The following is a 115343-nucleotide window of genomic DNA, read 5'->3' as shown; positions in this document are numbered from 1 at the left end:
AAGCCAATGGGCACGTCCGGTTCGGCCTGCAACCTCCGCAAGGCCTCCTTTTCGTCCCAGTCCGGGCCCAGGAGGTCAGGCCCGAGGTGGCCAACAATTTTCCCTTCGTCGCTGGTGGGCACGACGTCCAGGATGCCCAAGGAGAACCCCACCGCGTCCGCCACGGGCGTTCTCAGCACACAGCGGGCGGTATAGCCAGGCTTCGTCCATCGGCCCCCGGGCGCATAGACCATCCATGAGCCCTCCATCTTGAGGTGCGAATGGATGGTCAACGCCCGCGGTTTCTTGCTGGCACCGGGCAGGGTGTCTTCCGGCCCCTCCAGACGCATCAGCAGATGCTTCCCGCGGGGCACCACCTCCACCATGGTCCAGCCCGACAGGTTCAGTGTGGCAAACCGGGGAACCCTGAAGTCTGAAGCGGTGAGGACCTGCCCTGCCAAGGCCTCGTGGAGCTTGTGTGCTGCCCGCCAAATGGAGTCTCCCTCAGGCACGGATACGCAGTCCCTTCGGTGTGGAGTAGGCGCCGGCGGCAGCCAATGCCACGGCTATGGGGGTCTCCAGGAGATCGTGGCCGTTCACTTTTTCCATGAAGAGTTTGTCCACGGCGCCGCGGCGCACTACGCCCACCAAGGCCTCGGCGGCCACGGTCAAGGCAGCCTCGTCGTGGCTGAAGGTGAGCAGGGTCTTGCCGCCGCGTTCGACGTAAAGCACTAACGCGCCGTCGACCATCACCACCAAAGCTCCGGCCTTCCTGCCCGGGCGGTGTCCCGATCCGGCTTCACCGGCCACACCCGGCCACGGGAGGGCGGCGCCGTAAGGGTTCGCCGGGTCCGTTGCCGCCAAGGCCAACGCTAACGGCTCGGCCTTGGAGATCCGGGCGTCTTCCGTGAAGGACCGCAGCCTGTCCACTGTGGCAGGCACCGCGAATTGGGCCGCGCCAAGGTGCTCAATGAAGTAGCCCCGGCGGCACCGTCCTGCCTCTTCCAACCGGGCCAGGACCTTGTACATCAACCCAAACCCGCCCAGGATGTTCTCGGCCATCACGGACCCGCGCGTCACCACTCCGTACCTGTCCAGCAGGAGTTCCGCGGTACCGCGGGCATGGATGGTGGGGTCGAGCTCCGGGGCGGGAAGCGCGGACCAACGCCCGACGGCGAGCGGCGGCGTGGGTGCCGACGCAGCGGTTGAACCGTAGCGTCCGCCGCTCAATCCCGGCGAGCCAAGGAGGCCTGCACCGTGGCGACCCAAACGGCTCATGCGCGGTGCACGGGCCCTCGGGGCTTTCGCAACTTGCCGGTGGGCCGTCCGTCCTCCGGCGATCATGGCACGGACGGGGGCAAAGGTATCCCCGGTAACCCTGCCGGCCCACACCAGGTCCCACAGCGCTGAGACGACGGCGTCGTCACTGAGCACGGCGTCCATACCCCCGGCAACGTCCGTTAGTTGTCGGAAGAAGTAGCCACCGCCGGCACTCAGATAGTCCAGCAGGCGTTGCTGGGCATCGCCGGGTTCGAAGTCCGGCGAGGGATTCAGGGTCAGCTCGGCGGAGTCCGCAACATGAAGGCTGATCCATCCGTCATTGCCGGGCAACTGACCGGCTCCGGACCAGAGCAGTTCCCCCGCTGCCATGAGTTCATCGAGCATCGCAGGTTTGTAGTCGGCCACCCTGCTGGCCAGCACCAGCGGTTCCCAAGCCGATGCCGGGACGGGAACCCCGGACAGCTGGTCCACGGCAGTGATGATGCCATCCAGACCCCGCAGGGCCGAGCCCCTCGACTTTCCTTGGGCACTGACGTTTTGCCATGCGGGAAGGAAGCGACCGTAAGCGGCGGCGTCCACCGGTTCCACTTCCGCCCGCAACGCAGCGAGGGAGCGGCGCCGCAATTTCCGCAAGACCTCGGCGTCACACCATTCGCTGGCAGGAGGAGCTTCCGGGCCCATCAACTCGGGATCGGTGGTTTCAGGGTCCTGGGTTGCGGCGACGGCGTGGGGTCGGAACTCACCCTCCACAACCCTGCCGTCTGCAGCCAGCCGCTTCAGGGCAGTATTGACGACGGCGACGCCCAGTCCCAGCCGCGTCGCCGCTTCGGCCGCAGTGAATGGTCCATGCGTGCGGGCGTAACGGGAAACGAGGTCTCCCAGCGGGTCCTGCACGGGTTCGATAAAGGCCAGCGGCACACCCATGGGGAGGGGAACGCCGATTGCATCGCGAAGCCGCGCCGCATCTTCAATGGCAGCAAAGCGTTCGACGCCGCCGATAGTCACCTTGAGGGCGCGGTTGGTCTTCTGCAATGCCAAAAGGTGCTGCTCTGCTTCGGCGGGAGTTCCGGGAGGAAGAGCCTTGTCTTCGGTGAGTTCCTGGTCCTCCGCGTGGTCCTGAAACTGTTCCTGGTTCAGCAGCTGTTCCTGCTCCTGAACCAGTTCCTGCCCTTGCAGACGCTCGGCTACTTCCTTCACGTCGAGCGGACCCAGGAGCCGGAGGAGGTCCGCAATGCCTTCCATCCCACGAACCCGACGATCCGGAACCAGCCGTTGCAGCTCCCGCTCGGTGGAATCGATGACTGCCGCGTCCAGGAGCTCACGGAGTTCCACCCTGCCTAGGAGCTCGTTCAGGAGGGTGGAGTCGAGGGCCAGTGCCGCAGCCCTGCGCTCGGCCAGGGGGGAGTCGCCCTCATAGAGGAACTGGGCGACATAGCCGAACAACAGTGATTTGGCGAAAGGAGATGGCTGCTGCGTAGTGGTTTCGACGATCCGCAATTCCCTGCGTTCCACGGAGGCTGCGATGTCCTTGAGCGCCGGGAGATCGTAGACGTCCTGCAAGCATTCGCGCACGGTTTCCAGCACGATGGGGAACGACGGGTACTTCTTGGCGACGTCCAGCAGCTGGGCGGAACGCTGGCGTTGCTGCCACAGCGGTTGCCGTTTGGTGGGGTTTTGACGCGGCAGCAGCAAGGCCCGGGCAGCGCATTCCCGGAAACGCGACGCGAAGAGAGCGCTGCCGCCAACCTCTGCGGTGACAATTTGTTCCAGTTCCTCCGGATCGAAGAGGAACAGCTCCGCGCCGGGAGGTTCGTCTTCCATCATGGGTACCCTGAGCACAATGCCGTCATCGGCAGCCATTGCCGATCCGTCCAAGCCGTAACGCTGCTGGAGTCTCTGACCCACAGCAAGGGCCCACGGCGCGTGGACCGGCATGCCGAAGGGGCTGTGAAGGACCACCCTCCAGTCACCCAGTTCATCGTGGAAGCGTTCCACCACCAGCGTTCGGTCGCTGGGCACAACCTCGGTGGCCTGCTTCTGTTCCTCGAGGTACTGAATCAGGTTATTTGCCGCAAAGGTGTCCAGGCCGCTGGCCTGGCAGCGTTCCATGGCCGGGCCGGAGTCAGCTGCCGAAAGTTCCCGGATGAACGCGCCCAGTGCACGTCCAAGGTCCACTGGGCGGCCCAGGGAGTCACCCTTCCAGAACGGCAATTTGCCCGGCTGGCCGAAGGCGGGGGAGACGAGGACACGGTCGTGCGTGATGTCCTCGATTTTCCAGCTTGTTGCTCCGAGGGCAAAGACGTCCCCGACCCGGGATTCGTAGACCATTTCCTCGTCGAGCTCGCCCACGCGGCGGCCGCCCTTGGCTGCACGGGCCGATGGGCTCGGGCCGTCGCTGTCAGAGCCACCGGATGAACCGGTCCCTTCAACTTCCGTGCCGATGATGTACACCCCGAAGAGGCCGCGGTCGGGAATGGTGCCACCGGACGTGACTGCCAGCCGCTGGGATCCGGGCCGGCCCTCAATGGTTCCCGCATGGCGGTCCCACACGATGCGGGGCCGCAGCTCGGCAAACTCATCGGAGGGGTACCGGCCTGCCAGGAGGTCCAGGGTGGCCTCGAACGCTGACCGGGGGAGGCTGGCGAACGGCGCCGAGCGGCGAACGGTGCTGAACCATTCCTCGACGTCGATGCTCCCCAACGCGGTGGCCGCGACGGTCTGCTGGGCAAGGATGTCCAGCGGGTTGGTGGGGATGCTCAGCCGCTCTATCTGTCCACTGAGCATCCGCTCCACCGTGACGCTCGTGTGGAGGAGGTCGGCCCGGTGCTTGGGGAAGAGTACGCCCTCGGAGATTTCGCCTACTTGGTGCCCGGCACGCCCGACGCGCTGAAGGCCGCTGGCAACCGAGGGCGGGGACTCTACCTGGATGACAAGGTCCACCGCGCCCATGTCGATGCCCAGTTCCAGGGAAGACGTTGCAACAACACAGCGCAGCCTGCCGGATTTGAGGTCGTCCTCGATCATGGCCCGTTGGTCCTTGGACACTGAACCATGGTGGGCCCTGGCCAGAACGGGATCGCTTCCGCTGGTGCTGCCCGCCTGGGCCATCATGTGCGCGGGGGTTGCGGTGGAAACCGGTGCCTTGACGGGAGACGCAACCACGGCGTCATCTCCGGCGCCCCAGTCCTCCGTATTCCCGGCAGCCGGCTCAGCCCACGGTGAACCCGCCTCCGCCATAAGTTGCCGTTCCGCGTAGATCTCGTTCAACCGGGCGGTCAGCCGCTCCGAAAGGCGACGTGAATTGGCAAAGACAATGGTGGACTGCTTGGAGAGGACCAGATCCACAATCTGCTCCTCAACGTGCGGCCAGATGGAAGCTTGCGGCTGCAATCCGGAAGCCGGCCCGGAATCGAACGCGCCGGCAGCACCCTGGAGGTCCGACATGTCCTCAACAGGCACGGTGACCGTCAGGTTCCAGTTTTTCTTGGAAGGGGGAGCAACGATCTCCACCGGAGCCTGACCGGCAAGGAATTGGGCCACCAGCTCGCGCGGCTGCACGGTGGCGGACAACCCGATGCGTTGAGCGGGCTTGGGCAATAGCGCGTCCAGGCGTTCCAGCGATACAGCGAGATGGGCACCGCGCTTGGTGCCGGCAACAGCGTGGACTTCGTCGATGATCACGGTGTCCACTTCGCTGAGCGTCTCCCGTGCACGCGACGTCAGCATCAGGAACAGGGATTCCGGCGTTGTAATGAGGATGTCCGGAGGGTTGGACAGCAGCGACCGGCGGTCTGCCGCCGTCGTATCTCCCGAACGGACGCCAACCGTCACCAGCGGTGCGGGCAGGCCCAAACGCTTTGCCGTTTGCGTGATGCCGATCAGCGGGGCGCGGAGGTTGCGTTCCACGTCCACGCCGAGAGCCTTGAGCGGCGATATATAGAGGACGCGGGTCTTGGTCTTGGGACGCTTGGCGCGGCCCTTGGCCGGCGCCGGAACCTCCTCAAATCCCGGCAAAGCATCCGACGGGGCAGCGTGCAGCCTGTCCAACGCCCAGAGGAACGCGGCCAAGGTCTTTCCCGAACCGGTGGGGGCTACCACCAAGGCATGGGAGCCGGAGGAAATGGCATTCCACGCGCCATCCTGGGCGGCCGTGGGCTCACTGAAAGCGCCGAGGAACCATTCCCTGGTTGCCTGGCTGAAACGGCTCATGGCGCCTGTGGACGCCTGCTGCTCCTGCATTCCTCCATCATGCCCCACGGCCCGGACATAATAAGCCCGGCCCGTGGGAGGCGGTTTAGACCGCTTGGAATGCGGTGATGCTCAAGAGCTTGATCCCCATGTTGCTGCAGGCATCGTGGGGTTCGGCGACGAACAGGGATGCTGTGTCTTCGGGCGGGTAGATGCGGTATCCCGCTGCCGGGACCTTGGTGCAGTCGCCGTAGTTCCCGGCCTGCGTGTACCGAAGCTCCGCCCATGCGGACTTGCCGGGGGCCAGCTCGATCTTAGTGACGGGCGTGGTTGTTTCCCGCGTGGCCGGTTCGCCAATGGGATCTCCCGTGGCGTTGGCCGTGAGGGACACCCCGGCGAAGCCTTCCAGGACACAGGTTGCCGGGCCTGAGTTGGTCAGAATCAGTTTCTCGTAGATGCTTCCGGCAGCGCCGCCACCGGTGGCGTCCGTTGTTGCAGTCAACGAGTCCGCCTTGCACAAGGCGGGCGCGGCCGGAGCGGCGGACGTGGGGGCTGCCGACGGTGAGGTGCTTCCGGACGGAGCAGCCGACGTCGACGACTGCGAGGGCGAAGCGGACGGCGTGGATGAACTTGGCGGTGCGCTACTGGTCCCCGAAGGGCTCGGGCTGGGCCCGCAGGCGGCCAGCATCAGCAGCGAGGCAGCCGCCGTCGTCGTCAAAAGTCCGGTCTTGATGCGCTGAGTCCACATGGGCACCAGCCTTGCTGCGGCCGTGGCGGGAGTCAATTGAGCCACGGCGACCGCGACGGATTGGCGCCCGGATTGTGATCTTCCGGGCGCCAACCGTGCAGCGTTACTTGGTTGTTGTGCCCGTCTTTGCGGTCCGGCTGCGGAGGAACGCCGCGCCTCCCAGAACCAAGCCGGCCAAGCCGGCGATCAAACCGGCCCAACCAAGTGCGGTCGAGTCGTCGCTGGTCACGGAAGCGGCCTGCTCAGTGGTTTCCGTTGACGCGCCGTGGTGGTCGCCGGACGAGTCGGCGGGGGTGATGGTCACCGAGGGGGCAGGAGACTTGAGGCCATCCTCTTTCTGGCCAGCCTTGGGAACTTCGGACCAATCCACCTGGCCCTGCTCGCAGGTCTGCAGCGTGGGGAAGTAGATGGTCTTGCCCGCCGCGTCAGGCAGTTTGACCGACAACACCAAGGCATCCCGCAGGTGCGGATCCAGCGGGGTCTTGGCCGTGTAGACGATCTGGCCGGTGCGCTTGGTGATGCTGGTCCCGTCGTCCAGCTTCTTCGGTGCGTCGAGGGTTTCGGTCACCTTCTCAACAGTCCAGTTGGGGTTCACCGTGGGCTGCGCGTCCGTCAGTTCCTCAGGCAGCGTGATGGTCACCTTCGTGGTGGGGGAGGTATCGCAGCCGTGCGGAATGCCAAAGGTGACCAGCGCGTAGGAGTTCGCGGCGGTCTTGTTCGGATCGGCGCCGACGTGTGCGGACGCCCCGGCCAGTCCGGCCATCATCAGGGCAGCGGTGGCACCGGCTGCGGCGGTCGTGGACAGGGCACGGCGGAGTACGGGCTTGTTCATGGGAATGCCTTTCAAGGTGCGCCTCTAAAGCGGCGCCGGGTACAGGTTTTTAGCCCGTCACCTCACAAGGCTTTTGCTTGTTGTGAACTGTGGGTGCCGGGCGGAGTCAGGAATGCACGACGGCGGCCGGCGGGCCGCGCCGGCTGTCTTGCCTGAGGTTGCGCCACGGGCGGGGGATGAAAACCACGGGTGCGCCGACGGCGAGTGGCGTGGCGCCGGCGTCGGGCTTGAAAAGCAGCGTGGGCAGTACAGCAAGCGGCCGGAGCCAGGCTGCAAGCTGCCACAGCGCATCCTCGCCCTTCGACAAGGCAACTGCGGACGCGACGGTGGCCAGAGCGTGGGCCACCAGCATGAGGGCTCCGGCGGCAGTTCCCGGATCATGAAGGTGGGCAGCGGGGTCCAAGGCGGGTGTCAGGAGCTCGGTTCCCGCGTGGTGACTGCCTTGTGGTCCGGCAGCACCCACCGGTGCAAAGGCGCTGAAAGCGTCGTGCAGGACGAACTGGCTCGCGCCCAGAAGCGCGGACATAGCCACCAGGTTCAGCTTGAACCGGGAAGCGAAGGTGGTGGCCAGGCCCGTTACGGCAACCAGCGCCAAGAGGACCGGGAACGTGGGGAGTTCACCGCCGCCGGCAACGTGGGCACTTGCGGCCAGCAGCACGATCACCGTGGCGATCGCCGAAGAGCGCAAGGCATGGAAGGGAGTCCGGTGCTGCAGAGTGCGCACTGTGTCCTCCCTGTGTTGGCCGGCTGCTTGGGCACCTCCGATTCTATCGGGATTTCTGGAAAGGGCGGGCGGAGTGTTCATGCGAGGACGGCCTCAGGGTGCGTTCGATCTCCAGAAGCTCGGACAGTGCCTCGGCGCAGTGCAGGCAGCCCGCCAGGTGGCTTTCTGCCCGCCTCCTGCCGGCGGCGGTCGCCGAGTCCCGCGCCAACCGCGCCAGAAGCTGCGAGATTTCGGAACAGCCTTTGCCGGCGGGCTGGCGGACGTGTGCCTGGAGATACGCCTGGCGGAGACCCTCGCGGGCACGGATCAGGAGTGAGGCAACTCCGTTGGGGTTCACCCCCACGTATTCTCCCGCCTCGGTGTGCCTCATCCCCTCAATGTCCACGCACCACAGCACCCGTTGCCATCGGGTGGGGAGCGAACGGAAGGCCCGCAGCAGGGTGGCTGATTCGAACAGTGCGACGAAGGCGTCTGCCTCCTGGCTTGTTTGCGCGAGCGCCCTGTCCCGGTCAAAGGCCGCCCGGCGCCTGGCGCCGGCGTTGCGTTGGTGGGCCATCCGGCGCGTCGTGGTCAGCACATAGGAGCGGAAGTACGCGTTCGGTCCTTTGCCGGCTTCCAAGGCCACGAGTACGGCCAGGAAGGCTTCGGCAACAACATCGTCCACGTCGCTGAGGTTGTCTGCCTCCCTGCGTGCCACGTAAACGGCTGCATTTTTATGGCGTCTGTAAAGTTCATCGAATGCGGACAGGTGTCCTTGCCGGACGAGTTCTATCAGGTGATTGTCGCGGGCATTGGGGGAGTCGGCGGCTGCAGTGGTTGGGGGTTCCACACGTTGCCTTTCAGGGTCGGGGCGAGCGGCCCAAACCTAGGAAGAGCATGATTGGATTCACCGAAGATGCAGGAAAGTGGGAAAAACGGACTGCCCATGCAGGATTTCGATTTCGACGAGCGTGACCTGAGGCTTTTGCATGCCCTCCAAGTGAGGCCCAGGGCACCATGGACGGCTTTGGCTCCAGTGGTTGGCGCCGACGCCGTCACGCTTGCACGAAGGTGGAACGTCCTTCAGGACCGAGGGCTCGCCTGGATGACGTCCTACAAAGGATCCGGGGCCAGGTTTGTTGGTGCCATCATCGACGTCACGTGTGCGCCGTCCATGATGTCGGCAGTCATTCAAGATCTGGTCCGCGACCGGGAGGTGGTTTCCGTCGACCAAACCGCCGGAGCCCGCGACCTTATTCTTACGGTCTTCTGCAGTACCGACGCCGAACTTTCCACGTTCCTCCTGGACCGGATTCCCGCAGTGGAGGGGATCACCAGCACGCGTACGCACCGGGTCACCAGGATGATCACGGATGCACGGAAGTGGCGTCTGAGGTCCTTGGCGACTGACGAAGTGCGGGCGCTCGAAAGGGCTGTGCCGTTGCCAACTCCGCGGGCCTCGGCAGTCAGTGCCGAGGTCGAGAAGGATTTGGCCGGGATCCTGCTGATGGACGGCAGGGCGTCCGTGGCCGACCTTGCCCGATTGCTGCGTATCAGCCCTACAAGGGCAAAGACCGCGCTGGCCAACGTCCTGGGTTCGCAAAGGGTGGTGGTCCGGCTGGAACTGGCGCGGACATCCTCACCCTGGCCGGTCTGCGTCTGGTACTTCCTGAGCGCCCCGGCGTCGAAGGTCGACATTGTCGCCGCCAGCCTGGCCGGATTGAACGAAGCGAGGCTGGTTGTCACGACGGGAGGCACGCACTCCATCGCGATGGCGGTGTGGTTGCGCGGAGTCGAGGACATGGCTGTGCTGGAGCGCCAACTCGGCGAGCAGCTGCCCTACGTGGAGATCGCCGACCGGTCAATTGTGCTGCGGACACCGAAGCACATGGGCAAGCGCCTGGACACGGACGGCCGGCGGATTATCCAGGAGATTTAGACTGGCGGTTTTCGGGATCGTTCCGGGTACTGCAGGGCTCGGGTTTCTTGGATGGCTTTTTTGTAGTCATTCACGGTGACCCTGCCTTCGCCATGTTCTCCCTCCTCGAACAAACATGCTTCGAAGCCAAACAAGAACATCGTCATGCCGCATTCCTTGGCATATCGCGGGGCTCTTCGCAGCTGATCGGAAAGGCTGTCTGAGCGCGGCGAACCTCCCGTAAATGGCCAGTCCGCCGGGCCGGGGTTTTCCCCCACCAATCCCAGGCCGGCGCGTCGGGCCAAGGCGCTCGTGTACCTGTGGGACGACCACAACGAGGCACTGTCCTGCAGCACATCCTCGTCGTCGCTGGGGAGGCATTGGTCCTGGGGAGGCAAGGCGTTGCGTGCTTCGACGGCGGAAATGTCGTCCAGGCCTGTGAAATCCACGTCCACACCCGGCAACGTTGACAGGACCGCGAATTGGGCGGGGTAGTCCAGGCCCCGTTCCTGGGCACCGTCGGGATTGGCCCGCCCGTCCAGACCTCCTTTGATGGCTTTCGCCTTATCCGCCGGCAGGACCCCGCGGCCGGCAACCGGCACGTGCACTCGTCCCTGATATCCGAGCTCCCTTAGTTCGTGTATCTGCCATGCCACCGCATCGACCACGGATCGGGCGTACCAGTCCCACCATCCCTGGACCTGCCCTTCAGTCACTGAAATCCCGTTCCATGTTTGTGAGCCCGGAACCCACCCCGGCATTGGGGACGGTGATACGCCTTCAGCCAGACCTTTGCCGGACTGCGGGGCGTCACCAAATGCCCAGAACTCGCCTTCACGTCCGCCATCGTCAGGCCCCGGATACCCCAGCTCCCCACCGGCATTCGTGCCTACGCGTATGGCTGCGATGCCATTGAATCCCAGCTCCGGAAGGATGCCTGCCATGTATTCATGGGCGGCGTCCCGGACCTTGGCGCTGAACACCAGCTCGGCCCCGGCTTTTTTGGGAGTGCCTCCTGCGCTTCCCTTCAGGGAACCGCCGGGCAGTTTTCGCACCCACTTGGGCGGGTAGTGCATGCCGGGGGACAGCACGACTTGCATGCCGGCGTCACGACAGTCGGCCAGCTGTTGTTGTACCTGGGCAACATAGTGGCGGTCCACGCGCCTATCCACTGGCTGGTAGCGATCCCAGGCCAACGGCAGCTCAACCACGGAAATTCCGGCGTCTCGGAGCGCGGCGAGTCGATCGGGAGCGCACGTGGCACCCAAAACCCCAAAGGACATGGAGCCCGGAATGCCCTGATCGGGCCCAACGCTGCATCCGGCGCCCGCACTTGCCATCGTCACCGCCAACACAGTCGAGAGGATCCGGCGATTCACCGGTACCCGCCGCTGATCGGGGGGAGAATCAGTCCTCCGGCCACCGCGGCGTCGAGTTTTGTTCGGTCCAACTGCCAAACGACCGTGTCCCCGGACGTCGGGCCGGTGAATGTGAAAACGGGCCGTGCGTTGTTTTTGAGCCAGTCCAGAAGCTCAGGTGCCGCAAAGCCGTAGCCCTCGCCCAACTGCCGTCCTTGGGTCAGAACGTACTGGGCACCTCCATCCCTGAGGGACTGCAGGGATGGCAGGACTTCCCAACTTTCATGCGGCAGTAACGCGAACTCGCCTGTCACGGAGGTCAGGCCCACCTTCGAGGACACGGGCAGTTCGGTGTTCATCCAATCCCGTGCACGGACAAGGCCGTCATCCACGACTGACCTGGCCTGTATCCCCAGCGCGAGACTGAGCACGACCATCAATGTGGAGGCCGTGACGGCGGTCCAGCGAAGCCGGGGGAGCCAGTCGACCACCATCATGACCGCCACGGGCGTTGACGCCAGTGCCGCCAGCACCACGCAGTAGCCGAATTGTTCCTCTGCCGCTCCAAAGAAGACCGAGTAGATACCTACCAAACCCGTCAGCAGAGAGAACAAACCGATCACGCGACGTTCCGCCAGAGGGGAAAAGGCGGCGATTGCACCAGCAACAATCGAAAGCCCCAACAGTACATAGCTGGTTCCGAACCGGCCCACCATGTCCATAAGCCGGTCCGTCAAGGTGACACCCGGCACTGAATTAAAGCCGCTCATCTGGACAGCGCCGGCCATCCTCAGGACACCCACCGACTTCTGGTCCACGAACTGCGGCAGCAGCCCGCTGGCGGTAATCCAACCAAGATAAATTGCGTAAGGGACCATGGCCGCGGCGATGACTCTCATGGCGGTCAGCGGGGGAACGGTGTTGCGCCAGAACACGCCGAGCAGCAGCGGGACCACCGTGAACACTACGGTCATATCTTTCGTGACGATGGCGAGCCCGAAGACCAGTCCGGCGCAGATCTCAAGCCACAGGCGTGCGGCCCGCCACTTGCGATTAACCAACAGCAACACCAGGAGCCACCCTGAAAGGACTGCCAGGCCAGCGGGTGGCTCCATCATGAGCCGCCCGTCCATGCGCAGCACAAAGGGGTCACTGGCCAGGACGATGCCGGCCAGCGCAGCGGGCCCCGTCCCAACCAGACGGCGGACCACAAGAAAACAGACAACCACTGTCACTGTTCCGAGGACAGTGTTGACCCAGCGCAGTTGCAAGGCCAGATCCAAGGGGTGTCCTTCAAGGCCGCATAGGCGCATGACCAAAGCGTTGAGAGCGTAGGAGCCTGGGGGATGAAGGAAAAAGGGTTTGCCCAGAATGGATGGCATGTGGCCATCTGCTATCTGCCCAGCCAAGTCTGCGTAGGTCACTTCGTCGATAAACACATCGTTTGCGCGCTGAACGCCGGATGCCCGAAACTCCAAGGCAAGGAGTCCCAACAACACTGCCACCCACATGGGTTGCCGAATTACCCTTTGGATCAGGCTGGCGGGCTGTGGCTTGCTCGTTTCCGATGCCGGTGCACGTGGCTTAAGCGAGTTGATGATGCCCTCCAAAGTGGTGTTCGCATGGGGCGGGTGCTGTACCTACATCCTGCGAAGTGCAAAGATCGGGCTTCGCAGCTCGGCTGGAAGCCCCTCACTTATGTGCAAGTGCGGACATCCGGGAATCCGTGACGCGGGAATTGCGTCCATTTCGTCGCTACAGGTAAGCGCAGTAGGTGCCCTGGGCGGCAACGGCGGGGATGCAGTCGTGGCCGCCGTGGTCAGCGAACACGTCATGTCTTTCGCCGCATTGTGGACAACTGCAGCATCTGGCTCGGTTGCTGCCGGGCTGTTGGTATTGTCATGTTCGATGCTTTGGCGCTGGTGTTTCTGCGGAAACACACATGACTTGAAGTGCCTGCCGGTTTTCTCTTTGGGGCCGGTGAGCTATGGAGGCATGTTGGCAGCAACGACTGAGAGTTGGATAAGTGCCCGATTTCGATCTTCCGCCTCTCTATGAGGTCGGCCCTGAGTATCTTCTCCGGGAAGACGGCAAGCTGCCCAAACAATTTGAAGCTGAACTGGAATTGGTCAGCACCCTGCGCTTGAACGGAATACTTAACTTTGCGGCCCCTATCCTGGGCGCGGTGAATCCGGAAGGCTGCAAGGTCATTGCCAATGCGATCGCCAAGCACGCCGACGAAGTGAAATAGCCCAACGGCACCGGCCATATGGACGAGCAGCAGATACAGCAGATAGTCGACCGGGTGGTCGCGGCGCTTGAAGGCTTGAAGCCGGGTCCGGCACAGGACTGGCAGGTTTGGGGCGCCTTTGGTTCCTATGCGACACTCTTGGCGGCCGTCGTGGCGTTCCTGATCGGTTGGTGGACCATCAGGCAAAAACGCGAGGCCGATGCCCGGTCGGAGTGGTGGCGCAGGACCCAATGGGCGCTGGAGGCATCCGCGTCAGATAACGATGAGATGTATTCCTACGGGACCGGAATGCTGGATCTTCTTGCCCGAAGCGAGTTGGCTACTCCGAAAGACAAAGAACTCCTGGATGCCGTGTGGGAAGTCACCGACACTGAGATGCAGGACGATAGCATTGAGCAACTCATCGACGAGGCTTCCAAGCTCAACGGCCTTAATGAGGAAGAGAAGGCTATTGTTCGGAGTTTCTATAACGTAGACGACCCTCCTGTTACGGGAGAGAATGAGGACAAGAACCAGTCCAGGAACCAGCGGGAGGAGGCAGATGGCTCCGCAGACAGATAAAGACAGAGCTCGCAAAGAACAGGTGTTCAAGAAATTGCGCCGTGAGATTCTGGCAGCACGGCTGAAGGTTACCCTGGACGAGCAGTTGAACCGGAAGACTTCGCCCGCTCAGAAGCGGCTGTCTGAAATGAAGTTGCCACCGATCACCAGGTCTACCGTCACTCCGATCAAGCGGACACCTAACTACACAGTCAAGTCACAGAATCAGACCGGCCGGCGAGTAGCCAGCTAAGCCCGAATTCTTCAGTCCATCGGCGGCAGGCCCAGAAATTCATGCTCGCGCCGCCGCATGAGCTGGTAAGGCAGTGCTCTTGTGCCGCGAAACCCGCGTAGATCAGCACCGCGCCAAGGAGCTGTGCCCACCAGCCTGATTCGAGCAAAGCAAAAGGCCCCGGTTCCCTTGTAAACAAAGGGAACCGGGGCCTCGCTATATGGCGGTGACGGTGGGATTTGAACCCACGTTGGCTGTTACACCAAACAACATTTCGAGTGTTGCACCTTCGGCCGCTCGGACACGTCACCAACTGAAATAGGGTACCGGAGTAGGGCCCTGTTCCCCAAAACGGCCGTCTCCGCAGGGACGGATCAAGGGTCAACTTCCGTCCCGCGCACAGCAACGATAGATTCATAAGCATCATGACGATCTCTCAGGACCAGGGCGAGCACCGCCCGGACACAGCGCAGGCCTACTGGGTTACGGAATCGGGCCACGGGGAACTCCGTAGGGAAGCCATCGAAGCCCCGCAGGACGGCGAAGCGCTGGTCCGAACGCTGTACTCGGGCGTCAGCCGGGGGACGGAGCGCGTGGTGCACGAGGGTCGCGTTCCGGAGCGGGTTGCGGACCTGATGCACGCGCCCCACCAGGAAGGCGACTTCCCGGGCCCGGTGAAATACGGCTACCTGAACGTTGGCGTCGTGGAGCAAGGCCCGGAAGGATGGCTGGGCAAGACTGTCTTCGCACTCCACCCGCATCAGGATTACTTTGTCCTTCCCGCCAGCCAGCTCACTGCCATCCCGGAGGATGTCCCGGCACGGCGTGCTGTACTGACCGGCATTGTGGAAGTCGCCATCAACGCTATTTGGGAAGCCGGCCCGCGGCTTGGTGATCGTGTTGCCGTCGTCGGCGGCGGTTTGGTGGGTGGCGTCCTGGCGACGCTCCTGCGCAAGTATCCGCTGGACCGGTTGGAACTCGTGGACGCCGATCCCGGCAAGGAAGAACTCGCCCGGAAGCTGGGCATCCGGTTCGCAGCCCCAACTGAAGCCATGGACGACTGCGACATCGTCTTCCACTGTTCCGCCTCCGACGAGGGCCTCAAGCTCAGCCTCCAACTGGCCGGTGACGACTCGGACGTGATCGAACTTTCGTGGTTCGCCGACAAGGAAGTCATCCTGCCCCTCGGCGAGGATTTCCACGCCCGTCGGCTCAACATCCGCTCCAGCCAAGTGGGCGCCGTAGCCCTCCCAAGGAGGCACCGGAGGACCAACAGCCAACGCCTGCAGGAAGCAGCGAACCAGCTGAAGGACCCGCTCTTCGACACGTTCATCACCAGTGAGTGCACGTTCCAGAACCTGCCCAGCATGCTTGTTAAGTTGTTCGAACGGCCCGGTGGCTTCTGCCACGTGGTCGCCTACCCGCAGCCGGAGGAATAAGACATGTTCAGCCTGACCGTTCGACGCCATTTCATGGTCGCCCACAGCCTTCCCCGGGAGGCATTTGGCCCGGCCCAGGGCCTGCATGGGGCCACCTTCGTCGCCGAGGTGACGTTCCGCCGTCGTGAACTTAACGACGACGCAATCGTGCTGGACATCGGCGCCGCCGGCGGCATCCTCGAGGAAATCCTCGCCGACCTGAACTACAAGAACCTGGACGAACACCCGGCGTTCAAGGGCAAGCTCTCCACCACGGAAGCGCTCGCCAAGCACATTGCCGACGTCATGGCAGCCCGCATTAAGGGCACCGAGGACGGTCCCGCGCTGTCCGGCATCGACGTTGTCCTGCGCGAAAACCCGGACGCTTGGGCGGGCTACTCACTGGAGCTCCCGGGCAACTAGGCCAGGCACGTGGACATCCGCTTCGTCGTCCCGGGCAACGTCCGGCACGGGTCCGGCGGCAACAAATACAACGCCGCGCTCGCACAGCACCTGACCGCTCTCGGCGCTCAGGTTGAGACAGTAACCGTCGACGGCGACTGGCCGGTGGGCAGCGAAGCGGACCGGAAACGTTTCGCGCAAGCGCTCGACGGCGGCACAACAGTGATTGCCGACGGCCTGGTTGCGAGCGGGGCGCCTGATGAAGTGGCGGCCGCGGTCCTTTCGGGAACCAACACCTGGATCCTGTCGCACATGGCGCTGGCGGATCACCCGCAACTCGAGGGGAAGGCGCTTGCTGCAGCCAGCGGCGTGATCTGCCCAAGCGAGCATGCGGCCAGCGAGCTGCTTAGCAGGCACGGGGAACTGGAGATCGCCGTAGCAAGGCCCGGAGTTGAGCCGGGGATCATCGCGGCCGGCTCGGATCCGCTGCGCATCGTGGCCGTGTCAGCGTTGCTGCCCAACAAGCAACAGACAATGCTCGTCGAAGCGCTCAGTCAATTGACGGACCTGCCGTGGAGCGCGGTACTGGTTGGTTCGCTGGCTGCGGACCCGGCCTACGCAGCGAAGGTGCGGGCCGCCGTCGAACATCACGGACTGGAAAACCGGGTGACCTTCACCGGTGAGCTGGGAGGGGAAGCCCTCGAGGACCAATGGCACATGGCCGACCTCAGTGTGCTGATCTCCACATCCGAGACGTTCGGCATGGTGGTTGTCGAGTCACTGGCGCATGGAGTTCCGGTGCTGGTACGGCAGGGGACCGGTGCCGTGGAGGCGTTGGGTGGGAGCGGTGCAGGAGCTGCCTTGGATCCCGACGCCCCCGGAGCCTTGGCCGAAACGCTCAGGACGTGGCTCACTGACGCGGAGCTACGCCGGACGTGGCGGGACGCGGCCTTGGCAGCCCGTGGGCGGCTTCAGAGCTGGGAGACTACTGCCCGGACCGTTCTTAAGGCCATCGAGATGACAGTTAATGCCAATCCCGAGGCCTCCGATTGGCATTAAGTGCCATCTCGCGGGCGGACCGGGCTCAGGGCACCCGGTGAGCGGCAAAAAAATCCCTCAGCAAGCCTGAGCATTCTTCCTCGCGCACACCCGCGTAGACCTCCACCCAGTGGTTCAGGCGGCGTTCACGGAGAATGTCGAACACCGATCCGACGGCCCCGGCCTTCTCATCCCACGCGCCGAATACGACCCGCGGAATCCGGGCCAGGACAATTGCACCGGCGCACATTGCACACGGTTCCAAGGTGACCACGAGCGTGCAATCCTCAAGCCGCCATCCGTCGCCGTCAGCTCCGGATTCAGCAGCCCGCCGGCGCAGTGCGGCGGCCGCCTGCCGGATAGCCACAACCTCCGCGTGCGCGGTCGGGTCCCCGTGCGCCTCCCGTTCGTTTCGCCCGGAACCCAGCACGCCGCCGTCGGGCCCCAGGATGACAGCCCCGATCGGAACATCGTCGGTTTCCAAGGCGCGCCGTGCTTCATCCAGGGCAAGGCCCATCCATGCCAAGTGATCTGCGTGATACGGCTCGGTAGGGCTCATGCCTCAATGATAGTTTTGGGGGATGCGCACACTCGTCGTGGACCACCCGCTGGTCGCTCACAAGCTCACCGTACTGCGGGACAAGAACACCCCCTCACCGGTCTTCCGGCAGCTCACCGAAGAACTCGTGACCCTCCTGGCCTACGAGGCCACCCGCGAGGTCAAGACCCAACCGGTGGAGATTGAAACCCCGGTCACCAAGACCATCGGCACCGCTTTCACCAAGCCCACACCACTGGTTGTCCCTATCCTCCGCGCCGGACTGGGCATGCTCGAAGGCATGACCAAGTTGGTCCCGACGGCGGAGGTCGGGTTCCTGGGCATGGCCCGCGACGAGGAAACCCTTGACATCATCACCTACGCCGAGCGCCTCCCCGAGGACCTGACGGGGCGCCAGGTATTCGTCCTGGATCCCATGCTCGCAACCGGTGGCACCCTGCGCGAGGCCATCAAGTTCCTGTTCAAGCGTGGAGCCTCGGACGTCACGTGCATCTGCCTGCTGGCCGCTCCGGAGGGCCTGGCCAAGCTGGAAGAGGAACTCGCCGACGCCAACGTCAACATTGTTCTGGCGTCCATTGACGAGAAACTCAACGAGAAGTCGTACATCGTCCCCGGTCTCGGCGACGCGGGCGACCGCCTGTACGGGATCGCCGGCTAGGCATAGACCCCTATTACTTTCCGTCGTGCCCCGCTAGCCTGTGGCGCATGGACTGGAAACTTGAACTGGTGTTTGTCCCTGTGTCCGACGTCGATCGCGCGAAGGATTTCTACGTCAACAAGGTCGGTTTCAACGCCGACTACGACGAACGACCTTCCGACGGCGTCCGCTTCGTCCAGCTCACTCCTCCGGGTTCGGCGTGCTCCATCGCCATCGGAGAAGGGTTGTCGGACGCACCTCCAGGCACCGCTCCGAGCCTTCAAATGGTGGTGGCGGACATCAATAAGGCCCATGAACAGCTCAAGGCCAACGGGGTGGACGTCAGCGATGTCGACGTCCAGGACTGGGGCCACTTTGTGTACTTCGCCGATCCCGACGGCAATAAGTGGGCGGTGCAGTACCTCCCACAGCGGCCCAACGGGTAACCAATGCAGGCTCACTGTGCGGCAGGATGGAACCATGATCCTTCCTGCCGCACAGCCTGATCCGGGACATTCCCGGCAAACCCTCACCGTTCGCGCCGTCCTCTTTGACATGGACGGAACGCTGGTGGATTCGACGGCCGTAGTAGAGCAGGTCTGGCTGGAATTCGCAGAACGCTACGGGCTTGACTACACCGAGATCCTGCGGACCTCCCACGGCGTCCAGGCCGGCGACACGGTGCGCCGGTACGCCCCGGCGGATTCCGACGTCGTTGCCCTCACCGCCGAACTGGGCGAGATGGAACGCAACCGCACAGACGGCATCATTGCCTTGCCGGGAGCTGAGGCCCTGCTCGAAGCTCTTCCGGACGAGGCCATCGCACTGGTCACTTCGGCCGACCGCATCCTCGCCGATATCCGCATGCAGGCCGCCGGACTCGCCATGCCTTCGACGGCGGTCACCGCCGAAGCCGTAACACGCGGCAAGCCGCATCCGCAGGGATACCTCAAAGCCGCGGCTTTGCTCGGTGCCGACCCGGCCGACGTCGTGGTTTTCGAGGACGCACCCGCAGGCATTGCCGCAGCAAGGGCCGCCGGGATGCGGACAGTGGTTGTAGGCAAGGCCGCCGCGCACCAAGCGGAACTGGAACCTGGCATGTGGCGGATTCCCGACTACTCGGCGGTGGCTGTTGAGACCGTGAGGCACGACGACGGCGGCCACGTCATCACGCTCACGTTCTAGCCCTGTTCCACCCGCCCGGGCGGGAGTAGGCTGTGCGCATGTCAGCGTTGCCGGAGGCATACGGTGCTGCATTGGAGCGTGCCATGGTGCACGCCACCAATTGGCTCGCGTCGGTGCCCACCCGTTCAGTCCGCCCAAAGTCCGACGCCGACCAGGTCGCCGCAAGCATCCTGCCGCGGCTCCCCGACGAACCTGCCGATGCCGCCGCCGTCGTTGATGAGCTGGCTGCACTGGCCGAACCGGGACTGATGGCCATCCAGTCCGGACGTTTCTACGGCTGGGTCATGGGCGGCACCTTGCCGGCTGCCATGGCGGCGGATTGGCTTGTCTCCGCGTGGGACCAAAACGCGGGCCTGCGTTTTGCCACCCCGGCGGCGGCAGCGATCGAGGAGTCTGCGGCCGATTGGTTGCTTGACTTGTTGCACTTGCCCGCCACCTCCGACGTCGGCTTCACCACGGGGGCCACGACCGCCAACTTCGTCGGGCTTGCCGCGGGAAGACAGCACCTGATGGATGAGGCCGGCTGGGACCTGGAAGGCCTCGGCCTGTCCGGGGCACCGAGGATCACAGTGTTCGCGGGGCGGGAGCGGCACGCTGCGGTGGACCTCGCTTTGAGGTACCTGGGCCTGGGGACATGTGTTCCCGTGGACGCAGACAGGGAAGGCCGGATCCTGCCTGATGCGCTTGAGGACGCCATGGGAGAGCAACCCGGCCCGGCGATCGTATGCCTCCAGGCAGGCAACCTGCACTCGGGTGCCTTCGATCCCATGGCTGACTCCATCGCAGTGGCCCGCGACCGCGGGGCGTGGGTCCACGTGGACGGCGCCTTCGGTTTATGGGCGGCTGCGAGCCCGAAACTGCGGGAACGCCTGGCAGGTGTGGAGCTCGCCGATTCCTGGGCCACCGATGCCCATAAGACACTCAACGTTCCTTACGATTGCGGCCTGGCAATCGTGGCCCGCCCCGAAGCCATGAGGCGTGCCTTCAGCGTTCATACGAGTTACCTGATAGCGACGGATGCCGGGCCGGGGGACCCTTTCGAGAAAGTTCCGGAGATGTCCCGCCGCGCCCGCGGAATTCCTGTGTGGGCAGCCTTGCGCCAGTTGGGCCGGAACGGTGTCATCGACATGGTGGAGCGGCTGGCCGCGAACGCGCGGGCGCTCGCTGACGGCCTATCCTCGATCCCCGGGGTGGAAGTGCTCAATGACGTGGTGTTCACGCAGGTCTCGGTGAGTTTCGGGACCGACGAACGGACGCGCAGGATTACCCAGCGGCTCATGGCAGAAGGCGTCGTGTGGATGTCAGGGTCTTCCTGGCAGGGGCGGGATATCCTGCGGATCTCCGTCAGCAACTGGTCCACGGACGACGCCGATGTGGCGGCGTCGGTGGAAGCAGTCCGGCGTGCGGTGGAGCAGGAACCCGAAGCCTAGTTAAACGCCAAAGCCGCCCCCGTTTCCGCCACACGCTCCAGTAGGTACTGGTGCGTGTGGCGGCAACGGGAGCGGCATCTCAGGCAACGTCCGGGTTTAGTACCAGTTGTTGGCCAGGTGGAATGCCAGGGCTGCCGACGGCGAGCCGTAGCGTTCCTTGATGTAGTTCAGACCCCACTTGATCTGGGTCTGGTAGTTGGTCTGCCAGTCAGCACCGGCGGAAGCCATCTTGCCGGCGGGCAGCGACTGGACAATGCCGTAAGCACCGCTGGAAGCGTTGGTGGCAGTGGTGCGCCAGTTCGATTCCTTTTCCCACAGCGTGTTCAGGGCGGTCATTTCACCCGGACCCCAGCCGTAGTTGGCCAGAATGCTGGCAGCGTAGGCCTTGGCAGCGGCAGGATCGTCAACGGCCTTGGGGGCGGCAGCGGCGGCAGCAGCTTCTGCCGCAGCCTTGTCCGCAGCGGCCTTGGCGGCGGCGTCGGCTGCAGCCTTCTCAGCGGCAGCCTGGGCAGCAGCAGCCTGCTCGGCGGCGGCCTTGTCAGCTGCTGCCTTTTCGGCGGCGGCCTTCTCCGCAGCAGCCTTTTCAGCAGCGGCCTTCGCAGCTGCGGCCTTTTCAGCAGCGGCGCGCTTGGCGGCCTCAGCCTGGGCGGCGGCTTCAGCGGCAGCGTTCTCGCGGGTCTGCGGGTCCACCTGGACCGAAGCCTGGGTCTGTGCCGCCTGGCTCATCTCCGGAAGGTTGAACGTGGCGTTTGCGGCCTGCCCGAGCGATGCAACGCCCAGCGCGGCTGCGACGACGCCGGCTGCTACCGACATGCGGTGGCCGGTCCTACCCTGGCGGGCAGCGTTCTTCAGAACATTCTGCGACTTGGTCAGGGGAGCGTTGTTCTCGTCACGGTGACGCGCCTCATGGCGCGACTGATCCTTGAATTCAGACATGTGTGATTACCTCTCAGCGCCTGCGGAGTTAGCTGTCGGGTTCGGATGAGGTCATCCGGCCGCGCGTGTAGCTGCGGCTTCACCCCAAGGACCGGCGCAATGCCTGGCCCGGAGACTCTGGGTCCCCCGTCTCTGCCTCGAAATCAGAACGGAACTCCGGGAAGTGGCAGAGCTCGGCGCATCCCGGGTGTGGGCCAAGGTTGGGGCGACCCACTCGTTCGACGGTACAGGAGGTTAAAGCGAAAGTCACATTTAGGTAACAGAGATCACGACGCCGGTGCGTCGCCTTGCCGGATTCGCCGCGGTCGGGATGTGCCCCAACGAAGGGCGGGGCAGGATGCGCCACGGCGCCGCGACAATCGGGGACACTGAGGCTGCACGGGGGTTCGCAGGTGGCGTTCGGAGCTTTTAGCAGATTGGAAGCCTGAATATCGAGCCTGGCGTCCACTTCGATTGGACAGCATCCGTTTCAGATCGTGAGATTCCGCTGGTCGGGCGCTCGCGGGAATCCAGAGGGGCATCATGCCCCATTGATCGAAGAAAGTTCAGCCAGAACGCAATATTTCTGCCCTTGACCGAACAAAACCGCATTCATTTTTGCGATCCGCTGAATTGTGATTTGCGGCACAATACTCGCGCTTATCTCAGAATGTGGACGTTTCCGCCCTTTGTTACTTGCGTGTTGTCATTGTTACGTTGCACACTTCCAATGTGAACAAGAACTCAACAGCACCTGCAGCCGCAGCAATCTTCTCCAGCACACCCGCTGGCGACGAGTCCCGCTGTTGTCGAATGCAAGCCTAACTTCCCACCCCAAGAAAAGTTTCAGGCATTCGCCCCCTAGCCCACCGTTGGGCGCCCCTCCCCAAAACTCATTGCGGGGACACCAGCATTCGAAGCCGCGATGACGGCTATTCACTTTTGAGGTAAGCACTCCATGTCAGTTGCATCCGGATACGTCCACATCTCCGTCCGTAACGCCAACAAGGCCGCTTCCAACGCCGGCCTCCGCCCCGGTTTCGGTAACCGCCCCGGTTACGCACCCGGTACCCAGGCTGCTGCCCAGCAGGCTCCGGGCTACGTTCCCCAGGGCTACAACCCGAACTCCTACGGACAGTTGCGCGCCGTGCCTGCCGCTACCGAGCCCGCAGCCATGACGGCACCCACTCCGGTGGTGGCCCAGTCCGAGCGCCTCCGGCCCGTGGCCAATGACAACGTAGCCCGCGGATTCGTGCTCTACATGGGCATTGACGAAGAGACCGCAGCTGCTGCCGGGACCTCCATTGCCAAGCTGGCCCAGGAAATTCGTGCTTACGCCCAGTCGCTCGTGACCGGCGCGGAAAGCTATGCCGCCGTCGCCGTTGCTCCCGCCAGCGCACCCGGGTCGGCACTCGACGTCGTACGTTCCACGTTCGGTGACCCCACCGTCGCCGCACGCCAGCGCACCGAAGCCGCGCGTCCGGCGCCCCAGCAGGAGGCGCGCCCGTCCGGCGTGCTCATCGACCTCGCCCGCCGCGAAGTCCACCTCGACGGCGAATCGCTGAACCTGACGTTCAAGGAATTCGAACTCCTCAACTACCTCGTGGAGAACGGCACCCGCACGGTGGGCCGTGACGAGCTCCTCGAAGGCCTGTGGCGGAACGCCGAGGAAGTCCCCAACGAGCGCACCATCGACGTCCACATCCGTCGTCTCCGCTCCAAGCTGGGCCGCCTCGCCAACACCGTTCGCACGGTCCGTGGCCAGGGCTACCGTTTTTACGAGCACCCCGAGGTCATCGTCTGGGCCGCTCCGGAATACTCGATCTGATCCTGTAACTGCCGAAAGGCGGCACATCCCTCTGCGCCTGCGCTCACTCGAGCAACCACGGCGCTGACGGAATGTGCCGCCTTTCGTCTTGTCTGGTCAGTGAGCATCTGGCTGGCGCGGCTATAAAGTATTTGGATGAGCGACCACCACCTGAGACGGCTTGTGATCATGCGCCACGCCAAGGCGGACTGGCCCGTGGGTGTGCCCGACCATGAACGCCCCCTCGAGGAACGCGGGCACCGCGAAGCCCCGTTGGCCGGAAAATGGCTGTTGAAGCACAAGGTGGTCCCTGATTTCATCCTGTGTTCCTCGGCGCTCCGCACGCGCCAGACCTGCACGTGGATCTGCGATGAACTGGGCGAAAAAGCTCCTACGCCCAAGCTCGAGAACGGGCTGTACGCAGCCTCGGCCACAGAGATGCTCGCGGTCATCAACCACGTACCGGACACAGTTACTACGTTGATGGTGATCTCCCACATGCCGGGCGTGCAGGACCTTGCCATGCGTCTGGCTTCCCGGGACTCGGACCACGACGCCTACATGGATGCCGCCACCCGCTACCCGACCAGCGCCTTGACCGTGCTGGAGACGGAGAAGCCTTGGGCTGAGCTCGACGGGCAAGACGCGCGATTGATCCACTTCAAGGTGCCGCGCCACTAACCCCCCGCCTCTTACCCCAACTGGCTGGCATTAGGGGTTGTTCTCAGCGCTTTTGGCAACCACTAATGCGAGTCAGTCGGGACCGCGGGGAGCTCTTCAGCGGCGGCCACCTCCCGGAGAAGGCGAACCGTGTGGCGGATGTTGGGACTCGCTGCCATGGTCTTGCGGTACACGATCCCTACGGCGCGCTGCTGCACGGGATTCACTACCGGGACGGCAACAACCCCTGCCGGAAGTGGCGGCCTGCCCAGCCGGGGGACCAGCGCCACGGCCACCGACTGTTCCACCATGGCGATGTGCGTCGAAAAGTCGGGATCGTAGACGCGAATATCCGGCACGCGGCCCAATCCAGCGAAGATCTGCAGCAAGGCCTCGTTACAGATGGCTCCCGCCGGAGTGCTCACCCACGTTTCGTCCAACAGGTCAAGACGTTCGACGGCGGTCCTCGCCGCCAGCGGATGGCTGACGTTGAGCAGGACGTCGGCCTGGTCGAGGCACAAGTCTTCGTGGGCCATGTTCTCCGGGATCACGAGTGGCACGGAGTTCCAGTTGTGGACCACCGCGAGCTCGGCCTCGCCGGTTGCAACGCGTTGGATGGCCTCGCGCGGGTCCTCGGCGAGCACGCTGACCTCCAGCTCGGAATCGGTAGTCGCGATCCGTCCCAGCATGGGGCCCACCAGGCCACGGCAGGCTGTGGAGAAGGCCACCAGCCGGAGTGTGCCGGACGGCTTCTCCGGATCCGCCAGCAGGGTTGCCTGCAATTCCTCGAGCTCGCCCAGAATGCGCCGCCCGTATCCGGCCAGGGCAACACCACGTTCGGTGAGGAGTACCCCGCGCCCGTTGCGCTCGAGCACGGCGACTCCGGCCTGCTTCTCAAGCTTCTTGATCTGCTGCGAAACGGCGGACGGGCTGTAACCCATTGCCTCTGATGCGGCCACCACGGACCCGTGCTGATCGACGGCAACCAAGGCCCGGAGCGTGGAGATATCGATCATGAAGTAAATCTACATTGTCGCGTACTGAATTCAACGCTGGTGCTTCATTGAAATGAGCGTAAGAGTGGACGTGTGAACCTTCGCCATTCCTTGCTCGCAGTGCTCGTTGCAGTGCTGTGGGGCATCAACTTCGTTGCCATTGACCTCGGCCTGCACCCCGACGGCCGGGACGTTCCCCCGTTGTTGTTCGTGGCCTTTCGTTTCCTGTTGGTGGTGTTTCCCTGCATCTTCTTCATCCGCAAACCTGACGTGGGCTGGAAGGCGATTCTCGGCGTCGGGCTCTTTATGAGCGCAGGGCAGTTCGGGCTGCTGTACCTGGGCATGGCGCTGGGCATGCCGGCGGGGCTGGCTTCGCTTGTCCTTCAGGCGCAGGTGCTTTTCACGATCCTGCTTGCCGGACGGTTCCTGGGTGAGCGGCCGACGCGGAGGCAGATGGTGGGCGTGGTCCTGGGCATTGCCGGCTTGGGCGTAGTGGCTTTGGGCCGGAGTGCCGTGGCTCCGGTGCTGCCGCTTATGATCGTGCTGGCCGCCGCTTTGTCCTGGGCAGTTGGAAACGTGGTGGCCCGGCACTCAAAAGCCACGTCCGGCCTGGGCTTGGTGGTGTGGTCCGGGGCCGTGGTTCCCCTGCCGATGGTGGCTTTGTCCCTTGCGGTGGACGGTCCGGAAGCGGTGCTGGAAACCATTGTTGACCTGCAACCGGCAACCATCCTGAGCGCGCTGTATACGGCCGCCTTCGCATCCCTGGTTGGTTACGGAATCTGGAACCGGCTGCTGACGCTCTACCCAAGTTCCGACGTCGTGCCGTTCACGCTGCTGGTTCCGGTGGTGGGGATGACCGCCGCGTGGCTGGTGCTGAGCGAGGTCCCGACCGCCGCCGAGATCCTGGGCGGCCTGGTCTTGCTCCTCGGCGTGGCGACGGCAGTGCTGAGTATGCCCCGCAAACGATCCGTTGTCAGGTCCGGTGAGCGCCTCAAGATTCCGCGTTAGGGCGCAGGGCGGGCCTCGCAGCTAGCGCTTGGTGGCAGGCTTGCGCTGGGTGGAAGCGTTCGACGCCGGCCGCTTGGCAGGCGTCGTTGGCTTACGGGGAGCGGGGCGCTTGGCCTGGGTGGCCGGGCGCGGGGTCGGATTTCGCTGGGAGGGTGCCCGCTGGGCCGGTGGCGGGCTTGGTTTCCGCTGGGCCGATGCCCGCTTGGTAACAGGGGCGGGCCGCTTGGCAGGAGCAGGAGCAGCCGTTCGCGAGCCGAATGACGGCATCACGGCGCCGAGGAACAGGACCGCCACAGTTCCCACGCCTGCAACGGCGGCGAGGTAGAAGTAAATGTCCGAGTCCTGGCTGCTGACGGCACTGCCCATTGCGTTGGAATCCTGGTTGAATGCCAGCCCCCACATCCGGAGGAAGGCTATGCCAAATCCGATGAACAGCGTGGTGCCCGCCGAGGCCAGAAGGACAACCAGGTAGCGGCGTCGGTTGAACACCTGGACCAGCGAGGCCAGGTAACAAGTGAGGACGGCGCCAAGGAAGAGGTAAAGAACCACCTCTTCAAGGACCACTGCGGCCAACACCAAAAGCCCGAGGGAGACGAAAGCGGCTACGATCGCGAGCTTTCCACTGTTCCCCATGTGACGCATGGGGTTAATCATCGCCGACCAAGCCGCTACGCCACGCCGTCGTAGATTGCAGTTCTGTACCGTTCGGGGGAACCGGGGTGGCTGCCGGGGTAAGCGCAGGCTATTTGATGACGTACCCGTGCATGATGGTCATCACGGCGGCCACGCTTTGCCCGCGGGTTCGTTCCGGGTTGTAGGTTTGGCGGTCGAGTCCCACCACAAAGATGGCACCGAGGATGGCCGCTTCCAGGCTTCCCCGGGCAATGCTCTGGTCAACGGGATAGTCGCCCGCCACGTGGTCTACCGCCGACCCGATCACGGCCAGCAGCTCACCCCGGAGTTCGGCAAACACCGCGCTCCACTCACCTGGAGCGCGCCAGTTTTCGCTGACCCACAGCCGCGCGAAGGAGGGATAGTCGTCCATGAACTCCATGGCTTGCTCCACCATGTTCGTCATGGCGTCCAAGGGGTCCGCAACCTGCCCTTCAATGGCCTGGAGGCGTCCGAGCATGATGTCCACGCCGTGGCGCAGGAGCTGGGCGATCAAGTCCGACTTGCTGCCGAAGTTGTAATAGACCGTGCCCTTGGAGACTCCGGCTGCGGCCGCAATCTCGTCGACGGTCACGCCGGCTGCGCCGCGCTCGCCGATGAGTTCCATCGAGGCCTCGAAAAGACGCTGCTTGGTGGCGTTCGTGCGCTCGGGACGCAGCTTCTTTCCGGTGGCACCCGTGACGTCGGCAGCCCGGACGGTGACAGCGCGGGCCCGTGCGGCCTCTGGGGTGCTCATACGGCGATCTCCGGCTTCAACGTCTTGAGGGTCCACGTCTTATGTTTGCGGACTGCAAGGGTGGACAGTACTGCTCCCAGCACAGTGTAGCCAAGCAGGCCCAGTACCGTTGGCCAGATCATGGTCAGTTCGCCACCGTAGATCAGGTGCCGCATACCGGTGACCACGTAACCCATCGGCAGGACTTCATGGACTACGTGCAGCGGCATCGGCGTGGTTTGCCAAGGGAACGTGCCCCCCGAGGACACCAACTGGAGGACCAGCAGGATCAGCACCACGAACTTGCCCGGCGTACCCAGGAAGGCCACGATTCCTTGGATGATCGCGCTGAATGCCATCGCCGCGGCCAGCATGAACAGCCACGTGCCCACGGGGTGTGCCGGGTTCAGCCCCAGGCCCAGGTCCACGACGAGCGTCAGGATGGTGGCCTGCAGGACGGAGACGGCGAAGAACGGCAGCCAGCCGCCGACAGCGATTTTCCATGAGCGGGCATTGGATGCCAGTGCCCGTTGGGTGATCGGCCGCATGGCCTGAACGAGCATGAATACGCCGATCCACAGGGCCAGAGTGAGGAAGAACGGTGCCAGGCCCGCGCCATAGGAGCTCGCCTTGGCCTGGGAGATGTTGTCCACCGCCACGGGGTCGGCGATCACCTTGGAAACGTTGCTCTTCTGTTCGTCATTGGGGTTCGGAATGTCGCCTGCGCCCTTGGACAGTTCAGAGGCCAGGGTGCCGGCGCCCTCGGATGCCGTCACTGCTCCGGTGGCGAGTTGTCCGGCGCCGTCGTCCAGCCGGTGTGCGCCGCCGTCGAGCTTGGTGGCTCCCTCCAACGCGGCCTGTTGGCCGCTTGCCAAGGTGGATGCACCGCTGCTGAGCTGGTCCGCGCCGGCGGAGGCCTTGCCGATGGCGTCCGTCAGCGCAGGCGTTGCTGCGGCGAGTTTCGCGGCCCCGGCACTCACTGCGGCTGAGCCGTCGGAGAGCTGCTGGATCTTGGCCGCGTCGTCGGCGATCTTCGTCCTGGCATCCGTCACAGGGCCAGAAGCCGATGCCGCGTCGAACTCCGCCAGGACCTTGGCCGCCTGTTCAGGAGTTAAAACCCCTGCCGCGACCAGCTTGGCGTTGGACTCCACCACGCGGTCCCGTAAGCCTTTGTCCGCTGCGTCCAGCTGCCCGACGACGTCCTGCACCTTCGCGTTCAGCTGCGCGTTTCCGGCGGCTACTTGGGCGGCCCCGTCAGCGAGTTTTTGGGAGTCCGCGGGGAGCGTGGCGGTCTTGTTCTGCAATTCGTTGAGCCCGGAACTGAGCTGGCCGGCTCCGGTGTTGAGCTGATTGGCGCCGTCACGGAGTCTGGTCTGGCCGTCAACCAGTTGGTCGGCGCCGGTAGCCAACTCCGTGGTGCCGGCGTGAAGGGTTGCAGCGCCATCACGGAGCTTGCCGACGCCGTCAGCGAGTTCCCCGGCGCCGTCGGCGGCTTTGACGATGGAGGCGTGGATGGTGCCGAAGCCTGTGAGGAGCTGGTTGGCCGTTTCCTCGCCTACTTCCTTGGCCACGGTGGAGTGCACCGCGGTGGTGAGTTTGTCCACGATGGTGCTCAGGAGGTAGTTGTTCGCGTCATTGGTGGTGACGTGGAGCATTGCCTGATCGGCGGCGTCGAAGCTGCCCGGAGAAGCGAGGTTCGCGGAGAAGTCCTCGGGGATCCGCAACGCGAAGGCGTATTTGCCGGTCTTGACTCCGGCGTCCGCATCCTCGGCGTTGGCGACTTGTTTCCAGTTGAAGACGTGCCCGTCCACCAGGTTGTCTGCCACTTTCTTGCCGGCCTGCAGTTCCGCGCCGTCCTGTGACGTGGCGCCCTTGTCTTCCACCACCAAGGCAGCGTCGATCCGGTCCAGGTTTCCGTACGGATCCCAGTTCGCGTAGAGGTACACGGCTCCGTACAGCAGGGGGACCATGGTGAGGGCGAGGATGGTCAGCTTGGGCAGGAGCCCGCCGGTCATGCGCTTGAGTTCGGAGCGGGCGAGCCGCAGAACAGTCACGGTGCAGTCCTTTGGAGGTGGTGGGTTGGAACAGGTTCGGTGCTTTCGGGTGTCGGCTCTGCCTCCGGTTCGGCCGGGCGCCGGACCGAGTTGCCGATCACCGCTGCGGGGCCTGTCCAGTTGTCCGGAAGGGCTGAAACGATCCCGACGACGGCGAGCGGCCGCCCGGCGTCGGAGGCCAATGCCTGAAGTCGAGGCAACCACTCGGCGGTGCCGGCGCTATGGCGGTCAGGTGAGTCGACCACCAGGAGGTCCACGGCGGGATCAGCCAATGCGAGGGCGGTCAGTAGTTCCAAGCGGCGCCCGGCCGGCAGTTGTTCAATCCAGAGTCCGGCAATGTCCTCGAACCGGTTGACCTTCAGCCATGGCTTGCTGAGCAATGCGCCGCGGTAACGGCGCGGGATGAGCGCCAGGTCCTCGGTGACCAGGTCACGGACGCTGAGGTGCTGTTCCGGTTCGTTGACGCCGGGGGAGTCCACCAAGGCGCTGGCGGTCCGGATCTTCTTGGTCTTTGCCTGGTTGTCCCAGCTCAGCGTCCCGCTGCCCGGCTTCATCCGGCCGCTGAGGGCCAGCGCCAGGGCGGTCCGTTGTTCCTGTCCTTGGCCGGAAACCAAGAGGAGTTCGCCGCGCTTGGCTTCGAGGGATGTTGGCGGGAGGAGATCGGTTCGCCGGCCGTTGATGTGAAGTTGCTGTGCAGACAGCACGGGCAGGGCCTTTCGGAGTAACGATGTCTGAGCCGAGTCTAACTAAACTGACTGGTCAGTTCAAATAGCAAGCTCTCACAACCGGACGGCTCCCGGCGTAGGCTTCTCCCATGACTGCCGAAAATTCCCGCGAATTCGACGTAATCGTGATCGGCGCGGGCGCCGTCGGAGAGAACGTCGCGGACAGGGTGGTCCAAGGCGGTTTGTCTGCCGTGGTGATCGAAGCCGAGCTCGTGGGCGGTGAGTGTTCGTACTGGGCCTGCGTCCCTTCCAAAGCCCTCCTCCGTCCCGGCAGCGCCTTGCACGCAGCCCAGCTGATCCCCGGCGCAACCGAGGCCATTACGGGAGTCCTGGATGCTGAAGCAGCCCTCAAACACCGGGACTGGTTCACCAACAACTGGCAGGACGGCAGCCAGGTGGAATGGCTTGAGAGCACGGGCATTGAGCTCATCCGGGGACGGGGACGGATTACCGGGCCCCGCGAAGTCCAAGTTGATGGCCTGGACGGTAACAGCTACGCGCTCAAAGCCCACCACGCCGTGGTCATCGCTACGGGTTCCAGCCCCACGGTCCCCGACGTGGAAGGATTGTCAGACGTTCCGTTCTGGACCACCCGGGGAGCCACCGCAGCCAAGAAGATACCCAGGCGCCTCGCCGTCCTCGGCGGGGGAGTGGCCGGCGTCGAGCTGGCCCAGGCTTTCGCCCGGCTGGGCTCCATGGTCACACTCATCGCCCGGAGCCGCCTGCTCGGCAGCTACCCGGAGGAAGCCGCGGCACTGGTCCTCGCCGGGCTCAGGGCGGACGGCGTGGCAGTGCACCTGCACACCGACGTCGAAAAGGTGGAAAAGGACGACGACGGGTCACTGACCATCACGTTCGACGGAAGCACCGTGAGCGCAGACGAACTTCTGGTTGCTTCCGGGCGGCACCCCGCACTGGCAAACCTCGGCCTGGAAAATGTGGGCCTCGCAGCCGACGACGGAAAGCTCACACTGACCACGGACGTCAGCGGGCTGGTGGACGGCCCGGCAAGCGACGGCACCAGCGGCTACTGGCTCTACGCTGTGGGCGACGCTGCCGGGAAGGCCTTGCTGACTCATCAGGGAAAGTACGCGGCCCGCGCCGCGGGAGACGCAATCGTCGCACGGGCCAAGGGCAAGCTGCATGGCACGCCCAAGCCTTGGAGCCCTTGGGCCCAAACTGCCAACCAGCACGCTGTACCGAGCGTCGTGTTCACGGACCCCGAAGTTGCTTCCGTGGGCCCGAGCCTTGAGCAGGCTCTTCTGGACGGAAAGAACGTCACGGGTGTCGAATTACCCATCAACGTCTCCGGATCGCAGCTCTACTCGCCCGACTACAAAGGCTGGGCGCAGATCGTCGTCGATGAGGACCGCCGGGTCATTCTGGGCGCAACCTTCGCGGGTCCCGGGGTAGCTGAACTCCTGCACGCCGCAACCATCGCGATCGTCGGCGAGGTACCCCTTGACCGACTCTGGCACGCCGTCCCGGCCTTCCCCACCATGAGCGAAGTGTGGCTGCGCTTGCTGGAGAAGTACGGGCTCTAAGCGGCGACCGCGAAATTTGCTCAATCATTCCTGTGTAAACCTTGGCTTCCCCTATAACTACGGGGGTTGCGGGAACGGCATGCGGCTAATGATTGAGCAAATTTTGGTCCTACGCGTGCATCGCACCCTTGAACCAGCCCGTAATGGATGCCGGGTGGGTGATGGCCGTGCCGACTACTACTGCGAACGCGCCGGCATCGAGGGCTTGCCGGGCCTGGGCGGGTGTATGGATGCGGCCCTCGGCGATCAGCGGTTTGCCCAGGTTCGCCGACGCGATTTCCGCCAGCAACGCCAGGTCCGGCCCATCGGTCTTGGGGCGCTCGCCGGAGTACCCGGCGAGGGTGGTTCCGATGAGGTCTGCACCGCCTTGGACGGCAGCGGCCGCGTCGTCGAACGAGCCGCAATCGGCCATCACCAAGGCATGGGATTCGGCGTGGATACCGGCAATGGTCTCTGCCAGGGACAAGCCGTCCGGCCGGGCACGCCGAGTCCCGTCAATGGCCACCACATGCGCGCCGGCATTCGCCACGGCAAGGGCATGACGGAGGGTGGGTGTGATGAAGACGCCGTCGTGGCCGTCTTTCCAAAGTCCGATCACCGGCACCTCGACGGCGGCGCGGGTGAACTGCACGTCCGCCAACCCTTGGACGCGGACGGCCGCAGCACCGCCAATGACTGCGGAAGCCGCCACCTGGCCGGTGGTGCGGGGATCACGCATGGGCTCGCCGGGGTACGCCTGGCAGGAAACAATCAGCTGGGAACGGAGGGCCTCGAGGCCTTCGACGGTGAGGATCATGGTCCCTTCCTTACTTAAGTACGAGTTTCGCAGCGCCGACGATCGCAGCCGTATTACCCAGGGTGGCGCGAACAACCGGGACGGAAGCCAAAGGGGCCAGGATTTCCTGGCGCAGGGCGGTCTCCATGGGCCTCCACCAAAACTCCCCGGCGTCGGCAAGGCCGCCGGACACCACCACGACTTCAGGGTCAAGGATATTGATGAGGCCGCCCAGGGCTTGCCCGGCGGCTTTGGCACCGAGCCCGACGGCGGCACGGGCGGCGGCGATCGCGGCACCGGGAGCGGCGCCGGCAGTGGCAGGGGCGCCGGCACCGGCGTCGTGGTTATCCTGGGCGATCGCGAACACGCCGCGGGTATCGGCCGCCTCCGACGCCGGGCCGCCGAAGCGAAGGTACGCCGCGTGGATGGCGGGCCCGGAAGCGACGGCTTCCACGTGCCCGAAGCCGCCGCACACGCAGGGCAGCGGATTTCCGTCCACTACGGCGTAGGGGGACGCGAAGTGCCCCACATGGCCGCCAACAAAACGGTGTCCCAGGAGCGGCGAGCCGTTCAGGACGAAGCTGCCGCCAACCCCGGTTCCGAAGGCGACCATGAGGGAACTGTCGGTGCCTGCGGCTGCGCCCAGCCATGCCTCGCCGAGGGCGTGTGCATGGACGTCGTTGACGGCCCGGATCGGAAGTCCCACCCGGGCGGAGAGCCCTGCAACCAGCTTCGTTCCGGCCCAGCCCAGGATGGCGTCCGTTGCCGAGACCACGGTCCCGGCTGCGGCGTCGATGACTCCCGCGGAGCCGACGCCAACGCCGGACACTGCCAGTCCGGCGTCGGCAGCGCGCTCAACCAAGCCCGAAACCAGCGCTGCGGTGGCATCCAGGATTACTTCGCCACCGGTCCGGTTCAGCGTCGGAATGGTCCCCGACATCAATACTTCCCCGGACTCTGAGACAACCCCGGCGGCGGTTTTGGTACCGCCGAGGTCAACGCCGATCACGTGGGTCATGGAAGCGGTCATCGAACCGGTCATTGAGGACTAGACCAGCCCGTTGCGTTCCAGGATGGCGCGGATCGCGGCGGTCTCTGCGTCGTTCAGGGTCAGCATGGGCTGGCTCATGGTGTTGGACTCGATGATGCCCATCACCTGCAGCGCGGTCTTGAAAGCGCCCAGGCCCGCAGCACCGCCGGAAACGCGGCCGTTGGGGGTGTAGACGATCTCGAACACATCGGCCAGACGGTCCTGTTCCCGCGCGGCCAGGGTCCAGTCTGCAGCCTGCGCGGCATCGAAGAGGCGACGGTAGCCGGCCGGGTCAACGTTGCCGAGGCCGGGAACAACGCCCTGTGCGCCGCCGAGGAGTGCGCCGTCCACCACCACTTCGTGTCCGGTGAAGATATCGAAATTGGGGATGTCCTTGGCCTGCAGCAGCAGTTGGCGGAAGGAGACGTCGTCGCCGGAGGAGTCCTTGACGCCGGCAATCACGCCGTCGCGGCCAAGCCGGACCAGGAGGTCGGTGGGCAGCTTGAAGTGGGTACGGACGGGCACGTCGTAGGCGAAGATCGGCTTGTCGATGGCCGCGTGGATGTTGCGGAAATGGGTTTCGGTCTCCGCGACGTTGCCGATCGCGTAGTACATGGACGTGACAACGATCGCGTCGGCGCCGAGGTCCACTACCTTCCGGGCTTCCTCGATGACGCGGTTGGTGGTCTGCTCGTTGGCACCCACAATCAGGGGAACCGCACCTGCGTTGGCTTCGGCGATGGTGGTGACCACCAGTTCGCGCTCGGCGTTGGTCAGGTAGGGGACCTCGCCGGAGGAGCCCAGGACGAAGAGCCCGGCCACACCGCCGTCGATCAGGTGCTTGGTGACGTTCTTCAGCGAGTCGGTGTCGACGCTGCCGTCGGCGTGGCGGGGGGTGATGACCGGGGGAATGACGCCCTGGAACTGAGTGGACACAGAAATCTCCGTTGGTTGTAACTTGTGAGGGAAAAAACTAGATGTGGAGCAGGCTCGGCGCGGCGCCCAGCAGCTTCTTGGTGTAGTCGTTGCTCGGGTTGTCGAACACCTGCGCGGCGGTTCCTTGCTCGACGATCTTGCCGAAGTACATGACGCAGATCCGGTCCGAGACATAGCGGACGGTCTGGATGTCGTGGGAGATGAACACCATGCCCAGGTTCAACTGCGTCTTCAGGTCGGAGAGCAGGTTCAACACCTGTGCACGCACGGACACATCGAGCGCGGAGGTCGGTTCATCGGCCACGATGATGTCCGGGTCCAGGGCCAGTGCGCGGGCGATCGCCACACGCTGGCGCTGGCCGCCGGAAACCTGCGACGGCGTCACTTCGGCTGCCGATTGCGGCAGGCCAACCAGCGCCAGCAGTTCCTTGACCTTTGCCGCACGACTGGATGCGGTGCCGATGCCGTGGACCTGCAGGGGATCGGTGAGGATGTCCTGGATGGTCATGCGCGGGTTCAGCGCCGTTGCCGGGTCCTGGAAAACCACGGACACGGAACGGCCGAACTCCTTGCGCATGGCCGCGTTGCGCTTGATGGCCGGCTTCCCGTGGAACAGGACCTTGCCCGAGGTCGGGGGCTGGAGTCCGACCAGCACGGAGGCAAGCGTCGACTTGCCGCAGCCGGACTCACCGACGATGCCCACGGTCTCGCCGCGGCTGATGGTGAAGTCCACGCCGTCCACTGCCTTGACGATGTTCGGCCGGAACAACCCGCCGGTCCGCGCATGGTGGTAGACCTTGACGTCCTTGAGCTCGATCACGGGCTTCGAATCCCGGCGAAGTGATTCGCTCACTTTGCGTCCTCCTTCAAGTGGCTGGCCCAGTAGTGGTCCGTGTCCTCACCGTTCGCCGAAGCGACGGGCGTGAGGACCAGCTTCTGGTGCGGGTCGGCGTCGGGCCTGAGCGAGCGGGCGGCGAAACGGTCACCGGTTGCGAAGTCGCGTGGCGACGGTACGGTTCCCGGGATCTGGTGCAACCTGGCGGCGTCGGCCTCGATGGACAGCACCGCACCCAGCAGGCCACGGGTGTATTCGTGCTTCGGGTTCTGCAGGAGCTCCGACGCCTGCGCGGACTCCACCACCTGGCCGGCGTACATAACCGTGATGCGGTGGGCGAGGGAAGCGACCAAAGCGAGGTCGTGGCTGACAAACACCATGGCGAAGCCCAATTGCTCGCGCAACTCGTTGAGCAGGTCCACTACCTGTTTCTGGACGGTGACGTCCAAGGCTGTCGTGGGCTCGTCGGCCACCACGATCTTGGGCGAACGGGACAGGGCCATGGCGATCAGCACGCGCTGTCGCTGGCCGCCCGAGAGCTCGTGCGGGTAGCTGGCCAAGGTGCGGACGGGATCCAGCTTCACCATTTCCAGCAGCTCGGTCGGAGTCTTGCGGCCTCCGCGCTTGGTGAGCTGTTCCATCTGCTCCTTGATCTTCATGGACGGGTTCAGGGAGCTGAGGGCATCCTGGTAGACCATGGCGATCTGTTCACCGCGCAGTCCGACGTAGGCCTTCGGATCGCTGTGCCCGGTCTTCGGATCCAGCAGTTCCTTGCCGTCGAACTTGATGGAACCACTGATGTGGGCGGTTTTCGGCAGGAGGCCCATGACCGCCAGAGAGGTGATGGATTTGCCGCAGCCGGACTCGCCGACCAGCCCCATCGTCTCGCCCTCACGGACGGTGAAGGAGACGTTGTCCACGATCGCGGTGTCGCCGAAGCGGCCGGGGAAACGGATGGACAGGTCCTTGACCTCGAGGACGTTGCGTGCGCCTGCCGGCACCTGCGGGAGGCGGTCGGTGCGCTTCGCTTCGATCGAGGCGAGGAGTTCAAGTTCGCGGTCCAGCAGGAGGTGCGGATTGACGACGGCGGTCCGTACGTCAGTGAGCACGGCTGACTTGCCCAACTCGTCGGTGACGCCGTCACCGGATGCGGCCCGGACGGCGTCGAGCTCGTGTTCTTCAACCACGGACGGCTGGGCCGGGGACGTGGCTACCTCGGTGTCCACGGCAGTTGCGACGGCGGCGGTGGAACCGTCGTCGTCCTTGACCGCCGGAGCCTTGCGAAGCTTGGGGTTGACCATTGCGTCGGTGAGGCCCTCGGCCAGGATGTTGAGGGAGAGCACCGTGAGCAGGATCGTCAGGCCGGCGAACGTGGTGGCCCACCATCCGCCGGAAAGCACCAGGTTGCGGCCGTAGGAGATCACGTTGCCCCAGGATGGAGCGGGGTCCTGCACGCCGGCGCCGAGGAAGGACAGCGACGCTTCCAGGATGATGGCATCTGCCACCATCACCGTGGCGAACACCAGCACGGGAGCGGCGGTGTTGCGGACGATGTGCTTGACCAGGATGTAGAAGCGGCCGGCCCCGATTACCCGTTCGGCGCGGACGTAGTCTTCGCCGTACTGGGCCAGGACGTTGGCACGGACAACGCGAGCCAGTTGCGGGGTGTAGATGATGGCGATCGCGATGATGATGGTGGGGACCGAGTTGCCGAAAGCGGCCAGCAGCACGGCGGCAAGGGCGATGCCCGGGAACGCCATGAGGATGTCCATGATCCGCATGATGACCTCGTTGACGGCCTTGCTGGAGGTCGCGGCGAGCGAGCCGAGAAGGGCGCCCACCAGGATGGCCAGGCCGACGGCGCCGAGGCCGATCATGAGCGACGACTGCGCACCGAAGAGCAGGCGGGAGAAGATGTCCCGGCCCAGCCGGTCAGTGCCGAAGAAGTGTTCCGCACCCGGGGGAGTGGCCGGAATGAACGTCTCCAGCGGATCGTGCGGAGCGAGTACCGGCGCGAAGACGGCGGCGACGGCAATCACTATGAGGAAGAGCAGGGCGATACGGGAGCCCCAGGGCAGGGCCTTGAAACGAATGCCCGGGGCACTTAGCCGTTCTGCGAGCTTGCTGCGCATGAGCTATACCGTCCTGATTCGGGGGTTGATGAGCAGGTAGAGAAGGTCCACCACGATGTTCACCAGAACGAACGTGACAGAGATGGTGAGCACCACGCCTTGGACGAGGTTGACGTCAAGGTTGGTGATGCCGTTGAGGATCAGCTGGCCCATGCCGGGCAGGGCGAAGATCATTTCAATCACGACGGCGCCACCCAGCAGGTAGCCCACGCGCAGTCCCAGCACGGTCACCGGGGTGACGAGCGCGTTGCGCAGCACGTTCCTGGAGACCACCTCGCGGTAGGGGACACCGTTGCCGATTGCGGTGCGGACGTAGTCCCGGTCCAGTTCCTCCACCATGGAGGTCCGGACCACGCGGATCAGTGAGGCGGAGACCGGAATGCCCAGCGCGAGGGCCGGAAGGGCCATCGAGTTGAGCCACCCGCCGAAGCCGGATTCCGGCGTCGCAATACCGCCCGAGGGGAACATCGGGTTGTTGCCGAGCGCGAACCACTGGATCAGGAGGATGCCGAGCCAGAAGGACGGGGTAGCGATCGCGGCGATGGAGAACACGCGGACCAGCTGGTCCTGCCACTTGTCGCGGTAGAGGGCGCCAAGGATGCCGAAGACCAGCGAAACCACGATCGCGATCAGCACGCCAAGGAACGTCAACTGCAGTGTCAGGGGGAAGGCCGAGCCGATCATGGAGGCCACGGACTTCGCCGGCGGGGTGGTGACGCCGAGGTCGAACTGCAGGAGTTTGCCGAGGAATCGGAAGTACTGCAGGAACAGGGGATCGTTGAGGCCGTTTTCCTGGCGGTACTGTTGCTTCGCTTCTTCGCTGGCACCATCGCCGAGGGCCGAGCTTGCCTGGTCGCCGGGAGCGGCCTGCAGGACGAGGAAGACGAGCAACGTGATGCCCAGGATCATCAATGGCAATGCTGCAAGTCTGCGGCCAAGCAGACGCAATATCGTGACCAATTTATTCTCCGGTTGGTAGAGGTACAGCAGGGTTGCGGGCCCTGCCTTGCGGCCCAGGAGGGGAACCCGGGACGCAAAGCGGGCCCCGCAACGGTGGGGGACCGACTAAGCGGTACGTCCGACGTCGATGAAGGACACGCCGGTGGTGGGCAGGGGCCGGAAGCCGCTGAGCTTGTTCTCGTCCCAGGCGCTGGGCAGCTGGCGGTGGAAGATCGGGTACAGCGGGACTTCTTCGGAGACGAGGTCCACGATTTCACCGACCGTCTTCTTGGCGGCATCGCCGGAGGCCTGCGAACCCTTGTCCATGAGTTCCTGGAGCTTGGTGCGCTCGGGCGTGGTCCAGAAGGCGCGCTTTTCCATCCAGGTGCTGCCCGAGTAGAACCAGCTCAGGAGGAGGTCCGCGTCGTTGCCGAACACTGACGGGTCACCCGGGGCAGCAACCACGGTGTAGTCGCCCTTGCCCACGCGGTCGGTGTACAAAGCACCGGACTGGAGGTTCTTGACGGTGACCTTGACACCCGGGAGCTTGTTCCAGGATTCGAGGATCAGCGGAGCGACGTCCTTGACCCACGCGGTGTCGGTGGTGAGGAGTTCGAATTCGAGGTTGGTGACGCCGGCTTCCTTGAGCAGGTCCTCAGCCTTCTTGGCGTCGTAGCCGTAGACGTTTTTGGCCTTGACGTAATCCGGGTGGCCTTCCTGGAAGTAGGAGCTGGCGGCCTTGGCGTTGCCGAACAGGGCCTTCTTGATGATGGCTTCCTTGTCCATGCCGTAGTGCAGGGCCTGGCGGACCAGCTTGTTGTTGAACGGTGCCTTGGCACAGTTGAACATGAGGAAAAGGAGGCCGAAGGACTGCACCGACTCGACCTTGACCTTGGACTTGAGGCCGTCCACATCGAGGTAGGGGACATCCTCGATCGCCTGGACGCGTCCCGACTGGACTGCCGTGACGCGGGCCGCGGCGTCGGAGAGGAGCAGCCAGGTCATGCCCTTGGCGAGGGCGGGCTTCGGGCCGTTGTAGTCGGCGAAGGCTTCAAAGACGATCTTGTCGTCCTTCACGGCGGAAACGAGCTTGTAGGGTCCGGAGCCCACCGGCTTGGCGTCGAATGCCTTGAGGTCAGTGGCGAGTGCCTTGGGAACGATCTTGACCACGGAGATACGCGGTCCGAAGCCCGGGAAGGCGTACTTGAGGGTGAACTCGACCGTCTTCCCGTCCAAGGGCTTGACGTCCTGGATGAACGGGATGAACTGGGAGAACAGCGACTTATTGGCCGGGTCCATGACGCGGGTGAAGGAGAAAGCGACGTCTTCGGTGGTGACCGGGGAGCCGTCGTGGAACTTGGCACCGTCGCGGATGGTCACCTGGTAAGTGGTGTCGTTGACCTTCTTGGGGTCCGCTGCGGCGAGGGCGTTGTAGGGCTCGCGCGTTGCCGGGTGCAGTTCGATGAGGCCTTCGAAGATGTGCAGGTTGGCTGCCATGGGCGTGGCACCGGAGGAGCTCAACGGGTCGAAGCCCGTGGAGAGCGCGTAGGAGATGCCTGCCTCAATGGTGAGGTCCTTGTTGACCGCAGCGGTGTTGGTCGTGTTGCTGCTCGTGGTGCTGGCAGCGCCGCCGCACGCAGAAAGGGTCGCGGTGAAAGCAGCAGCGGCACCGACGGCTCCACTCAGCTTCAGGAAGTTCCTGCGGCTGGCGTCGTTGACCAGCGGCAGGCTATTGATCGTCTTGCTCATAGGGGCCTCACAATTCACTTATCGTGGGTTATCGGATGTAGGACGTCCGATGCTCATAGTGAAACTGTAAGGGTGGTCACAACGAACGTCAAGTGAGAATCAGGTCACGCCGGGGTGTTCCGGAAGGCCTTCGGGGCGGCTGTTCGAGGGCCCGGGAGCGGGACTTCCTAGGAAATTCCGCGGCATACTTATCAGGGAGGTGGGACATCCGATATTGTATGCTGCAATCATCAATCTGCAGTGGGCGCTAAGCTCGCTCCAATATTAACACCCGCACTTGCCGGCGGCGGAGGCGTCGAGCCTGCGCAGCGGTAACTGCTTTGGCAAGGAGAGCGCCATGACAACTTCCGGTGTAGTACCGCAGGCGCGGTTCAGTGCACAGGCGCGGCTGCGGGCTTTGCAGTCGGACATTATGGAACTGATCCTCGAGCGCGAACTCGAGGCCGGCGACCCCCTGCCCACGGAGAGTGAACTGTCCGTAGCCCTCGGAGTAGGACGCAACACGCTCAGGGAGTCCCTGAAGGTGCTCCAGGCCCTGGGTGTGATCGAGATCCGCCACGGCTTCGGCATGTTCGTCGCTCCGAGCAACTTCGATGCCCTGGCGGACGGGCTGACGTTCCGAGGCCGCCTCTCCCTGCGGCATCAGGGATTCGAAGCCCTGCAGCTGGTAGATGTGCGGCAAGCCCTGGAATCCGGCCTGATCGCATCTTCCATTGACGTCATGACGCCCGAGCAGCTGGCCTCCATTGAGGAAACGGTCAAGCAGATGGAGGAGTTGGCGGCTTCGGGCGAGAACTTCGTCGCCGCCGACGCCGAGTTCCATCGCCGCCTGTTCGAGCCCCTCAACAACGAGCTCCTCATCAACCTCATGGGCGTGTTTTGGAAGGTCTACCGCAAGATCCACGTGGAGATCGGCGCCGGCAACGAGGACTTGGTCAAGACCGCTGCCACGCACCGCGATATCTACACCGCCGTGGCAGCCGGGGACAAGCCCCTCGCAGCCGAACTGCTCAACCGCCACTTCGACGGTATCCGCCGCCGCATCAGCGAGGCCGTGGGCGAGTAACGCGCCGAACCCAAGGGCCGCCGTCGTACTTTTGTTCAAGTACGACGGCGGCCCTTGCCGTTTCCGCTCAACGCACTTTCCCTGCCTCACCTCCACCTACTCCCTACTTCCCCAACTAATACGAAAGTAGGGGTGGGTTAGGCGGCGGTGACCGGGGTGATGGTGACGTCGTAGCCGAGGTTGTTGAGTTGTTTTATGGCGCGGTTCTTGGCTTTGGTCGGGTTGATGCGGGTGTAGTGGTCGGCGCCGGGGTCGTTGTAGATTTCGCCGTTCCGGAGCATGTGCCAGGCTGCGGTGAGGATCGAATGTTCGACGGCGACGAGGGCTTTGTTGCGTCCGGCGCGGGTTGTGATGCGCCGGTATTTCGCGGCGAGGTAGGTGTTTTTGGATCGTGTGGCGGACATGGCCGCGGTGCCGAGCGCTGCTTTGAGGTATTTGTTCCCGGGCATGATGTGGCTGGATTTGATGTGTCCGGCGGATTCGTTGGCGCTGGGACAGACCCCTGCCCAGGACGCGAGCCGGCCCGGGGTTTGGAAGACTGCCATGTCCGCCCCGGTTTCGGCGATGATCACTTCGGCGACGCGGTGGGAGACTCCGGGGATGGTGGCCAGGGCTTCCCTGGCGTCACGAAAGGGTTCCATCGCCTCCTCGATCCGTGTCGTGAGGGTATCGATGGTTCGGGTGTGGGCGTCGATCTGGTCCAGGTGCAGCCTGGCCATGAAGGCATGGTGTGGTTTGAACCGGCCGGTCAGGGCGTCGACGAGGGCCGGGATTTTCGAACGCAGCATTCCGCGGGCCATTCCGGCCAGGACTTCGGGGTTCCGTTCACCGTTGATGAGGGCTTCGAGCATGTCCCGGGAGGAGACTCCGGTCAGGTCCGAAACGACGGAGGAAAGTTTGATTCCGGAGCTTTCAAGGAACTTCTCCAACCTGAGGATCTCCCGGGCCCGGTCGCGGGTCGCGATGGCGCGCGCCCGGGTCAGGTCCCGTAGCTCGCGGATGGGTTCGGGCGGCACGAACGAGGCCCGCAGGAGCCCGTGCGCGGCCAGTTGGGCCAGCCAGGCGGCGTCGGAGACATCGGTTTTGCGTCCAGGGATGTTCCGGGCAGCTTTGGCGTTGACGAGCATCACGGGCAGGGTTTCTTCGAGCAGGTAGAAGAACGGTTTCCAGTAGTCGCTGGTCGCTTCCATCACCACCACGGTGACATGTTCGCGTTCGAGGAACTCCCGCAGTTCCAAGATCTGATGCGTGGTCGCGCCCCAGGTCGTGACCTTTGAGGTGTAGGTCCCGGCCCTGGCGCCTGGGATCCGCACGCAGACCTTCGCGTCGCGTTTGGAGATATCCATCCCCGCGGCCCGTTCATTAACGATGTCCATCTTCTTCCCTCCAACACTGTTTGACGGTGATGACAGTGTCTGTCTCGGGGAGGACTGGGAATATTCAGGAATCTAATACTCGTGCTCAAGGGCAACAATCCACGGTTCCCGTGGAGGTCCTCCACACCACGCTGGGTCACGGACTCGCGGCACCAAGTTGGGTCGGCGTTCACCGAGACGGACAGCCCAATGATCTACCCGGAAGGCCAGAGTCCGCCAGAGCCCTGGCGAGCCACCCCGTACACTTTCCCGGCCCCACGGCGCGCCAGCGGCGCTCACACGCTGGGTCGCATTAGCGCGCGTTTAGAGCCGTCTAAACGCGCACAGCTGCGACTCAGTTGGGAAGGGGGGCGCTAACCCGGGAAGGGCGTGGGGGTGGGACGGGGAAAACAAAAGACCCGCACCGGCGAACCGGTGCGGGTCTTCATTTGTGCGCCCAAAGGGATTCGAACCCCTGACCTTCTGTTCCGTAGACAGACGCTCTATCCAGCTGAGCTATGGGCGCATTCTTGGTGATTCTCGGCGGTCTGTTTCTCTGGCCCCCTCGAACCTCAATAAACTTTACAGAAGTTCATGTGAAGTTCCAAATCGACAGACTGTAATCTGCCTAACTAGACCGGTCTAGGTGACCTTCGTCACTTAAATCAGCGATTCAGAAATTGGATTCCTTGATTTTCTGCGGTTTTCATTTGCGCGGCCCCCATTTGTCCGATGTCTGACAACGGATTGGTCTGGTCCGCGCCCCCTATCGTTTAGGACACACCACCGAACCCGACGAAGGGAACCGCAATGGGCGATCTGGCGCGACTGCCGCTGCTTGAGAAGGCACCTACTACGCATGCACGCCTGCTGGCCTGGGTCGAAGAAGTAGCTGAACTGACTCAGCCGGACCGCATCCACTGGGTTGACGGTAGCGAAGCAGAAAACAAGAAGCTGACAGACGAGCTGGTTGAGGCCGGCACGCTGAAGCGGCTCAACCCGGAGACGTTCCCGAACTCCTTTGCAGCTTTCTCCGATCCCGCTGACGTTGCCCGTGTAGAGGAGCAGACCTTTATCTGCTCCGAGAACGAGCGCGACGCAGGCTTCACCAACAACTGGATGGCCCCGGCCGAGATGAAGCAGAAGCTGCGCGGACTGTTCGCCGGCTCCATGCGCGGCCGCACCATGTACGTCATTCCTTTCGTCATGGGCCACCTGGATGCTGAAGACCCCAAGTTCGGCGTTGAGATCACCGACTCCGCCTACGTGGTTGCTTCCATGCGCATCATGGCCCGCATCGGCACCGACGTTCTGGAACGCATCACCCGGACCGACGCGTTCTTCGTACCGGCGCTGCACTCCCTCGGCGCACCGCTGGAACCCGGCCAGGCCGACGTCGCATGGCCGTGCAACCCGGAAAAGTGGATCGTGCACTTCCCCGAAGAGCGCTCCATCTGGTCCTTCGGTTCCGGCTACGGCGGAAACGCCCTGCTGGGCAAGAAGTGCTACGCGCTGCGCATCGCTTCGGTCATGGCCCGCGACGAAGGTTGGCTGGCCGAGCACATGCTCATCCTCAAGCTGACCTCTCCCGAGCAGAAGACCTACTACGTCTCCGCGGCCTTCCCCTCCGCCTGCGGCAAGACCAACCTCGCCCTGCTGGACCCCACCATCAAGGGCTGGAAAGTTGAGACCCTGGGCGATGACATCACGTGGATGCGCTTCGGCAAGGAAGGCGAGCTCCGCGCGGTCAACCCGGAAGCCGGTCTTTTCGGCGTTGCGCCGGGCACCGGTTGGGGTACCAACCCCAACGCCATGCGTGCCATTGCCAAGGGCAACAGCATCTTCACCAACGTCGCACTGACCGACGACGGTGGAGTTTGGTGGGAAGGTATGACCGAGGAAACCCCGGCACACCTGACCGACTGGCAGGGCAACTCCTGGACTCCGGACTCGGAGACCCCGGCCGCGCACCCGAACTCCCGCTTCTGCACCCCGATCGACCAGATCGACATGCTTGCCGAAGAGTACTTCAGCCCCGAGGGCGTGGAACTCTCCGCCATCCTGTTCGGTGGCCGCCGCAAGACCACCATCCCGTTGGTCACCGAGGCCCGAGACTGGTCAAACGGCATCTTCATGGGCGCTACCCTCTCGTCGGAGACCACCGCTGCAGCGGCCGGTGCCGTGGGCGTAGTCCGTCGCGATCCGATGGCGATGCTTCCGTTCATCGGCTACGACGCTGGCGATTACCTGAACCACTGGGTGAACCTGTCAGCGAAGGCCAATCCCGAGCGTTTGCCCAAGATCTTCCTGGTCAACTGGTTCCGGCGCACGGCTGACGGCGGTTTCGCCTGGCCTGGCTTCGGGGACAACGCACGCGTGCTCAAGTGGGCCATCGAGCGGCTCGAAGGCAAGGCCGACGCCGTGGAGACCCCCATCGGCTTCGTGCCGACCGGTGAATCCATCGACCTCGAGGGCCTGGACATGACACCGGCAGAGGTCGAGGCAGCCGTCCGTGTGGATGCCGACGAATGGACCACCGAGCTGGCCTCCATTGAAGAGTGGTTCGCCAACTTCGGCGAATCGCTCCCGGCGGCGCTGAAGTCGGAGCTGGACGGCCTGAAGAGCCGCCTGGCCTAGACCTCGGGAAGCAAGAACCCCGGGAAGCATGAACCTCCGGAGGTAAGAACCTCCGGAGGTGCAGAACCTCTTAGGGACAATGGCGTCCCTGAGTGAACGACGACGGCCTGTCACCTTTTGTACTAAAGGTGACAGGCCGCCGTCGTTCCTTGCCTTAGTTGGCGAGCCAGACGTCCGGACCGAAGACCTCGTAGTGGATCCGCGTTGCCGGGATGCCCGCTTCGATGGCCTCGTCGCGGATCTTCTTCATGAACGGCAGCGGGCCGCACAGGTAGAGCGAGGCATCTGCCGGGAGGTCGACTTCGCGAAGCGACATGAAACCTTCCTTGGCGCCGGGCTGCGGAGTCTCAAGCCACAGCTGCAGGTCGGCATCGATCCTGGCGGCGTCGGCGGTCATCTGGCCGCTGAGCGCCCAGCGGTCCATGGAACGCTCGGCGTGCAGCACCAGTACATCGCGGTCAGTGCCGGCATCTGCCAGGGAGCGCAGGATGGAAGCGGTGGGCGTGCAGCCGATGCCGGCCGAGGCGAGAACCACCGGGCCTGCCTCGTCCTTGAGCGTGATTTCGCCATAGGGGTTGGAGATCTCCAGGATGTCTCCGGGTTCGACGGCGGTGTGCAGGGCGGTGGAGACCTCACCGCCGTCGTTGAGCTTGGTGGTGAAGATCCGGCTGGTGCCGGCGTCGCCGGACAGCGAGTACTGGCGCACTTGGCGGAGGCCGTCAGGAAGGGTGACCTTGACGCTGACGTACTGTCCTGGCTTGGCTTCCGTGATGGGGGTTTCATCGGCCGGTTCCAGCGTGAAGGTCATGGCATCCTTGCCTGCTGCTTCCTTGCTGACGACGCGCCACGGCATCCACATGCGGGTGTTGGCCTGCGCGGCGTAGAGGTCCTTCTCCAACTTGATCAGGGCGTCCGCCATGAGCCAGTACACCTCGGTCCATGCTTCTGCGATCTCCGGGGTGATGACATCGGCCAGGTCGGCGGCAATGGCTGCGAAGAGGTGCTCGTAAACCACGCCGTACTGCTCTTCGACGATGCCCAATGAAGCGTGCTTGTGCGCAATGCGGGAGAGGACCTTTTCCGGAAGCGTGCCGGGATTGTTCACCAAGTGCGTGGCGAAAGCGGCAATGCTCCCGGCCAAAGCCTTCTGCTGCTCGCCGGAACGCTGGTTCGATCGGCTGAAAAGACCATCCAGGAGTTCCGGGTGTGCTGTGAACAAGCGGTTGTAGAAATCGGCGGTGATTTCGCCAATCCTCGATCCGACCAGCGGAAGGGTGGCTTCAATGACGGGGCGGGACTTTTCCGAGAGCATGGTTCTCCTGGGGTTGGGGTCCGTGCACCTGCGCCGGACCGGATCAATACATGTATTTCAAATACCTGTATTTAGATCAATTTCTACTCTCCGTAGAAAAGAAGTGCAAATCGAGGGGGTTCGTTACGCCGGGGGTCTCACGCCGTGGTGACGGCGGGCAGGGAAGCGGGCGACGGATCGGCGCCGAACTGGGGGCGCAGGCCGATGGTAGCGAAGACCGGATTCATCTGGCGGGCGTGGGGGAGGGATGCGATCACCACGGTGTCGAGTTCGTTGTAGAAGGCTTCCCTGGCCCGCTTCATGGCGTGGCGCAAGCCACACTCGGTCAGCAGCGGGCAGTCACCGTTGGGGGATTGGCATTCCGCCGGGTCCTGCCTGCTGTCCAGGTGGCGGAGGAGCTGCCCCACGGTTGCTTTACGGCCGGCAGCGTTGAGCCGGGAACCGCCAAGCCTGCCACGTTCGACGTCGATGAGGCCGAGTTCGCGGAGCCGGACCATTGCTTTGCTCACGTGGTTGTAGGGGGTGCCGACGGCATTTGCCACAGCCTGAGTGGTCAGCAAAGTCCCCTCGGGCGCAGCTGCCAACACCATGATGGCGCGGAGACTTACATCTGCGAACGCGTTGATCTTCATCGCTTCACCTAAGGTAGTGCGGGTCTAGTCCACCCAGACTGACGGCTCGTGGGTGTCCGGCTCCATGGGCTCAAAGGTGAACCCGTCGTCTGTTACATGATAGGGAACTATCGCGGCCAGTACGGTGCCGTCCCGGTGTTCGGCCGCGCCGGTGATTCCATCGCAACCATGTTCCGGCAGGCTGGCGTCATAGGCAACGGCTACCGCGCGGTAATCATTTCGACCCTGTTTGAGAAGCTCCTGCACATCGGCGAGCATCTGCTCAGCATCGAGGTGACCGTCCTCGTCCGGCTCATCCGGGGTTACCAGGACGATCCTGAGTTCACCGTCGGTGGACATGGTGATTCCAAAGGGGAGGAAGCCGCCGTTCTGCAGGAGATGTTCTTGGGCCGTGCCGATGGCCGTGCCCAAGGTGTCCCTGAGTTCTTGCTCCGCCGCATTCCCCGCTGCTTGAGGTTCGTGGCTCATATGATCGCTCTCTTATGCCCTGACGATGGCCAGGACGCGGTCGCGGATTTTCTCCATGGTGGGCTGGTCCTTCGCTTCGGCGTTCAAGCGAAGGAAGGGCTCGGTGTTGGACGGGCGCAGGTTGAACCACCAGCTGCCGTCCTTGGCGGTGAAAGTGCTGCCGTCCATGTTGTCGATCTCGACGTCCTCGGACTCGAAATCGATCCGAACGCGCTCTACCGCTGCGGCTTTGTCCTCGATCTCGGAGTTGATTTCACCGGAGGAAACGTAGGGCTCGTACTGGCGGCCGAGCTCTGAGAGAGGACCGTCCTGCTCGCCCAACGCGGCAAGGACGTGCATGGCAGCCAGCATGCCGGTGTCCGCATTCCAGAAATCCCGGAAGTAGAAGTGGGCGGAGTGCTCCCCGCCGAACACGGCACTTTCCTGAGCCATCACGGCCTTGATGAAGGAATGGCCCACCCTGGTGCGGACAGCACGGCCGCCGTCAAGAGCGACGAGTTCCGGCACGGCCTTGGACGTGAGCAAGTTGTGGATGATCACCGGAGTCTCTTCCCCGGCCGCTTTTGCCCGGGCGATTTCACGGCGGGCCACCATGCCGGTGATCGCCGAAGGAGACACCGGGTCACCCTTCTCGTCAACAACGAAGCACCGGTCAGCATCGCCGTCGAAAGCCAAACCGATGTCCGCACCGTGCTTGACCACGGCGGCCTGCAGATCACGCAGGTTCTCCGGCTCCAAGGGGTTGGCCGGGTGGTTCGGAAAGGATCCATCAAGCTCGAAGTACAGCGGAATAATCTCAAAAGGCAGGCCCGGGAGGATTTTGTCACCCAGGACCGCAGGGGTGGTCAACCCCGCCATGCCGTTGCCGGCGTCGACAACAACCTTCAACGGCCGGGAACCGGAAAGGTCCACGAGCTTGCGGAGGTACTCGGAGTAGTCCTTCAGGACATCCCGCACACCGATCTGGCCACGCGTGGCGGCGGCCGGGATGCTGCCCTGGTTCAGGTATTCCTCGGCCAGGGCCTGGATCTCCTTCAAACCGCTCTCCGAAGAGATGGGCTGGGCTCCGGCCTTGGACATCTTGATGCCGTTGTACTCGGCAGGGTTGTGGCTGGCAGTGAACGTCGCGCCGGCTGCATTAAGCGCGCCGCAGGCGTAGTACAGCTCGTCCGTGGAAATAAGGTCCAGCAACTGCACGTTGGCGCCACGGGTGGCAGCGCCCTTGGCGAACGCCTGGCTGAACTCGGGCGAGGAAGGCCGCATGTCCCCGCCAACCAGGACGGTCTCACCCTCCAACCCAAGGACGTCGATAAATGCAGCACCCACGGCCTCTACGATCTCGGCCGTGATTGATTCCCCCACGATGCCCCGGACGTCATACGCCTTGAAAGAGGCCGAGAGGTCAAAGGTCTTAGTCTGCTCGCTAGTCACGCGCTCAATCCTACTGTGAGGGTGCAAATGGGCATGAACCGCCTCCCGGCTATGTGGAGAACGGTTGTCCACATAGCCCTTCCTGCCCGTCATCGCTGTCAGGCCCTGCTGCAATACTGGGGACATGGCCAACATCCCCCAAAATGTCGCTCTTCCTGTGCAGTCGCCTACCCGCCAGCAGGCGCTTGAATGCCTCAGGGAGCTCGTCGGCAATCCCCAAGCCGAGTTCCATGACGGACAATTCGAGGCCATCGAAGCGCTGGTGGACGCAGGACGCAGGGCCCTGGTGGTGCAGCGTACAGGGTGGGGGAAGTCCGCCGTCTATTTCGTGTCGTCCCTGTTGCTGCGCAGGCGCGGGGCGGGGCCAACCTTGATTGTTTCCCCTTTGCTGGCGCTCATGCGGGACCAGGTGGCCGCTGCGGCACGGGCAGGTGTACGGGCCGTGGCCATCAACTCGGCAAATGCATTGGAGTGGGACACGGTATTGGCCCAGCTGGCGGCGGACGAGGTTGATGTCCTGCTGGTGTCTCCGGAACGCCTGACCAACCCCTCCTTCCGGGAGAACCAGCTTCCCGAGTTGATCCGGCGGACGGGTCTGCTGGTGGTTGATGAAGCGCACTGTATTTCGGACTGGGGCCACGATTTCCGGCCGGACTACCGCCGCATCGCGGACCTGATCACGCAATTGCCGGAAACCGTCCCCGTGCTGGCCACCACGGCCACGGCGAACTCGCGTGTTGTCCATGACATCGAGGAGCAGCTCGGGGAAGGGGTACTGACCATCCGCGGCCCCTTGGGCAGGGAATCCCTGCGGTTGGGAGTGCTTAACCTCCCTGACTCCCGGGACCGCCTTGGCTGGTTGCTCACGCATCTGAACGATCTGCCCGGCAGCGGGATTATCTACACCCTGACCGTTTCCGCCGCCGAGGACACCGCCCGCCTGCTTGCCGAGGCGGGGCACAACGTCCTGGCTTACACAGGACGCACCGACCCCGCGGACAGGGAGCGCGCGGAGCAATTGTTGAAGGACAACCAGGTCAAGGCGCTGGTAGCGACGTCAGCCTTGGGCATGGGGTTCGACAAACCCGATCTCGGCTTCGTCATCCACCTTGGCGCGCCGTCGTCACCTGTCGCGTACTACCAGCAGGTGGGCCGAGCCGGACGTGGCGCTGCGAATGCCGACGTCCTTCTGCTTCCCGGCTCCGAGGACCGCGAGATCTGGCAATACTTCGCCACCGCTTCGATGCCTTCGGCCGAGAAAGCGCAGGCCGTCCTGAACGTCCTGGGTGAAGCCGGTTCCGCGCTTTCCACGGTGGCCTTGGAAGCGAGGGTGGACCTGCGCCGGACGCCCCTGGAGCTGCTGCTCAAGGTGCTCGCTGTGGATGGAGCGGTGGAGCGGGTTGGAGGTGGCTGGAAGGCAACCGGACAACCTTGGGCCTACGATGCTGAACGCTACTCCCGCATTGCCGAGGCACGCGTGGACGAGCAGGAATCGATGATCGTCTACGAGGACACCTCGGGGTGCCGCATGGAGTACATCACCTCAGTCCTTGACGATGAAACCGCGGCACCTTGCGGCCGTTGTGACAACTGTGCCGGGCAGTGGTTCCCGAAGGACATTGCCGAGGCAGCCGCTGACGCTGCGGGGCAAACGCTTCGCCGGGTGGGAATTGTGGTGGGGCCGAGGCTGCAGTGGCCGTCCGGAATGGACCGGCTGGGTGTGGCGGTGAAGGGCAAGATCAAGCCGGACCAGTCCGTGGCAGAAGGGCGTGTCCTGGCCCGTCTGACCGACTTGGGCTGGGGCGGAGCGCTGCGTGAACTCTTTGCCGCCGGTGCTCCTGACCGCCAAGTGGACCCTGCCATGCTCCAAGCCTGCGTTCAGGTGCTGCGGGAGTGGTCCGGTGCCGAGGGCGGGACGGCGTGGAGTGGAGCGGGCCGTCCGGTGGCCGTTGTGAGTGTTCCTTCCAGGAGCAAGCCACAGCTGGTGGACTCACTGGCCCGGGGAATCGCCGGCATAGGGCGCATGCCGTACTTGGGTGCCCTGCAACCTCACCATGGCGGACCCGTTGGAGCCCGGGGTGGCAACAGCGCTTACCGCCTTGCGGGAGTGTGGGAACGGTTTGCGGTGGGTGAAGAACTTGGCCAGGCGTTGGTGGGCGCGCAAGGACAGCCTGTGCTCCTGGTGGACGATCTCATCGACAGTCGGTGGACCATGACGGTGGCCGGCCGGTGCCTCCGGGAAGCAGGTGCGGGGGCGGTCCTTCCTCTGGCGTTGGCCCAGGCTGGATAGCGGCCGCCGCCCCTTGCTGCGGACAGGACCGCTGCAGGACCCGTGTCATGCCCGGCCAGGTTGTGTCATGTTGTGATCGCTCCCACATCCCGTCTATAGGATCGATGAAACACACCCGCTTCCCAGCGCGGGATACCGTTTGATCCGGACCGGAGCCATGAGCACAGAATCGAACCGCACCGACGTCGCAGCCCCAAGTGAGAGCACGTGGCAGCCAAAGCTCGCGTTGCTGGTGGCGGCCACCTTCTTCATGGAGTTCCTGGACGGAACAGTCCTGACCACCGCGATCCCGAGCATCGCCTCCGATTTCCGCGTGCCCGCAGCAGATGTCAACATCACCATGACCGCCTATCTGGTGACTGTGGCCATGGGGATACCGTTGAGCAGCTGGCTGGCGGAACGAATGGGCGCCCGGAGGGTGTTTTGCTTCGCCATTGCAGTATTCACCATCGCGTCCCTGCTGTGCGCGGTGAGCCAGGACCTGACGATGCTCACGCTCAGCAGGGTGGCCCAAGGCGCGGGCGGGGCCATGATGGTTCCGGTCGGGACGCTGGTGGTCCTCCGGGGAACGCCGAAGTCCGAGCTTCTCCGTGCCACCGCTTACCTCGTGTGGCCGGGCCTTCTTGCACCGGTGTTGGCCCCGATGGTCGGCGGAGCGCTGACGACGTTCCTCTCCTGGCACTGGATCTTCCTCATCAACCTCCCGTTGGGCCTGGCCGCATTTATCGCCGCGCTGCGCCTGGTTCCCCGGACCGCCGTCGGGGATAAACGCAGGCTTGACTGGCTGGGACTGTTGCTGACGACGCTTGGCGTGGGTGCCCTGGTGGTAGGCCTTGAAACGTTGGGCGGCCACGCACCGGGGCTGGTGGCTGCGGTGGTGGTTGGCGGCGGCGTCCTTTCCTTGGCCGGAGCGGTCTGGTGGATGACCAGGGCAAAAGTCCCGCTGTTCAACCTTGGGGTCTTCGGAACGAGGACTTTCCGTGCCACGTCCACGGGCGGTTTCATCTACCGGCTCACCATCAGCTCGGTTCCCTTCCTGCTGCCGCTGATGTTCCAGGATGGATTCGGTTGGGACCCCCTGAAAGCCGGTGTCATGGTGGCCGCGGTCTTTGTGGGCAACATTGGCATCAAACCGGCTACCACCCCCCTCATCCGGCGGTTCGGGTTCAAGCCCGTACTGGTCTTTGCCTCCTTCGCCTCGGCGGTGACGTTTGTCCTGTGCGCCTTCCTGTCGGCCGAAACTCCCGAGCCGGTAATTTTCGGCCTGCTGCTGCTCAGCGGCGCTTTCCGGTCGATCGGCTTCTCCGCGTACGCCTCGGTGCAGTACGCGGATATCGTCCCTGAGCAACTGCCGTCGGCCAATGCCATCTCTGCCACGCTGGTGCAGCTGGCGGCCGGCGCCGGAATTGCTGTGGGAGCACTGTTCCTCCGGTTGTTCGAAACCGCCGGGTTCCTGGGTGGGGAGAACACCGCTTACAAAGGGGCCTTCCTGGCCATGGCAGTACTGATGCTCGTGAGTACCGTGGACAGCCTGATGCTTCACCGGGATGCCGGTGCGGAGGTCAGCGCAGGCGGTCGTGGCCGCTAACCCCGCTAACGCCGCTAACCCTTGAAGGGGGTCCTGCAGCCCCGGGTTAAACGCAAAAGGTCCCGGTTCGAAAACCGGGACCACTTCGCGGAGACGGGGGGATTTGAACCCCCGGTCGAGTTTAACCCCGACCCTTCATTAGCAGTGAAGTCCATTCGGCCGCTCTGGCACGTCTCCAATTGCTATTGCTAGCCCACCAAGGATACGCAGAACGTGCGGCACAGTGCAAAACAGCCGTCAACCAAGTCCGGGCCTTACTCGCCCCCGGCCAACGCCCGCCAGAGGAAGTGGTTGCTCCTGGCCTGCAGCGCGGCGGCTTGCCTGTTGTCCGAAGCTCCGGCGTGCCCGCCCTCCAAGGCTTCGTGGAACCAGACGTTGGGGATGCCCATGGCCTGCATCCGGGCGGCCATCTTCCGGGCTTGGACGGGACCCACGCGGTCGTCCGAGGTCGCAGTCCAGATGAACGTTTCCGGGTATTCCACTCCGTCACGGAGCAAGTGGTACGGGGAGAACGTGCGGATGAATTCCCACTGCCCGGGCACATCGGGATCTCCGTATTCGGCAATCCAGGAGTATCCGGCGGACAGCTTCGTGTATCGGCGCATGTCCAGCAGCGGTACCCCGCAGGAGATCGCCCCGAACAGCTCGGGGTACTGCGTGAGCATGTTGCCCACCAGCAGCCCGCCGTTGGAGCCGCCCACGCACCCCAGGCGTTTCCGGCTGGTGACTCCGCGCGAGATCAGGTCCTGCGCAACCGCTGCGAAGTCCTCGTAAGCGCGGTGCCGGTTTTCCCGGAGGGCTGCGTGGTGCCAGGACGGTCCGTATTCGCCTCCGCCGCGGATGTTGGCCACCACGTAGACCCCGCCGCGGACGTGGGCGTCCTCCCCGGTGGTGCGGCGTTCAAGCCATGCCCGGCCGATCGTTCCGCTGTAGGCAGGGGTGCGGGAGACTTCGAACCCGCCGTAGCCGGAGAGCTGCGTGGGGTTCTGACCGTCCAGGACCAGGTCTTTGGAAGCGACCTGGAAGTAAGGGATGCGGGTGCCGTCGGCCGAAACAGCGAAGTGCTGTTGGACCTCGTACCCGGCTTCGTTGAAGAACGACGGCGAGCGCTTCACCTCTTCGTGGTGGCTTCCGGCAGGTCCGAGTGAGCCGCGCGTGAGGGTCGTGGGAGTAGTGAAACCTGTGGCCACCAACCAGTAGTCGTTTCCGGCGCCGGATTCGTCCTCGTCGTCCACTGCATAGGCGTTGACGTCATGGAGCGGGGGACAGGCGTCCAGGGTGCTCCAGGCCCAGGAACCGGACTCGTCAGGTTTTGAGGGGTCCAGCACCCGGATCTCGGAGGAGACGTCCCGCAGCAGGTTCAGCAGCAGGTAGTCCCTGGTCCAGCTCCAGGACTGCAGGGACGTGTGGGCCTCGGGCGTGAACAGCACCACCACGTCGCGTGTGCCGGCCAGCCACTCTTCAAGGCCTGCCGCGAGGAGGGAGCCGGCGGGGTATTGGACGCCCGCCACGGACCAGTCGTGCCGTGGACGGAACATCAGCCATTCGCGGTGCGCGCTGATGTTGACGTCTGTGGGGACGTCGATGTCCGTCCAGGCGCCGTCACGGAGCAGCGACGTCCGCTGGTTGTAGAAGTCGATGTAGTCCACGGCGAAAGTGCGCTCAAAGCCTGGCGTGGAGTCGTGGGCGACCATGGCCAGCATGTGGTCTTCGGGGATCTCGAAGATCTGTTCCGCTGATGCCAGGGATTCGCCGCGGCGCAGCTTCACCGCGGTTCGGGCGTAGGAGGAGGATGTTGCGGCTAGTCCGTCGGCGGTGCTGGAGACCAGGAGAGTGTCTGCATCGAGCCAGCTGACATGGCCCTTCGCGGTGGGTAGGTCAAAGCCACCGTCGGCCGGGTCCACAAACGTCCTGGTGGCGAGGTCGAATTCGCGGTACCGGTTGGCGTCGCCGCCGTCGGGGGAAAGGGAAACCATGGCGAGCCGGTAGTCGGAACCGTCGGACGGGCGAAGGAAACCGGCCCCGTGGAACACCCACTCGATACCTTCGGAGGCTGCCAAGGCGTCCATATCCAGCAGCACGTCCCAGTCCGGGGAGTCGGAGAGGTAGCTTTCCCACGTGGTGCGGCGCCACAGGCCTTTGGGGTGCTCCCGGTCCTTCCAGAAGTTGTAGTAGAAGTCCCCGCGCTTGTTCACCATGGCGATGCGGTCGGTGGAGTCGAGGACTTCCAGGATGCCAGCTTCCACCGCCGCGTAGCCGGCATCTTCCAGGAGTTCCTCGGTGCGTGCGTTCTGTTCCCGAACCCAAGCCAGCTGTTCTTCGCCGTGGATGTCCTCGAGCCAAACGAACTCATCCGTTGGCTCCGGTGCGACTGCGGCATGGCGCGGCCCTGACTTTTCGCGTTCTTCGGGCAGGGGCGTCTGATCAGCTGCTGTGGTGGTCATCGCCCCATCCAAGCAACACAGGTGAAAGGGAAGCAAGTCATGCAGAAGTTAAGCTTGAGCGTGGCTACTTCCCAAACCAACCGTGTTGCCCTTGTCGGGGCTGGTCCGAGGGGTACCAGCGTGCTTGAGCGGTTGCTCGCGAACCGGGCAGCGGCCGGGAACACCGGAAGCAAGCTCCACATTCACGTCATCGATCCCTATCCGGCGGGTTCCGGACACGTGTGGCAGCCTGAGCAGTCGCGGCTGTACCTGATGAACACGCAGTCGTTCTATCCCACCCTGATTCCCCAGGAGCCGGAGCTTGCCCCGCCCCTGGCGGGCGGTTCGTTCGACGAATGGCGCGTGACCCGGCGTCGTGATGGCCAGGGACTCAACGATGCCGAAAAGGCCGAGTTGTCCGCGCTGGAGTCCGACAACTTCCCGAGCCGCGCCCTGTACGGGCGCTACCTGCAGCAGACGCTGGCTGAGTTGCTCCAGCGGGTGCCCGACGGCGTGGACGTCACCTTCCATGAAACGTCGGCGCTGGCGGCCCGCCCGGCAGGTAAGGCGTTCGACGTCGAACTGGCCGACGGCGGTACCCTCACCGTCGACTCTGTGGTGCTCGCCCTTGGCCACATCAAAGCCCGCCTGAACCCCGAGCAACGCTCCTTCCAGGTGGCCGCCGAAGAACATGGACTGCTGTACTTCCCTCCGGCGCCTCCGGCCGACGTGGACTGGTCCGCAGTGCCGGACAACGAACCCGTGCTGGTCCGGGGAATGGGGTTGAACTTCTTCGACGTCATGGGGCAGCTGACCGAGGGCCGCGGCGGCAAATTCGTGGACGCCGTCGCCCCGGGTACCGGCGCACTGGAGTACCGTGCTTCCGGGCGCGAACCGAGGATCATCGCAGCGTCCAGGCGAGGCACCCCGTACCGGGCCAAGGCCGGGCTGTCCGGCTACTACGCCACGAGCATCACCCTCCGCTACCTGACTGAAGCCGCCGTCGACCGCTTCCGGGCTGCGGGGATCCAGCCCGGCTTCGACCATGATCTGTGGCCGCTCCTGCACCGGGACGCGTTGTGGGCGTACTACGCAACGTTGGCACGGTCCCAACCGGCCGCGATCCGGGACTCGGCCCAATTCCTGGCCGACCTGGAGGACGCGTTGCAGCCGCATGCGCACTCAACGGGGAACTGGGAAACCGAAGTGGGCGCGCTGGTCGAGAAACACGTGGTGGCTTCGCGCCGGCTGAACCTCCGGGCGCTCGCCGCCCCGTTGGCGGGCCGGACCTTCGCGTCCCGCCGCGAGTTGGACAAGGCCATCACCGATTACCTGGATGATGATGCCCTGCGTTCGGAGCTCGGCGAAGCCGATCCTGTGAAGATGGCGATCGGCGCGCTCCATACGGGCCGCGCGATCCTTAAGACCGTGGTGGCGGACGGTGGAATCACGGATGAGTCGTGGGTGGCGGAGCTGCGCGGCTGGTTCGAATCCTTCGTCGAGGGACTGGCCAGCGGGCCTCCCGCACTTCGTTCGGAGCAGCTGGCCGCCTTGGCGCGTGCCGGCGTCGTGAGTTTCGTGGGACCGGACCCGAAATTCAGCGTGGACCGCAACGCCAAGGTCTTCCGCGCCTTTTCGCCCTGGGTGCGGGATGCGCCCGTGCAGGCGAGGACCCTGATTGAAGCGATGTCGCCCGCCAACCGGGTGGGTATCAACGTCTCCCCGTTGCTGGAACAGCTCATGGAGGACGGCCTGGTGCGAACCAAGATCATGATGAGCGTCGAAGGGACACCGGTGCAGACCACCGGCCTGGATGTGGAACCACATCCTTACCGGCCCGTGGCCGCGAACGGCTCGGTAACCGAGGGTTTGTACGTGCTGGGCCTTCAGCTGTCGGCAACCCAGTGGGGGACCGCCATCGCCGCTGAGGCGAAACCGGCAACCGGCCAAGCCTACACCAGCGGACAGCGGACGCTGCGCGACGCCGACGAGATCGCGCGGAGCATCCTGGGGCTTTAATCCCTTTTATGACGACCGTGGATGCCGGGCGTTTGCAGCGGGTGCCCGCCCTTCGCTAGTGTGTGATCTGCGTCACCGACTGGTGATGCGCGCTAGTGATCCGCGGCGGGAGAGTCCTGCCGGTACATCCCGTCAGGCGCCGTAGGAGCAAACCCTCCCCAGGAATCTCTCAGGCACCCTGTACCGCCGCGGCGAGGCAACTCTGGAAAGAAGCACGGTTCCCACCGGGCTCACCGAAGGTGCAAGCGTTCCTGCCTGCAGGGACGCGGAAACTCTCAGGTCAATGACAGAGCGGGGAGGAACCCGAATCATCGTGGCATTCCGGTGCCGCCTGAACAATGGAGTTCCTCATGACGATTCAGCGCCCGCCAACAGACAACAACCATGAGCCCCACCTCGAACGGCAACTCAGCAACCGCCACATCCAACTGATCGCCATTGGCGGTGCCATCGGAACCGGCCTGTTCATGGGCTCCGGGAAAACCATCTCCGCCGCCGGGCCCTCCGTCATTTTCGTTTACATGATCATCGGCTTCATGCTGTTCTTCGTCATGCGGGCCATGGGCGAGTTGCTGTTGAGCAACCTGAACTACAAGTCCTTCAGCGACTTCGCCGCAGACCTTCTGGGTCCGTGGGCGGGATTCTTCACTGGATGGACGTATTGGTTCTGCTGGGTTATCACGGGCATCGCGGACGTCATAGCGATAGCCGGCTACTCGGAAGAACTGTGGCCGGGCTTGCCCCTCTGGATTCCAGGACTCATCACGATCGGCATCCTCCTGCTCTTGAACCTGGCAACCGTGAAGGCCTTCGGCGAGACGGAATTCTGGTTCGCCCTCATCAAGATCGTGGCCATTGCGGCGCTCATCATCGTGGGCCTGTTCATGATCTTCAGTGGCTTCCAGTCCGATGCGGGCCCGGCCAGCTTCACCAACCTCTGGTCCCATGGAGGCTTCTTCCCCAACGAATTCATGGGGTTCGTGGCCGGTTTCCAGATCGCAGTCTTCGCGTTCGTGGGTATTGAACTGGTAGGAACCACCGCTGCCGAAGCGAAAGATCCGGAGAAAAACCTTCCCAAGGCCATCAACTCCATTCCCATCCGTGTGCTGCTCTTCTACGTAGGCGCCCTCATCATCCTGATGTCCGTTACTCCGTGGACGCAGTTCGCGGCCGGCCACAGCCCTTTCATCGCCATGTTCTCGCTTGCCGGGCTTGGGGCCGCAGCCACGATCGTCAACCTCGTGGTGTTGAGCTCGGCGATGTCCTCCGCGAACTCCGGAATCTACTCCACGTCCCGCATGGTTTACGGCTTGGCGCAGGAAGGCGACGCACCTGCAGTCTTCAGTGCGCTCTCCGGACGCAAAGTACCCCGCAACGCACTGTTCCTTTCCTGCGTCCTGCTGCTCTCCGGCGTCGTCCTCATGTACGCCGGCCAGGACGTTGGCAAGGCCTTCGACATGGTCACCACGGTGTCGGCCGTGTGCTTCGTGTTCGTCTGGTCGATCATCCTGGCGAGCTACCTCGCCTTCCGGAAGCGTCGTCCGCAACTGCACGATGGCTCCGCGTTCAAGATGCCCGGCGGTGTTGTGATGGTTTGGGTGGTCTTCGCGTTCTTCGGGTTCATCATGTGGGCATTGACCACGCAGCCGGACACCCTCATAGCGCTGCTTGTCACGCCGGTGTGGTTCGTGGCGTTGGGCATCGCGTGGGCCATCCTGCGGCGTCGGCCGGCCCACGTGGCCCGGTTCGAAGCGTTCCGCGCGAGCCTGCAAGAGGACGCCGGGCGGCTTCCCGAGCCTGAACCCGCACGCAAGTAGGAAGCAAAAAGCCAGGCCCCGCGACCACACGGACGCGGGGCCTGGCCCCTTCACTGCCAACGGGGGTTTGTCAGCCCCTCAGGCACCTCTGATATTCCAACCACGCGATGGCGTAGCGGAGCCAGCCCGCAATGTCGTACCACTTGGATGGTTTGACCGGTGCCGTGCATTGCGGCGAATTCGGAACGCTCTCCGCCACCGTGACCAGGACCTTGACGGTGGTGCCGGTTTCGACGGCGGTGAGCACCAGCGTCGCGGTACCGGCTGCTGCTGTGGCGGGTACCGTGACGTTGACGTTCGCGGCACCGGAGGTCACCGGAACATCGCCCAGCTCCACGGTGGTGCCTGCGGCATCGACGAACGAGGCTTTGAGGGTCTTGTTCGCCGGGCTGCCGATGGACGTCAGGTCCAGCTTGGAAACGGCCAGGCTCAGGGCATCTCCGGCCGTGACGTCGCCGGCCGTGGTGTTGGCGACCGCCACGGAACGGCGCGCGAAGTCCGGCGATACCGGGTTGTGCGCCTGGAGGTACTTGATCCACGCATCCCGGTCCACCAAACCGGTGTCCTTGGTGTTGCTGCCTTCCAGGAAGACGCGGAAGTTGTCACCGCCGGTGGCAAGGAAGCTGAAGGTACCGATCCTGTACTGCTGGGCCGGATCGATCGGCGTACCGTCCACCCGGATCCCGGTGACGCGCTCACCTGCCGGGCGGGCGGCGTCGTAGGTGTAGTTGACGTTCTTGGACAACCCCAACTGCTGGTACGGGCGGCTCGGAACCGTTCCGTCGGGGTTGGTCTGCCACTGCTGTTCCAGGAGCGTCTTGAATTGTGCGCCAGTAAGGGACGTCGTCCAGAGATTGTTGACGAACGGCAGCACCGCGTTCGCCTCGGCATAGGTGATGGTTCCGTCCGGGGCGTAGTACAGCTCGTTGCGGAGCCCGCCGGGATTCACGACGCCGATCTCCGCCGCACCCAGTTCCGGCGCCTTGAGCGTGTCCACCAGTGAGTCCGCCACGAGGTTGCCCAACGTGGACTCGCTCGCGCGGTCGTCCCGCTTGGGGGCGCCGCCTTCGGGGTCCGGCGTGAACGCCGTGGTGATATCAGCGGTCACTGCCCCTACCGGCTGGTTGCCGATCTCTTTGGCATCAGCCAGGGCCTTGTCCACGATCGTTTTTACGGCTGCCACCCGGGGGTAGGCGGCAACGAGGCTTTCGGGAGTATCGGTGGTGCGCTCCACGATCGAGGCCTTGTAGCCCGTCACCGACGTGGAGGCCACGTCCACGGTCAAGGTCACGGTTCCCACGTTCTCCCCGTAGTTGCCGGTCTGGATGATCGGCCGGGTCTTTCCGGTGGCTTGCCCGTCGGCGTCCCGCACCGGGGCGTCCCAGGCATATTCCTTGTGGGTGTGGCCGGTGAAGATTGCCGCGACGTCGGGCGTGGTTTGGTTCACGAGTTTCGCGAACGGTCCTCCGGCGGCAACTTCCTCCTCCAACGTGGCGCCGTCGGGCGTTCCGGACGCTGCGCCGTCGTGGTTTTCGACGATGATCAGGTCAGCGGCGCCCTCAGCCTTGATCTTCGCCGCAACCCGGTTGATGGCATCCACCGGATCACCGAACTCCAGGTCGGCGATGCCCGCCGGAGTCACCAGGGAAGGAACCTCCGGGGTGACGGTGCCGATCACTGCCACCCGCAGGCCGTTGAGTTCCAGCACCTTGTACTCGGGCAGGACGGGAGTGGTGGTGCCTTTTTGGTAGACGTTCGCGCCAAGGTAGGCGAACTTAGCGTTGGTGCCACCCGCGGCGACGCGGTCGCGCAGGTCCTCCCAGCCGCCGTCGAACTCATGGTTGCCAACCGCGGAGGCCTGCAGCTCGAGGGCGTTCAGGACGTCGATGGTGGGCTGGTCCTTCGCCACGGAGGAGGCAAAGAGCGAAGCTCCGATGTTGTCCCCGGCCGAGATGAACGCCGTGGCGCCCGGTGCCGCGGCAGCACGCAACTTCTCCACCGTTCCGGCGAACAGGACGGTGTTGGAATCGATCCTGCCGTGGAAGTCATTGATCCCCAGGAACTGAAGGTCTACGGTCTGCGGCGCACTTGGTGCCAGGTCAAGGCCGACCACGACGGGATCGTGGTCGCTGGCCCGGAACTCGTCCGACGCATAGTAGTTGGTCACATTGTTGTTATACCGGCTGTACTCCAGTGCCACGGACTCCACGGAGTTGATGTTCCAAATGTCGCTTCCCGTGACTGTCGGGAGGGCGGCGGGAGAAGCCAGAACGTAATCCAGCGAGCCGACCATTCCGCCGTACAAGTAGGAATGCTTGCCCGTTCCTGCTTCGAGGTTGGTGTAGCCCGCGCCGGTAAGGACGTTGAGGGGGTCCTCCTTGGCGTAGGCATTGAAATCGCCCATCAGGAACACCTTGTCCGTGCCCATGGAAACCTGCTGGTCCTTGGCGAAAGCGAGCAGTGACTCGGCCTGGCGTGTCCGGGCAAGGTTCGATGCACCCTGGCCTTTGTCCGTGTCCTCCGGCGTGGCGGCGGATCCCTTGGACTTGAAGTGGTTGACGATTGCGATGAACTTGGTGTCATCTGCTGCGCCTGCGGGCTTGAAGGCCTGGGCCAAAGGCTTGCGGGCACTGGCAAAGGCATCGGTGTCGTTGTGGATCACGGAGCCACCCACCGGTTCGGCCGTGGCTTTCTTGTAAATGAAGGCCGTCCGGATCATGTCCTCATCACTCAGCGGGGGAGCATTCGCCGGCGTGCGGACATAGTCCCACACTCCGGGGGTCTTCGCGTTCAGGGCGTTCACCAGCGTGGCCAAAGCGGCATCGCGGTCCTTGCCGAACTGGGCCGAGTTCTCGATCTCTTCCAGGGAGACGACGTCGGCTCCGGACTTGGTGATGGCGGCGACGATCTTGGCCTGCTGGCGTTGGAAGTTCTCCGCGTTGGCGGCGCCGCGGGCGTTGCAACCTTCCTTGACGGTGATGGGGTTGCCATCACGGTCCGTGTAGTACACGCAGCCGCTGAGTTGATCGCCCGTGGTGGGGAAGTAGTTCAGGACGTTGAAGGAGGCCAGCTTGAGGTTGCCGCCCACGTCGGCAGGGCCTTCAGGGCGTGCAACAGCGAAGGACGCGGGCTGCACCCGGTCCGCAGTGGCCGCAGTCAGCGGCGCGAGGGGCTGGAACTTCCAGGAGTTGTTTCCGTAGCCCAGGATCACGTCGGTCGTGAACGTGGCAGCCGAACCCACCCGGACGGGGTTTTCCGGAGTGAGGTAGGGCAGCTGCTGGGCTTTGGTGGTGGCGTCCTTAAGGAAGTTGGTGGACGCGCCGTCGTCGAGCTTGATGCCGCGCGCCGCGTTGTCAGCCACAACCGCCGAATACTCAGCCGAACCGTACGGGGCTACCGCCGTCGGCTGCACCAGGGGTGATGTGCCGGCCGCGAGGCCGATTTCGCCGTACTGGTTCAGAGCGTAGTTGTCCGCCACCACAAAGTCGCCTTGGGGTGCGATCAGCATGCCTTCGAGGCGCTCGCGTGCGGCTTCGTTGGCCGGGAGGGAAAGCGGTGTGGCCTTCACTTCCGGGGCGGCATCGGTCAACTTGGTGATACCCGCCGCGTCCACCGTGATCTGCGTCTGGTTAGCGAATTCGCCCACGACGCCGGTCAGTTCCAGGTAGTCGCCCGGCTGAACGGAACCCGCCGTCGTGGGGGAATAGACGAACAAAGCATCCGACGCCGTCCTGGCCGCCCCGCTGCTGTCGCCTCCCGTCCCCGGGCTTTGGACGTAGTAGCCGTTCAGGCCGCCGGTGGCGTAGGCCGCGGTCACCTTGCCGCGGGTGGTCACGGTGCTGCCGACGAGTGGGCTGGCGGGGCCGGTGCCTTGGATCTCGGCGATGGTCTTTTTGCCGGACTCCGGCTGCAGCAAGTACGCCTCATTGATGACCACCGGCGAACCAGGAGCCGCGGGGTCGTCTGCTGCGAGGGCCGGCACAGCCGTCAGTGGGGCCGCTGCCAACCCCGCTGACAGGATAGTGCCCGCCAGGAATTTCCAGTGCTTACGTCGCATCCGCTCTTACTTTCGTGAGGGGAGCCCAGCCGGGCTCGCTGAGGGCGTCCACGTTCCATGGCGCGGACGATGAACCGGAAGTTGCTCCGGGTAAAGCTGCCTCGGGTCTAGCTCAGCGCGAACGGATGAATGGGGCATTGCCTGCCGGTAAGCGGAAGGTTGCCCGATAGAACACTATGTGCGGCCCCTGACACTTTCAATGGCTATCCGGGGGCAGGTTCTCAGATAATCGGACGGCAGCGGCGGCGAAGAGGGCTGGAAAGCAGAAAGTGCCCCGGGTTCTGGAACCCGGGGCACTTGTTACGCGGAAGGTAAGGGATTTGAACCCTTGGTACGGGGTTACCGCACACTGGTTTTCAAGACCAGCTCCTTAGGCCGCTCGGACAACCTTCCCTGCCTAGTAGTGTTTCATAGGGAGTTGGCTGTACCAAAACATCACGTACTTTCAGGCCCCGGAGCCGGTTAGTGCAGCAAGAAAACGGGAGTTCGTCATGAAAGCCGTCTTTATTTCCGAACCAGGCGGACCCGAAGTCCTCGAAGTAAGGGAAGTACCGGCACCGGTGCCCGGCGAGGGCGAGGTGCTGATCGACGTCGTAGCCGCAGGCCTTAACCGCGCCGACGTCCAACAGCGCCGGGGCCTTTACCCGCCGCCACCAGGGGCCTCGGAGATTCCCGGCCTTGAAGTGTCGGGCCGTATCGCGGGGTTCGGGCCTGGTGTCACCAAGGCCTTTACTTTGGGCGACAAGGTAGTCGCGCTGCTCTCCGGCGGCGGCTACGCCCAGCAGGTGGCGGTACCGGCCGAACAAGTGCTGCGTCTACCCGAGGGCGTGGACCTGGTGACGGCGGCGGGTCTTCCGGAAGTGGCGGCCACTGTTTACTCGAACCTCGTCATGACGGCACAGCTCCAGCAGGGCGAGACGGTCCTCATCCACGGCGCGACGGGCGGCATCGGCACCATGGCCATCCAACTGGCCAAAGCCTACGGCGCCAAGGTGGCCACCACCGCCGGCACGGATGAGAAAGTGGGCACCGCCAAAGCGTTCCTGGGTGCCGACATCGCCATCAACTACGCCGAAGAAGACTTCGTCGAAAGCCTTAAGGCACAAAACGGCGGCAAAGGCGCCGACGTGATCCTCGACGTCGTGGGCGCCAAGTACCTCCAGCAGAACATCGATGCACTGGCCGATTACGGCCGGCTGGTGATCATCGGACTCCAGGGCGGCACCAAGGCCGAGATCAACCTGGGCCAACTCCTGAGCAAGAGGGCTGCCGTCATCGCTACGGCCCTGCGCCCCCGGCCGGTGGCGGAGAAGGGCATCATTATGTCCGCCGTCCGGGAGGTGGTGTGGCCCATGCTCGCCGACGGGCGGATCAAACCACTCGTGGCCAAGTCGTTCCCGCTGGAACAGGTGGGAGAGGCGCACAAGTACTTCGACTCCGGCGACCACGTAGGAAAAGTCCTGCTGCTGCTCTGACCCGACCACTACAGCGAGGAGCCCCATGTCCATCCGGCACAGCCTCCTGGCCTTGCTCCAGGGCCAGCCCAGGTACGGCTACGAGCTGCGCTCGGAATTCGAAGAACGCACCGGCGCCGCGTGGCCGTTGAACATCGGGCAGGTGTACACAACCCTGGACCGCCTTGAGCGGGACGGGCTGGTCAGCAAAGAGGGCGACGACGGCGGGGGACACGTCGTCTACAGCATCACTGACGCCGGGGTAGCCGAGGTCGATGCCTGGTTTGAGGATGCGGTTGAGCGCGGCACCCCGCCCCGCAACGAGATCGCCATCAAGCTGGCGCTCGCCGTCACCCTTCCCGACGTCGATCCTTCCGCGGTGATCCAATCCCAGCGCGAGGTTTCGCTGCGCGCCCTGCAGGAATACACCCAGGCCAGGAAGGCGGCCACGGCGGGACAGCGCCCGGCGGATACGGCCTGGCTCCTGGTCCTGGATTCCCTGATCTTCCAGGCGGAAGCCGAAGTCCGCTGGCTGGACCTGTGCGAAGCCCGGATGGTTCAGGCTCAAGGCCGCAACCACTCCAACTGACCGCCGTTCATCGCAGCATCGCTACCGCTCACCGCACCCTGGCGGGCTTGGACGGTGGGTCACCTTTCCCCGGGGAACCTCCTTGCTAACGTGCGCTTGGCGTGTGTCCGCGCACGGCATCATGACGCCAACGCAGGCAGCACAGCGCCGCGGCAGGTCTCAAGGAGGAGAAAATGGGCAAGTTACCTGAGCAAACCGGACTCGCGGAGGGATTGGACCCCACGCTGCCGGCGCCGGCAGTGGACGATTCAGTCCGCGAAGCCGAGGAACGGAAATGGACTCCCGCCAAGATCGGCCTATGGGTAGCCATTGCGCTGCTGGGCGGCGTCGCTTGGGTGATGCTGGCCCTGGTCCGCGGCGAGACTGTCAACGCCATCTGGTTCGTCTTCGCAGCGGTTTGTACCTACCTGATCGGCTACAGGTTCTACTCCAAGGTCATTGAACGGTATCTGACCAAGCCGGATGACCGTCGTGCCACCCCGGCCGAATACAAAGCCGACGGCAAGGACTACGTCCGCACGGACCGGAACGTCCTGTTCGGGCACCACTTTGCCGCGATCGCCGGTGCCGGGCCGCTGGTGGGTCCTGTCATCGCAGCCCAGATGGGGTACCTCCCCGGCACTATCTGGATCATCATCGGCGTCGTACTGGCCGGTGCCGTGCAGGACTATCTGGTGCTGTTCTTCTCCATGCGCCGCGGCGGACGGTCCTTGGGCCAAATGGCGCGCGAGGAACTCGGCGTCATCGGCGGTACCGCCGCCCTGGTGGCCACCCTGCTGATCATGATCATCATCGTCGCCATCCTGGCGCTGGTTGTAGTCAACGCTTTGGGGGAGAGCCCGTGGGGTGTCTTCTCGGTGGGCATGACCATCCCGATCGCGCTCTTCATGGGCGTCTACCTTCGCTTCCTCCGTCCCGGAAGGGTGATGGAGGTGTCCATCATCGGCTTCGTACTGCTCATGGCAGCCATCATCGGCGGCGGCGCCGTGGCCGGAACGGAATGGGGCGCAGCCTTCTTCCACCTGGACAAGGTGACCATCGCCTGGGGCATCATCATCTACGGCTTCATCGCCGCCATCCTCCCGGTGTGGCTGTTGCTGGCGCCCCGCGATTACCTTTCCACCTTCATGAAGATCGGTGTGATCGCCATGCTGGCCGTGGCCATCATCGTGGTCCGTCCGGAGATCAACGTCCCGGCCTTCAGCGAGTTCGCCAGCCGTGAGAACGGCCCGGTCTTCTCCGGTGCGCTGTTCCCGTTCCTCTTCGTGACCATTGCCTGCGGTGCCCTCTCCGGCTTCCACGCCCTCATCTCCTCCGGCACTACGCCGAAGCTCATTGAGAAGGAACGGCAGACCCGGTTCATCGGGTACGGCGGCATGCTCATGGAGTCCTTCGTCGCGATCATGGCCCTGGTGGCAGCAATCTCGATCGACCGGGGCATCTACTTCGCCATGAACGCACCCTTGGCGCTCACCGGCGGAACGGTTGAGTCCGCTGCGCAGTGGGTGAACAGCCTGGGCCTGGCGAATGTGAACATCACCCCCGACGTCCTGGCGCAGACCGCGAGCGACGTGGGGGAGGAGAGCATCATCTCCCGTTCCGGCGGTGCTCCCACCCTGGCCGTTGGCTTGGCGCACATCATGCAGCAGTTCATCGGCGGTCCGGGAATGATGGCGTTCTGGTACCACTTCGCGATCATGTTCGAGGCACTCTTCATCCTGACGGCCGTCGATGCAGGCACCCGCGTAGCCCGCTTCATGCTGCAGGACTCGATCGGCAACTTTGTTCCCAAGTTCAAGGAAGCGTCATGGCGCCCGGGTGCCTGGAGCTGCACAGCCATCATGGTGGCAGCGTGGGGCGCCGTCCTCCTCATGGGCGTCACGGATCCGCTCGGCGGCATCAACACCCTGTTCCCGCTGTTCGGCATTGCGAACCAGTTGTTGGCTGCCATTGCCTTGGCGGTCTGCATGGCCATCGCGGCGAAACGCGGAACGTTCAAGTTCCTGTGGATCGTTGCCGTCCCGTTGGCCTTTGCCGCCGTCGTGACCATTACGGCGAGCTTCCACAAGATCTTCTCGCCTGTTCCCGCCGTCGGCTATTTCGCGAACAACGCAGCCTTCAGCAAGGCTTTGGCGGACGGAAAGACGGAGTTCGGCACGGCCAAGACCGTAGCGGCCATGGAAGCCGTGGTCCGCAACACCATGATTCAGGGAGTGTTGTCGGTCATCTTCGTGACCCTCAGCATCATTGTGATCGTCGCAGCCATCATCGCGACGGTGCGGGCCCTGCGCGCCGGAGGCGGCGAGGACCATGAGGACCCTGCCCTCCCCTCCAAGGTGTTCGCCCCCGCCGGCCTGATCCCGACGGCAGCGGAGAAGGAGTTGCAGGCAACATGGAACGCACTGCCGCCGGAGAAGCGTTTGGAGAAGGCCGGGCATCACTGATGAATGCCGTCCTCAAGGGCTTCCGTGGCTTCGCCGGTTACCTCCGGGCGGTCATGGGCGCCGACGCGTACCAAAAGTACGTTGAGCACTTCGAAGCTGTAGGCCATTCCGGTCCCGTCATGACTGAACGCGAGTTCTGGCGGGACCGGATGGACCGGCAGGACACCAACCCCCAAGGCCGCTGCTGCTGAATCCCGGTGGCCAGGGGGAGTTTCGCTACGAACGAAGTCCAAAAAGGCCGACCGACCCCGGTTGGTCCGCTTGGGCGTGAGAGTATGAAACCCATGAGCGATCTGAACGACATTCAGCCCAAGGATGAGGCTTCGGACGACACCCCTGTTGAGGGCACTCCCGTGGAAGGCAACGCGCTGGACGGGGATGCCCCGGCCGCGGCCGACGGGAAACCGGGCGACGCCGGGGACGGTAAGCCGAAGGGCTCCAACCTGCAGGAACTGGTGGATGAACCGGCCAAAGTGATGCGGATCGGAACCATGATCCGCCAGTTGCTGGAAGAAGTGAAGAGCGCTCCCTTGGACGAAGCTGCCCGGGGCCGCCTGGCCGAGATCCACGAACGTTCCATCAAGGAATTGGAAGACGGCCTGGCTCCCGAGCTGATTGAAGAGCTGGAACGCATCAGCCTGCCGTTCCCCGATGAAAAAGCACCCTCTGACGCCGAGCTTCGGATCGCCCAGGCCCAGCTCGTTGGCTGGCTTGAAGGTTTGTTCCACGGCATCCAAGCCGCCATCGCCGCCCAGCAGGCCGCGCGCGACCACGCAGCAGCCCAGCGGCAACTGCGCCAGTTGCCTCCGGGTACGGTGATCGCGCCGGGGATCATTATTGGCGAGAACGGCCAACCTCAGAGGGCTGCTGCTCCAGGAGCCGCGGCGCCAGGATCACCGGGACGTCCCGAGGACCCCGACCACGGTCCGGGCCAGTACCTCTAAGCTCGTCCATGAGTTTCTTTGGGGCCGTCCGGCAAGGGCGGAAGGATGATCTTGAGCTTGGCAAGGGCCTGTGGCGCCGGGCCCATGACCGTTTTCAACGCGGGCTGGACCGGTACCATCAGGTCCTTGAGGGTGTCGAGGACGATCAGCTGTATGGCGAACTGGTAGAGATCGCGAATTCCTTGGCCGCCTTGCTGCCCCGGGTTCGGGCGGTGTGCGTGGAAGCCCAGAAGCGCTCACCCAGCGACGGCTTGGATGTTCCCGGTGCTTTGGCAGGAGTGCACCGGGCGCTGTCCAAGGCAGGAAATGCCTTGGCCACCACTGCCGAGGCGGCAGCCATGCTTCGCCTCGCCGTGGGGCCGGTTCCTGTGGGCGCCCTGTCCGTGCACCGCCGCGCGGAGGCCGTCTTCGAGCAGGTCGCTGACGCTGAGCGGCTGATGAGTGACCAAGGCGAAAACCCCTAAAGCGTGCGGCGCATGCAACTACCCGCGCCCGCCCTTATTCCCTTGTTGCAATGAGTTAAGCGGATAGCTGATCTTCCTGTTTTCGGGCGCGTAGAGCGGTCTGCTGCTGGCAGGATGGCATCATGACTTCCTCACCAACACTGACTTTCAACGACGGCAACACCATCCCCCAGCTCGGCTACGGGGTGTGGCAGGTTGAAGACGACGTAGCCGAAAAGGTGGTCCGCCAGGCGTTCGAAGCCGGCTTCCGCCACATCGACACCGCCAAAATCTACGGCAACGAATCCGGCGTGGGCCGTGCCATTGCCTCCTCCGGCCTCTCCGCCGAGGAAATCTTCATCACCACCAAGTTGTGGAACGCTGACCAGGGCTACGAGTCCACGCTGGCGGCCTTCGAGGACTCCATGGACCGCCTGGGCCTGGAAACCCTGGACCTCTACCTCATCCACTGGATGCAGCCCAAGCAGGACAAGTACGTTGACACCTGGAAGGCCCTGATCGAGCTTCAGAAGCGCGGCCGGGTCAAGTCCATCGGCGTTTCCAACTTCAGCATCGAGGGCCTGCAGCGCCTCATCGACGAGACCGGAGTAGTACCGGCCATCCACCAGGTGGAGCTGCACCCGTTCTTCAACCAGTCCGAACTGCGTGCCTTCGACGCCTCACAGGGCATCCTCACGCAGGCTTGGTCGCCGCTGGGCCAGGGCGGCGAGCTGCTCGAGAACGCGACTATCGCCGAGATCGCCGCCAAGCACCATGCCACCCCCGCACAGGTGGTTATTGCCTGGCACCTCGCGATCGGCAACGTGGTCATTCCCAAGTCCGTCACCGAATCCCGTATCCAGGAAAACTTCGCCGCGCTGTCCGTGAAGCTGGATGAAGCCGACGTCGAGGCCATCAACGGCCTGGACCGCGGCGCCGAAGGCCGCATCGGACCGGATCCCGCAGTTTCCGACTTCGCCTGATCCCTTAAACAGACGCCCCCACCCAACTGGGTAGCAGTAGTGCGACTCTTCTATGGTTGTCAACGGAACGATGGCATGGGGCTGTTGGCGTTGAGTGTGCGGTAGATCCGTCGGGCGAGGTAGCGTTTGACGCACCGGCGGATCTCCTTTTTGGTACGGCCTTCTGCTTCACGTTTTGCTGTGTAGTTGATGGTTTCCGGATCGAACGCCATCCTGCTCCGGGCAGCCATGTGGAGGGCTTTGTTCAGGGTCCGGTCGCCTCCGCGGTTGAGCCTGTGGCGGACGGTATTTCCGGATGAAGCGGGAATGGGGTTGGCCCCGGCCAGGGAGGCGAATGCAGCCTCGGAACGTACCCGTCCGCGATGGGACCATGCGGTGAGACAAATGGCTGCGGTGACTGGTCCGAAGCCGGGTTCTTGTAGCAGGGGCGCGGCTTCGCTGATCTCGACGAGTTCGGTGATCCGGTTGCCGTTGGTTTTGATGTCCGCGTCAAGGTCGTTGATGCGCTTGGCGAGCCTGACGGCTTCGGAGCGGGCCACCGACAGGGCAAGGGGTTCTTCACGGGCACGCCATCTGGAGATCTCCAGGATCTGGGTCCCGGTCAAGGGCTTACGGGCATCGGCACCCAAATCGTTGACCCGCAGCAGCGCGGTCAACGCGTTCACGGTCCTGGTCCGGTCGGTGGTCATTGACTGACGTGCACTGACCAGGACCCGCAGGGCTGCGCGGACCCCTTCGTTCAACCGTGGCCGGCGCAGCTTGTCCTCTTCCAGGGAAAGGACTGTTGAAGCGATCCGGTGCGCGTCCAACGGATCGGACTTACCGATCCCGCGACGTGTCTTGGCATCCATGCGGGCGGCTTCGGCGACCTGGTAGCCGGCAGCTGCGACAGCCCCGGCCAGCACCGCACCATAAGAAGCCGCGCCCTCGATCACCCACAAAGTGGCCGGATCGGCCCCGGTCAAGCGCGCTACCCAGGCAATGGCACGGTCGATCCCGGCCCCGGTGGCCGGGAAATCCCGGGTGTCGATCCGTTCGCCGCTTGGCGCGGCAAGGATGGAATACACATGTTTCCTGGCGTGGGTGTCGACGCCGACGACAAACGGGTGGGAATACGCAACGATAGTCATAGCGGTTCTGGCACTTTCCTCATTTCGCGGACATGGTCAGGGCCGTTACGGGCCGGTACCAGTCCGGGTAGAGGTCACTTCGGAACAGCACTGTGACGAGTCACGCCCCCGCGCCGGGGGCGGACAATCTTCTGATCAAGTCACCGAGGTGGGCCGGGCAGGTACCGGCCGCCCACCCCGCAGACGGACAAGTCGCACTAAAGGCACACCCAAGACAGGGGGCCAAGCGTTTTGTGAGTCACGACCGCGGGGTGGAACGACCTGCACCTACTCTGCCAGCCAATCCCAGACCAGCCACCCCAATCCTCACAGCGTTTTGATCGCTCAAAACGCGCACTACTGCTACTTAGACGGGTGGGGGCTTTCTGCGTTAAGGGACGTGGGGTTAAGGTACGACGGCGGCGGACGGGTTTGCTGCTTCGCCTGCGGGCTTCGGCTGCTCACCTGAGGATGGATGTGCCGCAACGGCTGCCGCGTGCTCGGCCAGCACACCCGTTTGGTGCCTGATCTTCAGCCGGTAGAGCAGCGCTCCGCCGATTGTCACCGTGGCCACGAAGATCACTCCACCCCACTGGAGGTACCACTCGAAAGGCGGCACGGAGTTGTAGATCTCCTGTCGCGGCCAAATGAGGTTCAGCGTCATGGCTCCGCCCCACAGCACAGCCACGATGTTCACCGGGAGCCCCCACTTGCCCATGCAGAAACCGGGCTCGGAACCGTCGTTGGCAAGGGGCCACTTCTTCAGGAACCGTTTGCGCAGCAGGGGAACTGTCACCAGCAGGTAGGACATGTAGATCAACACGATGCTGATGCTGGAGAGGATGGTGAAGATCGCCGGCTGCATCACATTGATGAGCAGGGGAACCACCGCCAGGATGCCGATAACGATGGCAGCCACAGTAGGGGTCCTGCGGACCGGATCAACCTTGCTGAGCTGACGGCTGAACGGCAGGTTGTTGTCCCTGGCCATGGCAAACATCATGCGGATCGCCGCCGCATGCACGGCGAGCGTGCAGACCACTACGGCCACCACGATGCACACCAGGAACGCCTTGCCGAAGGGGCCGCCGAGGACGCTCAAAACGATGTACTGGAGTCCGCCGTCGGCCTGTCCCACTTTGGGATCGCTGAGGTCGGGGGCGGCCAGGATGCCGAACAACAGCATCAGCCCGCCCAGCAGGAAGGACGCCGTGACAGCGCGGAGGATCGCCTTGGGTGCAGTCTTCTTAGGATCCTTCGTCTCCTCGCCCAGGGAACTGGCGGTATCGAACCCGTACATGACGTACCCGGATGCCATGGCACCGATCAGGAAGACGCCGAAGAAACCAAGATCGTGGCCTTCACCGAAGCCGGAAGTGTCAAAGAAGACCTCCGGGCCGCGGACAACGTGCCAGCCCAAGGCAAGGATGAGCAGCACCGCGGCTATCAGCTCCACAAAGACGCCGATGCTGTTGATGCGGGTCATGAGCTTCACACCGAAGGCGTTGATCAGGGTGGAAAGGGTGATCATGATCGTCGCCAGAACCACACCGTTCATGGCGAAGTCGAAGGGACCACTGCCATCTCCGACGAACTGGAACCCGGACCACAGTTGCGGCAAGGTGATCTGCAGCGCCAGTGCTACAGAACCCAGGGCCATGATCGAGGACAGCAACAACAGCCAACCGGCCAACCAGGACATCGTCCCGGTCGACAACCGCTTGGCCCAGTTATAGACCGAACCGGCCACCGGGTAACGTCCGGCGAGCTCGGCGAAGCAAAGGGCCACCATAAGCTGGCCTACGAAGACTATGGGCCAGGACCAGGCGTAGGCCGGGCCGGCCATGGAAAAACCGAAATAGAAAAGCTGGAAAACACCGGTAAGGATGGAGATATAGCTGACGCCGGCAGCGAAGCTGGCGAACTTGCCAATGCTGCGGTCGAGGGTTTGCGTGTAGCCAAATTCGTCCATGCCGCTTGAATCATTACTCTTGCTGGGTTCCACTGTGGACTCCTCATCAGAAAAGCAAGATCGGATCGGCCGCCCTGGGGCGCGGCGGAATCGAAAATTTTTGCTGTGGATACTTATCCCCCATAGGAGGCGCCCCCGTTTGGGGGCGGCCCCCTTAGGCGTACGACGGCGTGAAGTCCTCCTCTGCGGTAACAGAGACGGCAAGGTTCGCTTCAGTCCGGGCAGCCTTGATCAGGTCCGCGCACCGCTCGCCGATCATCATGACGGTGATGTTGGGATTCACGGTCACATGCTCCGGCATGACCGACGCATCGGCGACCCGCAACCCGGTGACCCCCTTCACCCGCAACTCGGGATCCAAAGGTGACATGTCGTCGTCGTACGCGCCCATCCGCACGGTGCCCACCGGGTGGTACACCGTGTTGTGGGTCTTGCGGATGTACTCCCGCAGCTCCTCGTCCGTCTGGGCCTCAACGCCGGGCGACAGCTCGCGTCCCGTCCAATCAGCCATGGCAGGCTGCGCGGCAATCTCACGGGCCTTCCGGATACCGGCCACCATGACGCGCATGTCATGTCCGTCCGGGTCCGTGAAGTAGCGGGGATCCACCATGGGCTTGTCCCGGAAGTCCCGGCTGCGGAGACGGACCGTGCCGCGGGAGCGGGCGTGCGTGACGTTGGGAGTGAGGCTGAAGCCGTTTTCCGTCGTGGGGTAGCCGTGGCGCAGGGTGTTCATGTCGAACGGAACCGAGCCGTAGTGCATCATCAAGTCCGGCCGGTCCAGGCCATCCTCCGTGGGAGTGAAGATGCCGATCTCCCACCACTGCGTGGAAGTCCGTACCATCGGCTGCTTGGCCTCGTACTGCACCAGGCCCTCGGGATGGTCCTGCAGGTTCTCACCCACGCCGGGGGAGTCCACCAAAGCCTCAATGCCGTGCTCGGCGAGGTGGGCCGCCGGGCCGATGCCGGAGAGCATCAACAGCTTGGGGGAGTCGATGGCGCCTGTGGACAGGATGACTTCGTGGTTGACCGTCAGCCGGTGCGTGCGGCCGAAAGCCGAATCGACAACATCGACGCCGGTGCAGCGCTTGCCTGCGCCGAACACCAGTTGGCGGGCCCTCAACCCTGTCAGCAGGGTGAAGTTGGGGCGTTCGATGATGGGGTGGATGTAGGACACCGAACTGGAGGACCGGGTACCGTCAGCACGGCGGTTGATTTGGAAGAAGTTCGCTCCGTTGATCACCGTGGTGCCTGTGTTGAACTTGGCGCGGGGAATGCCCGCCTGCTCGCAAGCATCCAGCAGGGCAACGCCGGCAGGATCGGCAGGGGGCACGTTCATGAGGTGTACCGGGCCCGAATCACCATGATGCGGAGCCTCCGGGCCGGCGTCCTCGTTGGTCTCCAGCCGCTTGTACAGCGGCCAGGCAGCGTCAGCGTTCCAGCCGCTGGCACCGTACTTGGACTCCCATTCGTCCAGGTCTTCCCGGGGTGCCCAGAAAGCGATGCAGGAGTTATGGCTTGAGCAGCCACCCATCACCTTGGCACGGGCATGGCGCATGAAGGAGTTTCCGTTTTCCTGCGGCTCGATCGGGTAGTCCCAGTCGTAGCCGGATTCCAGCAACTCCATCCAGCGGTCCAGCTGCAGGACCTCAGGAATGTTGCGGTCGTCCGGGCCGGCTTCCACCAGCGCGACAGTGACATCAGGGTCCTCGCTCAACCTGGCGGCCACGGCGGCCCCCGCAGATCCGCCGCCGATGACGACGTAGTCGAACGTGCGCTCGCCGAGGGCATCGATGGTGTCGAAGTGCATCTAGTTCTCCTTGCTGTGGTCAGCGAACCAGCCGGTTACCTGCGGCCTGGTGTTCTGGTAGATGTGCTTGGCTTCCTGGTACTCGGCCAGTCCCGTGGGGCCGAGCTCCCGGCCCACTCCCGACTGTCCGAAACCGCCCCACTCCGCCTGCGGGAGGTAGGGGTGGTAGTCGTTGATCCAGATGGTGCCGTGCCGGAGCCTGCCCGCCACCCGTTGCGCCTTCCCGGCGTCCTGCGTCCACACTGCTCCGGCCAGCCCGTAGATCGTGTCATTGGCGGTTGCCACGGCTTCGTCTTCGGTGCGGAAAGTTTCCACGGTCACTACCGGGCCGAATGCCTCATCGGTCACCACCGACATTCCCCGCGTGACGCGGTCCAGGACGGTCGGGCGGTAGTAGAAACCGGCGTCGTACTTCTCGCCTTCGGGCGCCCCGCCGCCGGTCCGCAACCGGGCTCCCTCGGCGATGCCGCGTTGGACGTACTCGTGGACCTTGTCGCGGTGGTCGGCAGAGATCAGCGGGCCGGTTTCCGCGTCCTCGTCGAAGGGGCCACCCAAACGGATGGCTTCTGCGCGGCGGACCAGTTCGTCGACGAAGCGTTCGGCGATGGATTCCTCTACCACCAGCCGTGCACCTGCCGAGCAAACCTGCCCGGAGTGCAGGAAGGCGCCGTTCAGCGCATTGTCGACGGCGGCGTCGAAGTCCGCGTCGGCGAAGACCACGTTGGGGTTCTTGCCACCCAGCTCCAGCGCCACCTTCTTGACGGTTGCGGCAGCGGCAGCAGCGATGCTCTTGCCGGTCTCCAGGCCGCCGGTGAAGGAGACGAGGTCGACGTCGGGGTGTTCCGTCAGCGGTGCGCCCACCTTGCGGCCGGGGCCGGTGACAAGGTTCGCGACGCCGTCGGGCAGGCCCAGGTCCTTCATGAGCTGCATGCACAGGATGCTGGTGGACGGGGTCAACTCTGCTGGTTTGAGGACGAACGTGCAGCCTGCGGCCAGTGCCGGTGCAATCTTCCAGGCTGCTTGGAGGAGGGGATAGTTCCAAGGGGTGATGAGGCCGCAGACGCCGACGGGCTCGTAGACGATCCGGCTGACGACATCGGGATTCCCGGCGTCCACCACCCGGCCCGGTTGCTGGCCCGCGAGCTTGCCGAAGTATTCGAAGCATGCAGCGATGTCATCGATGTCGATGCGGCTCTCTATGATGCGTTTTCCGGTGTCCAAGGATTCGGCCCGTGCAAATTTTTCGCGGTGTTCGCGCAGTCCGGCTGCGACTTTGAGCAGGAAGGAGCCGCGCTCGGGGGCGGGGGTGGAAGACCAAACGCCGGAGTCGAAGGCCGCCCGGGCTGCGGCGATCGCGCGTTGGGCGTCTTCCCTGCCACCTTCGGAAACGGTGGCGACAACTTCACCGTCGGCCGGGTTGCGGATCTCCCGGGCGGCACCGGAAGCAGCTGCCTCCCATGAACCGTTGATGAAGAGCGTGGATGCTGTTGTTGACATTGTTCTCCCTAGGAATCAGGCAAAGTGCAGGGCTTGGAGAGCGGGGTCCGTCAGGATTCGGGCACGGCGCGGCCGGCCTTGTATGGCCTTGGCTGTTGCCTGAGGTGTTGCAGTTACGAGCCGTCGATCCGGCACAAAGGTCTGTTGGTGGCGTGCCTGGCTGCGATGCAGCGGTGGCCTGTGGTGCTAGGAGCCTGGACTGAGTGTGTCGTAGGTCATAGAAAGACAGTAGAACACTTTGAACGATCGTTCAAGGCTTTGCGGCCTCAGATATATCAAGCCGTGTGTTTGTGACGTTTAGCCGGCGATCCGCCGTCGGCGTTAGCTCGCTTCAGGCGCCGGGGCGAAAGCGATCTCTTCCGTGCGGGCGATGCTGCGCTCGATGGCAGCCGCGTCGATGCCGAGGAGGGAGGTCAGCCACATGCCGTTCTGGACGACGACGACGTCGGCGGCCCGGTCGCGGCATTCACCCCAGGAAAGCCCGGGCTTGGCATTGGAGATCAGGGACGCCAAGCCGTCCAGGTAGCGGTCAAACGCGGCAGCGTTGATCTCGGCGTAGCCCTCATCGGCTTGCGCGAGGGCCCACAAATGCAGGCGCAGGGACAAATAACGGGTAGTCAGCAGATCGGCGCCGGCCACCCGGCGGAGGGCGCGGCGGAGGTGCTCCACGGGGTCAGCGGCAGGATCCGGTGCCACGAGGAGGAGGTCGTGTTCATCAACGTGCTGCAAGGCCGCCCGGATCAGGCTGGTTTTGTCGTCGTAGTAATAGTTCACAAGGCCAAGGGCCACTCCGGCCTCGCGGGCTACAGCACGCATGCTGACCCCGGAAATACCGTGCCGGGAGAGCAACTCCAAGGCCGCTTCGAGGATGCGGGACTGTTTGTCGAGCTGCTCGCCGGATTTCAAGGTATTTGTCCCCATAGGCTCAGACTAACGTGCCCGCACAGGTGAGGCCCGGTCCGCGCGTCCTGTCGTCATGTTGGAGCGCAAACCGGGCCTTGCCGTGGTGGCCTTAAACGCTGGTGGCGTCCTCGACCTCGCCTACCAGTTCTTCGATGATGTCTTCCAGGAACAGCATGCCGGTGGTGGCGCCGTCGGAATTGAAGACGCGGGCAATGTGTGCGCCGCTTCTGCGCATCGAGGCCAAGGCATCCTCAAGCTCGCTGCCCACATAGACCGAGGCCAGGCGGCGGATTCGCTTCTCGGGCACCGGACGGTTGAACTTTTCCGTGGTGGTCAGGTCCATCACGTCCTTCAGGTGAAGGTATCCGGAGGGTTGGCCGTCACGGTCAGTGAGGATGTAACGGGAATACCCGTGCTCCGCTACTGTCCTTTGGATGTCGGCCGGGGTTGAAGAATCCGGCAACAACACCATGTCGGCAATCGGTACTTCAACCTCGCCCACCGTCTTGGACGTGAACTCGAAAGCAGCGGTCAAGGTGCCGCTGGTGTCATTCAATGTACCCACGCGGGTGGACTGCTCAACGATCGTGGCTACTTCATCCAAGGTGTAGGCGCTGGTGGCCTCCTCCTTGGGCTCCACACGGAACAGGCGCAACACGGAGTTCGCGATCCCGTTCAACGTCCAAATCACGGGCTTGAACACCTTGGCCACGAGGACCAGCGGGGGAGCGAGGAGGAGGGCGGCGCGGGTCGGCACCGAGAAGGAGATGTTCTTGGGAACCATCTCGCCCACCACCACGTGGAGGAACGTCACCAGGACCAGGGCCACCACGAAGGCAATGATGCCAATGGCTTCCGCCGGAAGGGACGTCAGGCCCAACGGGATCTCCAGCAAGTGGTGGATGGCCGGTTCGGAGACATTCAGGATCACCAGCGAGCAGACCGTAATGCCGAGCTGGCTGGTGGCCAGCATCAAGGTGGCATGCTCCATGGCCCACAGTGTGGTCTTTGCTGCTTTGCTGCCGGCCTCGGCCTTGGGCTCGATCTGTGACCGCCTGGCCGAAATCACGGCAAACTCGGCGCCCACGAAGAACGCGTTCACTACCAGCAGGATGACCAGCCAGATGATGCCGGGAAGGTACTCGCTCATGGCCGAAGCTCCTCGGAGATCTTGTTGATGATCTGGTCATGGGTGCTGATGTGTTCGGTGTCGAGGTCCGGAGTGAAACGGATGCGCCCCAGCTGGGCGCCGGCCACTCTTTCCACCCGCAGCACGCCCCCGGCCACCGCAACTTCATCGCCCAATTCAGGCACCCGGTCCAGCTGGTCGGACATGAACCCGGCCACGGTGTCGTACTCTTCCCCTTCGGGGACGACGATTCCTGTCCGGTCCAGCAGCTCATCCGGCCGCAGGGACGCGTTGAACGTGATGGAGCGTCCCACCCGGACCACACCTGCGCGGGCCCGGTCGTGTTCGTCCTCGAGTTCGCCCACGATTTCCTCCACGAGGTCTTCGAGGGTCACAATCCCTGCAGTTCCGCCATGTTCATCGGACACGATCGCTACTTGCAGGCCCTGTTTGCGGAGCAGAACCAGCAACGCGTCCACGTCCTTGGACTCCGGAACATACAACGGTTCGGTCATCAGGGACGTCGCCACCACTGCATCGCGCTGCTCCAAGGGGACGGCGAAGGCCTGTTTCACGTGCAGGACGCCCAGGATTTCGTCCCGGTCCCGGCCAATCACCGGGAAGCGGGAAAACCCCGTAGCAGAAGCCAACTCCACGATCTCGGCGGCAGTTTGGTCAGCGTCCACCGTCGTCATACGGACTCGAGGGGTCATGACGTCACCGGCCGTGTGCTCCGAGAACCGGAGGGTTCGGTTCAGCAACTCGGCATGGTCCTGATCCAGGAGGCCTTCCATGGCTGACCGCCGCACCAGCGAGGACAGCTCCTCTGCTGAGCGTGCACCGGAGAGCTCCTCCTTCGGCTCGATGCCGAAGGACCGGATGATCTTGTTTGCAGTGTTATTGAACAGCAGGATTGCGGGTTTAAAGACGGCGGTGAACAGCGCCTGGAAAGGGACCACCACTTTGGCTGTGGCGAGGGGCAGGGCCAAAGCGAAGTTCTTGGGGACCAGCTCGCCGATCACCATCGAGAACACAGTGGCAAGAAAAATGCCGGCAACTGCCCCCACCCCGGGAACCACATCAGCGGGGAGTCCCCAGGACTGCAGAGGTTCGCTGAGCATGCGGCTGATGGCGGGCTCAAAGGTGTAGCCGGTGAGCAGGGTGGTCAGCGTGATGCCGAGCTGCGCGCCGGACAAGTGCGTCGAGGTGATCTTGAGGGCCTTGATGGTTGGCCCCAGCCGCTTTTCGCCGCGGGCTTGGCGGGCTTCAAGTTCGGTCCGGTCCAGATTGACCAAAGCGAACTCCGAAGCGACGAAGAATCCTGTGCCGACAGTGAGGACGAGGCCTATGCCGAGCATGATCCATTCATACATTCGGGCGCCCCTCTCCCTGGGAGACCGGCAATCCGGTCAGCGGGCAGAGGGGCCTGGGCATATGTGAAGGAGGGTCATCCATAATGTCGTCATTCTACGGGTTTGTTGAGGACCGTGGCGTTCTTGTGCGCCGCAGGCTGAAACCGGAACCCTGAGAAGGCGCAGATCGTTGATGATCCCGGAAGGGCGCTGTAAAGCAAAGAACCCTCGGAAATCCGCAGTTCCGGGTTCTTCAGCCTGCCCGCGGGCCGGGGTCGTGCGCCTTCCGCCGTCCGTCCCGGTGGGACAGAAAGGCGAACACCACCAGGGCGGCGCCGGCCACGATCATGACCACAGGGAAGGCGAAATCCGCAGGGATCAGCAGGACCGTGGCTTGGAGGATGAAGATCAGTCCCATCACCGCCAGTGCCCCGGCCGGAATCAACGGCCATTTCATCCTCTTCCGTTGGTCGCTGGTTTCATCGACGCGCACCGGAACCAGCGAAAGCACACCAAAGGTGGCGGCTAAACCGAGAAAGAGGACGGCGGCGGTGGGGGTACCCTGCAGTTCCTGCGGGAGGGCCACGATGGCCGCCAGCGTGAACATGACGCCGGAAGGGATCAGGGCCCACCAGTTGCCCGGTTCGCGGAGGAACACGGCGGCAAAGCCGGCACCCATGAAGACGAACAGGAAGGCTGCACCCCAAGCGCCGCCCGTGAGCTGGGTGGTGGTGATAACCGCAGCAAGGCCCAGGAACACCGATCCGGGGATGGCCGCCCACCAGTTCTCCCGGCGGCGGATGAACAGGGACAGGAACAGGACCCCAACGGCCGCGAAAATCAGCGGTGCCGCAAAGGATGCGCTGTCCATGATGCCCACCCTGTCCAGCAGCAGCAGGACGCCCAACGCAAGGATGACGACGCCTGCGATGATGCTTGCGTTTGCCGATTTCACCGTGTGCCTCCCGGGTCCGGCAGCCGGCCCTTCACCGCGCTGCTTAACTCAGGCTAGGACCGGCCCCGCATCGGAAACAGGGCACAAAGCCCCCGGCCTGCTACGCGGGCGGCCCAACAGCCCGGACTTTGGTCCCTGTTGTGGAATAACCCTCAGGCGTAGCTTGAAAGTGGCGCCTGCAACGGCGACGTCAGGTTTCAAAGGGGGCATCATGGCCAAGCCCAGGTTCTCGGCACTCTGCATTCTCGGGCTCAGCAGCCTGATGGTCCTGACGGCCTGCTTCGGGCCGCCGGGTCCGTCGCCCACCACGAGCAGCGCCAGCCCAAGCGGGACGACTGGCCCCACCTCAACAGCGGGCACGACGGCGTCGGCCACAACCTCAGCCCCAGCCGCCTCCACGCCTGTCGCGCCGCCGTCGTCCGCCCCCGCAAGCACGCCAGCCACGCAGGAACCAGTGCCGTCCGGTCTACCTGAACAGACCGGACCGCTCACCGTTTACTACGTGGCCGTCGGCGACAACGGCGTCTCCGGGCCGCGCATCGGGTGCGGTGACAGCTTGGTGGCCACCACGACGGCGCCGGTCACTTTCACGGACCAGGTGGGCCCGAGCATCAACGCCCTGCTTGCCAACAAGAGCCGCGACGTCGGCCTCTCCGGGCTGATCAACGTGCTGTACCAGTCCAACCTCAGCTACCTTGGCGGCGAGCTGAACGGCAGCACCATCACCATCTGGCTCTCCGGGCAGTTCATGCTGGGTGGCGTATGCGATGTCCCGCGCGCGAAGGCCCAGCTGGAATACACCGCCATGGCCGCGTCCGGAGCGACGAGCGCGCAGGTGTTCGTCAACAACCGGCCGATCGACGAGGTGCTGAGTCTCAAGTAGGGCGTGCGAGGCTTCCGGAGCAGCCCGCGGGTCACAACGGTCAATAAAAAACCCCGGATAGCCCTTGAAACAGGGCTATCCGGGGGTTCAACCGAGCTTCCTATCAGAATCGAACTGATGACCTTTTCATTACGAGTGAAACGCTCTACCGACTGAGCTAAGGAAGCACCGCGTCCATCTGCCGTTTCCGGCCGATCACGCAAGACATAACTGTAATCGAGTCACGCGGCCCGGGTCAAAACGGGCAGGAGCCCTAGCATTTCAAGCCGTCCTGCGGCAGCTTGCCGTCTACGAAGTAGTCGTCGACGGCGGTGCTGACGCAGGAGTTGGAGCGGCCGTAGGCTGTGTGCCCCTCACCCTCCCAGGTCACCAGGGCGGCGTTTTCCAGTTGCTTGCGAAGGGACTCCGACCATTCCAGAGGCGTGGCCGGATCGCCGGTGGTGCCGATCACCACGATGGGTGCGGAACCCGTGTAATCGACGGGTGCCGGCTGGCGTTTGGGCTGGTACGGCCATTCCTTGCACGTCAGGCCGCCGTAGGCGAAGAAGCTGCCGAACGTGGGGGAGTCTTGCTTGAGCTTGGCTTCTTCTGCGCGCATCCCGGCGGTGTCCGTGACCATGGGGTAGTCAAGGCAGTTGATGGCAGTGAAGGCGAAGGCCGAGTTGGAGGTGTATTTTCCGCTGGGGTCCCGGTCCGCGCCGAGGTCCGCGATGCGGAGTATCTGGGAGACATCTCCGGAGAAAGCGGTCTCCAACGCCTGGGTCAAAGCCGGCCAGCTTTGGTTGTCGTACAACGGCAGAATCAGGCCGTTCACGAATTCGGTTCCCGTGACGAGCCGTCCGTCCCGGGCAGTCTGCGGATTCGCGTCCACCGCATTGATGAGGTCCCGGATCTCTTGGACGCCGTTGTCTACTCCGCCGCTCAGCGGGCAGTTGTTTTGGCCCAGGCAGTTGGCTACGTAGGTCCGGATGGCTTTCTCGAACGCCCTCGCCTGACCAGCGGTGAGTTCTTCGTTGCTGATGGAGGGGTCAACCGCGCCGTCGAGGACCAGCCGCCCGACGTTCTCCGGGAACAGGTCTGCGTACGTGGAACCCAGGAACGTTCCGTAGGAGTAACCGAGATAGTTGAGCTTGGCGTCGTTGACCACGGCCCGGAGGACGTCAAGGTCCTTGGCAGCGCTCACGGTATCAATGTGTTCAAGGACCGGCCCGGTCTTTTCGGCGCACTGCTTGGCCACCGTTTTGTTGAAGGCCAGCGCAGCGGCCAGTCCCTCATCCGTGTCCTTCCGGAAGTCCTTCTCACGCGCAGCGTCCCGTTCGGCATCCGAGGACATGCAGGTCACAGGTGCGGACCTCTTAACGCCGCGGGGATCGAAACCCACGATGTCGTAGTTGGAGCGCAGCTTCTGGGTGAAGTGCGACTTTCCGCTGTCCTTGACGAAGTCGACTCCGGAGCCGCCCGGCCCGCCCGGGTTGATCAGGACCGTGCCTTTCTTGCTGCCGTTGCTTGCGAGCTTGATGGCTGAGAGGGTGATCTCCTCCGAATCCGGTTTTCCGTAATCCAGGGGGACCTGCACCTTGCCGCATTCGAACCCGTCTTCGCAGGAACTCCACTCCACCCCCTGGGAGTAGAACTTCTCCAGTCCTTCCGGCGCGGACGCAGCGATTGAGGGGTCCACCGTACTGGTGGAAGGTTTGGCGGTGGGGGCGGGAAGGAACGGCAGGGAGCATGCGCTGAGCACCAGCATGGACACCATGGCGAGGCAGAACGCGGCGAACCGGCGGGGTGCGGACTTCATGGATTCTCCTATTGCTGGATCAGGCTTGTAGCCATTGACTCCACTGCCAACAGCGGTGCCACGTTGGTAGTGGTGATGCGGACGCGTGCCTTATTGATGGCGTCCATCCGGGCGAGCGTGGTTTCGGGGGCGGACTGGCGCGCGTACTCTTCCAGCTCGCTTTGTAGCTCAACGTTAACCAGGTCCACCGCGTTCCCAAGCTGGATGATGAGGACATCACGGTAGAAGGACAGCAGGTCCGTCAGGGTCCGGTCCAGCGAATCCGTGACGGAGCGCTTGGCGCGGCGCTTCTGGTCGTCTTCCAGCTGCTTGACCTGGCTGCGCATCGACGGCGGAAGGGTGCCGGATTCGGGCGCCCCGAGGCTTGCCAACAATGCCACTTTTTCCGCAGCGTCGCGTTCGTCGTTGGAACTGTTGGCCTCTTCCGTGGCGATCTTCACCAGCTTTTCGGCCATCATCACCGCTGCCGTTACTCCGCGCAGGCCAAGCGGAATGCGGACTGTTTCCAAGCGGCGTTCCCGGGCGTCGGCGTCGCGGGCCAGTCTCCGGGCGATGCCGATGTGGCTCTGTGCCGCGCGTGCGGCCCGCTCGGCAAGGCCACGTTCGACGCCGTCGCGCCTCACCAATAGATCGGCGACGTCGGAGGCAGGAGGCAAGCGCAAGGTTACCGGACGGCATCGCGAACGGATGGTTACCAGCACGTCCGCAGGGGAGGGTGCGCACAGCATCCATATGGTCCGGGGAGTGGGCTCCTCGATGGCTTTGAGCAGCACGTTGGTGGTCCGTTCGGCCATGCGGTCGGCGTCCTCCACCACGATGATGCGCCAACGGCCGGTGGAAGGCCGGTCGCCGGCTTTGGCTACCAATTCCCGGGCCTCGTCAATGGTGATGGTGACTTTCTCGGTCCGCACGAACGTAACGTCCGAGTGTGTTTCGCCAAGGATGGTGTGGCACGCCGGGCATTCGCCGCAACCCCGCAAAGTGACGTCGTCCTGCTGGCAGTTGAGGGCCGCAGCAAAGGCCTTGGCGGCATTGGAACGGCCGGATCCGGGCGGACCCGTGAACAGCCACGCATGGGTCAGGCCGCTCTCTGACTGGGCGGCCTGTTTCAACTGTGCGACTACCGGGGCTTGTCCCTGCAGGTCATCCCATACGCTCATTGGCTGACCCGATCACCCAACAGGGCTTCCACCCGTTCGAGGATCCGTGCAGCCAACGTCTCGATGTCCAAGGCCGCGGGCAGCACCAGGTAGCTGTCCGGCGCGGCGGCGGCCAACTGGAGGAAGGCATCCCGGATTGCTGTGTGGAAAGTGTCGGGTTCGGATTCCAGCCGGTCCTCGGCGGCGTCGCCCGCCGTCCGCCGTTCGCGACCGTCGGAGGGCTCGACGTCGAGCAGTACCGTGAGGTGCGGGTGGAGCCCTTCGGTTGCCCATTCGTTGAGCGACCTGACGTCCTCGGCGCCCAGCCCGCGGCCAGCGCCCTGGTAGGCGACGGAGGAGTCAATGTAGCGGTCGGTAATGACCACGTGGCCCAACGCCAGGGCCGGACGGATCACCTGGCTGGCGTGTGCAGCACGGGCAGCGGCGAACATCAACGCCTCCGTACGGGCATCTATGGTGCCGTGGCCGTGGTCCAGCACCAGGGAGCGCAGCTTCTCGCCAATGGGAGTTCCGCCGGGTTCGCGTGTCCGCAGCACCTCAAGGCCCTTGGATTCGAGGGCGTCGAAGAGCCGGGCGGCCTGCGTGGACTTGCCCGCTCCGTCCCCGCCTTCGAACGCGATGAAAAGACCTGGGCTCTGGATACTCACCCGACTAGCCTACCGAGCTTCCCTGACATAAAGCTGCGTAACGCCTTTCATCCACAGGGTTCTGCAGCCGTACCCTGAATCCATGAGCCTTTCCGATCACCATGCTGCTGATTTGTCCCCGGAAACCCTTGTGGTTGCTGCCGGGCGGCCTGAACGCAAGCACGATGAACCGGTCAATCCACCCATCGTCCTGTCCTCCACATACTTCGGAACTGGTTCGCTGGGAGACGGCGACCGCGGCTACGGACGTTACGCCAACCCCACCTGGGACCCGTTCGAGGAAGCCCTCGCCAAGCTCGAAGGCGCGGAGCTCCCCGGCCTGCTGTACGCTTCCGGCCTCGCTGCAGTCAGCTCCGCACTCTCCTTGGTGCCGGCCGGCGGCGTCGTGGTCATGCCCTCGCACAGTTACGCAGGTTCGCTTGTCATGGCCACGGAGCTGGCAGAAAAAGGCGTCCTTGAACTGCGGACCGTGGACATCGCGGATACCGAGGCCGTCAAAGCGTTGATCGCTCCTGCAGACGGCAAGCCCGCCGACCTTCTGTGGCTCGAGAGCCCCACCAACCCCATGCTCGGCATCGCCGACATCCGGGCCCTGACCGAGGCTGCCCACGCCGTGGGCGCGATCGTGGTTACGGACAATACTTTCTCGACACCGTTGGTGCAGAAGCCCCTCAGCCTGGGGTCCGACGTCGTACTCCACTCGGTGACCAAATACCTGGCCGGGCACTCCGACGTCGTCCTCGGTGCCTTGGTGACGTCCAATCCGGAACTGCGCGCCGCCCTTCTGCACCACCGCATCATCCACGGCGGAATCGCCGGTCCGTTCGAGGCGTGGCTTGCCCTGCGGGGCCTGCGGACACTGGCGCTTCGCATTGAACGGTCGCAGGCCTCGGCGGCGATCCTGGCCGAGCGGCTAAGCCTCCACCCCCGTGTTGAGGCAATCCGGTTCCCGGGCCTCCCGTCGGACCCCGGCCACCAACGCGCCAAGGACCAGATGCTGGGCTTCGGCTCCATCCTGTGTATCCAGATCGCAGGGGACGCCGCCCGCAGCGGGGCGGACGCGGCCGATGAACTGGTCCGGGCCCTTGAACTGTGGCTCCCTGCTACTTCCTTGGGCGGAGTTGAATCCCTCATTGAACGTCGACGCCGGCACACGGCAGAGCCACTCAGCGTTCCGGAGAACCTGGTGCGCCTGAGCGTCGGCATCGAGAACGTCGAGGATCTCTGGGCCGACCTCGAGCAAGCGCTGAAGTCGCTGGGCAGCTAGGCTAAAAGGCGTGGACGGAAAATACTTGATTGGCATTGTCACCAGCGGGGTCTACTTCATCTTGGGATTGGTGGCCTTGGCTCTTGAGGTCTGGGCATTCGTGGACTGCTTGCGCCACCGCCCCACCCTCTTTGTCGCTGCCTCCAAGCGCACCAAGACGTTCTGGGCCGCCCTCACCGGCATCGCTTTCGCTATCGGTGCGCTGAGCTTGCTCGGTGGTGGAGGGGGACTGGGCCTCTTCGGCATCGCCGCCGTGACCGCGGCTTGCGTGTACCTCGCCGACGTCCGTCCTGCTGTCCGCGAAGCCGGCAGCGGAGGCAACCGCAACGTCGGACCTTACGGACCCTGGTAAGGATCCTCCCGGCGGGGCGCCACGGCGTCCCACGCCACTGTTAATTCACCCAGCCGCCACCGCGACGGTCCATCCAGCAGCGGCCATCCGGCGTCGCGCAGTGTGCGGCACATCTGCGTCCAGCGTTGCCGATTCCCGAACGACGCCAGCGGTGCGGCCTCCAGCCACGCCCGGTCCATGGCCTGCAGGAACGTGTGGATCGGCTCGCCTGGAACGTTCCTGTGGATGAGGGCCTTTGGCAGCCGCTCAGCCACGTCCGATGGCTGCTCCAAGCTGCCGAAACGCACGGAGAAGCTGAGGCTCAGGGGTCGGTGCGGGTCCAAAGCCACCCACGTGACCCGACGGCCGATTTCGTCACACGTTCCATCAATGAACAACCCACCCGGCGCCAGCCGAGACTGAACCAGATGCCAGATCTCCGGAACGTCGGCTTCCTCGTACTGCCGGAGCACATTGAAGGCCCGGACAATGACCGGCTTGCCGGGGACAGGGAGCTCGAACCCTCCCACATGGAAGCTCAGGCCCCGCCGTTCCAACGGCTTCGCGGTGCGCACGCGCTCTGGTTCGATCTCGATTCCGCAGACGCGGACGTCCGGCCGGACTGCTTGCAGCCGTTCAAAAAGTTCGACGGCGGTGGTCGGCGAGGCGCCGTAGCCCAGGTCGATGACAAGGGGCTCGACGGCGGTGCGGAGCCGCCACGCCTGCGGGCCGGCCAACCACCTGTCCAACCGACGCATCCTGTTGGGATTCGTGGTGCCCCGGGTCACGTTGCCCACCGGCTTCCCGCCCCGGCTCCGGGGAGAGGCTACCCGTTCAGCTTTTTGCACCACGGCTCCACTGTATCGGTGCGGCCCTGGCGGTGCGCGAGGCGGGGTGTGTGGGGGGCCGCGGCGTCGTGGTTACGGGTGGTCCGGGGTGGGGGCTGCGGCTGCGGGCTGCGGGCTTGGGGCTTGGGGGTTGTCTTGGGCGCACCCTTCGCCGCCTTCCGCTCCCGTGGTTATGGGGGCGCCGGGCGGGAACGGGAGCGATGGCGCCGAAGTAGGGGCGCGCCGGGCGGAAACGGGTGCGGCGCCCACGAAGAACCCGTGCGCTGTGCGGGAACGGGAGCGGTTGGGTGGGGGACATGTGGTTCGGGGTGGCCTTGTCTTGGGCGCACCCTTTGCCGCCTTCCGCTCCCGTGGTTATGGGGGCGCTGTGCGTGAACGGGAGCGATGGCGCCGATGTAGGGGTGCGCTGGGCGGAAACGGGTGCGGCGCCACGAAGAACCCGTGCGCTGTTCGGGAACGAGAGCGGTTGTGTGGGGGACATGTGGTTCGGCGTGGGGTTGTCTTGGGCGCACCCTTTGCCGCCTGCCGCTCCCGTGGTTATGGGGGCGCTGTGCGTGTACGGGAGCGATGGCGCAAAACTACGGGCGCGCCGGGCGGAAACGGGTGCGGCCGCCCACGAACAACCCGTGTTTCCCGAGCGCCCAACGGACCACACCGCCCCAGAGCCCAGCCCCAGAGCCCAGAGCCCAGCCCCAGAGCCCAGCCCCGGTGCACGGCGTAATGCCCGGCGGGAGGGAACACGCCTCGGCTAGGATGAAAACCATGACTTACAAGCTGATTCTGCTGCGCCATGGCCACAGCGAATGGAACGCCAAGAACCTGTTCACCGGATGGGTGGACGTTGACCTGAACGACCAAGGCCGCAAGGAAGCAGCGCGCGGCGGGGAACTCCTGGTCGAGAACAACGTTCTCCCGGACGTCCTTTACACCTCGCTGCTGAAGCGTGCCATCAACACGGCGAACATCGCCCTGGACAAGGCCGACCGCGGCTGGATCCCGGTCAAGCGTGACTGGCGCCTGAATGAGCGTCACTACGGTGCCCTCCAGGGTAAGGACAAAGCCCAGACCCTCGCCGAGTTCGGCGAAGAGCAGTTCATGGAATGGCGCCGCAGCTACGACACTCCGCCGCCGCCCCTGGACGACAACAGCGAGTTCTCGCAGGCCAACGATGTCCGCTACAAGGACCTCGGCGATGCCCTTCCCCGCACGGAGTGCCTCAAGGATGTCCTCGTCCGCCTGCTTCCCTACTGGGAGTCGGACATCAAGGAAGACCTCAAGGCCGGCAAGACCGTCTTGGTCACGGCACACGGCAACTCCCTGCGTGCTCTCGTTAAGCACCTGGACGGCATCAGCGATGACGCCATTGCCTCGCTGAACATCCCGACCGGCATCCCGCTGGTCTACGAACTGGACGAGGACTTCAAGCCCGTCACCCCGGGCGGCACCTACCTGGACCCAGATGCCGCTGCCGAGGCCATCCTTGCAGTGGCCAACCAAGGCAAGAAGTAGGGCTTCGACGCCTCGGCGAAGAACGCCTCAGCAGTAGACATACGACGGCGGTCCGGTCACCTTGGGTGACCGGACCGCCGTCGTGATTTAACTGCCCTGTACTAGAAGCCCTCGGGCTGCCATTCTCCGGTGACCAGATAGGTGACCTTGCGGGCAACCGAGACCCCATGGTCGGCGAAGCGCTCGAAGTAGCGGCTCGCAAGGGCAACATCCACTGTGGTGGCAGCGGATTCCTTCCACTCGGGAGCAGCGATCGCCTTGAAGACGCTCAGGTGGAGGTCGTCCACCGCGATGTTGATCTTGAGGATGTCGCGGGCAACTTCGAGGTCGCGGGTCTCCAGGAGCTCGATGACCTTGGCGACGATCTCAACGTCGTACCGGGCCATGGCCTGGAAAGTCTCAGTGAGCGAAGAGGGGATGACGTTGGCCGGGTAGCGGAGCCGGGCCAGCTGGGCGACGTGCCGTGCGAGGTCGCCCATTCGTTCCAGCGAGGCACTCATGCGAAGCGAGCCAACAATCATGCGCAGGTCGCTTGCCACCGGACCCTGGAGGGCAAGGATGTCGATGGCACGCTCGTCCAGGCTGTTCTGCAGGAAATCGATGCGCGCATCGGCCGCGATGACGTCTTGGGCAAGGTCAACGTCGGCACATTCAAACGCAGTGGTGGCCTTGGTGATAGCTTCGTGAACGAGTTTGGAGATCTCGATGAGGTCGTCGCCAACCTGGGTGAGCTCCGACTGAAAAACCTTGCGCACTAAGGCGTCCTTTCCTTCGAGACCCGGCACAGGCGGCGGCCGGGATCGCAAAAACCACGGGTAGTCCAACAAGCAACATTGACAGTAGCCCGTGAACGGTTCCGCACCTTTAGGTGAACGTTAGTTGAACCGTTCGGGTTTGCCTCCGGAACCATGCATCGCCACGTTTGCACAGCATAAGCTGGTCGAGTGGATCCGTTGCTCGTAGGCGTCATTGCCGGCCTGGTTGGCCTGTCCTTGGGCGTGTTCGGCATGCTCGCTTTCGGCATCAGTGAGCGGCAACGGAAGATCGAGGACTTAGGCATCTCCGAGCCCGTGCTTCCCGAAGGGGCAGCAGAAGTACTGTCCGTGGTGGGCCGTGCTTTCGTGGTGGTGGATGCGATCGACGGCGTCGTCCGGGCCAGCCCCGGCGCCTATGCCTATGGCTTGGTCCGCGGGCACACGGTGGTCCACAAGCAGCTTCTGGAAATGACCGCCAAGGTCCGCCGCGACGGCGTGATCCTGGAAGAACAGTACGAGCTGCCGCGGGGTCCGATGGGCAAAGGCGCGATTGTTGTGCAGGTCCGGGCAGCGATGCTCGGGCAGGAATACATACTGCTGCTCGCCGACGATCGCACAGAGATCACCCGCACGGAGGAAATCCGCAACGACTTCGTGGCCAACGTTTCCCACGAACTCAAGACCCCGGTAGGGGCCATCTCCCTTTTGGCTGAAGCCCTCGAAGCGTCCGCGGATGATGGGGAGGCCGTTCGCCGTTTCGCCAAGCGCATGCACAAGGAATCGGGCCGCCTCGCAGCCCTGGTGCAGGACATCATCGAATTGTCACGCCTGCAAGGCGCCAACGTCGCCCAGCAGGGCAACGCCGTGGACGTCAACGCCGTGATCCTGGAGGCCGTGGACCGCTCCCAGCTGCCGGCAGAGAGCAAGAACATACGGATAGTGGTGGGAGGCCATGCGGACACCGAAGTCTTCGGCGACCGGGACTTGCTGGTGACCGCACTGCGCAACCTCATCGACAACGCCATCCGCTACTCGCCCGAAAACAGCCAGGTGGGAGTGGGCGTCCGGACCCGTGAAGGCGTCGTCGCGGTGTCGGTGACGGACCAGGGCGAAGGGCTGACTCCCGAAGACCAGGAGCGCGTGTTCGAGCGCTTCTACCGCGTTGACGCCGCCCGCTCCCGCCACACCGGCGGCACGGGCTTGGGGCTGAGCATCGTCAAGCACATTGTCTCCAACCACGGCGGCGAAGTGACGGTATGGTCCCAGCCCGACCACGGCTCCACGTTCACCATCCGCTTGCCGGAGCTAGAAAGCCAGGACGACGGCGGACTGCCGCCTTCCGCTGCCAGCCCGGTTCCGCTTCCCGGACAGCAGCAGGGGAGCGCCGCCGTCGAACCCCAACGAGCGGGCCACGCTCGCAATGAAAGCCAACAAGAGGGCGCCAGCGGCGCCCAAGAGCAAGGAGCCAGCGCTTGAGCCGGATTTTGATCGTGGAGGACGAAGAGTCCTTCAGCGACCCACTGTCCTACCTATTGGGCAAGGAGGGTTTCGACGTTGAAGTAGTGGACAACGGCAGTGATGCCTTGGTGGAGTTCGATCGCAACGGGGCAGACCTCGTCCTGCTTGACCTGCAGTTGCCGGGGACACCAGGAACTGAAGTGTGCAGGCAATTGCGGCAACGCTCCAGCGTGCCGGTGATCATGCTGACCGCCAAGGACTCGGAGATCGACAAAGTAGTGGGCCTGGAACTCGGTGCCGACGACTACGTCACCAAGCCGTACTCTTCGCGTGAATTGGTGGCACGCGTCCGGGCCGTCCTTCGCCGCCAAGGCGAGCCCGAGGAGCTGATCTCTTCCACCGTGCAGGCCGGGCCTGTCCGCATGGACATAGAACGGCACGTGGTGAGCGTTAATGGGCAGCAAGTCTCCCTGCCCCTCAAGGAATTCGAACTGCTGGAGATGCTCCTGCGCAACTCCGGGCGCGTGTTGACCCGCGGACAGTTGATCGACCGGGTGTGGGGTTCGGACTATGTGGGGGATACCAAGACCCTGGATGTCCACGTCAAGAGGCTTCGGAGCAAGATTGAGCCGGATCCCTCGGCCCCCCGCTATTTGGTCACCGTCCGCGGACTGGGGTACAAGTTCGAGCCGTAGGCCCAAAGGCGGATTGGCCGTGGCCACGAAGAAACAAACAAGGGAGGGGTTCCGCCGTAGCGGAACCCCTCCCTTGCAGTTGCTTGTAAGAGCGCGGTCCTAGTGGCCGGCTCCAGCCGACTCGGTGGAGGTAGCGGAGGGCGAGGCCGAACCGGACTCCGTGGAGGTGGGTGATGCCGAACCGCTGGGGGTGGGCAGGTATTCCTTGTACTCAGGAAGCGTGCCGTCCACAACAGGCACGTTGATCGTGGCGGAATCGGAACCGCTGCGGATGGTCACCGGGGTCAGGCCGCCGGGGTTGATGCCAGCGCTGCTGAGGATCGCGGAGTCGGAACCGGTGTTCAGGTACGTCTCGGAGTTTGCCTTGACCGGGATTTCGGTCTGGGAGCCGTTTGCGCCGCTGATGGTCAGGGTAGCGTCCGAGGTGCCCTGGTTGAAGACAGCGCCGATGACGCGTCCGGGCTCCTTCTCGCCGGAAGCCACGATAAGGATGTTGCGCAACTGCAGCTGGCCGAGGTCAGCCTTGACCCCGTCGGAAGCCGAGTACTGGTGCTGAGTCTGCTGGGCGTTGACGAAACCGCAGCCGGTGACGGACAGAAGACCGACGCCGATTGCAGCGGCCGCAATTGCCAGCTTGCCGCGCTGGACAGTGTTCATCGCAGAAATGCGCACGACACCTACTCCTCAAGAGTCATTGGAAAGTTTTCAGCCATAGCCTATCGGCAAATAGGCCGAAACGAGGATTCGGGAAGCCTTTGTGGCGCCCGCGACGGCGGATACAACCGCGTGCGACCGCGTGCCCGCTGGCGCGCACGCGGGAGAGCCCGGGCATTCACTTCGATTGACTAATGCATCTTTCACAGTTTTCGTCAAGGGGTTCTTTAGGGCCCTTTCGGGCCTTTTTCCCTTTATTTGCGCGGGAGGAGGGGCCGTCCGATGCCAGTCGTATGCCTTAATCGTGATAGACTAGTCTGCGGGAAAGGGGAAAGTCCACATGGTTTTTGAGGTCGGCGAGACAGTAGTTTACCCTCACCACGGTGCAGCAAAAATTGAGGAAATCAAGATGCGCACCATCAAGGGCGAAGAGAAGATGTATCTCAAGCTCAAGGTGGCTCAGGGTGATCTGACCATTGAAGTTCCAGCAGAGAATGTTGACCTTGTTGGGGTCCGGGACGTAGTGGGCAAGGATGGTTTGGAGCACGTATTTGACGTCCTCCGCGCCGAGTTCACTGAAGAGCCCACCAACTGGTCACGTCGTTACAAGGCAAACCTGGAGAAGCTTGCTTCGGGTGATGTCATCAAGGTGGCAGAGGTCGTCCGCGATCTTTGGCGTCGTGATCACGATCGCGGCCTTTCCGCAGGTGAGAAGCGCATGCTGGCCAAGGCGCGGCAGATTCTGATTTCAGAACTGGCGCTGGCTGAGAAGACAGACGAAGAGAAGGCAGCAAGCGTTCTCGACGAGGTCTTGGCTTCCTAAGAATTGATGCCCGGTGGTGCGAAAGCGCCGCCGGGTTTCTTTTTTGTCTTCCAGTAACCTTGGCGCATGAGTAATCCTTCAATGCGCTCGGTTACGGCCGTCATCGTAGTTGCAGCCGGTTCAGGGGAGCGCCTGGGCTACGGCATGCCTAAAGCCCTGGTTCCTTTGGGCGGTGAGTCCATCCTCATGCATGCCCTCCGCGGGGTGGTGGCGGCAGACGTTGCACGCCAGATCTGCGTTGCCGTGCCCAAGGGGGATACGGATATGCGTGAGCTGATCGCTGATTTCACCGTGGAACTGGTGGACGGCGGACCCGAAGTGACGGTCGTCGACGGAGGGTCTACCCGCGCGGACTCCGTGCGCGCCGCCCTTGCCGCCTTGGAGGAAGGCACTGAATTCGTGCTGGTGCACGACGCCGCCCGGGCCCTTGCGCCCGAGCGTGTCTTCCAGCGCGTTGCCGAGGCCCTTGCTGCGGGGGCGAAGTCGGTCATTCCGGCGATGCCGGTGGTTGACACCATTAAGACGGTGGCGGCTACAAGCGGGGCAGAGACGGAGATCGCGCCGGAAGTGGTCACGGGGACCGCCAACCGGGAGCAGTTGCGCGCAGTCCAGACGCCTCAAGGTTTTGAGCTGGCAACGCTGCGCCGTGCCCATGGGGCCGCAGCAGATTTCGATGACCAACAGTCTGCGTCGGTTACTGACGACGCCATGTTGGTGGAACTCCTCGGAGTTCCGGTGCATGCGGTCCGGGGTGCCAGCCAGTCCTTGAAAATCACCACACCGCTGGACCTCATCATCGCCGAAGGCTTGTTGGAAGGCCCCTTGGGGATGCGCTGGGTGGAGGGCTGATGAACCAAGCCGCACCGATCCTGCCTCGCACCGGAATCGGCATTGACGTGCACGCCTTCGCACCCGCCGACGACCCCCAGCCGCTGTGGTTGGGAGGATTGTTCTGGGAGGGCGAACAGGGGCTCTCAGGCCATTCCGACGGCGATTGCGTCGCCCATGCGGCCGCGGATGCGCTCTTCTCCGCCTGCGGAATCGGCGACCTCGGCACGCACTTCGGCACGGACCGCCCCGAGTTTGCAGGCGCTTCCGGAGTGAAGCTCCTGAGCGAAGCCGCGCGCATTGTCCGTGCCGCAGGATTCGGGATCGGAAACGTGGCCGTGCAGTTCGTCGCCAACCGTCCCAAGTTCGGCCCTCGGCGGGAAGAATCACAGCGGGTCCTCAGCGAAGCCGCCGGTGCACCCGTCAGCGTCACGGCGACCACCAGTGATGGCCTCGGATTCACGGGGCGCGGTGAAGGGATCTCGGCAGTCGCCACGGCCGTGGTTTACCAGCTACCGGAGCCTGGACAGCCGGCTACCGCGGACGCCGGGCAGCCGGCCACCGCGAACGGCGGGCAGGATGCGTAAGCCGCGTTCCGGCGTCGTACGTTTTCCGGCCGCCGCAGCAATAGCAGCCCTCGGGACGGCACTGATGCTGGCCGGCTGCGACGGAACTCCAAAGATGGACGTGAAAGCCAGTTGCGAGTTCCTGAACAACGATTCCTTCAAGCCGGACGGCAACCAGCAACAGCAGTCCAAACAGCTGGCCGGGCACTATCACCAACTCTCGGAAAAACTCGCCCCGGAGATCGCGGACCCCATCAAGGAGATGGCGGCCATCATGGACAAGGCCGCGTCCTCGTCGCTCGGAGCGGCTACCCAGGAGCAACAGCAGCAGCTCACGGTCCAGTTCAACAAGATCGGCGAGTTCTGCAAGTAAGCCGGGCACGGTCCGGCATCGGCTAATCTGGAGCGGTGACCCTGCGCTTCTATGACACTGCCTCCGCCGAAGTCCGTGACTTCGTTCCCCTCGAACCCGGCAAGGCGAGTGTCTACTACTGTGGGGCCACCGTGCAGGGCATGCCGCACGTGGGCCACGTCCGTTCGGCGATCGCGTTCGACCAACTGACCCGATGGCTGGAATTCCGCGGCCTGCGGGTCACCGTGGTGCGCAACGTCACGGATATTGATGACAAGATCCTGGCAAAGTCCGAGCGGTCCTTCGGGCCCGATTGGGACGCCGAGCCCACAGCCAAGCAGGACGAGGAATGGTGGGCACTGGCCTACCGCTACGAGCTGGAATTCGAGCAGGCCTATGAGACCCTCGGCGTCCAGCGGCCCACGTACGAACCCCGCGCCACCGGCCACATCCCGGAGATGCACGCGCTGATTCAGCGGCTCATCGACCGCGGCCACGCCTACCCTGCCCTCGATGACTCCGGAGACGTCTACTTCGATGTCCGTTCCTGGAGCAAGTACGGTTCGCTCACGCGTCAGAACGTAGATGACATGCAGGGAGCCGCGGACGCAGACCCTCGCGGCAAACGAGATCCCCGCGACTTTGCGCTGTGGAAGGGCTTCAAGGAAGGCGAACCGGAAACCGCCAGCTGGGCTTCGCCCTGGGGTGCCGGCCGTCCTGGGTGGCACCTCGAATGCTCCGCCATGGTCACCAAGTACCTCGGCAAGCGCTTCGATATCCACGGCGGGGGACTCGACCTCCGTTTCCCGCACCATGAGAACGAGATGGCACAGTCCCAGGCCGCCGGGGATGACTTCGCCAACTTCTGGATGCACAACGGCTTGGTGACCTACGAGGGCGAAAAAATGTCCAAGTCCATAGGCAACACCATCAGCCCGGCCGAGATGCTGGACGTGGCCTCGCCCAGGGTGGTCCGGTACTACCTCGGGCAGGCCCACTACCGCTCTGTCCTGGACTACCGGCCGACGTCGCTCCAGGAGGCGGCTGCCGCCGTCGAACGCATTGACGGTTTCATCGCGAAAGCGTCTGCCAAGGTTCAGCACGACATGGGCGGACCGAGCGCTTATGCCGTAGCGCCGCAGGCCAACATGCCGGCCGCCTTTGCCGCCGCGATGGACGATGACCTGAACGTCCCGCAGGCACTGGGCGTCCTTCACGAGACGGTTCGTGCGGGCAACACGGCGCTGGCCGCCGGAGATCTTGAGGCTGCCAAGCAGGCCCTCTACAGCGTCAATGCCATGACCTCGGTCCTGGGACTGGACGCCGTGAAACGCCCCGAAGCCGTGCAGGGCCGTGAACACGCCGCCCTCGAGGTGCTGGTCGAGGCGCAGCTTGAAGCCCGGGCAGCCGCGCGTGCGGCGAAGGACTGGGCCGCGTCGGACGCGATTCGCGACACGCTCGCCGCAGCCGGCATCGTGGTTGAGGACGGGCCCGACGGCGCAACGTGGAGCCTGAAGCGCGGCTGACAAGACGGCTCGTCCGCCGAATTGCATTGGGTCAGTAGACTTGATTCCAGACTCATTACAACATCAAGGATGGAATCCCATGGCCAACAACGGTAACCGGTCGGTCAAGAAGAAGAAGGGCCCCACCGTCGGAACCGGTGGCCACGGCCGCAAGGCACTCGAAGGCAAAGGCCCCACCCCCAAGGCGGAGGACCGCGTCTACCACAAGGCCTACAAGAACAAGCAGTTGGCCGAGCGTTCGGCAGCCAAGCGCGGTGCAGGTCCCCGCGGCGCAGGCGCACGCCGGAGCACTGGTCCCAAGGGCCGCGCCACTGAAGAGCTGGTGACTGGCCGCAACTCAGTGGTGGAGGCCCTGCGCGCCGGCATCCCGGCCAAGGCGCTGCACGTGGCCATCCGGATCGAGATGGACGACCGCGTCAAGGAATCCCTCAAGATTGCTGCTGAACGGAATATCCCGCTGCTGGAGGCCGGGAAGTCCGAGCTCGACCGGATGACCGAGGACGCCGTGCACCAGGGCCTCGTCCTGCAGATTCCGCCGTACGAGTACGAGGACGCTTACGATCTCGCCGAAGAAACGGTAGCCAAGTGGAAGAAGGGGCACATCTCCAATGCTCCGCTCTTCGTTGCCCTGGACGGCATCACTGACCCCCGCAACCTTGGCGCCATCATTCGTTCGGTTTCTGCCTTCAGCGGTCACGGCGTCATCGTGCCCGAACGTCGCTCCGTAGGTGTGACCGCTTCCGCGTGGAAGACCAGCGCGGGAGCTGCCGTGCGTGTCCCCGTGGCACGGGCATCCAACCTGAACAACGCCCTCAAGCAGTTCAAGGAGATGGGCATCTACGTTCTGGGCCTGGACGGTGGCGGCGACGTCTCCCTCCCGGACCTCACGGTCGCTACCGAACCGGTGTGCATCGTGGTGGGTTCCGAAGGCAAGGGCCTCAGCCGGCTCGTGCGCGAGAACTGCGACCAGATCGTCTCCATCCCGATCGACTCCGCCATGGAGTCCCTGAACGCTTCCATGGCCGTCGGCATCTCCCTCTATGAGGTCTCCCGGCAGCGCTCGGCAAACTAGCCCCGTTCCTCTCTCACATCCCGACGCGTTTTGAGGGTTCCTCTCTCACATCCCGACGCGTTTCGGCTAACGCTCTCTCACCTCAAGCCGGTGGGGGAGCGTTTGCCGTTCTGCGTGGATCAGCTCACGACGGCGCCTCCCGGACACCCGCAGTACGTCCGCCGCGGGTGGGATGTGGCAGAGTAACCGGCGGAAGCGGGTGGGATGTGCCAGAGCGACCGGTGGGAGCGGGTGGGATGTGCCAGAGGAACGCTAGAAGTCGCGGCGGTTGGCCAGCACCGGGAGCTTTTGGCGGGCTTCCTGTACTACGGTCCCGTCGAGGTCGGCAAAAATCAGTCCCGGCTCGCCTTCGAGTGATTCAAGCACTTGGCCGAACGGGGAAACGACGGCGGAGTACCCCACTCCCGTGGGTGCCGTGCCTTTGGTTTCCACTCCTTGGGTAGCGGGATCACCCTGGCCGCAGGCAAGGACGAACGTGGTGGTATCCACGGCCCGGGCGCGGGCAAGGAGCTGCCACTGCTCAGCTTTGCCGGGGCCGGATCCCCAGGATGCTGAGACGATATTGACCACCGCGCCACGCCGGGCGTTCTCGGTGAACAGGGCGGGGAAACGGATGTCGTAGCACGTGGCCAGACCAAAGGTGAGGCCATCGGCGTCGAACGTCACGGGGTCTGTGCCGGGCTCGACGGTATCGGACTCCGCAAAGCCGAATGCGTCGAACAAGTGGATCTTGTCGTAGCTGGCCTCTACGCCCGGGCCGGTGGCCAAAAGGGTATTCCGTACGCGGGCTTTTCCGGACTCCGAGGGGGTGCCGGGCGTGAACATCCCCGCAACGATCACCAGCTCCAGCTCCTTGGCGAGTTCGCGGACCCGGGCTGCCCAGGGGCCGTCGAGGGGCTCGGCAATGTCCAGCAGCGAGTTGCCGAACGCACGCATCATGGCTTCCGGAAAGACCACAAGGCCGGCGCCGCCTTCCTTGGCTCGTCGGGCATACTCCTCCAGGATCCGCAGGTTCCCGTCCAGATCCCGGCCTGTGATGACTTGGGCAAGTGCCACGCGCACGATGTGTACCTCCAGTTCCGTACCTCCCAGTATGGCAGCGCTGCAAGGAAGTGCCGCGTATGTCGTCACATGGAAGGAGGAAGCGGCACATAGTTGGCGTGGAACTAAACTTGCAATCAATGGTCATGCCTATTTTGGAAACAGCAGCCGCCGTGGACGCCTCCCGTCCCGCGCCGCTCGGACTGAGCTCACCGCAGTCCGGGGAGACTAATGCTGCCTCCGCACCCATCGGTCACGTCAACGTGGCAGTGTTCGCCCCGGATCTGGAGCGTGTGGAGATGGCGTACCAGGCGCCAGGCGAGGGATGGCGCGTCCACACTCTGCCGAACAAGGCCGACGGCATCCACTTCGGCATCGTGGACGGGGTTCCGCCCGGCACCCGGTACGGTTTCCGCGCCGCTCCTGAAGGCGGTGGACTTCCGGTGTCCGTGCCCTCGGTGGATTTTGACGACGACGGCGGACAGCCCCTGTTGCTGGACCCTTACGGCCGCGCCGTGGACCAGCGGGGCGAATTCCTGACGAGCGTGCATATGGCCCGGGACTTTGACTGGGGAGATGACGCCGCGCCGCGGACTCCGCTGCGGAACACGGTCATCTACGAGGCCCATGTCCGCGGCCAGACGATGTTGCACCCGGACATCCCCGCGCACCTGCGTGGAACATATGCAGGCATGGCCCATCCCGTGATGATCCAGCACCTGACGGAACTGGGTGTGACGGCTGTCCAGCTGCTTCCTATCCACTTCCACCTGGATGAGTCGCACCTTCAGGACCTTGGCCTGACCAACTACTGGGGCTACAACACCATAGCTTTCTTCGCGCCGCAGTCCTCCTACGCCACCGAAGCTGCGCGGAACGCCGGGCCTCATGCGGTCCAGGATGAACTCAAAGGCATGGTCAAGCTGCTCCACGCTGCCGGGATCGAGGTGCTCCTGGATGTGGTCTACAACCACACAGCCGAGGCCGGACCGGACGGGCCTCCCATCAGCTTCCGCGGACTGGCGGAGAAACGGTACTACCGCCACGATGCCCACGGCCGCTACTTGGACACCACCGGCTGTGGCAACACACTGGACTTCAGCGATCCCGTTGTGGTGGACCTGGCTTTGGACTCGTTGCGCTACTGGGTCAACGACTTCCACGTGGACGGCTTCCGTTTCGACCTCGCTGTGACGCTTTGCCGCGATTCCGGAAACCAATACGACCCGAACCACCCGTTCCTGCGCGCGATCGCGGAAGATCCCGTGCTCTCCTCGGTCAAGCTGATTGCCGAGCCGTGGGACGTCGGTTACGGCGGCTGGCAGACGGGACGGTTCCCCCGCGGCTGGGCTGACTGGAATGACCATTTCCGCGACGGCGTCCGCAACTTCTGGCTTTCCGACCGCGCCGCCATCGAGGCCGGTGGCCACGGCGGGTCGGTAGCGAAGCTCGCGCAGATCATGGCCGGTTCCCAGGAGCTGTTTGCCGCTTCAGGCAGGACGCGGCTGGCATCGGTAAACTTCGTCACGGCCCACGACGGTTTCACCCTTGCGGACCTCGTCAGCTACGACCGTAAGCACAACGAAGACAACGGCGAGCAAAACAGGGACGGCCACGGCGATAACCGCAGCTACAACCACGGCTTCGAAGGCCGCAGTGAGAACGAGGCGATCGTTGCTGCCCGCGCCCTGTCGGTCCGCAACCTCATGGCTACCCTTTTGCTGTCCATTGGCGTTCCGATGATCACAGCCGGTGATGAACTCGGGCGGACGCAGCATGGGAACAACAACGCCTATTGCCAGGACAACCCCACTGCCTGGTTGGACTGGAGCCGCACCCACGAGGCCCACTCACTGTTCCGGACCACCCGCGAGTTGGTCCGCCTTCGGAGATGGTTCCTGAGCCAGCAGCCTGAGAGCTTCCCTGCGATGGCCGACGACTCCAGCCTTCAGTGGTTTGATGACAACGGCAAACGCATGACCCCGGCCCGCTGGAACGATCCCGGCGTCCGGTGTGTCCAACTTCTGATGGGTGACGAGGACAGCCAAGTGCGCGGCTTGATCGTGATCAACGGCAGCAACCATGACGTTCGGATGGTCCTGCCGGAGATTTTGAGCGAGACGGGCGTCGGGAAACGTATGTTCGAGCTCCGTTTCACCACTTCGGTGCTCCACGAACGCCGTAAGGGTGCGCTGGTAGCGTCCGGTGAACGGGATATCCTGCATGCCAACACCATCAACGTCTACCGCACCTGAAACCTGAGGAGTTCCCGGCATGAAACGCAGCAGGCTGGCGGCGTTCGCAGGTTTGGTGATCGCCGTCGTCCTGCTGGTTGTCGCCATGGTCAGCGGCCAGCAGGTGCCAACGGCACCTGTGGAGTCACCCGGCACCGCGGTAAGTACGACGTCGGCGCCTCCTGCTGCTGGCCGGGCACCGGAAAATCCTTCCGGATTGCCGGCCGTCAACGCCTCCCAGTTGCCCAAGGAAGCACGGCAGACCCTTGCCCTCATCGCGAAGGGCGGCCCTTACCCTTACGACCGTGACGGCGTGAACTTCGGTAACTTCGAAGGACTCCTGCCCAAGAAGGGAAGCGGCTTCTATAAGGAGTACACGGTGCCGACGCCGGGGGAGTCAGACCGGGGCGCGCGGCGGATCATCGTGGGCAAGGACGCCGCCAAGTACTACACCGCGGACCACTACGAATCGTTCAAGTTCATCGTCGAGGACAAGTAGGAGCCCATGAAGATCTACTCAGCTGACACCTGGACGCTCGAAGAACTGCAGGAGCAGGTTTCTGACGCAGGCCGCCGCACTATCCTGGTGCCCCCGGCGGACACCAAGAAGGCCGTCCTCGAGGTCTTCGGCCAGGTCCTGGATTTCCCTGAGTACTACGGCGTGAACCTGGATGCCCTCAATGACTCCCTGCATGACTTCGCCGATTCCTTGTCGGAGGATGGCGATGCTCCGGTCACCATGATCTGGCAGGTCCCCGCGGCTTACCGGACGGACCGCTCATTCGGGGTGGTCTGCGAAATCCTCCAAGACGCAGAGCGCTACGCCGGCCGCGACCTGGCAGTGATCGCCGTCTTCCAGCACTAGATTTACCCAGTTATCGCGTAGTGACGCCCGTGACATCGGGGTCATGGTGAAACACCTATTCATTCAGTGGCTAGGTCCTTACTCCTCGTCTGGACGGATTGCGGCGTGCAACGGGCGTTTGGTCATCGGCTTTGAATATGTCGCCCGGATGTGCGCTCCGGCAACGAGAGCACAAGCAACCAACGACGGCAGGCTGTGGCGGACGAGGATCTACTCCTTCGCGTACTCTCTGATACGTCTCAGCCGAATCGGCCCACGTGCATGCTGGCCGCGGACGATCCGGCGACCTCGTGCTCGGTGCTGATCACAGGTGGGAGCGACGAGCGCTGCGATACCGCCGACCTTGTGCTGGCCGACCGACGCCCGCAGGGGCAAGGGCGTTAACTGCTTGCGGGGCGCCCTGTTTCTGCTTCACACGCTGATCAATACGTGAGGGCTTAAGTGGCGAGCATCCATCATTCGTGACGGTACATGCAGAATATTTCTGTGATAATCCAGTATATTACTGAATATCGATGATTTCCTTCTAGTTTTTTTGCAATTTATAGAATTCCTCAGCTCAAACTGATGACATTGAATGATGAGGAGGCCTACCATCTGAGGGTGTCGTCGGTTCGGAGATCGAGAATCTAACGATTTGCTGCCAACTTCCTACCTGGTTCTCTTCATTTGGGAAGGAAAGAGCCGGGCGCGTATTTGTTTGCGATGGAAGTATTTCTCTTTGTCACTAAGGGGGGCAAGTGATGTATAAAGTCACATCCGATTTTCATGGTCTATTGAATCGACGGTCGCGTATTGATCTCAGGGCTCGAACTTTGAGCTCCGTGCCGGGCCGAGAGGTACGGCAGGCATGCTACTCACGCGGTAAGGACCGTCAAAATGGAATCAGAAGGTCCTTGCTCGCGGCAGTAGCTGCCGTCTTTATGGCGTTGCTGCCCATAGCAAGTGCTAATGCTGCGACCCCGACTTTTGGCTATAGGTATGCAGGTGGAGTCGGTAACGTAACAGCCTGGCTTAACTATTCGTCCGGTGTTGGCAACTGGCAGTGGTATATCACGAATGCGGCAAATAACTGGATGTACCCGGGCTGGGACAACCCCGTTTACATTAGCTTCACCAGCAGTAACATGGGATCAAAACTCGATTTTCATCAACACAACGATGCCTACTTTGGTGGAACGCACGATGTCCTTGCCTGGACAGCATTCTTCTCGAGTACCGGGGGTGTAGTTGATCCTTCGTCATCAAATTGGACCTATGCAGAAGTTCACATAAATAATGATGTGTACAGTTCACCAGGAACTAGCAATGAGGCGGCCCTAGGTACAACGATTCATGAGATCGGACATGCATTTGGCCTGGCGCATTATAATGCGAATCCCTTTAGCGTTATGTGTCAAACAGCGGCTGGTCGAGTGGTCCAGCGAGTCACAGTAGTTGATAATGACGCAGTCAATATTCTGTATTAGAAAAATGGGGGAATTTTTCATGTCGAACTCACCAAAAATTCTGGTTCTTCTCTTACTCATCGTATCGGTGTCCGGCGTAGCGTCGTGTGCGGCAAACCCGGGTGCTGGACAGCTTTCCGGCTCTCATCAGGTGTCCCAATTGGTAGGGCAGAACTCCAACGATGCCTACGCCGACATCCCGCCGGACCAGATACGACAGGCTGGCACCGAGGTGGACTTCCTCTGGGATCCGAAGGACCCCTTCTACGGGTTCAACAAGTACCCCGTCGTTGCACGGGTGCACATAGACTCAATCGACGGTGGCCGGACTTCCAGCCCGGTGTCAGAGCAGCCTGTCTTCCCGCAGACGTTCGGGAAGATGTCAGTCCGCGAGGTTTACAAGGGAGACCTTAAGCCGGGTACCCAGCTCGCGTACTCACGGGTGGGCGGGACAGTGACCTATGACGATTATTGGAACAGCCTAAACAAAGAACAGCAGGAGAAGATTCTGCAGCTCAATCGGGGTCAGAAGCCAACTGACTCAAAATATGTCCAAGCTAAAATCACGGACGATATTGATATCGAAGTGGGGAAAGAATACGTCGCACTTCTGTTGCCTCAAGCTCCAAAAGACAACAGTCACAGCGAGTATGCCATCACGGGGTATCAGTTTGGTCTGAGGGAGATACGGGGAACAGGCTCGGATTCCACGATTCTGAATAACGAGACGCACACCTGGGAAGGTCTCTCCACGATGGTCGAGGTGCCGTCTCAGCGCTAAAACGAGGCTGGCCCGCTTCCGAACAATGGAAATGCGGGCCAGCGACGTGTTGGGCCTATGGGTCTATTTACTAAGCGTTCGCGATCAACCCAAGTTCAGCCTTGGAAGCCAACGCTGAATGCTTCGGGAACACCCGAACGGTGTAGCCGAAGGAGCCTGAGCGGTTGATGACCAGCGATCCGTGGAAGAGATGGCGTCCGTGGCCGAGGTCTTCCTTGGGGTCCAGTTCGGCAACCACAATGTCTTCGAGTTCATCGCTTTCTTCGGCCCGTCCGAAGGCCACCTCCACGGCGACGTCTTCGGGTGCGAGGTTGTTCAGGGCGATGTACGCGTTGACCTGGAGGGTGTCGCCTACTTGGGGTTCCTCGGAGAGACCCACCGAATCGACGTGTTCCACTACAACCTCGGGCCAGGCGTTCCGGACCTTGGTGGTCCAGGCTGCGAGTTCCTTCGCCTCCCTGTACGAGTCCGCAGAGGCCCTCCGACCGGACACGGCTGCCGGGCAGTAGAGGTTGTTGACGTAGTCGTGGAGCATGCGTTCGGCGGAGACAGCCGGACCGAGGTTGGCCAGGGTGTGCTTGATCATCGAAACCCAATGGGTGGGGATCTTCTCCGTGCTGGACTCGGAAGGCCCTGCAGCCCCGGCACCTTGGGACACGGTGGTGCCATAGAAACGGGGTGCTACCTGGGTTTCGAGGAGCTCGTAGAGGGCTGCGGCTTCGATGTCGTCACGTTCGTCGGCGGAGGCGCCGTTGTTGGCCGTGGGGATCGCCCAGCCGTTCTCGCCGTCGTACATTTCGTCCCACCAACCGTCCAACACGGACAGGTTCAGCGAGCCGTTGATGGCCGCCTTCATCCCGGACGTGCCGCACGCCTCCAGGGGGCGGAGGGGGTTGTTGAGCCAGACGTCGCATCCCGGGAACAGGGTTCGCGCCATGGCGATGTCGTAGTTGGGCAGGAAGACGATCCTGTGGCGCACTTCGGGGTCGTCCGTGAACCGGACCAGGTCCTGGATCATTTTCTTTCCTGCATCGTCGGCCGGGTGCGACTTGCCCGCGATGACCAACTGGATGGGGTGCTTCGGGTCAAGGAGCAGGGCCTTGAGCCGCTTGGGGTCACGCAGCATCAGGGTGAGGCGCTTGTAAGTGGGAACACGGCGGGCGAAGCCGATGGTCAGCACGTCCGGATCCAGGACTTTCGCGGTCCAGCCGAGTTCGGCGTCGGCGGCGCCCCGCTTCTTCCAAGAGGCGCGCAGGCGGCGGCGGACATCCTCGATCAGCTGGACGCGGAGTTCGCGGCGAAGCGCCCACACATCCTCGTCACTGACGTTGTAGGCGAGGTCCCAGCGCCCCATCGCTTCGGCTTCCGCGCCGAACTGGCTGCGGACAAGGGAAGAGATCCGCGGGTCCACCCAGGTGGGAACGTGGACGCCGTTGGTGACGGAGGCGATGGGCACCTCGGAGTGGTCGAATCCCGGCCACAGGCCTGCAAACATCTGGCGGGAAACAACGCCGTGAAGCTTCGCTACGCCGTTGGCGCGCTGCGCCAGGCGCAGGCCCATGACAGCCATGTTGAAAACCGCAGGGTTGCCGCCGTCGTAGTTTTCCCGGCCGAGCTCCAGGATCCGCTCCACCGGGACGGCAGGGGCGAGGCCCCCTTCGAAGAAGTGCTTGATCTGGACCGCTTCGAAGCGGTCGATCCCCGCGGGCACCGGTGTGTGGGTAGTGAAGACGGTGGAGGCGCGGCCGGCGGCGAGTGCCTCTTCCCAGCTGAGCGGATCAGCGGGATCGGACATGGCTTCCTGGATCCGCTCAATACCGAGGAACCCGGCGTGGCCTTCGTTCGTGTGGAAGACTTCCGGCGCGGGCGTGCCGGTCAGTTCCTGGTAGACGCGCAGGGCCTTCACGCCGCCCATGCCGAGCAGGAGCTCCTGCTGGAGGCGGTGGTCGCCGCCTCCGCCGTACAGGCGGTCCGTGATGCCGCGGGCGGCTTCGTCGTTGGAGGGTACGTTGGAGTCCAGCAGCAGCAGGGGCACGCGTCCGACGTCGGCACGCCAGACGTGCGCATGCAGCTCGCGTCCGTTGGGCAGCGGCAGGGAAATCTGCACGGCCTTGCCCTGGCCGCCGTCCTTTGCGGGGTGGCGCAGGAGTGTCAGGGGCAGCCCGTCAGGGTCCAGAACGGGGTACGTTTCCTGCTGCCAGGCATCGCGGGAGAGTGACTGCTTGAAGTAGCCGGCCTGGTAGAGGAGGCCGACGCCGATCAGCGGGACGCCGAGGTCGGATGCGGCTTTGAGGTGGTCGCCGGCAAGGATGCCGAGGCCGCCGGAGTACTGCGGGAGTACCTCGGTGATGCCGAATTCGGGGGAGAAATAGGCGATGCACTTGGGCGCGTCGTCGCCCAGGCTTTGGTACCAGCGCGGCTCGCTGAGGTAACGGTCCAAGTCCGCCGCGGCTTCCTGCACGCGCGCCACGAGCTCTCCGTCCGCGGCCAGGTCCTGAAGCTGTTCCCGGCTGATGGACCCAAGCAAGGCAATGGGATCATGCTGCGCGTCTTCCCACAGCGCAGGGTTGAGCCCTGCAAAAAGTTCCCGCGTGGGCCGGTGCCATGACCAACGCAAGTTCGTTGCCAAACGGGCTAATGGCCTGATGGGCTCAGGGAGGACGGTACGGACTGTAAACCTTCGGATTGCCTTCACGAGCGCCACACTAACCGACTCCCATGACAGTCGGAACCGCTTTGGGTTTCTTTTAGGTAAAAGACATGAGCGCGCCGAATATAGGTCGTGTGCTTAGCATTCTGTGATTTTTGTCAGTAACGTCGTGCTTGTGACGAATATCCAGCGAACCAGCACCGCTCTGAAATCCAAGACAAAAACGGACATCACCGACGGACTTCGCTTCGGCCGGTTCCCCATCACGGCTGTCCAGCCGGTGGTGGACGGGGGCCGTTTCCCGGCAAAGGCATTGCCCGGGGAAGACCTCCGGGTTTCTGCCACGGTATTCCGGGAAGGACATGATCAGCTCGGCGTTTCCGCTGTGCTCCTGGATCCCAGGGGCAAGGAACGCCAGCGGGTCCGGCTGGCCCCTTCCCAGGAGGAACGCTGGAAGGGCCTGGACCGCTGGGAGGGCCACCTGACCCCCACCGGTGTGGGAGCCTGGTCGTTCGTTATCGAAGCCTGGCACGACCGGTACGGCACTTGGCACCACAACGCCGAGGTGAAGGTTGCCGCCGGGATCGACGTGGAGCTCATGCTCACTGAAGGTTCCGTGCTCCTCGCCGAGGCGGCAGGGGACGACGCCGGACGCAGCGCCGCGGAAAAGCGCACCTTGCGTGCCGCGTCAGTCGTGCTGGCGGATACCACCAAGTCACCCGAGGAGCGCCTTGCCGCCGGTTTCAGCCGCGAGGTGCTGGCCGCCGTCGGGCGTGTTCCCATCCGTGAACTGGTGACGGTTTCCGAGCAGTTCCCGCTCAAGGTGGAACGGGACCTTGCCGGTCGTGGCTCGTGGTACGAATTCTTCCCCCGCTCCGAAGGTGCGGTCCTGGACCACGCCACCGGCGTATGGACTTCCGGCAACTTCCGCACCGCGGCCCAGCGGCTGGATGCCGTTGCCGGCATGGGGTTCGACGTTATCTACCTGCCGCCCATCCACCCCATTGGTTTCCAGCACCGGAAGGGCCGCAACAACACCCTGACGCCGGGTCCGCAGGATCCCGGCTCGCCGTGGGCCATCGGTTCCAAGGACGGAGGCCACGACGCCATCCATCCTGATCTGGGGACTTTCGAGGACTTCGACGCGTTCGTTGCGCGTGCCAATGAGCTTGGCCTTGAGGTGGCACTGGACCTGGCCCTGCAGGCCGCTCCTGACCACCCATGGGTCGAGTCGAATCCGGAATGGTTCACCACCCGGGTGGACGGCTCCATTGCCTACGCGGAAAACCCGCCGAAGAAGTACCAGGACATCTACCCCCTCAACTTCGACAATGATCCCGCCGGCCTCTCCAAGGAGATCCTGCGCATCGTCCAGTTGTGGATCAGCCACGGCGTGAAGATTTTCCGCGTGGACAATCCGCACACCAAGCCGGTCTGGTTCTGGGAATGGCTGATCGGAAAGATCAACAAGCGCAATCCCGAGGTGGTTTTCCTCGCGGAGGCGTTCACCCGGCCGCCCATGATGCACGCCCTGGGACGGGCGGGATTCCAGCAGTCGTACACGTACTTCACGTGGCGGAACACCAAGACAGAAATCGAGGAGTACTTCCACGAGGTCAGCCACGAGACCCCGGCGTTCTTCCGCCCGAATTTCTTCGTGAACACTCCGGACATCCTCACCGAGTACCTGCAGTACGGCGGCCCTGCCGCTTTCAAGATCCGTGCCGTCCTCGCCTCCACCGCCAGCCCGCTATGGGGCGTCTACGCCGGTTACGAGCTGTATGAGCACGTTGCCAGGCCCGGTGCCGAAGAGTACATCGACAACGAAAAGTACGAGTACAAGGCACGTGACTGGGAGGGTGCTGCGGCGTCCGGCCACACGCTGGCCCCCTACATCACCCGGCTCAACACCATCCGCAAGGACCACCCGGCCCTGGGCGATTTGCAGAACCTGACACTGCACCGGAGCACGGACGATGCAACCGTTGTGTACTCCAAGCACAAGACGCTGCCGGACGGCCGCAAGGACACTTTGATCGTGGTGGTCAACGTGGATCCGCACAGCACGCGGGAGAGCACGGTTTCGCTGGACCTCGCCGCGCTGCAGCTCGATCCCGGAGACTTCAACGACCAGGGCCGTTACTGGGTGGACGACCTCATCAGCGGACAAAGCTGGGAATGGGGCGAACACAACTACGTCCGGCTGGACGCCCACGTTGAGCCGGCCCACGTGCTCAGCATCCGGAGGCAGCCTTAGTGAGTTTTTCTCCGCAAAACCCGAGCCAGTACTTCACTCCGAAGAACACCTTCGAGCTGAACGCTCCCGGTCTCCAGCATGATCCACACTGGTACCGCAAAGCTGTGTTCTACGAGGTACTGGTTCGGGCCTTTGCGGATGCCAACGGTGACGGCTCCGGTGACTTCCAGGGCCTGATCGACAAGTTGGACTACCTGCAATGGCTGGGCGTCGATTGCCTGTGGCTGCCGCCGTTCTTCCAATCGCCGTTGCGTGACGGCGGTTATGACATCGCCGACTACACCTCAGTGCTGGACGAGTTCGGGACCATCAGCGATTTCAAGCGCCTGGTGGCCGAAGCGCACGCCCGCGGCGTTCGGGTCATCATCGACCTTCCGCTGAACCACACTTCGGACCAGCACCCCTGGTTCCAGGAATCCCGTAAGGACCCCACCGGCCCTTACGGAGATTTCTACGTGTGGAGCGACACCGACGAGAAGTACCAGGACGCGCGGATCATCTTCGTGGACACCGAAGAATCCAACTGGACCTTTGATCCCATCCGCCGGCAATTCTTCTGGCACCGCTTCTTCAGCCACCAGCCGGACCTGAACTTCGAGAACCCGGCCGTCATCGACGCCCTGCACGATGTTGTCCGTTTCTGGCTGGACCAGGGGATCGACGGCTTCAGGGCAGATGCCATTCCCTACCTCTATGAGGAAGAGGGCACCAACTGCGAGAACCTTCCGCAGACCCACACCTTCCTGCAGGACCTGAGGCGGATGGTGGACGAAAGCTACCCGGGCCGGGTGATCATCGCCGAGGCAAACCAGCCCCCGCATGAAGTGGTGGAGTACTTCGGAACCGAGGAAGCGCCCGAATGCCACATGGCGTTCCACTTTCCCATCATGCCCAGGCTGTACTACGCGCTGCGTGACCAGAAGGCCGCCCCGATCATCGAGACCTTGCGGGATACACCCAGGATTCCGCGGGGAGCGCAGTGGGGCACCTTCCTCCGCAACCACGACGAACTGACCTTGGAAATGGTGAGGTCCGACGAGCGGGCAGCGATGCTCGGCTGGTACGCCCCGGATCCCCGGATGCGGGCCAACATCGGTATCCGACGCCGGCTGGCACCATTGCTGGACAACTCCCGGGCCGAAATCGAATTAATCAACGCCCTTCTGCTCTCCCTGCCGGGCAGTCCGTTCCTCTACTACGGCGACGAAATCGGGATGGGTGACAACATCTGGCTCGATGACCGCGATGCCGTGCGCACGCCGATGCAGTGGAACCCGGACCGCAACGCAGGATTCTCCAACGCAGACCCCGGCAAGCTGTACCTGCCGATCATCCAGTCGCTGGTTTACAACTTCGCCATGGCCAACGTGGAGGCCCAGGCCGCCCATTCCGGCTCGCTGTTGCGCTGGACGCGCCAGATCCTGAGCGTCCGGAAGAACCATCCGGTGTTCGGGTTGGGCAACTTCCGCCACATCGAGGCCGACCACGAGGCCGTGCTGGCGTACGTACGGGAACTCGCTCCAGGAAATGAGGAAGGGGAAACGGCACAGACGATTCTGTGCGTCTTCAATCTTTCGCAGCATCCCGTAGCGGCCACCCTGGACCTCCCTGAGTTCGCCGGCCGCGGCTTCAGGGACATCTTTGGCGGCCAACCCTTCCCGGCCGTGGGTGACAACGGCCAGCTGACTGTGATGTTGGGGAGCCACGCCTTCTACTGGCTAAGGCTCCGCTCCGCATTTTCCAATCCCTCGTCGCCTATGACGCAGGCGATCCCAGTGGTGTCGACGAAAGGATGAGATGAGCAAGGGAACGTTGGACCCCTCAATTGAAAGCCTTCTGCGCGGCTGGCTCCCCACGAGGCGCTGGTTTCCGGTCAAGAGTCCGGAATTCGACCTGGAGCGTGCAGGTGGTTTCGCCCTTCCGGAACCGGGCGGGGCGGATGCAGTGGAAGTCCTGCTGCTTGCCGTCACTTACAAGACGGCCGACGGCGGCCCGCGGACCGACGTCGTGCAGGTTCCGTTGAGCTTCCACAGCCAACCGCTGGCGGACGCCCCCGAAGCTCTTATCGGTGAGGTGACGCAGCCCGGGGGTGGGCTCCGGCTGGTGTACGACGCCGCCTTCGATGAAGCCTTCATCAAGGGTTGGCTGGAACTCATGCGCGCCGAAAGCACAGCGGGAGAGGGGGCAGCACGCGGCCACCTCGCCGCCGGCCGCCTGACCCTGCCGGACAACCCAACGTCCGTGAAGGTGCTCTCCGGTGAACAGTCCAATACGTCTGTGATCGTGGACGACGGTGACTCGGCGTCCATCGTGAAGATCTTCCGGGTGCTCGCGGCCGGGAAGAATCCGGAAGTGGAGCTGGGCGCGGCCCTGACCGCCGCCGAAACGGGGGAAGTTCCGGCAACCCTCGGCTGGATCACCGGTTCGTGGCACGCACAGGGTGAGGCTGCGGGAGGCGAACTCACGGTTGCCCACGAATTCCTCCGCGGCGGACAGGACGCCTGGCGACTGGCCGTAGAGGCAGCGGGTTCCGGTACTGACTTCACCGCCGAAGCCCACGGGCTCGGAGCTGCCACCGCCACGGTCCACGCAAGGCTGGCCGGGACCTTTGGGACTTCCCCCGGCCAGGAAAAGGGCCCGGAGATCATCGCAACGCTCGCACGGCGGGTCCGGGCCTCGTGGGCTGAGGCGGCAACCGCCGTCGGGCCTTACGACCAAAGGCTTGAAGAGCTGTTGGCGACCCTCGACGACAACGCCGTAGGCCAGCTGCAACGCGTCCACGGCGACCTTCACCTCGGCCAGATCCTCCGGGTTCCGGAGGCCGGAGGGAAGCCGGGACGCTGGGCCATCCTCGATTTCGAAGGCGAGCCGCTCCGGACCATCGACGAACGCAATATGCCGGACCTCCCGTTGCGGGACGTTGTAGGCATGCTGCGCTCCTTCGACTATGCCGCAGGAGCGGCAATCCGCGAAAACGCGGAAGCTGCAGTGCCCGACTCCTGGGTGGATGACTGCGCCGAGGCCTTCCTGGCCGGGTACGCGGAAGTCAATCCCGGAGCCATTGACCGCAGCTCACCGCTCTTTGTGGCATTGTGGCTGGACAAGGCCTTGTACGAGGTGGTCTATGAGTTGCGGAACCGGCCGGGTTGGTTAGCCATCCCGGTCAACGCGGCACGGCACATCCTTGATAACACGGACCGCGGCACGCCCGCGGCTACAGCGGAAGGTAATGACATGACTGGCTCTGCACGCACCGAACGGCCCCGCGTTCCCCGGCAGGTGGATGCCGAGACCTTGGCCCGTGTGGCAGCCGGCGCCCACCACGCGCCCCACTCGGTCCTGGGCGCACACCTTGACGACCACGGTCACGTCACCGTCCGCTCGGTCAAGCACCTGGCCAAGTCGGTGACAGTGGTGACCGAGGCCGGGCGCACCCCCATGGAACACGAAGCCCATGGTGTGTGGGTGGCGGTCCTGGAGCCGCTCCAGCCCGGCCACGTGCCGGACTACCGTCTGGAAGTGGAGTACGACGCCGATTCCGTCACCGTTGATGACCCGTACCACTACCTGCCCACGGTGGGAGAAGTGGATCTGCACCTGATTGGCGAAGGACGGCACGAGCGCCTCTGGGACGTTCTGGGCGCCCATATCCAGAACTACCGCACGTCCTTGGGCGATGTGCATGGCGTGTCCTTCGCCGTATGGGCTCCCAATGCGCAGGCCGTGCGGGTCATCGGTGATTTCAACGGCTGGGACGGCCGGCAGCATGCGCTGCGCTCCCTGGGCTCATCCGGCGTGTGGGAAGTCTTCATTCCGGGCGTTGTAGCAGGGGCGTGCTACAAATTCGAGATCCTGACCCGGTCCGGGCACTGGGTGGAGAAGGCAGACCCCCTTGCTTTCGGTACCGAGGTCCCGCCGCTGACTGCGTCCCGCGTGGTCGATTCCAGCTACCGCTTCAAAGATTCGGAGTGGATGGCTGCGCGTGCCGCCAAGGATCCGCACAACTCCCCGATGAGCGTCTACGAAGTACACCTTGGTTCGTGGCGTCTGGGCCTTGGCTACAAGGAACTGGCCAAGGAGCTGGTGGACTACGTCAAGTGGCTCGGGTTCACCCACGTGGAGTTCATGCCGGTAGCCGAACACCCCTTCGGTGGTTCATGGGGCTACCAGGTCACGTCCTACTTTGCCCCCACCTCGCGGTTCGGCCATCCCGATGAATTCCGCTTCCTGGTGGACTCCCTCCACCAAGCCGGGATCGGCGTGCTGCTGGACTGGGTTCCCGCGCACTTCCCGAAAGACTCGTGGGCACTTGCCCAGTTCGACGGCCAACCGCTCTACGAACATTCGGATCCTGCGCTGGGGGAGCACCCGGACTGGGGAACGCTGATCTTCGACTTCGGCCGGCGCGAGGTCCGCAACTTCCTGGTAGCCAACGCCCTCTACTGGCTGGACGAATTCCACATTGACGGTCTCCGCGTCGATGCGGTCGCCTCCATGATCTACCTGGACTACTCACGGGAAGAGGGGCAGTGGCGGCCCAACAAGTTTGGCGGCCGCGAGAACCTCGAAGCGATTTCCTTCATGCAGGAAGTCAACGCCACGGTGTACAAGACCCATCCGGGAGCCGTGACCATTGCCGAAGAATCCACTGCCTTCCCCGGCGTGACGGCACCGACCAACCACGGCGGCCTCGGCTTCGGGCTCAAATGGAACATGGGCTGGATGCACGACTCGCTCAAGTACATCGCCGAGGATCCGATCAACCGCCAATGGCACCACGGCACCATCACGTTCTCCTTGGTGTACGCCTTCTCGGAGAACTTCCTGTTGCCCATCAGCCATGACGAGGTGGTGCACGGGAAGGGTTCCATGCTGCGCAAGATGCCGGGCGACCGGTGGCAGCAGCTGGCCAACCTGCGTGCCTTCTTTGCGTACCAGTGGGCACACCCGGGCAAGCAGCTCATCTTCATGGGCACGGAATTCGGCCAGGAAGCCGAGTGGTCGGAACAGTACGGCCTGGATTGGTTCCTTGCCGACATCCCCGCGCACCGTGGGCTGCAGTTGCTGATCAAGGACCTCAACGAGTTGTACGCGGCTACCCCGGCATTGCATGTGCAGGACAATGACCCTGCCGGATTCCAGTGGATCAACGGCGGCGATGCCCAACACAACGTCCTCTCCTTCATCCGGTACGACCGTGAAGGCAAAGCCGTCGTCTGTGCAGTCAACTTCTCCGGCGCCCCGCACCAGGACTACGTTCTTGGGGTGCCGTCCGCCGGTGAATGGACCGAAGTGGTGAACACCGATGCCGAAAGCTACGGCGGTTCGGGAGTCGTAAACAACGGCGCCCTGGAAGCGACCACTCCGGGTGCGGATGGTCAACCAGCCGCACTGAAGGTCACGCTCCCGCCGCTGGGCGCTTCGTGGTTCATGGTGGCTGAGTAGGACAGGCGCGGGTCCCGTTCATCGCGACCCAGGTCCGCGGTGACTGGCCGTGCTGCGTGAGGAGAAGGACCCGCATCCATGGATGCGGGTCCTTTTCCTTGAGTTTGCGGGGTTTCCCGCCCGAGTGGGACCCGCGCTCGCGGACGCTTTGCGTTCTGGGCGGAGCGGGGGTATAGTTAATTCCCGCGCTGGTCCCCGAGCGGAGATCGCGATCTGACAAGTTACCGCAAGGAAAACATCAAGTAGCCGCAAGGTGAAAAATGAAGTCAGAATCGCCGATTTGACTCGGAGGAGTTCAGCGGGTACTTTTGAAAAGTTGCTCCGGAGCGATCTGCTGGCCTTTGGTTGGTGGTGGTGCCGGTAAGTGTCTGTTGTTTGAGAACTCAATAGTGTGCCAAGTTTGTTGATACCGATTGTTTTTTGATTGGTTGAATTTTTGCCGGGCCATTGCGCACCCCCGTGTGTGGTGGTTTGGTTTTCAGCTGGTTTCAGATTTGCAGCTGCTTCTTGCCGTGATTTCCGGTGGGGGTGGTTGTGTTTCGTTTTTTGTTTTTGAACGGAGAGTTTGATCCTGGCTCAGGATG

The 115343-nt window shown here is 63.8% G+C and carries 93 protein-coding genes, 5 tRNA genes, 1 rRNA gene and 2 riboswitches (2 of these 101 only partly in view); of the genes, 49 read left to right on the top strand and 50 right to left on the bottom strand.

Annotated features, from left to right (window positions below; genetic code table 11):
* The 6 genes from HMI59_RS17700 to HMI59_RS17675 form a co-directional block, all read right to left on the bottom strand.
* Positions 1–491 carry the 5' portion of an Fpg/Nei family DNA glycosylase gene (locus HMI59_RS17700; protein WP_193592041.1) on the bottom strand. It extends 340 nt beyond the left edge of the window, so only the first 491 of its 831 coding nucleotides appear in the window; the start codon lies at positions 489–491; the stop codon falls past the left edge of the window.
* Positions 484–5499, bottom strand: a complete 5016-nt coding sequence (locus HMI59_RS17695) for a DNA glycosylase AlkZ-like family protein (RefSeq protein WP_193592040.1) — start codon at positions 5497–5499, stop codon at positions 484–486. Before HMI59_RS17695 ends, HMI59_RS17700 begins: the two co-directional genes overlap by 8 nt.
* 55 nt (positions 5500–5554) lie before the next feature.
* The gene (locus HMI59_RS17690) at positions 5555–6196 is read right to left on the bottom strand and encodes a DUF4232 domain-containing protein (RefSeq protein ID WP_193592039.1); all 642 of its coding nucleotides are present in this window, start codon (positions 6194–6196) and stop codon (positions 5555–5557) included.
* Positions 6197–6299: 103 nt separating this feature from the next.
* Positions 6300–7028 carry a YcnI family protein gene (locus HMI59_RS17685; protein WP_193592038.1) on the bottom strand — a complete coding sequence of 243 codons (729 nt, stop codon included), beginning with the start codon at positions 7026–7028 and terminating at the stop codon, positions 6300–6302.
* Positions 7029–7134: 106 nt separating this feature from the next.
* Positions 7135–7752 (bottom strand): hypothetical protein, encoded by a 618-nt coding sequence (locus HMI59_RS17680; protein WP_193592037.1) that lies wholly within the window; start codon positions 7750–7752, stop codon positions 7135–7137.
* A gap of 43 nt (positions 7753–7795) precedes the next feature.
* Positions 7796–8581, bottom strand: a complete 786-nt coding sequence (locus HMI59_RS17675; protein ID WP_193592036.1) for an RNA polymerase sigma factor — start codon at positions 8579–8581, stop codon at positions 7796–7798.
* A gap of 96 nt (positions 8582–8677) precedes the next feature.
* Here HMI59_RS17675 and HMI59_RS17670 point away from each other — a divergent pair, with 96 nt between their 5' ends.
* On the top strand, positions 8678–9670 hold the full coding sequence (locus HMI59_RS17670; RefSeq protein WP_193592035.1) for an Lrp/AsnC family transcriptional regulator: 993 nt from the start codon (positions 8678–8680) through the stop codon (positions 9668–9670).
* Here HMI59_RS17670 and HMI59_RS17665 read toward each other — a convergent pair.
* Both HMI59_RS17665 and HMI59_RS17660 read right to left on the bottom strand, forming a co-directional pair.
* Positions 9667–10932 (bottom strand): hypothetical protein, encoded by a 1266-nt coding sequence (locus HMI59_RS17665; RefSeq protein WP_193592034.1) that lies wholly within the window; start codon positions 10930–10932, stop codon positions 9667–9669. The two genes, HMI59_RS17670 and HMI59_RS17665, sit on opposite strands and share 4 nt — an antisense overlap.
* 92 nt (positions 10933–11024) lie before the next feature.
* Positions 11025–12518: a glycosyltransferase family 39 protein gene (locus tag HMI59_RS17660; protein WP_193592033.1), complete on the bottom strand. Its 1494-nt coding sequence runs from the start codon at positions 12516–12518 to the stop codon at positions 11025–11027.
* 515 nt (positions 12519–13033) lie between these two features.
* Here HMI59_RS17660 and HMI59_RS17655 point away from each other — a divergent pair.
* The 3 genes from HMI59_RS17655 to HMI59_RS17645 are packed head-to-tail and all read left to right on the top strand — an operon-like array spanning position 13034 to position 14051.
* A complete protein-coding gene (locus tag HMI59_RS17655; RefSeq protein WP_193592032.1) occupies positions 13034–13258 on the top strand; it encodes a hypothetical protein in 225 nt (74 codons plus the stop codon).
* Between the two features lie 18 nt (positions 13259–13276).
* Positions 13277–13819, top strand: a complete 543-nt coding sequence (locus HMI59_RS17650; protein WP_193592031.1) for a hypothetical protein — start codon at positions 13277–13279, stop codon at positions 13817–13819.
* A complete protein-coding gene (locus tag HMI59_RS17645; RefSeq protein WP_021471549.1) occupies positions 13800–14051 on the top strand; it encodes a hypothetical protein in 252 nt (83 codons plus the stop codon). Before HMI59_RS17650 ends, HMI59_RS17645 begins: the two co-directional genes overlap by 20 nt.
* 200 nt (positions 14052–14251) lie before the next feature.
* Here the strand turns inward: HMI59_RS17645 and HMI59_RS17640 are convergent.
* A tRNA-Ser gene (locus HMI59_RS17640) sits at positions 14252–14341 on the bottom strand.
* 114 nt (positions 14342–14455) lie between these two features.
* Here HMI59_RS17640 and HMI59_RS17635 point away from each other — a divergent pair.
* From HMI59_RS17635 to HMI59_RS17625, 3 genes are read left to right on the top strand one after another with little or no spacing between them, the layout of a single operon-like run.
* Positions 14456–15469, top strand: coding sequence for a zinc-binding alcohol dehydrogenase (locus HMI59_RS17635; protein ID WP_193592030.1), 1014 nt, complete (start codon positions 14456–14458; stop codon positions 15467–15469).
* 3 nt (positions 15470–15472) lie between these two features.
* Positions 15473–15871: a 6-carboxytetrahydropterin synthase gene (locus HMI59_RS17630; protein ID WP_193592029.1), complete on the top strand. Its 399-nt coding sequence runs from the start codon at positions 15473–15475 to the stop codon at positions 15869–15871.
* 9 nt (positions 15872–15880) lie between these two features.
* Positions 15881–16909, top strand: a complete 1029-nt coding sequence (locus HMI59_RS17625) for a glycosyltransferase family 4 protein (RefSeq protein ID WP_193592028.1) — start codon at positions 15881–15883, stop codon at positions 16907–16909.
* A 25-nt stretch (positions 16910–16934) separates the two neighbouring features.
* On the opposite strand, the gene HMI59_RS17620 is transcribed toward HMI59_RS17625, so the two are convergent.
* Complete coding sequence (locus HMI59_RS17620) at positions 16935–17447, bottom strand: nucleoside deaminase (protein ID WP_193592027.1); 513 nt, start codon at positions 17445–17447, stop codon at positions 16935–16937.
* Positions 17448–17469: 22 nt separating this feature from the next.
* Between HMI59_RS17620 and upp the strand changes: the two genes are divergently transcribed.
* Genes upp through HMI59_RS17600 form a run of 4 tightly spaced genes read left to right on the top strand, consistent with a single transcriptional unit; the run spans position 17470 to position 20699 of the window.
* Positions 17470–18105, top strand: coding sequence for a uracil phosphoribosyltransferase (gene upp / locus HMI59_RS17615; RefSeq protein WP_021474806.1), 636 nt, complete (start codon positions 17470–17472; stop codon positions 18103–18105).
* A gap of 47 nt (positions 18106–18152) precedes the next feature.
* Entirely contained in the window at positions 18153–18530 is a 378-nt protein-coding gene (locus HMI59_RS17610; RefSeq protein WP_021474805.1) for a VOC family protein, read from the top strand.
* 34 nt (positions 18531–18564) lie between these two features.
* The gene (locus HMI59_RS17605) at positions 18565–19269 is read left to right on the top strand and encodes an HAD-IA family hydrolase (RefSeq protein WP_193592026.1); all 705 of its coding nucleotides are present in this window, start codon (positions 18565–18567) and stop codon (positions 19267–19269) included.
* Positions 19270–19307: 38 nt separating this feature from the next.
* On the top strand, positions 19308–20699 hold the full coding sequence (locus HMI59_RS17600; RefSeq protein ID WP_021474559.1) for a pyridoxal-dependent decarboxylase: 1392 nt from the start codon (positions 19308–19310) through the stop codon (positions 20697–20699).
* 96 nt (positions 20700–20795) lie between these two features.
* On the opposite strand, the gene HMI59_RS17595 is transcribed toward HMI59_RS17600, so the two are convergent.
* The gene (locus tag HMI59_RS17595; RefSeq protein ID WP_021474558.1) at positions 20796–21635 is read right to left on the bottom strand and encodes a hypothetical protein; all 840 of its coding nucleotides are present in this window, start codon (positions 21633–21635) and stop codon (positions 20796–20798) included.
* A 5-nt stretch (positions 21636–21640) separates the two neighbouring features.
* Positions 21641–21794: riboswitch (cyclic di-AMP (ydaO/yuaA leader) on the bottom strand.
* A 778-nt stretch (positions 21795–22572) separates the two neighbouring features.
* Between HMI59_RS17595 and HMI59_RS17590 the strand changes: the two genes are divergently transcribed.
* Together HMI59_RS17590 and HMI59_RS17585 are read left to right on the top strand one after the other, a co-directional pair.
* Positions 22573–23442: a winged helix-turn-helix domain-containing protein gene (locus tag HMI59_RS17590; protein WP_021474557.1), complete on the top strand. Its 870-nt coding sequence runs from the start codon at positions 22573–22575 to the stop codon at positions 23440–23442.
* Positions 23443–23577: 135 nt separating this feature from the next.
* Entirely contained in the window at positions 23578–24102 is a 525-nt protein-coding gene (locus HMI59_RS17585; RefSeq protein ID WP_062095224.1) for a histidine phosphatase family protein, read from the top strand.
* A gap of 62 nt (positions 24103–24164) precedes the next feature.
* Here HMI59_RS17585 and HMI59_RS17580 read toward each other — a convergent pair whose 3' ends face one another.
* Positions 24165–25097 carry a LysR family transcriptional regulator gene (locus HMI59_RS17580; RefSeq protein WP_062095226.1) on the bottom strand — a complete coding sequence of 311 codons (933 nt, stop codon included), beginning with the start codon at positions 25095–25097 and terminating at the stop codon, positions 24165–24167.
* A 72-nt stretch (positions 25098–25169) separates the two neighbouring features.
* On the opposite strand from HMI59_RS17580, the gene HMI59_RS17575 reads away from it, so the two are divergent.
* Positions 25170–26084 carry an EamA family transporter gene (locus HMI59_RS17575; protein WP_021474554.1) on the top strand — a complete coding sequence of 305 codons (915 nt, stop codon included), beginning with the start codon at positions 25170–25172 and terminating at the stop codon, positions 26082–26084.
* Positions 26085–26105: 21 nt separating this feature from the next.
* Here HMI59_RS17575 and HMI59_RS17570 read toward each other — a convergent pair whose 3' ends face one another.
* The 4 genes from HMI59_RS17570 to HMI59_RS17555 all read right to left on the bottom strand — a co-directional run bounded on the left by HMI59_RS17570 (position 26106) and on the right by HMI59_RS17555 (position 30229).
* The gene (locus tag HMI59_RS17570; RefSeq protein ID WP_227471438.1) at positions 26106–26726 is read right to left on the bottom strand and encodes a hypothetical protein; all 621 of its coding nucleotides are present in this window, start codon (positions 26724–26726) and stop codon (positions 26106–26108) included.
* A gap of 100 nt (positions 26727–26826) precedes the next feature.
* Positions 26827–27492 carry a TetR/AcrR family transcriptional regulator gene (locus HMI59_RS17565; RefSeq protein ID WP_021474552.1) on the bottom strand — a complete coding sequence of 222 codons (666 nt, stop codon included), beginning with the start codon at positions 27490–27492 and terminating at the stop codon, positions 26827–26829.
* Positions 27489–29525 carry a YhgE/Pip domain-containing protein gene (locus HMI59_RS17560; protein ID WP_193592024.1) on the bottom strand — a complete coding sequence of 679 codons (2037 nt, stop codon included), beginning with the start codon at positions 29523–29525 and terminating at the stop codon, positions 27489–27491. Before HMI59_RS17560 ends, HMI59_RS17565 begins: the two co-directional genes overlap by 4 nt.
* On the bottom strand, positions 29522–30229 hold the full coding sequence (locus HMI59_RS17555; RefSeq protein WP_193592023.1) for an ABC transporter ATP-binding protein: 708 nt from the start codon (positions 30227–30229) through the stop codon (positions 29522–29524). Before HMI59_RS17555 ends, HMI59_RS17560 begins: the two co-directional genes overlap by 4 nt.
* A 110-nt stretch (positions 30230–30339) precedes the next feature.
* Between HMI59_RS17555 and HMI59_RS17550 the strand changes: the two genes are divergently transcribed.
* Complete coding sequence (locus HMI59_RS17550) at positions 30340–31794, top strand: NAD(P)/FAD-dependent oxidoreductase (protein WP_193592022.1); 1455 nt, start codon at positions 30340–30342, stop codon at positions 31792–31794.
* A gap of 109 nt (positions 31795–31903) precedes the next feature.
* On the opposite strand, the gene HMI59_RS17545 is transcribed toward HMI59_RS17550, so the two are convergent.
* From HMI59_RS17545 to HMI59_RS17515, 7 genes are all read right to left on the bottom strand, one after another.
* The gene (locus HMI59_RS17545; RefSeq protein WP_193592021.1) at positions 31904–32590 is read right to left on the bottom strand and encodes an N-acetylmannosamine-6-phosphate 2-epimerase; all 687 of its coding nucleotides are present in this window, start codon (positions 32588–32590) and stop codon (positions 31904–31906) included.
* A 10-nt stretch (positions 32591–32600) separates the two neighbouring features.
* Positions 32601–33587, bottom strand: coding sequence for an ROK family protein (locus tag HMI59_RS17540; RefSeq protein ID WP_193593813.1), 987 nt, complete (start codon positions 33585–33587; stop codon positions 32601–32603).
* Between the two features lie 30 nt (positions 33588–33617).
* Positions 33618–34535 (bottom strand): dihydrodipicolinate synthase family protein, encoded by a 918-nt coding sequence (locus HMI59_RS17535; RefSeq protein ID WP_193592020.1) that lies wholly within the window; start codon positions 34533–34535, stop codon positions 33618–33620.
* Positions 34536–34572: 37 nt separating this feature from the next.
* Positions 34573–35388, bottom strand: a complete 816-nt coding sequence (locus tag HMI59_RS17530) for an ABC transporter ATP-binding protein (RefSeq protein ID WP_062095246.1) — start codon at positions 35386–35388, stop codon at positions 34573–34575.
* Positions 35385–37502 carry a dipeptide/oligopeptide/nickel ABC transporter permease/ATP-binding protein gene (locus HMI59_RS17525; protein ID WP_193592019.1) on the bottom strand — a complete coding sequence of 706 codons (2118 nt, stop codon included), beginning with the start codon at positions 37500–37502 and terminating at the stop codon, positions 35385–35387. Before HMI59_RS17525 ends, HMI59_RS17530 begins: the two co-directional genes overlap by 4 nt.
* A gap of 3 nt (positions 37503–37505) precedes the next feature.
* The gene (locus HMI59_RS17520) at positions 37506–38462 is read right to left on the bottom strand and encodes an ABC transporter permease (protein ID WP_031217275.1); all 957 of its coding nucleotides are present in this window, start codon (positions 38460–38462) and stop codon (positions 37506–37508) included.
* A gap of 105 nt (positions 38463–38567) precedes the next feature.
* A complete protein-coding gene (locus tag HMI59_RS17515; protein WP_193592018.1) occupies positions 38568–40190 on the bottom strand; it encodes an ABC transporter substrate-binding protein in 1623 nt (540 codons plus the stop codon).
* 337 nt (positions 40191–40527) lie between these two features.
* On the opposite strand from HMI59_RS17515, the gene HMI59_RS17510 reads away from it, so the two are divergent.
* Positions 40528–41256, top strand: a complete 729-nt coding sequence (locus HMI59_RS17510) for a FadR/GntR family transcriptional regulator (protein WP_021474541.1) — start codon at positions 40528–40530, stop codon at positions 41254–41256.
* A gap of 137 nt (positions 41257–41393) precedes the next feature.
* Here HMI59_RS17510 and HMI59_RS17505 read toward each other — a convergent pair whose 3' ends face one another.
* The gene (locus tag HMI59_RS17505; protein WP_193592017.1) at positions 41394–42632 is read right to left on the bottom strand and encodes an IS110 family transposase; all 1239 of its coding nucleotides are present in this window, start codon (positions 42630–42632) and stop codon (positions 41394–41396) included.
* A 431-nt stretch (positions 42633–43063) separates the two neighbouring features.
* Positions 43064–43137: transfer RNA gene (locus tag HMI59_RS17500), tRNA-Arg, on the bottom strand.
* A 284-nt stretch (positions 43138–43421) separates the two neighbouring features.
* Here HMI59_RS17500 and HMI59_RS17495 point away from each other — a divergent pair.
* The gene (locus tag HMI59_RS17495; RefSeq protein WP_166186840.1) at positions 43422–45248 is read left to right on the top strand and encodes a phosphoenolpyruvate carboxykinase (GTP); all 1827 of its coding nucleotides are present in this window, start codon (positions 43422–43424) and stop codon (positions 45246–45248) included.
* A 154-nt stretch (positions 45249–45402) separates the two neighbouring features.
* Here HMI59_RS17495 and HMI59_RS17490 read toward each other — a convergent pair whose 3' ends face one another.
* The 4 genes from HMI59_RS17490 to HMI59_RS17475 all read right to left on the bottom strand — a co-directional run bounded on the left by HMI59_RS17490 (position 45403) and on the right by HMI59_RS17475 (position 49091).
* Complete coding sequence (locus tag HMI59_RS17490; RefSeq protein ID WP_193592016.1) at positions 45403–46560, bottom strand: globin domain-containing protein; 1158 nt, start codon at positions 46558–46560, stop codon at positions 45403–45405.
* A gap of 137 nt (positions 46561–46697) precedes the next feature.
* Positions 46698–47192 carry an Rrf2 family transcriptional regulator gene (locus HMI59_RS17485; RefSeq protein ID WP_166186842.1) on the bottom strand — a complete coding sequence of 165 codons (495 nt, stop codon included), beginning with the start codon at positions 47190–47192 and terminating at the stop codon, positions 46698–46700.
* 24 nt (positions 47193–47216) lie between these two features.
* On the bottom strand, positions 47217–47660 hold the full coding sequence (locus tag HMI59_RS17480; protein ID WP_166186843.1) for a hypothetical protein: 444 nt from the start codon (positions 47658–47660) through the stop codon (positions 47217–47219).
* Between the two features lie 12 nt (positions 47661–47672).
* Positions 47673–49091, bottom strand: coding sequence for a phosphomannomutase/phosphoglucomutase (locus tag HMI59_RS17475; protein ID WP_193592015.1), 1419 nt, complete (start codon positions 49089–49091; stop codon positions 47673–47675).
* Between the two features lie 124 nt (positions 49092–49215).
* On the opposite strand from HMI59_RS17475, the gene HMI59_RS17470 reads away from it, so the two are divergent.
* Complete coding sequence (locus HMI59_RS17470) at positions 49216–51381, top strand: RecQ family ATP-dependent DNA helicase (protein ID WP_193592014.1); 2166 nt, start codon at positions 49216–49218, stop codon at positions 51379–51381.
* Positions 51382–51538: 157 nt separating this feature from the next.
* The gene (locus HMI59_RS17465) at positions 51539–52969 is read left to right on the top strand and encodes an MFS transporter (RefSeq protein WP_193592013.1); all 1431 of its coding nucleotides are present in this window, start codon (positions 51539–51541) and stop codon (positions 52967–52969) included.
* A gap of 88 nt (positions 52970–53057) precedes the next feature.
* Here HMI59_RS17465 and HMI59_RS17460 read toward each other — a convergent pair.
* Together HMI59_RS17460 and HMI59_RS17455 are read right to left on the bottom strand one after the other, a co-directional pair.
* Positions 53058–53146: transfer RNA gene (locus HMI59_RS17460), tRNA-Ser, on the bottom strand.
* Between the two features lie 77 nt (positions 53147–53223).
* Complete coding sequence (locus HMI59_RS17455) at positions 53224–55413, bottom strand: prolyl oligopeptidase family protein (protein WP_193592012.1); 2190 nt, start codon at positions 55411–55413, stop codon at positions 53224–53226.
* Positions 55414–55473: 60 nt separating this feature from the next.
* Between HMI59_RS17455 and HMI59_RS17450 the strand changes: the two genes are divergently transcribed.
* Together HMI59_RS17450 and cycA are read left to right on the top strand one after the other, a co-directional pair.
* Positions 55474–57411 carry an FAD/NAD(P)-binding domain-containing protein gene (locus tag HMI59_RS17450; protein ID WP_193593812.1) on the top strand — a complete coding sequence of 646 codons (1938 nt, stop codon included), beginning with the start codon at positions 55474–55476 and terminating at the stop codon, positions 57409–57411.
* 96 nt (positions 57412–57507) lie between these two features.
* A riboswitch (glycine riboswitch) is annotated at positions 57508–57607 on the top strand.
* A gap of 154 nt (positions 57608–57761) precedes the next feature.
* Positions 57762–59228 carry a D-serine/D-alanine/glycine transporter gene (cycA, locus tag HMI59_RS17445; protein WP_193592011.1) on the top strand — a complete coding sequence of 489 codons (1467 nt, stop codon included), beginning with the start codon at positions 57762–57764 and terminating at the stop codon, positions 59226–59228.
* A gap of 70 nt (positions 59229–59298) precedes the next feature.
* On the opposite strand, the gene HMI59_RS17440 is transcribed toward cycA, so the two are convergent.
* Together HMI59_RS17440 and HMI59_RS17435 are read right to left on the bottom strand one after the other, a co-directional pair.
* Complete coding sequence (locus HMI59_RS17440; protein WP_193592010.1) at positions 59299–63285, bottom strand: ExeM/NucH family extracellular endonuclease; 3987 nt, start codon at positions 63283–63285, stop codon at positions 59299–59301.
* 305 nt (positions 63286–63590) lie between these two features.
* Positions 63591–63678 (bottom strand) — tRNA-Ser (locus tag HMI59_RS17435).
* Positions 63679–63776: 98 nt separating this feature from the next.
* Here HMI59_RS17435 and HMI59_RS17430 point away from each other — a divergent pair.
* From HMI59_RS17430 to HMI59_RS17400, 7 genes are all read left to right on the top strand, one after another.
* Positions 63777–64760 carry an NAD(P)H-quinone oxidoreductase gene (locus tag HMI59_RS17430; protein ID WP_193592009.1) on the top strand — a complete coding sequence of 328 codons (984 nt, stop codon included), beginning with the start codon at positions 63777–63779 and terminating at the stop codon, positions 64758–64760.
* Positions 64761–64785: 25 nt separating this feature from the next.
* Complete coding sequence (locus HMI59_RS17425; RefSeq protein ID WP_193592008.1) at positions 64786–65328, top strand: PadR family transcriptional regulator; 543 nt, start codon at positions 64786–64788, stop codon at positions 65326–65328.
* A 173-nt stretch (positions 65329–65501) separates the two neighbouring features.
* The gene (locus tag HMI59_RS17420) at positions 65502–67772 is read left to right on the top strand and encodes a carbon starvation CstA family protein (RefSeq protein WP_193592007.1); all 2271 of its coding nucleotides are present in this window, start codon (positions 65502–65504) and stop codon (positions 67770–67772) included.
* Positions 67772–67963, top strand: coding sequence for a YbdD/YjiX family protein (locus HMI59_RS17415; RefSeq protein ID WP_166186867.1), 192 nt, complete (start codon positions 67772–67774; stop codon positions 67961–67963). The genes HMI59_RS17420 and HMI59_RS17415 overlap by 1 nt, the downstream gene beginning before the upstream one ends.
* A gap of 93 nt (positions 67964–68056) precedes the next feature.
* Entirely contained in the window at positions 68057–68716 is a 660-nt protein-coding gene (locus HMI59_RS17410) for a bacterial proteasome activator family protein (RefSeq protein WP_021474247.1), read from the top strand.
* A gap of 8 nt (positions 68717–68724) precedes the next feature.
* Positions 68725–69180 carry a hypothetical protein gene (locus HMI59_RS17405; RefSeq protein WP_166186853.1) on the top strand — a complete coding sequence of 152 codons (456 nt, stop codon included), beginning with the start codon at positions 68725–68727 and terminating at the stop codon, positions 69178–69180.
* Between the two features lie 122 nt (positions 69181–69302).
* Positions 69303–70142 carry an aldo/keto reductase gene (locus HMI59_RS17400; protein ID WP_166186854.1) on the top strand — a complete coding sequence of 280 codons (840 nt, stop codon included), beginning with the start codon at positions 69303–69305 and terminating at the stop codon, positions 70140–70142.
* A gap of 59 nt (positions 70143–70201) precedes the next feature.
* On the opposite strand, the gene HMI59_RS17395 is transcribed toward HMI59_RS17400, so the two are convergent.
* From HMI59_RS17395 to HMI59_RS17360, 8 genes are all read right to left on the bottom strand, one after another.
* Positions 70202–71272, bottom strand: coding sequence for an IS110 family transposase (locus HMI59_RS17395; protein WP_193591762.1), 1071 nt, complete (start codon positions 71270–71272; stop codon positions 70202–70204).
* Between the two features lie 385 nt (positions 71273–71657).
* A complete protein-coding gene (locus HMI59_RS17390; protein WP_193593811.1) occupies positions 71658–73223 on the bottom strand; it encodes an APC family permease in 1566 nt (521 codons plus the stop codon).
* A 154-nt stretch (positions 73224–73377) separates the two neighbouring features.
* The gene (locus HMI59_RS17385) at positions 73378–75030 is read right to left on the bottom strand and encodes a GMC family oxidoreductase (RefSeq protein ID WP_193592006.1); all 1653 of its coding nucleotides are present in this window, start codon (positions 75028–75030) and stop codon (positions 73378–73380) included.
* Complete coding sequence (locus HMI59_RS17380) at positions 75031–76527, bottom strand: aldehyde dehydrogenase family protein (protein ID WP_193592005.1); 1497 nt, start codon at positions 76525–76527, stop codon at positions 75031–75033.
* Positions 76528–76848: 321 nt separating this feature from the next.
* Positions 76849–77448, bottom strand: coding sequence for a TetR/AcrR family transcriptional regulator (locus HMI59_RS17375; protein ID WP_166186857.1), 600 nt, complete (start codon positions 77446–77448; stop codon positions 76849–76851).
* A gap of 91 nt (positions 77449–77539) precedes the next feature.
* Complete coding sequence (locus HMI59_RS17370; RefSeq protein WP_069694691.1) at positions 77540–78580, bottom strand: hemolysin family protein; 1041 nt, start codon at positions 78578–78580, stop codon at positions 77540–77542.
* Positions 78577–79932, bottom strand: coding sequence for a hemolysin family protein (locus HMI59_RS17365; protein ID WP_193592004.1), 1356 nt, complete (start codon positions 79930–79932; stop codon positions 78577–78579). Before HMI59_RS17365 ends, HMI59_RS17370 begins: the two co-directional genes overlap by 4 nt.
* 232 nt (positions 79933–80164) lie before the next feature.
* Entirely contained in the window at positions 80165–80866 is a 702-nt protein-coding gene (locus HMI59_RS17360) for a hypothetical protein (protein ID WP_193592003.1), read from the bottom strand.
* Between the two features lie 211 nt (positions 80867–81077).
* Here HMI59_RS17360 and HMI59_RS25765 point away from each other — a divergent pair, with 211 nt between their 5' ends.
* On the top strand, positions 81078–81749 hold the full coding sequence (locus HMI59_RS25765; RefSeq protein WP_227471437.1) for a hypothetical protein: 672 nt from the start codon (positions 81078–81080) through the stop codon (positions 81747–81749).
* A 94-nt stretch (positions 81750–81843) separates the two neighbouring features.
* Here HMI59_RS25765 and HMI59_RS17350 read toward each other — a convergent pair.
* From HMI59_RS17350 to tmk, 4 genes are all read right to left on the bottom strand, one after another.
* A tRNA-Thr gene (locus tag HMI59_RS17350) sits at positions 81844–81916 on the bottom strand.
* Positions 81917–82002: 86 nt separating this feature from the next.
* Positions 82003–83547 carry an alpha/beta hydrolase gene (locus HMI59_RS17345; RefSeq protein ID WP_166186861.1) on the bottom strand — a complete coding sequence of 515 codons (1545 nt, stop codon included), beginning with the start codon at positions 83545–83547 and terminating at the stop codon, positions 82003–82005.
* An 8-nt stretch (positions 83548–83555) separates the two neighbouring features.
* Positions 83556–84707, bottom strand: a complete 1152-nt coding sequence (locus tag HMI59_RS17340) for a DNA polymerase III subunit delta' (protein ID WP_021474260.1) — start codon at positions 84705–84707, stop codon at positions 83556–83558.
* Positions 84704–85354: a dTMP kinase gene (tmk, locus tag HMI59_RS17335; RefSeq protein ID WP_193592002.1), complete on the bottom strand. Its 651-nt coding sequence runs from the start codon at positions 85352–85354 to the stop codon at positions 84704–84706. The genes HMI59_RS17340 and tmk overlap by 4 nt, the downstream gene beginning before the upstream one ends.
* An 82-nt stretch (positions 85355–85436) precedes the next feature.
* Between tmk and HMI59_RS17330 the strand changes: the two genes are divergently transcribed.
* Together HMI59_RS17330 and HMI59_RS17325 are read left to right on the top strand one after the other, a co-directional pair.
* Positions 85437–86621 (top strand): PLP-dependent aspartate aminotransferase family protein, encoded by a 1185-nt coding sequence (locus HMI59_RS17330; protein ID WP_193592001.1) that lies wholly within the window; start codon positions 85437–85439, stop codon positions 86619–86621.
* 10 nt (positions 86622–86631) lie between these two features.
* Complete coding sequence (locus HMI59_RS17325) at positions 86632–86973, top strand: DUF2516 family protein (RefSeq protein WP_166186864.1); 342 nt, start codon at positions 86632–86634, stop codon at positions 86971–86973.
* Here the strand turns inward: HMI59_RS17325 and HMI59_RS17320 are convergent.
* On the bottom strand, positions 86958–87803 hold the full coding sequence (locus tag HMI59_RS17320; RefSeq protein WP_193592000.1) for a class I SAM-dependent methyltransferase: 846 nt from the start codon (positions 87801–87803) through the stop codon (positions 86958–86960). The genes HMI59_RS17325 and HMI59_RS17320 overlap by 16 nt on opposite strands.
* Positions 87804–88562: 759 nt before the next feature.
* On the opposite strand from HMI59_RS17320, the gene HMI59_RS17315 reads away from it, so the two are divergent.
* A complete protein-coding gene (locus tag HMI59_RS17315; RefSeq protein WP_166187497.1) occupies positions 88563–89309 on the top strand; it encodes a phosphoglyceromutase in 747 nt (248 codons plus the stop codon).
* Positions 89310–89410: 101 nt separating this feature from the next.
* Here HMI59_RS17315 and phoU read toward each other — a convergent pair whose 3' ends face one another.
* Entirely contained in the window at positions 89411–90064 is a 654-nt protein-coding gene (phoU, locus tag HMI59_RS17310) for a phosphate signaling complex protein PhoU (RefSeq protein ID WP_193591999.1), read from the bottom strand.
* A 198-nt stretch (positions 90065–90262) separates the two neighbouring features.
* Between phoU and HMI59_RS17305 the strand changes: the two genes are divergently transcribed.
* Together HMI59_RS17305 and HMI59_RS17300 are read left to right on the top strand one after the other, a co-directional pair.
* Positions 90263–91540 (top strand): cell wall metabolism sensor histidine kinase WalK, encoded by a 1278-nt coding sequence (locus HMI59_RS17305; RefSeq protein WP_193593809.1) that lies wholly within the window; start codon positions 90263–90265, stop codon positions 91538–91540.
* A complete protein-coding gene (locus HMI59_RS17300; RefSeq protein ID WP_021474268.1) occupies positions 91537–92217 on the top strand; it encodes a response regulator transcription factor in 681 nt (226 codons plus the stop codon). Before HMI59_RS17305 ends, HMI59_RS17300 begins: the two co-directional genes overlap by 4 nt.
* Positions 92218–92316: 99 nt before the next feature.
* Here HMI59_RS17300 and HMI59_RS17295 read toward each other — a convergent pair whose 3' ends face one another.
* Complete coding sequence (locus HMI59_RS17295; RefSeq protein ID WP_193593808.1) at positions 92317–92874, bottom strand: hypothetical protein; 558 nt, start codon at positions 92872–92874, stop codon at positions 92317–92319.
* A gap of 337 nt (positions 92875–93211) precedes the next feature.
* Here HMI59_RS17295 and HMI59_RS17290 point away from each other — a divergent pair, with 337 nt between their 5' ends.
* From HMI59_RS17290 to rlmB, 6 genes are all read left to right on the top strand, one after another.
* Positions 93212–93694: a CarD family transcriptional regulator gene (locus tag HMI59_RS17290; RefSeq protein WP_009357288.1), complete on the top strand. Its 483-nt coding sequence runs from the start codon at positions 93212–93214 to the stop codon at positions 93692–93694.
* A gap of 66 nt (positions 93695–93760) precedes the next feature.
* A complete protein-coding gene (gene ispD / locus HMI59_RS17285) occupies positions 93761–94543 on the top strand; it encodes a 2-C-methyl-D-erythritol 4-phosphate cytidylyltransferase (protein WP_193591998.1) in 783 nt (260 codons plus the stop codon).
* Positions 94543–95109 (top strand): 2-C-methyl-D-erythritol 2,4-cyclodiphosphate synthase, encoded by a 567-nt coding sequence (ispF, locus tag HMI59_RS17280; RefSeq protein WP_227471436.1) that lies wholly within the window; start codon positions 94543–94545, stop codon positions 95107–95109. Before ispD ends, ispF begins: the two co-directional genes overlap by 1 nt.
* Positions 95102–95461 (top strand): hypothetical protein, encoded by a 360-nt coding sequence (locus HMI59_RS17275; RefSeq protein WP_193591997.1) that lies wholly within the window; start codon positions 95102–95104, stop codon positions 95459–95461. The genes ispF and HMI59_RS17275 overlap by 8 nt, the downstream gene beginning before the upstream one ends.
* Positions 95462–95496: 35 nt before the next feature.
* Complete coding sequence (gene cysS, locus HMI59_RS17270; RefSeq protein ID WP_069695433.1) at positions 95497–96966, top strand: cysteine--tRNA ligase; 1470 nt, start codon at positions 95497–95499, stop codon at positions 96964–96966.
* A 79-nt stretch (positions 96967–97045) separates the two neighbouring features.
* The gene (gene rlmB, locus HMI59_RS17265) at positions 97046–98038 is read left to right on the top strand and encodes a 23S rRNA (guanosine(2251)-2'-O)-methyltransferase RlmB (RefSeq protein ID WP_021474274.1); all 993 of its coding nucleotides are present in this window, start codon (positions 97046–97048) and stop codon (positions 98036–98038) included.
* A 252-nt stretch (positions 98039–98290) separates the two neighbouring features.
* On the opposite strand, the gene HMI59_RS17260 is transcribed toward rlmB, so the two are convergent.
* Positions 98291–99100, bottom strand: coding sequence for a carbon-nitrogen hydrolase family protein (locus HMI59_RS17260; RefSeq protein ID WP_193591996.1), 810 nt, complete (start codon positions 99098–99100; stop codon positions 98291–98293).
* Between the two features lie 119 nt (positions 99101–99219).
* Here HMI59_RS17260 and glgX point away from each other — a divergent pair, with 119 nt between their 5' ends.
* The 5 genes from glgX to HMI59_RS17235 all read left to right on the top strand — a co-directional run bounded on the left by glgX (position 99220) and on the right by HMI59_RS17235 (position 104407).
* Positions 99220–101334, top strand: a complete 2115-nt coding sequence (glgX, locus tag HMI59_RS17255; RefSeq protein ID WP_193591995.1) for a glycogen debranching protein GlgX — start codon at positions 99220–99222, stop codon at positions 101332–101334.
* Between the two features lie 19 nt (positions 101335–101353).
* Complete coding sequence (locus HMI59_RS17250; protein ID WP_193591994.1) at positions 101354–101812, top strand: ribonuclease domain-containing protein; 459 nt, start codon at positions 101354–101356, stop codon at positions 101810–101812.
* Positions 101813–101818: 6 nt separating this feature from the next.
* Positions 101819–102178: a barstar family protein gene (locus tag HMI59_RS17245; protein WP_062095291.1), complete on the top strand. Its 360-nt coding sequence runs from the start codon at positions 101819–101821 to the stop codon at positions 102176–102178.
* 896 nt (positions 102179–103074) lie between these two features.
* Positions 103075–103647 (top strand): matrixin family metalloprotease, encoded by a 573-nt coding sequence (locus HMI59_RS17240; protein WP_193591993.1) that lies wholly within the window; start codon positions 103075–103077, stop codon positions 103645–103647.
* Entirely contained in the window at positions 103622–104407 is a 786-nt protein-coding gene (locus tag HMI59_RS17235; protein WP_193591992.1) for a hypothetical protein, read from the top strand. The genes HMI59_RS17240 and HMI59_RS17235 overlap by 26 nt, the downstream gene beginning before the upstream one ends.
* Before the next feature lie 70 nt (positions 104408–104477).
* On the opposite strand, the gene glgP is transcribed toward HMI59_RS17235, so the two are convergent.
* Positions 104478–107102, bottom strand: coding sequence for an alpha-glucan family phosphorylase (gene glgP, locus HMI59_RS17230; protein ID WP_193591991.1), 2625 nt, complete (start codon positions 107100–107102; stop codon positions 104478–104480).
* A gap of 130 nt (positions 107103–107232) precedes the next feature.
* Between glgP and HMI59_RS17225 the strand changes: the two genes are divergently transcribed.
* The 4 genes from HMI59_RS17225 to HMI59_RS17210 form a co-directional block, all read left to right on the top strand.
* The gene (locus HMI59_RS17225) at positions 107233–109314 is read left to right on the top strand and encodes an alpha-1,4-glucan--maltose-1-phosphate maltosyltransferase (protein WP_370583516.1); all 2082 of its coding nucleotides are present in this window, start codon (positions 107233–107235) and stop codon (positions 109312–109314) included.
* Complete coding sequence (gene treS / locus HMI59_RS17220) at positions 109314–111110, top strand: maltose alpha-D-glucosyltransferase (protein ID WP_021474282.1); 1797 nt, start codon at positions 109314–109316, stop codon at positions 111108–111110. Before HMI59_RS17225 ends, treS begins: the two co-directional genes overlap by 1 nt.
* A 1-nt stretch (position 111111) precedes the next feature.
* Positions 111112–114759: a 1,4-alpha-glucan branching enzyme gene (locus HMI59_RS17215; protein ID WP_193591989.1), complete on the top strand. Its 3648-nt coding sequence runs from the start codon at positions 111112–111114 to the stop codon at positions 114757–114759.
* 553 nt (positions 114760–115312) lie between these two features.
* Positions 115313–115343 (top strand): 16S ribosomal RNA (locus HMI59_RS17210); it runs 1498 nt beyond the window's last position.

It is taken from the genome of Paenarthrobacter sp. YJN-5 (assembly GCF_015040095.1).
GTDB lineage: Bacteria > Actinomycetota > Actinomycetes > Actinomycetales > Micrococcaceae > Arthrobacter > Arthrobacter ureafaciens.
The sequence above is the reverse complement of the archived record's forward strand: the minus strand, read 5'-3'. Positions and strand labels throughout refer to the sequence as shown.

Coding starts and splice junctions, on each gene's coding strand:
- HMI59_RS17695 (WP_193592040.1), bottom strand. CDS start 5,499: ATGCAGGAGCAGCAGGCGTCCACAGGCGCCATGAGCCGTTTCAGCCAG.
- HMI59_RS17690 (WP_193592039.1), bottom strand. CDS start 6,196: ATGTGGACTCAGCGCATCAAGACCGGACTTTTGACGACGACGGCGGCT.
- HMI59_RS17685 (WP_193592038.1), bottom strand. CDS start 7,028: ATGAACAAGCCCGTACTCCGCCGTGCCCTGTCCACGACCGCCGCAGCC.
- HMI59_RS17670 (WP_193592035.1), top strand. CDS start 8,678: ATGCAGGATTTCGATTTCGACGAGCGTGACCTGAGGCTTTTGCATGCC.
- HMI59_RS17665 (WP_193592034.1), bottom strand. CDS start 10,932: ATGTCCTTTGGGGTTTTGGGTGCCACGTGCGCTCCCGATCGACTCGCC.
- HMI59_RS17660 (WP_193592033.1), bottom strand. CDS start 12,518: ATGTGGGTGGCAGTGTTGTTGGGACTCCTTGCCTTGGAGTTTCGGGCA.
- HMI59_RS17650 (WP_193592031.1), top strand. CDS start 13,277: ATGGACGAGCAGCAGATACAGCAGATAGTCGACCGGGTGGTCGCGGCG.
- HMI59_RS17645 (WP_021471549.1), top strand. CDS start 13,800: ATGGCTCCGCAGACAGATAAAGACAGAGCTCGCAAAGAACAGGTGTTC.
- HMI59_RS17635 (WP_193592030.1), top strand. CDS start 14,456: ATGACGATCTCTCAGGACCAGGGCGAGCACCGCCCGGACACAGCGCAG.
- HMI59_RS17630 (WP_193592029.1), top strand. CDS start 15,473: ATGTTCAGCCTGACCGTTCGACGCCATTTCATGGTCGCCCACAGCCTT.
- HMI59_RS17620 (WP_193592027.1), bottom strand. CDS start 17,447: ATGAGCCCTACCGAGCCGTATCACGCAGATCACTTGGCATGGATGGGC.
- upp (WP_021474806.1), top strand. CDS start 17,470: ATGCGCACACTCGTCGTGGACCACCCGCTGGTCGCTCACAAGCTCACC.
- HMI59_RS17610 (WP_021474805.1), top strand. CDS start 18,153: ATGGACTGGAAACTTGAACTGGTGTTTGTCCCTGTGTCCGACGTCGAT.
- HMI59_RS17605 (WP_193592026.1), top strand. CDS start 18,565: ATGATCCTTCCTGCCGCACAGCCTGATCCGGGACATTCCCGGCAAACC.
- HMI59_RS17600 (WP_021474559.1), top strand. CDS start 19,308: ATGTCAGCGTTGCCGGAGGCATACGGTGCTGCATTGGAGCGTGCCATG.
- HMI59_RS17595 (WP_021474558.1), bottom strand. CDS start 21,635: ATGTCTGAATTCAAGGATCAGTCGCGCCATGAGGCGCGTCACCGTGAC.
- HMI59_RS17590 (WP_021474557.1), top strand. CDS start 22,573: ATGTCAGTTGCATCCGGATACGTCCACATCTCCGTCCGTAACGCCAAC.
- HMI59_RS17585 (WP_062095224.1), top strand. CDS start 23,578: ATGAGCGACCACCACCTGAGACGGCTTGTGATCATGCGCCACGCCAAG.
- HMI59_RS17580 (WP_062095226.1), bottom strand. CDS start 25,097: ATGATCGATATCTCCACGCTCCGGGCCTTGGTTGCCGTCGATCAGCAC.
- HMI59_RS17570 (WP_227471438.1), bottom strand. CDS start 26,726: ATGCGTCACATGGGGAACAGTGGAAAGCTCGCGATCGTAGCCGCTTTC.
- HMI59_RS17565 (WP_021474552.1), bottom strand. CDS start 27,492: ATGAGCACCCCAGAGGCCGCACGGGCCCGCGCTGTCACCGTCCGGGCT.
- HMI59_RS17550 (WP_193592022.1), top strand. CDS start 30,340: ATGACTGCCGAAAATTCCCGCGAATTCGACGTAATCGTGATCGGCGCG.
- HMI59_RS17545 (WP_193592021.1), bottom strand. CDS start 32,590: ATGATCCTCACCGTCGAAGGCCTCGAGGCCCTCCGTTCCCAGCTGATT.
- HMI59_RS17540 (WP_193593813.1), bottom strand. CDS start 33,587: ATGACCCACGTGATCGGCGTTGACCTCGGCGGTACCAAAACCGCCGCC.
- HMI59_RS17525 (WP_193592019.1), bottom strand. CDS start 37,502: ATGCGCAGCAAGCTCGCAGAACGGCTAAGTGCCCCGGGCATTCGTTTC.
- HMI59_RS17515 (WP_193592018.1), bottom strand. CDS start 40,190: ATGAGCAAGACGATCAATAGCCTGCCGCTGGTCAACGACGCCAGCCGC.
- HMI59_RS17510 (WP_021474541.1), top strand. CDS start 40,528: ATGACAACTTCCGGTGTAGTACCGCAGGCGCGGTTCAGTGCACAGGCG.
- HMI59_RS17505 (WP_193592017.1), bottom strand. CDS start 42,632: ATGGACATCGTTAATGAACGGGCCGCGGGGATGGATATCTCCAAACGC.
- HMI59_RS17495 (WP_166186840.1), top strand. CDS start 43,422: ATGGGCGATCTGGCGCGACTGCCGCTGCTTGAGAAGGCACCTACTACG.
- HMI59_RS17490 (WP_193592016.1), bottom strand. CDS start 46,560: ATGCTCTCGGAAAAGTCCCGCCCCGTCATTGAAGCCACCCTTCCGCTG.
- HMI59_RS17485 (WP_166186842.1), bottom strand. CDS start 47,192: ATGAAGATCAACGCGTTCGCAGATGTAAGTCTCCGCGCCATCATGGTG.
- HMI59_RS17480 (WP_166186843.1), bottom strand. CDS start 47,660: ATGAGCCACGAACCTCAAGCAGCGGGGAATGCGGCGGAGCAAGAACTC.
- HMI59_RS17470 (WP_193592014.1), top strand. CDS start 49,216: ATGGCCAACATCCCCCAAAATGTCGCTCTTCCTGTGCAGTCGCCTACC.
- HMI59_RS17465 (WP_193592013.1), top strand. CDS start 51,539: ATGAGCACAGAATCGAACCGCACCGACGTCGCAGCCCCAAGTGAGAGC.
- HMI59_RS17455 (WP_193592012.1), bottom strand. CDS start 55,413: ATGACCACCACAGCAGCTGATCAGACGCCCCTGCCCGAAGAACGCGAA.
- cycA (WP_193592011.1), top strand. CDS start 57,762: ATGACGATTCAGCGCCCGCCAACAGACAACAACCATGAGCCCCACCTC.
- HMI59_RS17440 (WP_193592010.1), bottom strand. CDS start 63,285: ATGCGACGTAAGCACTGGAAATTCCTGGCGGGCACTATCCTGTCAGCG.
- HMI59_RS17430 (WP_193592009.1), top strand. CDS start 63,777: ATGAAAGCCGTCTTTATTTCCGAACCAGGCGGACCCGAAGTCCTCGAA.
- HMI59_RS17425 (WP_193592008.1), top strand. CDS start 64,786: ATGTCCATCCGGCACAGCCTCCTGGCCTTGCTCCAGGGCCAGCCCAGG.
- HMI59_RS17420 (WP_193592007.1), top strand. CDS start 65,502: ATGGGCAAGTTACCTGAGCAAACCGGACTCGCGGAGGGATTGGACCCC.
- HMI59_RS17415 (WP_166186867.1), top strand. CDS start 67,772: ATGAATGCCGTCCTCAAGGGCTTCCGTGGCTTCGCCGGTTACCTCCGG.
- HMI59_RS17410 (WP_021474247.1), top strand. CDS start 68,057: ATGAGCGATCTGAACGACATTCAGCCCAAGGATGAGGCTTCGGACGAC.
- HMI59_RS17405 (WP_166186853.1), top strand. CDS start 68,725: ATGAGTTTCTTTGGGGCCGTCCGGCAAGGGCGGAAGGATGATCTTGAG.
- HMI59_RS17400 (WP_166186854.1), top strand. CDS start 69,303: ATGACTTCCTCACCAACACTGACTTTCAACGACGGCAACACCATCCCC.
- HMI59_RS17395 (WP_193591762.1), bottom strand. CDS start 71,272: ATGACTATCGTTGCGTATTCCCACCCGTTTGTCGTCGGCGTCGACACC.
- HMI59_RS17390 (WP_193593811.1), bottom strand. CDS start 73,223: ATGGACGAATTTGGCTACACGCAAACCCTCGACCGCAGCATTGGCAAG.
- HMI59_RS17385 (WP_193592006.1), bottom strand. CDS start 75,030: ATGCACTTCGACACCATCGATGCCCTCGGCGAGCGCACGTTCGACTAC.
- HMI59_RS17380 (WP_193592005.1), bottom strand. CDS start 76,527: ATGTCAACAACAGCATCCACGCTCTTCATCAACGGTTCATGGGAGGCA.
- HMI59_RS17375 (WP_166186857.1), bottom strand. CDS start 77,448: ATGGGGACAAATACCTTGAAATCCGGCGAGCAGCTCGACAAACAGTCC.
- HMI59_RS17370 (WP_069694691.1), bottom strand. CDS start 78,580: ATGAGCGAGTACCTTCCCGGCATCATCTGGCTGGTCATCCTGCTGGTA.
- HMI59_RS17365 (WP_193592004.1), bottom strand. CDS start 79,932: ATGTATGAATGGATCATGCTCGGCATAGGCCTCGTCCTCACTGTCGGC.
- HMI59_RS25765 (WP_227471437.1), top strand. CDS start 81,078: ATGGCCAAGCCCAGGTTCTCGGCACTCTGCATTCTCGGGCTCAGCAGC.
- HMI59_RS17345 (WP_166186861.1), bottom strand. CDS start 83,547: ATGAAGTCCGCACCCCGCCGGTTCGCCGCGTTCTGCCTCGCCATGGTG.
- HMI59_RS17340 (WP_021474260.1), bottom strand. CDS start 84,707: ATGAGCGTATGGGATGACCTGCAGGGACAAGCCCCGGTAGTCGCACAG.
- HMI59_RS17330 (WP_193592001.1), top strand. CDS start 85,437: ATGAGCCTTTCCGATCACCATGCTGCTGATTTGTCCCCGGAAACCCTT.
- HMI59_RS17315 (WP_166187497.1), top strand. CDS start 88,563: ATGACTTACAAGCTGATTCTGCTGCGCCATGGCCACAGCGAATGGAAC.
- HMI59_RS17295 (WP_193593808.1), bottom strand. CDS start 92,874: ATGAACACTGTCCAGCGCGGCAAGCTGGCAATTGCGGCCGCTGCAATC.
- HMI59_RS17290 (WP_009357288.1), top strand. CDS start 93,212: ATGGTTTTTGAGGTCGGCGAGACAGTAGTTTACCCTCACCACGGTGCA.
- ispD (WP_193591998.1), top strand. CDS start 93,761: ATGAGTAATCCTTCAATGCGCTCGGTTACGGCCGTCATCGTAGTTGCA.
- ispF (WP_227471436.1), top strand. CDS start 94,543: ATGAACCAAGCCGCACCGATCCTGCCTCGCACCGGAATCGGCATTGAC.
- HMI59_RS17275 (WP_193591997.1), top strand. CDS start 95,102: ATGCGTAAGCCGCGTTCCGGCGTCGTACGTTTTCCGGCCGCCGCAGCA.
- rlmB (WP_021474274.1), top strand. CDS start 97,046: ATGGCCAACAACGGTAACCGGTCGGTCAAGAAGAAGAAGGGCCCCACC.
- glgX (WP_193591995.1), top strand. CDS start 99,220: ATGGTCATGCCTATTTTGGAAACAGCAGCCGCCGTGGACGCCTCCCGT.
- HMI59_RS17250 (WP_193591994.1), top strand. CDS start 101,354: ATGAAACGCAGCAGGCTGGCGGCGTTCGCAGGTTTGGTGATCGCCGTC.
- HMI59_RS17245 (WP_062095291.1), top strand. CDS start 101,819: ATGAAGATCTACTCAGCTGACACCTGGACGCTCGAAGAACTGCAGGAG.
- HMI59_RS17235 (WP_193591992.1), top strand. CDS start 103,622: ATGACGCAGTCAATATTCTGTATTAGAAAAATGGGGGAATTTTTCATG.
- HMI59_RS17215 (WP_193591989.1), top strand. CDS start 111,112: ATGAGCAAGGGAACGTTGGACCCCTCAATTGAAAGCCTTCTGCGCGGC.